Raw genomic sequence first — 115,343 nt, forward strand, 5'->3', positions numbered from 1 at the left:
GAAGACTTCAAGCGCTTCGGGGCACTCCGCGGTTTCCTCCATCGAGGCTTATTCGACGCCTGCCCACACGCGCGGCGGCACCGTCACATTCCTGTGGCCGATGGCAGGCATCGAATAACCCTTAACGGCAAGCGACCGCTCGGCGGCCGCCATGCGATCAAACCTCGGTCTGCTCCGCCATCTCGAGGGCATCGTCGACCTCGATTCCCAGGTAGCGAACCGTGCTTTCCAGCTTTGTGTGGCCGAGCAGCAACTGCACCGCCCGAAGGTTCTTCGTCCGACGGTAGATCAGCGAAGCTTTCGTGCGGCGCATCGTGTGGGTACCGTATGCGGTATCGTCGAGGCCAATCGATGCGATCCAGCGGTGTACCAGCCGGGCATATTGCCGCGTCGACAGGTGCGGTGACGTATGAATCCGGCTCGGGAACAGAAAATCCGCCGCCTTCAGTCCCCGGGTTTCGATCCACGCTTCGAGGCTCTCACGAGTCTGTTCCGTGATCTCAAATTGCACCGGCCGCTGGGTCTTCTGCTGCATGACTGTCGCTCTCGACGCCACTTGGCTTCCGTGACGGACATCCTGGACCCGTAACCGCGTGAGGTCGCACGCCCGCAGCTTGCTATCAATCGCGAGATTGAACATCGCGAGCTCACGAACGTTCGACGCCATCTGAAGTCTCGTCCGGATCGCCCAGATTTCCCGAAGCTTTAACGGCGGCTTCTGCCCGGTAAGCTTGCCCTTGTTCCACGGGACGCGGGGGACAACCACGACATTCTCGGATTCCATGACAATCTCCTTTCAAGCGAATGGAGATTGAGTGTGCGCCGCGTCGGGCGGTCGCAGGCCGACCCACTTCGGCCACCCCGTGCGACCGCAAGGGCCGCTGCCGAAGTGCAACGGCCATTGGAACGGTCGACCGGGATTACAAGTGCTCGGCCATTACCGACATTCGACTGGGCTGGGTTCTACGTCAGCAATGTGGCGGATTGCTGACGGTGGCGATACGCGTGCGATCCATCCCTCGATGTCTCGTCGTCCGATATTTGGGTATGCATACAGCCTTTTCGACGCTTGCCCGACACAATCAAATCTTCCGACCCTTCCGGGCCGCGATTTATCGTTTGGTACCGGTGTCCGTGTGATAAATTTCAGGCGTACGCAACCCTCTCCGAATACACCAGGACTGACATGGCCCGGCCGCAAATTGACCAGTGGGAAACCGAATCCGTCCGTGCGACTTTCTTTGGGTCGCCGACCGAGTTCGGTAGATCACGCGAAATGTGGAAGACTCTTGTAGGCAAGGACCCTGAGGTGTCCACTGGACGCCCTGCGGAAGGGCTTGTCATGGAAGAGGGCTCTTTCGGGGATGGAAGGCGGCTGACGGTAAACGCGGCAGCGGGGCGCATTGACGTAGCCATCTCGCCGCAAGTTGCGCCTGTCTGGCCCAGTTTGGGCATAGCGCCAGCGGCTATCGGTGACCTAGTTCAACTGTTGTCCGCACGCCGCGCGCTCTTTGCTGGGGCTACGCGCTATGCTCTCGGCATTGCGGCAACGTGTCGTGTGCGCGATCGGGACGTTGCCTATGGAGTGCTTGGTGAGTTGCTCGACTGCGTTCAAGTAACACCGAATATGCACGATCTCTTTTTCCAAGTTAACTATCCGCGCAATTCGCGTGTCGTAGATGTTCAGGTAAATCGGCTTGGCCGATGGATGGCCGGGAAAATTAATCTGGGGTTCATCGGGCAACCCGAAATGGTTGACTTAGGCGAAATGGTCAGGGCAGAGCTTGATATCAACACTCCACCCACGGATTCCCTAACGCTTGATGACCAGCAGTTCGAGCCACTCCTTAATGAGTTCGCCGACATGGCGATTGAAATGCTCGAACGAGGAGCCACACCATGATCGGAGCGCTCACACTTGCCACTCCGGAAGCGGCCCATGATTCGACTGTTCGATTTCCTTCGCTCAATGCAGCGAATATGTCGTTTTTGCCGCAGATCTTCGAGTCCAATATCGCGGACGTTGTTGCGCCAACGATCCAGAATGCGAATGCCAAGGCGCGCCGACAATACGGCTGCTTAGTTCAGATTGGAGAGCGGGCGACTACCAAGCGCGCGCGTCTGAACTATTTTAGCTATCAATCACCGATTAGCACGGTCGACTTCTGCATGGTGGACGAACCGTGGGCAGACAACGTTTTCACCCAGCCACAGTCCGCAACCGATACGATCTCCGTCACGTCGATGGTGCTCAATCGGATGTACGCGTTAGTCGCGGAGGGGGCTCATAAGCAGGCCGTCGCGGCAGCTTTTGCGCGAATTGAGGCGGCCTTTGCGGATAATGACCTTGACGCTGTAAATGACTTCTTGGCGTACGCGGATGTGTCGCGGCTATCGGTCCGCGTCCTAGTCGCGATGATCCGCTCATCGTCACGCGCGAGCGACCACTTATACGCATGGACGCGTTTGCTTGAGGCGGCAAAGGATAAGGCGCGCGCGGACGCTCAAGACGTGGATCGACTGTTCTGGGGGCTCAACTAGCCGATGACATCCGTAAACAAGTTCGAGCGCCCCTCACAGCTCGAAGGTTGCAGTCTCGCGATAGGAATTCAACGCACTAGCACTGGTGGCCACATTGGGCTTTACTACAGACCGGAATCTTCTCCGGTCTTTTTTCTGCATCTTGCGTTCCACAATCGTTTGAGAAGCGACCCGATCGATGGGGAGTATGGTTGGATCGAGTGCCCCGGGCTATCGCCGGATGAAGCTGAAGACATTGGACTTTGGTTGGCGGAAGTGTGGGCGCGAAACGGAAATAGAATTCCCTACGGGATTAACTATTGGCGTGGCGCGCACTTCAGGCGTGACGGGACATTCATTCCCTCTCCTAATGGAGACGGCCTAACATGCGCAACATTGGTGGTTGCACTCTTTGAAGGGTATGGACTACCAATTATCGATACTGCGACGTGGCCGGTGCGCTTGAGTGACCGGAAATTTCAAAAGCTGATTGTCGACACCCTGGAGCAAGACTGGCTCGCCCGAAAAGATGCAAACCATGCGCAACGCATCCAGCAGCAAAAGACGCATATCGGGCATGCGGCGCGCTTTCGTCCGGCTGAGGTTGCATCAGCGTTTTCCGTGTGGAATCGTAGCCTCGTCAAGTTTGACGACGCCAGAGCCGGTGGGAAACAAATTGTGTTGTCCCTAAAGCGCCTCGGACTCTGACGGTCTACGAGATCTGGGTGGGGATGCCGTCTCGCTCGAAGGTCCGGTCGGGGCGTGTGAAAAACCGACATGGTCAATGAGACGGCTCGTGTTGCTGTGTGGCGAACGGCAGCTTGTTGAGTGGAGCCGCCGCTCGAATGGCCAGGTGACGGTTATGCCGAACGGCGGCTAGTGGCCGTTCCGCGACGTCGCCCGCGGCCGTTGGTGTTCACAGTGCCTATTGCGCCGCGCAAGAAGAAATCAACCGTGCAATACGGATGGCCGTTTTTTAACGCCGCGGCCCCAGGGTGACCCCGATGCGTGCGCCGGCATTGCCCGTCGGCGTTGGTGTCGTACGTCGGGTTTGCCGCACTACGCCGCGTGCCGCCGATAGAGCGCCAACGAGCCCGCCAGTGCGATCAGCATCGCACCGCACACGCGTTCGAGCCAGCGCGCGCCCGCTTGCTTGAGCAGACGAATCGCCTGCGCGCCAAACACCGCATAGCCGAACATGACCGCCAGGTCGAGCAGCGCGAACGTCACAGTGAGCGCGACGTACTGGGGAGCAAGCGGCGCGTCCGGCGCGATGAACTGCGGCAGAAACGCAGAGAAGAACAAATATCCCTTCGGATTGGTCACCGCCGTCAGGAAGCTCTTTAGAAAGATCGACCGATTGCTGTCGCTATGCGTGCCGGCTGCATCGGCCGCCGCGTTCAACGTACCTTTCGACAGCAATAGCCGCACGCCAACATAGGCCAGATAAGCCGCGCCGACCCACTTCACGACGGTGAACCAGAACACCGACGCCGCCAGCAGCGCACCGAGGCCGAGCGCCACTGCGCCGATGAGCACGAGATCGGAGGCGACAGCCCCCACGAATCCGTAGAAGGCACGCCTTACGCCATAACGCGAACCGTTCGACAGTGCGAGCAACACAGTGGGACCGGGGGTGGCGATGCCGACGAACGAGACGGCGGCGAACAGCAGCAGTGTGGTTTGATGCATGGCGACGGCCCTCGCTTCGATCAGAGCATTGCAAGCGAGTATATCGAGGCCATGGCCGGCACGCGATTGGGCCGTTTCGTAGGACGAAGCGGGCGCCAGGTGTGGATTGCCAGATCGCGCAAACCTCACGCCCGGGGCCGGATGCCGCGCGCGCGACGAGGCGGGGCGAGGCCCCGTCAGTCCCAGCAATTGCGAAAAGCGACGGCAGCGATGACGGGAACGCAGAGCACCAGCGGGATGGCGAAGTAGGGTACTTCAAGGTCGGTCGTCCAGCTGTAGACGAGCCAGCCAATGCCTGCTGCGAGGGTGGTCACGCCGACGAGTGCCGTCAGCACATTCAGCGTTCGCTTGGACGGCGTTTTACGCGGGCGCCGTTCGGAAGTGGGGGTCTTCATTGGAGCATCGTGGCCCGCTGCAAGCCGCTGCAGGTGGGGCCGTTCGCGCGGATCGATAGCTCGAATTCTACGCCTGCAGTGGGATGCCGGAAGCCCGGGCGACGCTCCCGCTCCCGCTGCCGGCGGCCCGGAGGGGAACGACTAGCGCGAGCCGAATGTGAACCAGCCGGTGCTGGCCGACAATCGCCGCGGCAGACGATTGCCATTGGCTTGGGCCGAGCGCTTCGCGCGCGCCAGCGTCGACCGACGAATCGTGGCGCGGCGCAACAATCTGCGCAATTGCACACGGCGCGCACGCGTACCGGTGCGCAGCGCCGATAAAACGGCACGCAGCCAGGCGCGCAGCAGCCCGCCGCTCCGATCGTGGGAGCCGTTCGTCGCGGACCGCCTCGTGTCGAGTGCGCGCGTGCGAGCGGCATGATGTCGCAGCGCCCGCATCGATGCGCGTCGCACTGGGCGCGCAGGGCTCAGCGTCATACGGTTGTGGCGGGAGGCAAGACGTTTATGCATAGAAGGGGGAAGGCATTGCCAGGCTTCGCGACGTCAGCGAGGAGGCGACACTGGCGCACGGGCCGCGCCGCGTGTAACGGGGCGGGCGAGTCGCGACGACGGCGAAATCGGTGAGTACGGCGACGGCGCGCAGCGTAAAGTAGGGTCGCAGGCGGCCGGTCAGGGCGTTGAACATGCGTGGCAGCCTACACGCGATTCGTGACGTGCGTAAGTCGTGCCGACCCGGGCGGGAGGCGGGCACGGCGACCCATCGCTCGCAGCCGCCGTAAAATAAAACGTTTCCGCTCCGGACGACCCGTCAGTAAGGAAGGTTTCATGTCAGCGCAATCGAAAAAAGAACAAGTGCAAGTGCTGCGCGAGCGCGGCTTCGTCGTCGCCAAAGGACTTGTATCGCCGCAACGTTGCGCGGTGCTCAAAGCCATCGCCGAACGCCAATTGGGCGAAGCGGTGCAACCACTCGAATACGAAGCCGACCTGCGTTATCCGGGCGCCCCCGAATCGAAGCATGCGCCGGGGGGCCATACGGTGCGTCGGCTGCTGGATGCTTACGCGCGCGATCCGCTTATGCGTGACTGGGCGACGGCCCCTGAAATCAAGGGCTGGATGGAACTGTATTTTGGTGAAGCGCCGCATCTTTCGCGCGCGCACCACAATTGCGTGATGACCAAGCACCCCGCCTACGGCAGCTTGACGGGATGGCATCGCGACGCGCGTTACTGGTCCTTCGAGCGTGACGACCTCGTGTCGACCTGGCTCGCGCTGGGGAAGGAGACGGCGGACAACGGCGCGCTTTGGTTCGTGCCAGGCTCGCATGCGATGACCTTGACTTCCGAGCGGTTCGATACGCAGAAGTTTTTTCGCGCGGACCTGCCGGAAAACGAAGCCCTGATTCGCATGGCGGTATCGCCGGAACTCGAGGTCGGCGACGTCGTCTTCTTTCATTGCAACACGCTGCACTCGGCTGGGCGGAACGAGACCGGCGACGTCAAGTTCTCGCTCGTGTTCACCTATCACGGAGCAAGCAATCTGCCGCTGCCCGGTACGCGGTCAGCGTCGAAGCCCGAAGTTGCGATCTGACAGGGCCGCCCGGCGGGGGCCGGGCGGTGTCGCCGTCAGCGCTTGCCGGACGATATCGTCAGCCCGACGATGCCGGCGAGCGTTGCGACGGCGCCGCCCGCGATGAGCCATATCGTCTTGTTGGTGGGCGCCCCGGTGAAGGCGCGCGATACGTCGTTGGCGAACGAGTGGAACGACTGGCCGCCGAAGTACAGCAGCACGACGCCGCCCGCGATCAACGCCGCGGAAATCGCTTTGATCATAGTTTTCTCATCGATGGGTTCGAGCACGCGGCAGTGTATGAAACTTGCCGCGTCGGTGTCCATCGGTTTGCACCCAGCGTCGCCGTGCGGGTTTCGGCGACGGTTTCACCCACGCACTCATCGAGGATCTCCATGGCATACGAAGCTGCATCCGCCCGCTACTCGGACATGCAATACCGCACTTGCGGCCATTCGGGGCTGAAGCTGCCTGCGCTGTCGCTCGGCCTCTGGCACAACTTCGGCGATACGACGCCGCTATCGACGCAACGCGAAATGCTGCGCACGGCGTTCGACCTCGGCATCACGCACTTCGATCTGGCGAACAACTATGGACCGCCCTACGGCAGCGCCGAAACGAACTTCGGGCGGTTGTTCAAGGACGATTTTCGTCCGTATCGCGATGAGCTTCTGATTTCGACCAAAGCCGGTTGGGATATGTGGCCCGGGCCGTACGGCCAGGGCGGGGGCTCGCGCAAATACGTGCTTGCGAGTCTCGATCAGAGCCTGCAGCGCATGGGGCTCGATTACGTCGATATTTTTTACTCGCACCGTTTCGACGCCGACACGCCGCTCGAAGAAACGGCCGCGGCACTTGCCAGCGCGGTTCATCAGGGTAAAGCGCTCTATGTCGGCATTTCTTCCTATTCGGCCGCCAAGACGCGCGAGATGGCCGCGTTATTGCGCGAGCACAAAGTGCCGCTGCTGATCCACCAGCCTTCCTACAACATGCTCAACCGTTGGATCGAGGGCGAGCTGCTCGGCGCGCTCGCCGAAGTGGGGGCCGGGTGTATCGCCTTTACGCCGCTGGCGCAGGGGCTGTTGACTTCGAAGTACCTGAGCGGCGTGCCGGCCGATGCCCGCATCAACAAGCCGGGCGGCGGCTCGCTGCAGCAAAGTCACCTGAGCCCCGAAAACATCGAACACGTACGCAAACTGAACGCGATCGCCGAGCGGCGTGGACAAAGCCTCGCGCAAATGGCGCTCGCATGGACGCTGCGCGATACGCGCGTCACGTCGGCGTTGATCGGAGCGAGCCGCGCGGAGCAGGTGCGCGAAAACGTCGGGGCGTTGGCCAACCTCGCCTTCTCGAACGAAGAGATGGCGGAAATCGATCGCTACGCAACCGAGGGCGGCATCAATCTCTGGGAAAAGCCTTCGACCGATCAGCGCATTTGACCTGTGCGGCGCGGCCGGCGCGCCGCACGCCGGTCGACAGGCGCTGCCGGGGCGGGCTACATCAGCGCGGGCAACCCTTCGACGAGCACCACAGCGAAGCCCACGCCGATCAGCGCACCGAGCACGCGCAGCACGTTGTGCAGAAACCGCGAGGACGTCGGTAGCGCGCCCAGGAACAGCGCACCGGCGAGCGCCATGGGGATGATCAGGATGAAGTCGCTGATTGTGAACGTTGTCGACATACTCGTCCCCTCCTGTTTTTGCTGCGCCGCAATGCAGCGAAGGTGCGCACGCGTTGATCGAGTATAGGAGACATCGTCTCGATTGCTGCGCGGCGCGTCTTCGTTCGCAAAGTGCGCAAGTGCGCAAGTGCGAAGTCAGACGGCGGCTGCCGCGCCCTTGCACAGCAGCGCGCCGGCCGACGTGCCGCTGCGCGAGCGCATCACGGCTGACGCGCGGGAGCCTGGACCACGCCCGGCTGCGAAGAATGAAACGCCGTGGTCGCGGTCGGCTTGACGTCTTCAGGGCCGCCGCTGCGCGCGCAGGCGCCGAGCACGAGGAACAGGCTCGCAGCGCCGAGCAATTGAAGGGGGACGCGGCTCACGCGCCGCTCACCGGGCCGATGCCGCCGATTGCGTTTTGAAAACGGGTTCATCTGGGTTCTCCGCATTGGGGGCGCCACGACCGGATCGGCAAGGGCGCGGATACGATCGATGTGCCGAGCGCGCGACGTGCCAGGTATCGTGCTGCAGCGCATGACGACCCCGGGCCCCGCGCGCGCTATGCTTCAAATATAGCGCCCGCACGGACAGCGCGCCGCAGGCGTAAGTCACACCGACGTGCCGCGCACCCCTCGGTAGTGGGCAACACGCAACGCGGTTCCACGATTTCGATAGTCAGTGTGTTGTAAGGATGATCAGGAGAAATAGCGCCCAATAGACCGTCACATTCGGCTTTCCTCGATCGCCCGTTCCGTGAACAATCGAGTCATCGTTCAACACCCTTGGGGAAATATCATGCAAGTGGGTTCAATCGTCAGGTCGGTGCATATGGCTGTGCCGTCCGGTGCGCGCGGAATCGTCATGCGCATACTCGGCGATATGGCGATGGTCGTCTGGTACGCCGGCGAGCCTGGCTCATCGTTGCAATTGAACACCGAGCCATTCTTTCTCGAAGATCTGATCGACACGGGCGAACTCGTCGCGCGTCCGGCCGGTTCGCTCGTCCATTGAGGCACACGGCGCAGTATTCACACAGCAGCATTCCCACCGCTGTATTTCCGCCGCAGCCAGGCAGGTCGAAGTCGGATAGAAGGCAGCTACCAGGCAGATGTGCGCCGGCCCATGGCCGATGCGGCACAATGCCGACATGAACGAACCTCTTTCCCCCCATTCCTCCGATGTGCGCGACCCCGGCGCCGCGCACCCCTTTACCCGTCTCACGCCCGAATGCGTGCTGGACGCGCTCGATAGCGTGCTGGCTCAAACGGGCGTGCGTACCGATGGTCGACTGCTGTCACTGAACAGCTACGAGAACCGCGTTTATCAAGTCGGCGTCGAAGACGGGCCGCCGGTCGTGGCGAAGTTTTATCGGCCGCATCGCTGGTCCGATGGGGCGATCCTCGAAGAGCATGCGTTCGTCGCGGAACTCGTCGAAGCCGAGATTCCCGCGGTCGCGGCGCGCTCCATCGATGGGAAGACCTTGCACGCGTTCGACGGTTTTCGGTTCGCGGTATTCGAGCGCCGCGGTGGACGCGCGCCAGAACTGGACCGGCGCGACACGCTCGAATGGATGGGACGCTTCATCGGCCGTATTCACGCGGTCGGCAAGCGCAAGCCCTACGTGGAGCGGCCCACGCTCGACATTGCCGCGTTCGGCTACGAGCCGCGCGAGTTCCTGCTGTCGCATGACTTTCTGCCGCCCGAATTGCGCGCGTCCTATGAAGCGGCGGTGGATCTTGCGCTGGAGGGCGTCGAGCGAGCCTTCGAAGCCGCGGGCGAGGTGGCCCACCTGCGACTGCACGGCGATTGCCACGCAAGCAACGTGCTATGGACCGATGCCGGTCCGCATTTCGTCGATTTCGACGACAGCCGCATGGGGCCGGCCATTCAAGATCTGTGGCTGCTGTTGCCCGGCTCGCGCCCGGACGCTTCGCGCGCGCTGACCGATCTGCTCGCAGGCTACGAGGACTTCTGTGAATTCGAGCCGCGCGAGTTGCATCTGATCGAAGCGCTGCGCACGCTGCGCTTGATCCACTACGCGGCATGGCTTGCGCGACGCTGGGACGATCCGGCTTTTCCCGCTGCGTTCCCGTGGTTCAACACGCAACGGTATTGGGAAGAGCGCGTGCTCGAATTGCGCGAGCAGATCGGCGCCATGCAGGAAGGGCCGTTGTGGCCCGTCTGAGTGGACGCCGTGCCGGGCAGGCCGCACCGCCTGCCTCAAAGCCTGAGCATCAGCCTCATCAGCGCGTGAAAGCGCCGCCCATAGGGCGGCAGCAGTAAAGAGCGCGCATTCAGGCGCGGTTGCGTGAGCACGGGCTTCATCTTCGAGAACGTGGCGAAGCCGTCGTAGCCGTGATAGGCCCCCATGCCGCTGGCTCCGACGCCACCGAACGGCAGCCCCTCACAAGCAATGTGCAGCAACGTTTCATTCACGGATACGCCGCCTGACAGCGTTTCGTGCAGCACGCGCTCGACGCTGATGTGTTCTTCTTCGAACAAATACAGCGCGAGCGGTCGAGGCCGTGCATTGACGTAGCGAATGGCGTCGTCGAGCGTGTCGTAAGGGACGAGCGGTAACAGCGGGCCGAAGATCTCCTCTTGCATCAGCGCGCAGGTGTCGGGCGCATTCGTCACCACGGCGGGTGGGAATTGTCGGCGCGAGGCGTCGGGTTGCGCAGCGGTCAATGGATGAACGACGGCGCCAAGCGCTGCGGCTTCTTGCGCGAGTCCTTCCATGCGTGCGAAATGCCGATCGGTCACGATCGTCGTGTAGTCGCGGTTATGGACGAAGTCGGGGTAGAGTCGGGCCACGCGCGCGCGAGCCCGGGCGATGAACGCCTGCTCGGCGCCGCGCGGGACGAGCACGTAATCGGGCGCGATGCAGGTTTGCCCCGCGTTCAGCGTTTTGCCGGCGATGATGCTGTCGACGGCGCTGTCAAAGCGCGCGTGAGGACCGATGATCGCGGGCGATTTGCCGCCCAGTTCGAGCGTGACTGGCGTCAGATTGGCCGCCGCGGCGCGCATGACCTCACGACCGATCTTTGTCGAGCCGGTAAAGATCAGATGATCGAACGGCAAAGCGCAGAAGGCCGCGCCGACCGATGCGTCGCCCGTGACAACGGTCACGTGCTCGGGCGCGAAGGTGCGCTCGATCAATTGCCGGAACAGCTCGGCTGTGCGCGGCGTCAACTCCGACATCTTGATCATGGCGCGGTTGCCCGCCGCCAGCGCGCAGATGAGCGGGCCGACCGCCAGCAAAATCGGATAGTTCCACGGCGCGACGATGCCGATGACGCCCAGTGGCTGCGCGATCACTTTCGCCGCGGCGGGTCGCAGCCAGATGCCGGTGGCACGGCGCTGCGGCTTCATCCAGCGTTTGCCGTGCCTGAGCGCCGAGTCGATTTCGCTCTTCGCGAGCCATAGCTCGGAGAGCAGCAACTCGGCTTTCGAACGTTGACCGAAGTCGGCGTCGAGCGCTTCGGCCAGAGCGTCCGCGTTGTCGAGCAGCATGGTGCGCAGCGCGCGCAACTGTGCGGCACGCATCTCCCATGACGGGTAGGGCGTGCGCGCGCAGGCCTCGCGCTGCAGACGCAGCGTCTCGTCGAGCGCCGTGGCAGCGGGCAGGTCATTCTTCATCTTGTCTCCCTGTTCTCAAGCCGTAGGTAGCTTGGTGGCCGCCGGCACTCAAGCGACGAATGCGCGCGCGATGATGGCACCGTGATCGAACGCCGGGGGCAACGTGCCATAAACGCGACCGCACCCGAGCGCGGCGCCCGTATCCGCCAGCCGCGTCGCAATGAACGCGTGAGCGTGCCCGGTTGGTGCAGTGCGCAGCAGCAGCACCGCCTGCGCGCAGAGCACGAGTTGCTGCGCGAGCCTGCGCGCGCCGGCCTCGCGCAACTCGGGCGGCGCGACGAGCGTAGCGTCGAGCGCATCGAGTGCGGCAGCGAGCCGGGGCTCGCCCTGAGCCTGCGCACGCCAATCGGCGAGCAGCGCATGGGCGGCATGGCTGTCGCGTTCGATTGCGCGCAACACGTCGAGGCACATGACGTTGCCGGATCCTTCCCAGATCGAATTGACGGGAGCCTCGCGATAGAAGCGTGCCATCGGCGCTTCTTCGACGTAGCCGTTGCCGCCCCATACCTCCATCGCTTCGCCCGTAAATTCGAGCGCGCGTTTGCAGACCCAGAACTTGGCCGCCGGTGTGACGATGCGGCGCCACGCGCGCTCGATATCGGATTCGGAAGGGGCCGCATGGGCCTGTCGCCCGGCGTCGAGATGTGCGTCGAAGGCTCGTGCGAGCCGCATGAACAGCACCGTTGCCGCTTCGCTCTCGAGGGCGAGGTCGGCCAGGACGTTGCGCATCAGCGGCTGATCGACGAGCTTGCGCGAGAACGCAACGCGGTGGCGCGCGTGGTGAATGGCCTGCACGAGCGCGGCGCGCATCAGTGCGGCGCTGCCGATCACGCAGTCGAGCCGCGTGTAGTTCGCCATCTCGATGATCGTCGGCACCCCGCGCCCTTCGTCGCCGACCATGATGCCGTAGGCGTCGACGAATTCCACCTCGCTGCTCGCGTTCGAGCGATTGCCGAGCTTGTCCTTCAGGCGTTGAATGCGGATCGCGTTGCGCGTGCCGTCGGGTGCGAAGCGCGGCACGTAGAAGCAAGAGAGCGGCGCATCGGCGCTCGTGCGTGCAAGCACGAGATGGGCGTCGCACTGAGGCGCCGAGAAGAACCACTTATGGCCGACGAGCCGGTATTCGCCTGCGCGTCCCGTTGCGCTCGTCGCCGCCGTCGCACGCGTCTGGTTCGTACGTACGTCCGAGCCGCCTTGCTTCTCGGTCATGCCCATGCCGACCATCATCGAGCGCTTTTGCGCAAGCGGCACATCGCGCGGATCGTGCTCGCGCGCGTAGAGCTTGTCGGCGATCTGCGCGAACAGCGCCTGCTCGCGGCGCAACACGGGAATGCTCGCGAACGTCATCGTCAGCGGGCACAGCGAGCCCGATTCGAGCTGAGCATGGAGAAAGTAGCCCGCGCAACGCGCCGCCATCGCCCCTGCACGCGGCGTATCGAATGGCAACGCGTGCAGCCCTTCCTGCCTCAGCAACGCGAGCAGTTGATGCCAGCTCGGATGAAACTCGAGCGTGTCGATCCGCTCTCCGCGCGGGCTGTAAGTAAAGAGTTCGGGCGCGTGGCGATTCGCCGACCCGGCGAGTGCCAGGATCTCGGGCGTGCCGAGCGCCGCGCCGTCGCGTTCCAGTGCTGGCGCGTGCCAGCCCGCACCCTCGCGCTCGACGGCTGCCGTCAGCGTCGCATCGCACTGAAAAAGGTTGTATCGCTCGAGCGGCGGCGCTTGGTTCGTAACCTCATGCGTGGCCGGTGGGGCCTTCGGTTCCATCGTGAGCGTCTCCTGAAATCGGGCTCGTCGATCGAGCGTTCTATGCGCTGTGTACGAAGTTTGACGCCGCAGCCGCCAGCGGCCGGGCGAAGACAAGCAGGGCGGCGTTTGAATGGCGCGCACAAACGATGCGTACGAACGACGTGCGCGGGTGCATGCTTGCCTCAATGATAGGTTTCCGCGGCCCGGGCCGTTTAGAGGAATCGCTCTGTGGCATGCCGTACGCGCCGGTGGCGGTGCTCTCTACAATGCGCGAAAACAAGACGATCGAGCCCCGGACGAGCTTGCGGCGCGGCGCCGGCAGCGGCGCCAGGGAGGAGCGAATGCAATACGACTACATTATCGTGGGCGGCGGCTCGGGCGGCGCGGCGCTCGCCGGACGGCTCGCGCAACGCCGACGCGACGTGACGATTGCCTTGATCGAAGCGGGCCCGCACACGGCGCGCAACTGGCTTGTCAATACGCCGCTCGGCATCGCGGCGCTCGTGCCGTTCAAGCTGAGGACGAATTACGGCTATCTCACGATGCCGCAGTCCGGCCTCGCCGGGCGCCGCGGCTATCAACCGCGCGGACGCGGCCTCGGCGGTTCGAGCGCGATCAACGCAATGATCTATACGCGCGGCCACCCGCTCGATTACGACGAATGGGCAAGCCTCGGCTGTACGGGCTGGGGCTGGAGCGACGTGCTGCCGTACTTCCGGCGAGCCGAAAACAACACACGCGGCGCAAGCGAGTGGCATGGCGCCGAAGGCCCGTTGGCCGTCTCCGACCTGCGCTTTCGCAATGCATTTTCGGCGCGCTTCGTGGCGGCGGCGATCGAAGCGGGCTACCGCGCAAACGAAGACTTCAACGGCGCCGATCAGGAGGGCATCGGCTTATATCAGGTGACCCAGCGCGACGGTCGGCGCTGCAGTGTGGCGCGCGCGTATTTGTATGAAGCGCCGGGCTTGCCGGCAGGCGTGCGCCCCAACATCGACACGATGGTGGACGCTCGCGCGCTGCGCGTCCTGTTCGACGGTGCGCGCCGCGCCGTCGGCGTCGAGGTCATGCGCGGCGGACGCATCGAGACGCTTGCTGCGCGGGCGGAAGTGGTTCTTGCGGCAGGCGCGTTCGGGTCGCCGCAGCTATTGATGTGTTCGGGCATCGGCCCGCAAGAGACGTTGCGCGCGTTCGGCGTGCCGGTTCTGCACGACGCGCCGGATGTGGGAAGCAACCTGATCGATCACATCGATTTCACGCTGAACGTGCGCGTCGCTTCGGCCGATCCTGTGGGCTACTCGTTGCGCGGCCTCGCCAAAATGGCCACGCAACTGCCTTCCTATTTGCGAACCGGCAACGGTATCTGGTCGAGCAACGTTGCCGAGGCCGGCGGCTTCGTCAAGACCGATCCGGCGCTCGATCGCCCTGATCTGCAGTTGCATTTTTGTGCGGCGCTGGTCGACGATCACAGCCGCCGCCTGCATTGGGGCCATGGTTATTCGGTGCACGTCTGCGTGCTGCGCCCCAAGAGCCGCGGCACGGTCTCACTTGCGAGCGCCGACGCGCGCATCGCGCCGCGCATCGACCCGCGCTTTCTATCGGAGCCGGTCGATGCAGACACGCTGCTGGCCGGCCTGCGTATTGCACAGCGCATCGTCGCCGCGCCGTCGCTCGCCGAGAAAGGAGGGCGCATGCTTCACGTGCCGCCGCACGCGGACGATGCGGAACTGCGCAAGATCATTGCGCAGCACGCCGACACGATCTATCACCCCGTCGGCACCTGCCGCATGGGAAGCGACGAACGCGCCGTCGTCGATACCGAACTGCGCGTGCGCGGCGTCTCGGGGCTGCGCGTGGTGGACGCCTCCGTGATGCCGACGCTGATTGGAGGGAATACGAACGCCCCGACCGTGATGATCGCGGAACGCGCCGCGGATTTCATCGCGCCGGCGAGCGGCCCGGTTCAGGCATCGCCCGATACGTCGGTGCCGCTATCGGAGCGCGTGTAGACGAAGTCGTCGCCGGGCTGACCCGGCAGCGTTTCGCGTGCGACTTCGAGCCACGCGCGGGCGGCATGCGAGAGGTAGCCGTTTTTGCGCCACGCGATGGCCATTTCCCAGCGAATCTCGGGCTCGACCACGGGGCGGCAGGTGAAGTGGGCCGGGTCGAGTCGCCGGCAGTACGGTGCCGGCAACAGCGCAACGCCGACGCCCGCATGCACGAGCGCAGCCATGAAATCCCAGTGACTGCTGCGTGCGACGATCTGCGGCGCGAAACCGGCGTCGCGGCAGGCGCGCGTGACGACGTCGTTCAGCGCGAGGCTTTCGCCGTAGAAGACGAACGGTTCGGACGCGAGATCGGACAGGCGAACTTCATTCGCGTCGTCGAATCGCGAGCCATGGCGCGCCACGACCCACAGCAGTTGGCGCGAGATCGGCAGCACGTCGAACATCTGCGTGTCGACCGGCAGCAGCACCCCGCCAAACTCGAGCTCGCCGGCAACGAGCGCCGCCTCGATCGCGCGCGAGCCCTGCTCGAACAGCTTGAGCTCGACCTTCGAGTAGCGTCGACGAAAAGCCGCGATCACGGGCGTGAACAGTGAGCCGCCCATCGGCGGAATGCCGATCGTCAACGTGCCGCGGCCGAGTGTCCCGGTATCGTCGAGTTCGGCCTGCAGCTGGGCGTACGCTGCCAGCACATCCTGCCCCCGCTGATAGACGATCCGGCCCTCGTCCGTCAGCACCATTTGACGGCCCTCGCGCAGCAGCAACGGTGCGCCGATCTCCTCTTCGAGCGCTTTGACCATCTTGCTGATGGTGGGCTGCGTGACGAACATGTGCTCGGCCGCGAGCGTGAAGCTCTGCTGCCGGACGACTTCGATGAAATAGCGCAGTGCACGGAGTTCCATGGTGATCCCGCAGGTTCAGTTCCAAATTGGAATGCCAGCGATAAGTTTAAGTCATTTTATTTATACAATGAGCGATCTTACAATTTCGTCATGATGTCAATAGGGGGATGTGCCATGACGAAATCCATCAAGCGCCTGAGTGGCATCGCGCGCATCGCCGTCCAAAGCGCGCTGTTGGCCGCGGTGTGGTTCGCAGCTGATTTTGCCGCGCGGCGCCTCGACATTCCGGTGCCGGGCGGCGTGATCGGGCTCGCGGCGCTTCTGGCGCTGCTGCTGACGGGCGGCGTGGCGCCGCGCTGGGTGAAGGCCGGGGCGGACTGGCTGCTCTCCGACATGTTGCTGTTCTTTGTGCCGGCGGCGGTGGCCGTGGTGCAGTACGGCGGGTTGTTCAAGTCCGACGGGTGGCGCCTCGCGCTCGTCGTCGTATTCGGCACGTTGACGGTGATGGTGGCGGTCGCATTCACGGTCGACCAGGCGGCGCGCCTCGAACGCGTGCTGGCCGCGCGCCGCTTGCGTGCGGTCCGGGTTTCGTCGGCAGGGTAAGGCGCGCGCACTGCGCCGCCGTAGCGCTATAGCGAGGGTACGTCGATGTCGATTTCGTCCGCATTGTCATGGCCGGTCGTCGAGGCCGGGCCGCAGTGGGTGGCCGCCTCATGCTTCGTGCTGACGATCGTTTTTTACGCGGTGGGCAAGCGTCTCTATGCACGGTTCAGGCAGCCGTGGCTCACGCCGCTCGTCATCGTGCCGGCGATGCTCGCCGTGCTCGTGCTCGGAATGCACATTCCGTATTCGGTGTACTTCGCCGATACGCGCTGGTTGATGTGGCTGCTGGGGCCGGCCACGGTGGCGTTCGCCGTGCCGATCTATGAGTACCGCGAGTTGATGCGACGTCATTGGATATCGCTTTCAGCCGGCGTCGCGGTGGGGATCGTCGTGGCTGTCAGCGGCTCGCTCGCGCTCGCAAGGCTGCTGCATCTTGCGCCCGATGTCGCACGCAGTCTGATGACGAGATCGGTGTCGACGCCGTTCGCGCTCGCCGTGTCCGATCAGATCCATGCCCCCAAGCAGTTGACCGCGCTGTTCGTGATTGCGACGGGCGTGTGCGGCATGCTGCTCGGCGAACTGGTGCTCGCATTTCTGCCGTTGCGTAGCCGCTTGGCGCGCGGCGCAATGTTCGGCGCGGCGGCGCACGGCGTGGGGACGGCGAAGGCGCGCGAGCTCGGCAGCGAGGAGGGCGTCGTCGCGAGCCTGACGATGATGATCGCGGGCGTCGTGATGGTGTTGCTGGCGCCGGTGCTGGGGGCGGTGTTCGGGTAGGGGGGGCGAGGCGCCGGCGCCTCGCGAGGACGGGCGGCTTTGCGCCGCCGCTGCGAAGTGCGCACCCGCGCGAGCGCTGCCGACGCGGGCTCACGCTGGCCGTCGCGACGTTTTTTGCTACAATCCACGCGTTTCCGAGGAGCGTTGCGACGGACCACTTCCGCCAGGCTCGGGAACTTCAATCGGACGGTAAGCCTTCGCGTTCCAAGCGAAACGCCGGCGGACCGGCTCCATCGAACGGCGCTCACGTCAATTTTTCTAGAACTCATTTAGAAAAGGAGGGCGTGATGAACGCCGCAGTTATGGACAAGCAAACCCAGGATTTCGTTGTCGCCGACCTCTCGCTGGCCGATTGGGGGCGTAAGGAACTGACGATCGCCGAGACCGAAATGCCCGGTCTCATGCAGATTCGCGAAGAGTACAAAGCCGCACAGCCGCTCAAGGGCGCGCGCATCGCCGGCTCGCTGCACATGACGATTCAAACGGGCGTGCTGATCGAAACGCTCCAGGCGCTTGGCGCCGAAGTGCGTTGGGCGTCGTGCAACATTTTCTCCACGCAGGATCACGCCGCGGCGGCCATCGCCAGGCAGGGCACGCCTGTGTTCGCGTTCAAGGGCGAATCGCTTGACGAGTACTGGGAGTTCTCGCACCGCATCTTCGAATGGCCGAACGGCGGCTTCGCGAACATGATTCTCGACGATGGCGGCGACGCCACGCTGCTGCTGATCCTCGGTTCGAAGGCCGAGAAGGATCGCTCGGTCATCGGCAAGCCCACGAACGAGGAAGAAGTCGCTCTGTTCAAGTCGATCGAGCGCCATCTCGAGATCGATCCGACCTGGTACTCGAAGCGCCTCTCGCAAATCAAGGGCGTGACGGAAGAAACGACAACGGGCGTGCATCGTCTCTATCAGATGGAAAAGGACGGCCGCCTGCCGTTCCCGGCCATCAACGTCAACGATTCGGTCACCAAGTCGAAGTTCGATAACCTCTACGGTTGCCGCGAGTCGCTCGTTGACGGCATCAAGCGCGCGACCGACGTCATGATCGCCGGCAAGATCGCCGTCGTCGCCGGCTACGGCGATGTCGGCAAGGGCTGCGCGCAATCGCTGCGCGGGCTCGGCGCAACGGTGTGGGTCACCGAGATCGATCCGATCTGCGCGCTGCAGGCCGCGATGGAAGGCTATCGCGTCGTCACGATGGAATATGCAGCCGATAAGGCCGACATCTTCGTCACGGCCACCGGCAACTACCACGTGATCAACCACGATCACATGAAGGCGATGCGCCACAATGCCATCGTCTGCAACATCGGCCACTTCGATTCGGAAATCGATGTCGCATCGACGCGCCAGTACACGTGGGAAAACATCAAGCCGCAGGTTGACCATATCGTCTTTCCGGACGGCAAGCGCATCATCCTGCTGGCTGAAGGGCGTCTCGTGAACCTGGGCTGTGCGACGGGCCACCCGTCGTTCGTGATGTCGAACTCCTTCGCCAATCAGACGCTCGCGCAAATCGAGCTGTTCACGCGCGGCGGTCAGTACGAGAACAAGGTGTACGTGCTGCCCAAGCACCTCGACGAAAAGGTGGCGCGCCTGCACCTTGCACGTATCGGCGCTCATCTGACCGAGTTGACGGACACGCAGGCCGGCTATATCGGCGTCGAGAAAAACGGTCCGTTCAAGCCGAATCACTACCGCTACTGATCGGGACGCAGGCGGGGCGCGGTACGCGATGGCTCGCATGGCGCGAGGCATGCGAGGCTGCGTCCCTGCCGTGAACGAGAACGCCATTGCGGCGTTGCGCTCGGCAACGCCGCAATGATTTGCAATGGTTTGCGCAGTACCGAGCCGCGAGGCGCGTGCGGCCGTCAGGTGTCGCGACGCCGTGAACCCGCCGAAGAACCACCGACCGCCACTGATTTTTTCGCCGAAGGAATCGCCATGACCGTGCTGCTGACCTGGGTGATCAACGCACTCGCACTCCTGATCATTACGTACCTTGTGCCGTCGATCCACATCCGCAGCTTCGGCACAGCGCTTATCGTCGCGCTCGTGCTCGGGCTCATCAACGCCGTGTTGCGGCCGGTGCTGCTTCTGCTCACGCTGCCCGTCACGATCTTTACGCTCGGGTTGTTCATCCTCGTCGTCAACGCCTTGTGCTTCTGGCTGGCGGCGTCGCTGCTGAAGGGGTTTGAAGTATCGGGGTTCTGGTCGGCGTTCTTCGGCTCGATTCTGTACAGCATCGTATCGTGGATGCTGTCGGCGCTGATCTTCGGCGATCGCAGCCTCGGCTGATGGCGGCTCGACGCACTGCGGCTCGACCCAACACGGGACCCACCGGATCATGAATCCCATCGAAATCTCATTCGAATTTTTTCCGCCGAAGACGCCTGACGGCGTCGAAAAGCTGCGCGCGACGCGTGCCCAGCTGGCGATGCTGAAACCGAAGTTCGTCTCGGTCACATTCGGCGCCGGCGGCTCGACGCAACAGGGCACGCTCGATACGGTGCTCGACATGGCGAAGGACGGGCTCGAAGCCGCGCCGCATCTTTCGTGCATCGGTTCGTCGAAAGAAAGCCTGCGCGCGATCCTCGAGCAATATCGCTCGAACGGTATCCGTCATATCGTCGCGCTGCGCGGCGATTTGCCCTCGGGCATGGGCGAAGTGGGCGAGCTGCGCTATGCCTCCGAACTCGTCTCGTTCATTCGCGCCGAACACGGCGACTGGTTTCACATCGAAGTAGCGGCTTACCCGGAATATCATCCGCAAGCTCGCTCGCCCCGGCACGATCTCGAGAACTTTGCTCGCAAGGTCAAAGCCGGTGCAAACGCGGCGATCACGCAGTATTTCTTTAACGGCGATGCGTACTTCCGTTTCGTCGACGAGGCGCGCAAGCTCGGCGTCGATGTGCCGATCGTGCCGGGCATCATGCCGATCACGAATTATTCGCAGCTGATGCGCTTTTCGGAGATGTGCGGGGCGGAAGTGCCGCGCTGGGTCGCCAAACGGCTGGAAAGCTTTGGCGACGACAAAGAAGCGATTCGCGCATTCGGGCTCGATGTCGTCACGCAATTGTGCGAACGGCTCGTGAAGGAAGGGGCGCCTGGGCTGCATTTTTATACGCTCAACGCGGCTACCGCAACGAAGGCGATCTGCGAACGATTGGCTTGAGGCAGGCGCGCACACCTGCTCGGTGCCGCCGGCCCGGGACGGCCGACGTCATGCCGCGCAGCGCATGAGTCGGCAGCCCTTCAATATTGCTCGGCAGACTCAATAGCCGAGCGCCTCCCCAGCCGGACGTCGTTCATCGTTCGCGCCGTAGAAGTACCCCACGCGCACCTTACCCGATACCGAAGCGTCGTTCCCCGAGCTTTGCGACGCATCGGCGGCAAGGCCGGGCAGCCCGACTTCGATCAGCTCGGCCGCGCCCCAAGGCGTTTGCTGAACCATCTTGTAGCCTTCGCTTGCCAGGATCTTCAGCGTATCGGCCGACAGTCCGTACGGTTCGTAATACACGACATCGGGCAGCCATTGTTCGTGAATGCGCGCAGCGTCCACGGCTTCTTGCGGCTCCATGCCGTAATCGATGATGTCGATGGCCGTCTCGAGCGTCGTCGTGATGATGCGCGAGCCGCCCGGCGAGCCGATCACGAGGAACACCTTGCCGTCCTTCGTCACGATCGTCGGCGCCATCGACGACAGCGGCCGCTTGCCCGGCGCGATCGCGTTGTTCGGCCCTTGCACGAGGCCGAACATGTTTTGCGCGCCGACCTTCGAGGTGAAGTCGTCCATTTCGTCGTTCAGGAAAAAGCCCGTGCCCGGCGCAATGACGACGGCGCCGAAGCGGCCGTTGATCGTATAGGTGGTCGAAACGGCGTCGCCTTGCTTGTCGACGATCGAGTAATGGGTCGTTTCTTTCTTCTCCGGCAACGAAGCCGCATCGGCAAGGTCCATCGACGGCGTCGCCTTGTCCGCGCTGATCGATGCGCGAATCTGCGCCGCATACGACTTGCTCAGCAATTGATCGAGCGGATTCTTGATGAACTCCGGATCGCCGAGTTTGGTGTTGCGGTCGGCGTAAGCATGGCGCATCGCCTCGGACATGAAATGCACCGCCTGCGCCGAATGCCAGCCGAAGCCCTTCAGGTCGTAGCCTTCGAGCGTATTGAGGATTTCGCACATCGTCGTGCCGCCCGAACTCGGCGGCGGCGCGGAAATGAAGGTGTAGCCGTGATAATCGCACGTCACGGGCGTCATTTCGGTGGCGCGATAGTTCGCGAAATCGGCCGCGGTCAGCAGGCCGCCGCCTGCTTTCGACGCGGCTTCGATCGTTTGCGGGATCTTACCCTTGTAGAACGCGTCGGGGCCATGCTTGGCGATGGCTTCGAGGGTGTTCGCCAGATCCTTTTGCACCAGCCGATCGCCAGGCTGCAGCGGCGAGCCGTCCTTGCGCAGGAAGATGCGGGCGGCATCGGGGTTGTCCTTGAAGCGCTTGACTGTCGTGTCGAGGATGTCCGTATCGGCGCGCGTGAGGATAAAGCCTTCCCGCGCGAGGCGGATGGCGGGCGCCATGACTTGCGCCCGCGTGAGCTTGCCGTACTTGCGTTCGGCCATATCGAGGCCCATCACCGTGCCCGGCACGCCTACGGCGCCGTAGCCGTATAGGCTCGCGCCCTTCTTCACATTGCCCGCGCTGTCGAGGTACATGTTCGCCGTGGCCGCAGCCGGGGCGGTTTCGCGGAAATTGATGAACGTGTCGCGGCCGTCGGCGAGGTGAATCGTCATGAAGCCGCCGCCGCCGATATTGCCGCAGCACGGATTCACGACGGCTTGCGCGTAGCCCACGGCGACCGCCGCGTCGATCGCATTGCCGCCCATCTTCAGGATGTCGACGCCGATCTGCGACGCGAGGTGCTGCGAGGTGACGACCATGCCGTTCGCTGCTTCAACGGCCGGCCGCGAAGCGGCCAGCGCGCCGCCTGCTGCCGTGCCGGCTACCAAAAGCGCCGCGGCGAGCGCGGTAATGAGTGGGCGATTCTTCATCATCATGTCTGCTCTAGGAGGTCCTGTATCGGTGGGAGGATGGTCGGCGGCCGGTTACGCGCCCTCGGCGACACGCCCGGCTCTCAATGCTTCGATGCGCTTCAATCTGGCTTTTGCCTCGTCGGGCAGTCGCTGCACGAGCGCGGCTGCGAGCGATTCGGTTTGTGCGAGCGCCGGCACCTTCGAGTCGAACGGCGAGGCGCTGGCATGGAGGAACGAGACGAGCACGGCATCGGCGAAGCCCGCGATCGGCGAGCGCCATTCGTCGGTGAACAAGACGATTCGCGCGCCCAGCGTTTTCGCTGCGCGCGCGAACTGAACGACGCTTTCCTGATAGCGCCGGTAGTCGTAGACGACGAGCACGTCGCCCGCTTCGAGATCGGCGAGCGCTTCGGAACCGCGTTCGAGCGAAGGCTCGACGTGCCGCGCATGAGGGCGAAATTGGCTCAGCAACACGACGAGCCAGGTGGCGAGGAAGCTGCTTGCGCGGCCGCCGCAACAGAAGACGGTGCGGGCCGGATCGGCGAGCAGCGATACGGCAGCCTCGAAATCGGCGCGCGACGCCTGCTCGGCCGTGTGCCCGATCGCGAGCGTCAGCGAACCGAGCATCGCCTGCTGCATGTCTTGCTCATGCGGCTCCGAGGCAGAGGCTTCGAGCATCGACAGCGGCGAATTCATGCGTGCGTCGACTTCGGTCAGCAAGGCGCGCTGGAACTCGGGGTAGCCTTCGAAGCCGAGCTTGAGAACGAGCCGGTGGACCGTTGGATCGCTCACATCGGCTTGGCCTGCCAGTTGGGAGATCGATGTCAGTGCGGCGCTAGGGTAGTTGGCGAGCAACACGGCGACGACGCGCCGCTCCGACACGGTAAAGGTTTCTTCGCGCTGCTTGAGCAGCGTCCGCACGGAAGCGCGCACTGAGATGCCTCATTCGACGAAAGCTTCGACTCGAGCATCGGGTCAAAGCGCGTGATGTAATGATTGTTACGTGCAATCAATGGTAACCAGCCAAAAATGAACGTCAACGGGGTCTTTGGTCGGTGTTTACCCGTTATTAACGGCCCGATGCACTGTCCAGAGCGAATGCGGTAGTGATGAGTATTACATCGTTCTCTCCAGACGGAATAAGGCCCGTGCTACGCTTGTCCGGCCCAGCCCAGTCATTGAAGGAGCGTCGCATATGCAGGTGTGTCGTCCGCTGTTCGCCGTTCGTTTGACTTCTTTCATCATCGGTGCGGCCGGGACCGTCTACGCATTGTTCGGCTGTGGCGTCGGCCACGCGGGCGAGCTGCCTGCAAAAGCGCTGGTTTACTGTTCCGATGCGAGTCCGGCCGGATTCGATCCAGCCCAATACACGACGAGCGTCGAGTTCTCCGCGGCCGCCTATACGATCTACAACCGCCTCGTCGAATTCGAGCACGGCGGCACGAAGATCGAACCGGGTCTCGCGGAGAAGTGGGACGTCTCCGACGACGGCCGCGTCTATACGTTCCATCTCCGGCACGGCGTGAAGTTTCACACGACGCCGTACTTCAAGCCCACGCGCGATTTCGATGCGGACGATGTCGTGCTGACCTTCGAACGCATGCGCGATCCGAACAATGCGCTGCGCGTCGCTTATCCCGCTGTGTTCCCTTACTTCAACGATCTGGGGCTCGCAAAGAATCTGACGAAGATCGAAAAGCTCGATCCGTACACCGTGCGGATGACGCTCGCCACCGCGAGCGCGCCGTTCTTGTCGGAGCTGGCGATGCCGTTCGCGTCGATTCTCTCGGCGCAATACGCGGAGCAGCTTATGCGCGGCGGGCGCGCGGCCGATCTCAATCGCTATCCGGTCGGCACCGGGCCGTTCATCTTCCACAGCTACGAGAAAGACGCGACGATTCGCTTCGATGGCAATGCCGATTATTGGAAGCGTGGCGTCGTGAGGGTCGGCAAGCTCGTGTTCGAGATCACACCCGATCCGGCCGTGCGCGAACAAAAGCTCAAAGACAACGAATGCCAGGTGATGAGCTATCCGCGCCCGGCGGACATCGCATCGCTGACAAACGACCCGAGGCTGCAGATGCCGCATCAGGTCGGCTTCAACCTCGGCTTTCTCGCCTACAACACGACGCACAAACCCTTGGACAACGTCGACGTGCGCCGGGCGCTCGATATGGCCGTCGATAAGGCTGCGATCGTCAAATCGGTTTATCAAGGCGCGGGGCAGGCAGCGACCAATCCGATGCCGCCGACGCAGTGGTCGTACGATCCGTCGCTCAAGGACGCGCCTTACGATCCCGCGCGTGCGAAGGCGCTGCTTGCCAAGGCCGGCTACCCCGACGGCTTCGAACTGACGCTCTGGGCGATGCCCGTGCAACGTCCCTACAATCCGGACGCGCGTTTGATGGCCGAGATGATTCAGGCCGACTGGGCGAAAATCGGCGTGCGCGCGAAGATCGCGACATACGAGTGGGGCGAATACGTCAAGCGCGCGCATGCGGGCGAGCATGACGCGCTGCTGATCGGCTTCACGGGCGACAACGGCGACCCCGACAACTGGCTGGGCGTGCTCCTGAGTTGCGCGGCAGTGTCAGGCAGCAACTTCTCGAAGTGGTGCTACAAGCCGTTCGACGACCTCGTCGTCAAGGCGCGCCAAACGAACGACATTGCCGAGCGCACGCGGCTCTATACGCAAGCTCAACAGATCTTCAAGCAGCAAGTGCCGTTTACGCCGATCGCGCATTCGACGGTGTACCAGCCGCTTCGCAAGAATGTGGTGGGCTTCAGGATCGATCCGTTCGGACCGACGCAGTTCTGGAACGTCGGCTTGCAATAGCGGACGCTGGCAGCGCGCCGGGGGCGATCGTTCAACAACGCAACTTGCCGCTGCGCGATGGCGTGTCGGCGCCCTCGATCATTTGGCCGAAAATACGTTGCTGCATGACGGCACGATGTCGTCTTGCTTGCGCGATGCTTGCAGTCCTGGCCCGAGACCGCGTTGGCAGGCCATTATCGGAACCGCGCTCCACGGAAGTTGTCTGGTAATTTTAGTGGCACTAAACATGCGACTGAGGCAAAGTCAACGCGTATAAGTGCGGGGCGTTGCCTTTTCCCGACCGCTTGTTCGGGGTATCAAAGGTCAGTAATATCCGCGTACGCTGGCCATGGCCGGCCTGAGACCTGGAGGAAACATGAAGCAAAACAAACTGTTGCGCGCCGCGCGGGTCACCGCGATCGCGGCGGCAACCGTGGCGGTATCGTTGGGCGCGTCGCTGGCGCATGCGGCGGACATTCCCAACAAAACCCTCGTTTACTGCTCGGAAGGCAGCCCCGCAGGCTTCGATCCCGCGCAGTACACGACAGGCACCGACTTCACCGCGAACACGTTCACGGTCTACAACCGCCTTGTCGAATTCGAACGCGGCGGCACGAAGGTGGAGCCGGCGCTGGCCGAGCGCTGGGACGTTTCGCCGGACGGCAAGGTCTATACGTTCCACCTGCGTCATGGCGTGAAGTTCCAGACGACGGACTTCTTCAAGCCGACGCGTGAATTCAACGCGGACGATGTCGTTTTCACGTTCGAGCGCATGCTCGATCCGAACCAGCCGTTTCGCAAGGCTTACCCGGTGCAGTTTCCGTACTTCACCGACATGGGCCTGGACAAGCTGATCACGAAAGTCGAGAAGGTCGATCCGTATACGGTCCGCTTCACGCTGAAGGAAGTGAACGCGCCGTTCATCCAGAACATGGCGATGGAATACGCCTCGATTCTGTCGGCCGAGTACGCGGATCAGTTGCTCAAGGCCGGCAAGGCCGCCGATATCAACCTGAAGCCGGTCGGCACGGGCCCGTTCATCCTGAAGAGCTACACGAAGGACGCGACGATCCGTTACGAAGGCAACCCCGACTACTGGAAAGCCGGCGCGGTGAAGATCAAGCATTTGATTTTCTCGATCACGCCCGATGCCAGCGTGCGCGTGCAGAAGCTCAAGCGCGACGAATGTCAGGTCATGAGCTATCCGAAGCCCCAGGACATCGCGCCTTTGAAGGCCGATTCGAATATCGACATGCCGTCGATCCCGGGTTTCAACCTCGGCTACGTGTCGTACAACGTGCAGCATAAGCCGCTCGACAAGACCGAAGTGCGTCAGGCACTCGATATGGCCATCAACAAGAAGGCGATCATCGAGTCCGTTTATCAGGGCGCCGGCCAGCTCGCGACGAACCCGATGCCGCCGACGCAATGGTCCTACGACAAGAATCTGAAGGCGCAGACGTACGATCCCGAAGGCGCGAAGAAGCTGCTCGCCAAGGCTGGCTATGCGAACGGCCTGCCGCAGGAGATTACGCTGTGGGCCATGCCCGTGCAGCGTCCGTACAACCCCAACGCACGCTTGATGGCCGAGATGATTCAAGCCGACTGGGCGAAGATCGGCGTGAAGGCGAAGATCGTCAGCTACGAGTGGGGCGAGTACATCAAGCGCGCGCATGCGGGCGAAGACGACACGATGCTGATCGGCTGGAACGGCGACAACGGCGATCCCGACAACTGGCTCGGCACGCTGCTGGGCTGCGAGGCCATCAACGGCAACAACTTCTCCAAGTGGTGCTACAAGCCGTTCGACGATCTGGTCCAGAAGGGCCGCAACGCGACCGATACGGGCGAGCGCACGAAGATCTACACGAAGGCTCAGCAGATCTTCGCGCAGGAACTGCCGTTCTCGCCGATCGCCCACTCGACGCTCTACCAACCGGTGAGCAAGAAGGTGATCGACATGAAGATCGACCCGCTCGGCTACGCCCGCTTCGACGGCGTCAGCGTGAAGTAACGTTGCGATACGCTCTCGGGCCATCCCGAGAGCGTCAGTACGACATCCGGCGACAGGAGCGACACATCCCGGGTTGGGCGTTCGCTTGAAATGACACCGCCCATCATTCAATCGACGAACGCCTGAACCCCGGGGCTTCGCTCCTCGTCGCCGGTCGCATTTCTCTTCCTGCAATAAAGGGACGAACCATGTTCCGATTCGTTTTGCGCCGCATCGGAATGGTGATACCGACGTTCATCGGCATCACCATTCTGGCTTTCGCACTGATCCACCTCATTCCTGGCGACCCTATCGAAGTGATGATGGGCGAGCGCGGCGTCGATCCTGCGATGCATGCGGCTGCGTTGCACCGGCTCGGGCTCGACGAGCCGCTGCCGATGCAGTACATCCATTACGTGTGGCGCGCGCTGCACGGCAATCTCGGCGAGTCGATCATCACCAATACGAGCGTGATGAGCGAGTTCCTCGCGCGCTTTCCGGCCACCGTCGAGTTGTCGCTGTGCGCGATGATCTTCGCACTCGTCATCGGCTTGCCCGCCGGCGTGTTCGCTGCGCTCAAGCGCGGCACGGTGGTCGATCACGGCGTGATGGGCACGGCGCTCGCGGGCTACTCGATGCCGATCTTCTGGTGGGGCTTGATCCTGATCATGCTGTTTTCCGTCACGCTCGGCTGGACGCCGGTGTCCGGACGCATCGCGGTCGAATACGACATCCCCCATGTGACCGGCTTCATGCTCATCGATTCGCTGCTGGCCCCCGACGAGGGCTCGTTCAGGTCGGCCGTGAGCCACCTGATTCTGCCCGCCATCGTGCTCGGCACGATTCCGCTGGCCGTCGTCGCGCGCATGACGCGCTCGTCGATGCTGGAGGTGCTGCGCGAAGACTACATCCGCACGGCACGCGCCAAAGGGCTTTCGCCGGGGCGGGTGATCGTCGTGCACGCGCTTCGCAATGCGCTGATTCCGGTCGTGACCGTGATCGGCCTGCAAGTGGGCACGCTGCTCGCGGGGGCGGTGCTGACCGAGACGCTGTTTTCGTGGCCAGGCATCGGCAAGTGGCTGATCGACGCGATCGGCCGGCGCGACTATCCGGTCGTGCAAGGCGGCATCCTTATGATCGCGACGCTCGTGATCGTCGTGAATCTGTGCGTCGATCTGCTTTACGGCGTGCTCAACCCCCGCATTCGCCACACGCGCTAAGGAGCCCGCAATCATGGCTGATATTCAAAACGCGGCTCCGCAAAGCGTCACGCCCCCCAGCGGACGCGCGCTCGCGTTGCGCGAGTTCTGGAGCAACTTCTCCCGCAATCGCGGCGCCGTGGGGGCGGGCGTCATTGTGCTCGTGCTCGTGGTCATCGCAATCTTCGCGCCGCTCATCGCGCCGCACAGCCCGATCGAGCAATACCGCGACTACGTCAAGATTCCGCCGGCCTGGCTTGACGGCGGCAATTGGAGGTTCGTGCTCGGCACCGACGAAGCGGGCCGCGATATTCTCGCGCGCCTCATGTACGGTGCGCGCATGTCGTTCTGGATCGGCTTCGTTTCGGTCGTGCTGGCGCTGATCCCGGGCATTGTGCTGGGCCTGTGCGCGGCATTCTTCGGGTGGGCCGACACGCCGATCATGCGTACGATGGACGTGCTGCTCGCGTTGCCGTCGCTGCTGCTTGCGGTGGCGGTGGTGGCGATCATCGGTCCGGGCCTGACCAACACCATGTTCGCCATCGCCATCGTCGCGCTGCCGGGCTACGTGCGTCTGACGCGTGCTTCGGCGCAGGGCGAATTGCCGAAGGAGTACGTGACGGCATCGCGCGTGGCCGGCGCGGGCACGCCGCGGCTCATGTTCTCTCAAGTCTTGCCGAACTGCACGGCGCCGCTGATCGTGCAGGCGACGCTCGGGTTTTCTTCTGCGATTCTCGATGCGGCTGCGCTGGGCTTCCTGGGCTTGGGCGTACAGCCGCCGACGGCCGAATGGGGCGCGATGTTGGCATCGGCGCGCGATTACATCGACAATGCCTGGTGGATCGTGACGATGCCGGGCATGGCGATTCTGATTTCGGTGCTCGCGATCAATCTGCTCGGCGACGGGCTGCGCGATGCGCTCGATCCGAAATTGAAACGGATGGCATGACCATGAACGAACTTTTGACCATCCGAAATCTGGCCGTCAACTTCGGCGGCGCGCCGGCGGTCGACGGCGTGAGCATGAGCGTGGCACCCGGTGAAGTCGTCGGCGTGGTGGGCGAATCGGGCTCGGGAAAGAGCGTGACGATGATGGCCCTGATGGGTCTCATCGACGCGCCCGGCGTCGTCACAGCCGATGAAATCACGTTCGACGGCCGCGACCTGCTCGGTGCTTCGGCAAGAGCGCGGCGCAAGATCATCGGCAAGGACATTGCGATGGTGTTCCAGGACGCGCTGACGAGCCTGAATCCGAGCTATACGGTCGGCTATCAGATCAAAGAGGTGCTTAAGCTGCATGAGGGGCTGCGCGGGGCGGCGCTCGATCGCCGCGCACTCGAACTGCTCGACCAGGTCGGCATTCCCGACGCCAGGAACCGGATCGGCACGTTCCCGCACCAAATGTCGGGCGGCATGAATCAGCGCGTGATGATCGCGATGGCCGTCGCCTGCAATCCGAAGCTGTTGATTGCCGACGAGCCCACGACGGCGCTCGATGTGACGATCCAGGCGCAGATCATGGATCTGCTCGTCAAGCTGCAGAAGGAGCGCGGCATGGCGCTCGTGCTGATTTCGCACGATCTGGCGGTGGTCTCGCAGGTCGCCCAGCGCGTGGCCGTGATGTACGCCGGCGAAGTGATCGAGACGAATCGGGTGCCCGACATCTTTGCGCGGCCGCATCATCCGTACACCGAGGCGCTGCTTGCCGCCATCCCCGAGCACAACCGCGGCGCCAAGCGTCTGTCGGCGCTGCCGGGCATGGTGCCTGGTCGCGACGACCGGCCGAGCGGGTGCCTCTTTGCACCTCGCTGCAAGTATGTCGTCGACGATTGCCGCAAGGGCCGGCCGCGGCTCGATGCGCCCGAGCCGCAACATCCGCTTGCCTGCGCACGCTGCATCAAACCGCTGAACCTCGAAGCCGCCCGCTCGAGTGCGACGCACCATGGAGGCGCCTGATGAATGCAGTACCGGAAATTTCACGCGCGCCGCGGGACCAAGAAGACCTCGTGCTGATCGCCGATCAGTTGACCAGGCACTACCCCGTTCGGCGCGGGATGTTCGGCCACGGCACGGTGAAGGCGCTCAACGGGGTCTCGTTTTCGCTCGTGCGCGGCAAGACGCTGGCCGTCGTCGGCGAGTCGGGGTGTGGCAAATCGACGCTCGCCCGGCAGTTGACGATGATCGAACCGCCTACGGCGGGGCGCTTGCTTGTGGAAGGCGAGGACGTTGCGGGGGCGGATCGCGCGAAGATCGCGCAGTTGCGCCGCCGCGTGCAGATGGTGTTTCAAAACCCGTTTGCTTCGCTGAACCCGCGCAAGACGGTCGAGCAGACGCTGGCCGAGCCGCTGCTGATCAATACGTCGCTGAGCGCCGCCGAGCGGGCGGGCAAGGTGGCGCAGATGATGCGCACGGTCGGTTTGCGGCCCGAACACGCCAAACGCTACCCGCACATGTTTTCTGGCGGACAAAGGCAGCGCATTGCGATTGCTCGTGCGATGATTCTGGATCCGCGCATCGTGGTAGCGGACGAGCCCGTGTCGGCGCTCGACGTTTCCATCCAGGCGCAGATCCTGAATCTGTTTATGGACCTGCAAGAGCAATTCAAGACGAGCTACGTCTTCATTTCGCACAACCTGTCCGTCGTCGAGCACATTGCCGACGACGTCATGGTCATGTACTTCGGCGGCGTGGCGGAGCTTGGCGACAAGAAGACGATCTTCGCGAAGCCGCGGCATCCGTACACGCGTTCGTTGATGTCGGCTACGCCGGCTATCTTCGAGGCTGATCGGCGCACGCAGATCAAGCTGCAGGGCGAGATGCCTTCGCCGCTCGATCCGCCCTCGGGTTGCACGTTCCATCAGCGCTGCCCGTATGCGATAGAGCGGTGCCGCGCGGAGGAGCCGAAGCTGCGCGAAGTCGATGGCCGGCTCGTATCGTGCCATCGCGCCGAGGAGGTGGGGGACGTGGATGCCTGATACGTGGGCGGCGCGTAACCGTGCGCGCCGTTCGCGCGGGGGAACGCTCGCCGCCGCGTTGGCGCGGCGCGTGCGGGTCCTCGTTCTGACGTTCGTTTTCACGTTGGCGCTCGATCCGCGTTCGGGCGGACTGATTTCGCTGGCGCTCGCGGGGCCGGCCGCCGCGCCGGTCGCCCAAGCGGCGCCTAACGTGCCTGCGGCGCCGAATGCGACGATTCCGGGCTTCCATGGACCGCCGCCCGACTTCGGCGCGACGAGCGCAAGTGGCCCTGTCCGCGCCGAGCCTGCTCACATGCCGTTTTACGTCGCCACCAAAGGGACGACGACGATCTACCTGCTGGGGACGCTGCATGTCGGCGATCCCTACGACTATCCGCGCAACCAACCGTTTCGCCCGCCGATCCTCGCTGCGCTGGCGGCATCGTCGACGCTCGCGCTCGAGATTTCGCCGGACGACCTGATCCAATCGCAGGACGACGTTTCGAAGTACGGCGTCTGCTCCTACGCGTGCTTGCCGCGGCTGCTGCCAGACGCGCTTTGGCGGCGGCTCGCATGGCGGCTGCGCGGCAATCCGGCCGCGCTCGAGGAAATCAAGAAGACGCGGCCCTGGCTCGCGGCGCTTCTCGTCGAAACCTACGATTCGATCGCGGCCGGGTTACTCACCGAATACGGTACGGAGGCGCAGTTGCAGAACGTCTATTTGCGTACGCGAGGGAAGATCGTCGGCCTGGAAACGTTGGCCGAGCAGATGCGTGCGTTTACGAACCTGACACTGGCGCAGCAGCGCGAGATGCTGGCACAGGATCTCGCGCAAACGCCGGCCCAGAACATGGAAGATGTGAAAACGCTGCATCGGCTCTGGCGAGTAGGCGATGCCGACGCGATCGCCGCGTGGGCGTCGGCGAAGTCGGAGCGGCTGGCGCGTACGCCGGACGTGGCGCGGACGCTCGACAACCGGATCGTCTACGAGCGCAATCGGCGGTTCGTCGTGCGAATGACGGCGATCGCGGCGCCCAATCGGCCGATCTTTGTCGCGATCGGGGCGCTGCACCTGGGCGGGCCGAAGGGCGTGCTGAGCTTGCTGCGGCGGCGTGGGTTTGCGGTGGATGCGGGGTAGGGCGGCCCCCAAGAAAATCTCGGCGGCGACGGACACAGCCGATTGCCATTTGGTCTGAAAACTCATGCGGATGCGGCGTCGCCCGGATGAGTCCTCGTTAAATTGGGTGGATGGGATGCTTCTCGGAGCCTCAGGCGCCTCCCGCGGCCGAGTCACAGCAGGAGGTGTCACATTTTCCAGCCACGCCGTTCCAACAATTTGCGAGTTTTCGCACAGTCGGCGAATCGCTACTTGCTGATGCCTCGCCGCATCAAGGCTGTCGCCACCGGGCGCAGGCTGGCATAGGAATTGCATCATGTATCGCAAAATATCCAATTAATTTAACCGCAAGGAGACACCAAATGAACTCATCCCTCAGAGATGAGTGACGGGCCCGGGCAAACGCCCCGGGCTTCGATCCCCCTTACCTTTCCGCTTCCGTATTCAGGAGAACTGGGCCACGCGCGTAGGCTTCATGCCGTCACGTGCCGTGGGTCGGTCTTGTTTCATCACGATTCAGAGGAGATCTCGATGCACGCACGTCGCACCCGCAAAACTCTCGCTACCCTGAAAGCTGCCGCCACGGCCATGGCTTGCGCCATCGCCAGCTTCGGCGCGCATGCCGCAACGGCTCCCGCGCAAATCACGATCGGTACGCTCTATGCGAGCACCGGCCCGTTCGCCGTCGCGTCCCAGGGACAATACGAAGGCCTGAAGTTCTGGGCCGACGACGTCAACAAAAAAGGCGGCGTGTTCGTCAAGGCGTTCGACAAGAAGATTCCGGTGAAGATCGTCGCCTATGACGATCAAAGCTCAACGTCGACCGCGACGACGCTCTACAACCAGCTCATCACGCAAGACAAGGTCGACGTGCTCGTCTCCGACTTCGGCTCCGTGCTGACGTCGGTCGCCGTGCCGCTCGCGGCCGAGCATCACCTGCTGCTGATCGACCCCACCGGCTCCGGCGCGAACTTCTTCACGCAAAAGACCGACTATCTCGCCGACGTAAGCATTCCGTCATCGACGGTATGGCCGATTCCGCTCGCGAACTTCCTGCTGGAGCAAAAGATCAAGCGCGTCGCGATCATCTACGGCGCGAACGACTTCGACGCGTCGCAAGCTGAGACGATGAAGGCGACACTCGTAAAGGGGGGCATCACGCCCGTCTATTACCACAGCGTGCCGACGACGGAATCGAACTACAGCGTACTCGTCCATACGGTGAAGGCCGCGGACCCGCAAGCGGTGCTCGAGTTCGGCTATGCGCCGAACGACATCGCCTTCCTACGCGCGCTATCGCAAAGCGGCTTGCACTTCGACATGACCTTCACGATCTTCCCGGGCCAACTGCTGCAGTTGCTCACGAAGAACGTCGGCGCGGACGCGCTCGCGTACACATACACGTATCCGACTCCGCCGCTCGTGAAGTATGAGAAGGTCAGCTACGGGATGAACACCGCGCAGTTCTCGAACGCGTTCCAGGCGGCGCTGCACAAAGATCCGACCTTCCTCGACTCGGCGGGCTACAACACCGGCATCGTCATGCAGAAGATGCTCGGCGACGCGCCGGCGTTCACGCAAACGGACTTCCATCAGGCGCTGATGGACATGTCGGGCAAGACGACCACGCTGCTCGGGCCGTTCCAGATCAACGCCAACGGTGCGCAACTCGGCCAGCCGTTCCCGGTCGCTCAGATGGTGCCGGACGGCAAGAAGGGGTTGAAGTTCGTCGTCGTGTATCCGCAGGAGCACGCGACGGGCAAGCCGGTATTTCCGGCACCGCAGCACTGATCGTCGGCCCCATCACTTCATCAGGATTCGGCCGGCGCCCGCGACGGCGCCGGCCGAATCCTCCTCGCTTGCGAAGGGACAAACGTGGAACTTCTCGCATATGCCGTCATTGGCGGCATTCTGTATGGCATCTTTTTCACGCTGGTGGGCTTGGGGCTCAACCTCGTGTTCGGCGTCATGCGCATCATCAATCTCGCGCATGGACAGTTCATCGTGCTCGGCGGATACGCCGCCTGGTTCGTCGCCAATCACTTCGGGCTCAATCCGCTGTGGGCCATTCCGCTCTCGGTGGCGGGCGCCATCGTCGTCGGCTGGCCGCTGTATCGCGCGGTCGTACCCCGCCTGCAGCGCAGCGACGACCCCGAGATGCTCTCGTTCATCCTGTTCTTCGGTATCGGCCAGATGCTTGAGGCGCTGACGGTGCTGCTGTTCGGCGCTGACCAGCGCTCGCTGCCCGAGGATGCCCTCGGCGGCGGCAACCTGGGCCTCTTCGGCCAACAGTTTCCGGACAGCTGGTGGTGGGCGGCCGGCGTCAGCATCGCCGCGCTGGCAGGCCTGTGGCTGTACTTTTCGCGCACGCGCCTCGGCTACGCGACCCGCGCCGTGATGGCCGAGCGCGATGAAGCCGTGGCAACCGGTATCGACGTGCGGCGCGTGTCGACGATCGCGTTCGTCGCAGGTCTCGCGCTCGCGGGCGTCGCCGGTGTGTTCGTGCCGTATCTGCTCGGCTCGGTTTCGCCCGATCTCGGCGACAGCCTCACCACCACCGCATTTGCGATCGTCATCATCGGCTCGCTGGGCAATCCGCTCGGCACGATCGCCGGCGGCCTCGTGTTCGGGCTCGGAACAATGCTGATGCAAACCTACTATTCGTCGTGGTCGAACGTGGTGCCTTACGCGCTGCTCTTGGTCATCGTGCTCATTCGTCCCTCGGGCTTGCTCGGAAAGGCGGTGCGTCTTGCTTAATCCAACTTTGGCCGAAACCCGGCCGCCCGCGCCGGGCCGCATGCGCACGGGCTCCATCCTGCTCGCGGTGGTCGCCGCGGTCTTTCTCGTCGCGCCGCATCTGTATGGCAATCAGTCGCTGCTGTTCACGATGATGGCCTTCATCGTGCTCGCACAGGGACTCAATCTGCTGTACGGATTCACGGGCTATTTACCGTTCGGCTACGTGGGCTTTTTCGGCAGCGGCGCCTATGCGACATCGCTGCTCGTCATGCACACCCACCTGCCGGTCCTCGCCTGCGTCTTGGGCGGCGGCCTCGCAGCCGCGCTGATCGGGCTCATGCTCGGACCGCTCTTGCGTCTATCGGGCGCCTACTTCTCGATCGCGAACCTCGCGGCGTCGCAGATCATCTACTTCGTCGTCTCGAACCCGAACCTCGCGGACCTCACGGGAGGTCCGTATGGGCTCAAGATCGAGCAGGTCTACAACCCGCAAGCGAGCTACTACTGCATGCTCGCCGTGCTGCTTGTTGCCTGCGCGTTCGCCGCCTACTTCCGCACGTCGGGCTTCGGCATGGCCCTGCGCGCCGTCAAGCAGGATCCGGTGAGCGCGGCGATGGCGGGCATCGACGTCGTGCGCATGCGTCTCGTTGCATGGCTCGTCTCGGCGCTCGTCGCGGGACTCGCAGGCGGCGCCTACGCGTGGGGCATCTCGGTGTTCTATCCCGACGCGGTGTTCACACTGCAGTTCTCCGTGTTCGCGATCGTGTTCGCGCTCTTCGGCGGCGTCGGCACGGTCATTGGACCGATCATCGGCGCGTCGCTGCTCTACACCCTGTACTCGGCGATCGGCATCTCGACGCCTCAGTACTTCCAGTTCATCTATGGCGGCCTCATCGTGCTGCTCGTGCTCTTTCTGCCGGGCGGTCTCCTGTCGCTGCTGCAACGTCGGGGGATCCATGTCTTCTGAACTGCTGCAACTCGCCGGCGTCCACAAGCACTTCGGTGCACAGGTCGTGCTCAACGACGTGAACTTTCGCGTCGCCCCAGGCGAAATCGTCGGCCTCGTCGGCCCGAACGGTTCGGGCAAGACGACCACGATCAACGTGATTTCCGGGCTCTTGCAAGCCGACCACGGCACGGTCGATTTCATGGGGCACAAGATCAACCGTCTGCCGATGCATCGGCGCGCGCGTCTCGGCATCAACCGCACGTTTCAGGTGCCGAAGGTGTTCCGCGACATGACCGTGCGCGAGAACATCGAGGTCGCCGCGCGCAGCGTGCGGCTCGATCCGCGTGAGATCGATCCGATCCTCGAGGACATCGGCTTGGCCGGCACGGCCTCTAGAGTCGCCGGGGCATTGACGGTGAACCAGCAGAAGCTGCTCGATCTCGGGCGGGCGCTCGCGACGCAGCCCAAGCTGCTGCTCGTCGACGAAATCGGCGCGGGGCTCAACCCGGCAGAGCTGAACGTCATTGCCGAGTTGCTCAAAAAACTGTCGGCACGCGGCATCGCGATGATCGTGGTCGAGCACCTGCTCGATTTTCTCAATCGCATCACCGAGCGCGTGATCGTGCTCGGCGCCGGACGCATGCTGTTCGAGGGCTCGCTCGAGACGGCCTCGCGCGACCCCGAAGTGATTGCGGCATTCATTGGAGCGGCCTGATGACGGCATCCCTTGTAATCGAAGGCGTGGAAGCCGGGTACGGCGGCATGCAAGTTCTGTGGGGCGTCGACATGCAGGTCGATCCCGGACAAACCGTGCTGCTGCTCGGTGCGAACAGCGCGGGCAAGACGACGCTACTGCGCACGCTGATCGGGCTGCTACCGTGCCGCGGCGGGCGCATCACGCTCGATGACGAACGCATCGACACACTGCGTCCCGATCAGCGGATCCGCCGCGGGATCGCGTTCATGTCGGAGCTCGGCGTGTTCCCGACGCTGTCGATCGACGAGAACATCACGCTCGGCGGCTACTTCATGTCCGATGCGAAGATTCGACAGCGCAAGGAAGTGCTGTTCGAACTCTTTCCCGATCTTGCCGCACGGCGGCGTGCCGCGGCGGCGAGCCTGTCGGGCGGGCAGCGCAAGATGCTCGGCATCGCGAAGGTGCTGATTTCCGAGCCGCGCCTGTTGCTGATGGACGAACCCTCATCCGGACTCGCGCCGCTCTTCGTCAAGCACGTGATCGATGCCCTGCGCACGGCGATCGGCGACGGTACGTCGCTCTTGATCGCCGAGCAGAACATCGCGTTTCTCGACTTGGCCGACCGCGGCTATCTGCTCGACCACGGCAAGGTGCGCGTGTCGGGCACGCGCCAGGAACTCGAGGCGAGCGACGCAGTGCGCGAGACTTACTTCGGGCTCTGACGAGCGTTCGACAGGCGATGTCCTGGATGCGGCTTCGACCGCATCCAGGACACGAAAGCGCGAAGCATTTTGCGGTTAACGCCAACGAACTATCTGAGGAGACCGCCGTGAGCATTGCCCGTTCGATCAAGTTCAAGATTGCATTGGCGTTCGGCTTCTGTGTGTTGCTGATGGTCGCCATCGGCGTGCTGGGACTGACCGGCCTCAAACAGCTTGATCAAAAGATTCACGTTTCGTATACGCAGGACACCGCCCCGATCGTCGATCTCGCGGACGCTCGCTCCGCCCAATTCGAAATCCGCCTGCAGATGCGCCGCATCGAGATCATCGGCGATCCGAGCGAGACCCCGGCGATACTCAAGCGAGTCCAGGCCTCGCGAGAAACGCTGAGTAAGGCACTCGCCCGCTATGAAAAGGTTGACCTGACGAGCGCCCCCAAGGCTCAAGCGCTCCAGGAGAAAGTCAAACAGATCGTCCCGCAATTCGAGTCCATCACGGAACGCGTGCTTGCATCCTTGAGCAATGGCGATCTTGACGGCGGGCGCGCGGCGCAAGACACGCTCTCGCCAGTGGCCAGCGCCTTGGACGAAGACCTGAGCCAGCTCGGGCGCATGAGCAGTCAAGCTGCGGAGCAGGACGCCAGCGACAGCCGGGCCACCTACGAGCAACTCTTCTGGATGCTCGCTGGGCTGCTCGCCGCAGGTGCGACCTTGTGCATCGGCGTGTCGGTTTATCTGGGCAAGGCGATTTCTAAGCCGCTCGATCGCGCCGTGGGCGTTGCCTCTCGCATTGCGGAAGGCAAGCTCGAGAATCGAGTCGACGTCACCACCCGCGACGAGTTCGGTCAATTGCTCGAATCGCTGACGACGATGGACCGGCAATTGACGGACACGGTTCGCGGCATCAAGACATCGATCGAGTCGGTGGTGGTGGCGGCCGGACAAATCGCGAGCGGCAACCAGGACCTGTCCATGCGCACCGAGCAGCAAGCCGCCTCGCTCGAGGAGACAGCCGCGAGCATGACGGAGCTCACCGAGACGGTGAAGCAGAACACGGGCAACGCACGCCAGGCGAACGTGCTCGCGGCGAACGCGAGCCAGATGGCTGACACGGGCAACGAAGCGGTGCAGGATATGCTCGGCACGATCGAGAAAATCAGCAGCAGTTCGACCCAGATCTCGGAGATCACGGGTGTGATCGAGAGCATCGCGTTCCAAACCAACATCCTGGCACTCAACGCCGCCGTGGAAGCCGCGCGCGCGGGCGAGCAGGGACGCGGCTTCGCGGTGGTCGCGGGCGAAGTGCGCTTGCTCGCCCAGCGCAGCGCGACGGCGGCCAAGGAGATCAAGGAACTGATCGCCTCGTCGGTGGCGATGATCCAGGACGGCTCGAAGCAGGCGGGCGAGGTCGGCACGACGATGCACCAAGTCAAGGATTCCATCAAGCAGGTCTCGGCCATAGTGGGCGAGATTGCGACGGCGTCCGAAGAGCAGAGCCGGGGTATGGAGCAGGTGCATCAGGCCGTTTCGCAGATGGACAGGGTCACCCAGCAAAATGCGGCACTCGTGCAGGAAGCCGCGACATCGTCACAGTCTTTGGACGAGCAAGCGATAAAACTCAGGGCGGCGGTGTCCGTTTTCCAAGTGTCGGATGCCTGAACTGTCAAGACGTACGCCGTCGCCACATGCGCGACGGCCTTGCCGACGCCCGCATCGGCCCGGACGCCACACGCATTCGTTTGATGCTTGTTTCCGCTTGCTTTCGTTTGCCTGCCGTCGACATCGTGGCATCGGCGGCGCGATGTGCAGTGTGCAGCTTTCCTCTCCAATCGCGCCTGGGCAGCGCATCGATGAAGTCCCGATGGCGTTCAATGGGGCAGCGCCGACGCCGGTGCCACGTCAATGCCGTTCGTCGCCAGCGTGCGCCGCAGTTTTCGCGCGAAGGCCAGCGCATGCGGACCATCGCCGTGCAGGCACAGCGTGCGCACATCGAGCGGCACCCATGCGCCGGTCACCGCGCGCACGCGCTTGTCGCGCACCATCGAGAGCACGTGTTCGAGCATTTGGTCTTCGTCGTCGATGAGCGCACCGGGCTCGGCGCGCGGCACGAGCGAGCCGTCGCTGCGATAGCCGCGATCGGCGAATCCTTCTTCGATCGCTGCGAGCCCCGCCTCGCGCGCCATCGCAATGAAGCGGCTGTTGGCCAGCCCGAATACTGCGACGGACGGGTCGAAATCATGCACGGCCGAAATGATGGCGTCGGCGATCGCCGGATCGCGCGCGGCCTGGTTGTACAACGCCCCGTGGGGCTTCAAGTGGACGACCCGAACCCCTTCGGCCTGCGCGATCGCCGAGAGCGCACCAAGCTGATAAAGAATGCCCGCGTAGATATCGTCGGGCGGCAACTGCATTTCTTTGCGCCCGAAATTGTCGGGATCGTGAAAGCTCGGGTGCGCGCCGATCGCCACGCCCCGCTGCACCGCCAGCCGAACACAATCGCGCATTGCGTTGGCGCCCCCGGCGTGCCAGCCGCAGGCAATGTTCGCCGAACTGACGAGACCGAGCAGTGCTTCGTCGGCGTCGCCACCTTCGCCGAGATCGGCGTTCAAATCGATTTGCATAACTACCTCGTTCAAAACCCTCAAGCGACGTGCGCACGCCCCGGCAGGCGCCGCAGCCGCTCTTCATGCATGGCGATCGCGGCATCGATTTGCCGCAGATACGCGTGTTCCTCTGCCAGCGCATAGCGCGCTTCTTCGCGGGTCGAGCGGACGAACCGCACCGCGCCGCCCAGGCGGACCTGCGCGAGCTTCCACAGGTCGGCCGCGATCACGACGCCGATGCGCGGATAGCCGCCCGTCGTCTGGGCGTCGGCCAGCAGCACGATCGGCTGGCCGTTGCCCGGCACCTGGATCGTCCCCGGCAAGACCGCGTGCGATAGCATCTCGTCGCCGCCTTCGCGAGCGAGCGGGCTGCCGGCCAACCGGTAGCCCATGCGGTTGCTGTGCGGCGTCACGCACCATTCGTCGGACCAGAATGCCGTGCGCGCGTCTTCATCGAACGCGTCGTACTCGGGCCCGCGCAGGACGCGGATGACTGCGGCGCGTTCGGAGCCCGCCGCATGCTTGCCGCGCCGCACCGGTTCGTGCGACACCTCGGCGAAGCGGCACCACTGCGGAGCCTTGACGCCGAAGGCCGGCACGTCGACGTCCGTCGCGCGCCCCTGGCGCGCCGCGAGCGCACCCATCGGCAACCTGTCGCCGTCGCGCAGCTTGCGCCCACCCAGGCCGCCGAAGCGTGCGGCAAGGTCGGTGCTGCGCGAGCCGAGCACCGGCAGCACGTCGACGCCACCGCGCACGCACAGGTAACCGCGCATGCCTCGCATCGGGCCCTGCAAAACGAGTTCTTGACCCGCACGCACGGGCAGGCTCCACCAGGTGTAGACGGGCTCACCGTCCAGTGTCGCTCCAAATTGCGCGCCCGTGACCGCAATGCGCGTCGTGTGGTTGAAACGAAATGCGGCCGGGCCGACGGTGACCTCGATCGCCGCGGCCTGGGGCGGGTTGCCCACGAGCCGGTTTCCCACTTCGAGCGCAAGCGCGTCGAGCACGCCCGCTTTGGCCACGCCCAAATGGCGCAGCCCTGTCCTTCCCAAATCCTGCACCGACGAAAGCACGCCGGCGCGCAGCACCTCGATCATCACGCGCCCTCCACGATGGTGAAGCGTACGCGATCGCCGGGTTGCAGCAGGGCCGGCGGATTGCGGGCCGGGTCGAACAGCGTCGAGGCGGTGCGGCCGATCAATTGCCAGCCGCCCGGCGAGGCGGCCGGATAGATGCCCGTTTGAGCGCCGCCGATTGCGACCGAGCCGGCCGGCACTTCGAGCCGCGGCGCGTCGCGTCGCGGTGTGTGCAGCGTCGGGTCGAGCCCGCCCAGATAAGCGAATCCCGGCTGAAACCCGATAAAAAACACGACGTATTCGGCGCCCGCGTGACGCCGCACGACTTCTTCGACACTGAGTCTTGCATGGTCGGCCACGACCTGCAGGTCGGGGCCGTGCTCGCCGCCGTAGCACACGGGAATTTCGACCTGGCGGGTGGACGGCGATGCCCCGATCGCGCGGTCCCACGCCTGCGCCATCTCGCGCGCGAGCGCATCCATGTCGGCGCACAGCGGATCGAAGACGATCGTCAGATTGTTCATGCCCGGCACGACTTCGACGACGTGCGCCCACTCGCGCGCCGCCTGCGCGAGCGCCCAAATGCGCTCCTGACAAGCCAGCGTGGCGGGCGGCGGCACTTCGCACACCAGCGCGCTATCGCCCAATGGGTAGATTCGAGGTTCTGTCATCAGGATGCCTTCGCCGGCCGCGTGCGCAGAGTGGGTCAGTCTGCATTATCGATAAATTATCGATATTTTACCAATAAGCGTTTCTGCTAGTGCTGGCCCGCGAGCGGCCGGCGTACACTTCGCGCACCCGTTCTCATCATTCAAGTTGCAACCGCCATGTCGCGTCACCCGACCAAGATCGTGTCTTCGGAACATCTCGTTTCCGAGACGAGCGTCGAGCTATCGGAGTTCGAGTACGGACTCATCATGGCGAGCAATGCGTTCAACCGCTGGATGGTGCGATGCATGTCGGCGGCCGGCGCGAAGGATATGACCGCCATCGAAGTCTCGCTGCTGCACCATGTCAGCCATCGCGAACGCAAAAAGAAGCTCGCCGACATCTGCTTCGTCCTCAACATCGAGGACACGCACGTCGCGACGTATGCTTTGAAGAAGCTCGTCAGTAGAGGGTATGTAAAAAGCGAAAAGACCGGCAAGGAAGTCTTCTTCTCCGCCACCGCAGCCGGACGGGAGCTGTGCACCAGGTACCGCGACGTGAGGGAAAGCTGCCTGATCGCCGCCCTCAAGGAAAGCGGGCTCGCGAACGAGCAGATCGGCGAGGCTGCCCAGTTGATGCGCAACGCGTCGGGCCTCTACGACACGGCCGCGCGGGCTGCTGCTTCTCTTTGAGCTTGTTCCGTCGAAGCGGCCCGATCGTTCCAATCGTCCCAATCGCGCCGCTCGTCCCGGTCGTCGCCGAGCGAAAAGGCCTGGGTGCCTAGGAACCTTCGATAGTGCGCGATCTCGCGAACCACCCCGCGTCCGTCACGACGGCGTCGAGCGGCACGTCGTGCAGCTCGCGCGGCAGCGCGGCGCGGCAGGCCTCGTAAGCGATCCCGAGCGTCACCGGCTTGGCGGCGTCGGGCCATGCCGCGAGCGTACGATCGTAATAGCCGCCACCGTAACCGAGCCGGTAGCAGTCGTCGTCGAAGCCCACGCACGGAATGAGCAAAAGATCGGGCAGGATCGGCTGCGCCGCCTCGGGCTCGGGAATCCGATGGTGGCCGATGCGCATCGGCGCGTCCGGCGCCCACGCATGAAATTGCAGCGCGTGCCCCTTCACGGCGACGACGGGCAACGCGGCTTGACGCCGCACATCGTGCGCCAGCCATTGCGCGATGATCGCGCGCGCGTCGAACTCGCCCGCAAGCGGCCAGTAAAAGCCCACCGCATGAGGCGCGTAGCGCGCGAGCGCCGCGCGCAAATGAGCGGCCAGCGACGCATCGGCGCAGCCTGTCGCCGCGGTCTCGTTGCGGGCTTGCAGCAAGCGTTTTCGCAACGCGGCTTTCGAATTTGTCGAAGGGTTGCGTGCTATGCTTTCGCTCAATTTTCGCTCCACGAACCACGATGTCGAAACGCTTCGCCCGAGTATATCGCACGGTCGCTATGGCCCTCGCCGCCGTTGCGCTCGTCGCCTGCGGCACGGCCACCGCCGGCCGCCACGCCCGCCCGACCGCCGCGCCCACCGACGATGAAATTTTCGTGCGCCTGCGCGAGGCCGCTCGCAATAACGACGCGGCGCGTGCGGCGCAGCTCGCGGCGATGATCCCGAATTACCCCGCGCCATCCTATCTCGAATACTTCCAGCTCAAGCCGCAGTTGTTCGACGGCAGCGGCCATGCGCGCATCGACGCCCCCGACTCGCCCGTCCTGTCGTTCTTGCAGCGGCACGACGGCGAGGCCATCGCCGACCGGCTGCGCAACGACTATCTGCTCGTGCTCGGGGCGCGGCACGACTGGCGCAACTTCAACGCGCAGTACCCCCGCTTCGTGCTCGACGACGATACGCAGGTGAAGTGCTACGCGCTCGAGGCGCGCGCCGCGCGCGGCGAAAACGTCGCCGAAGCGGCGCGCGCGCTGCTGATCGAGCCGAAGTACTACGGTGACGGCTGCGTCGATCTGATTACGGCGCTCGCCGCGAATCACCAGTTCAGCGAAGACGATGTCTGGCAGCAGATTCGTCTCGCTTACGAACAAAACAACACGAACGTAGGCAGCCGGCTGTTCGATGCGCTTGGACCGACGCGCCCCGATCAGAAACTCGTCGATCAAGCGACGAGCGCGCCGCCGCTGCTCCTCGCGCGCGGCGTCGGGCCCGACTCGGCTTCGCACGCCCTGGCCTTGCTCGCGATCACGACAATGGCCCGCAACGATGTCGTCACGGCCGCCGCCACGTTTGCCACGATAGCGCCGTCGTTGTCGTTGGCGGAGCGCGCCATCGGTTGGGGCACGATCGGTTATCAGGGCGCGGCCCGCCAGATGCCGGGCGCCGTCGACTGGTTCCGGCTTTCGTCGAATGCGCCCCTGTCCTATCCGGCCTATATGTGGCGCACGCGCAGCGCGCTGCTCGCTGGCGATTGGACGATGGTGCGCTGGTCGATCGAGCAGATGCCGACTGCGTTGCGCTCGCAGCCGGCCTGGGTGTACTGGCACGCGCGCGCGCTCAAGCAAGTCGGCGACGCCGACGACAAGGCGCTGGCCAACCAGGAGCTTGCGCGCATTGCACCGGGCTTTAACTTCTACGGGCAGCTCGCAAGCGAAGAGCTGGGCCGCAAAGTCACTGTGCCGCCGAAAACGAGCGTGACCGATGCCGAGGTCGAGGCCGTCAGCCATACGCCGGGCTTCGACCTTGCGCGCCGTTTTTACGCGTTGAACCTGCGGCTCGAAGGCAATCGCGAATGGAACTGGCCGCTGCGCGGCATGAGCGATCGCCAACTGTTGGCGGTGGCCGAATACGCACGCCGTATCGAGCTTTATGACCGGACCGTCAACACGGCCGATCGGACGCAGGCCGAGCATGATTTTTCGCTGCGTTATCTTTCGCCGTTCCGCGACATCGTGGAGCGCGATGCGAAGTCGACCGGGCTCGACGTCGAATGGGCGTATGGGCTGATCCGGCAGGAGTCCCGCTTCATCATCAATGCGCGCTCCGACGTCGGGGCCGGCGGTCTGATGCAGCTGATGCCGGGCACGGCGCAGATGGTGGCGCGCAAGATCGGCGTCGGCCCGCTCTCGCGCGAGCAAATGAACGATATCAATACGAACATTTTGCTCGGCACGAGCTACCTGGCGATGATCTACAATCAGTTCGACGGTTCGGCCGTGCTTGCCACGGCCGGCTATAACGCCGGGCCCGGTCGTCCGCGCCAATGGCAGGCGGCGCTTACGCGTCCCGTCGAAGGCGCGATCTTTGCGGAGACGATTCCGTTCAATGAAACGCGCGACTACGTCAAGAACGTGCTGTCGAACACGGTCTACTACGCGGCGCTGTTCGAAGGCCGCCCGCAATCGCTGAAAGAGCGGCTCGGCGTCATCCTGCCTCAAACGCCGTAAGTGCCCCGACCTCTCCGGAGCGAACCGTGCGCGGCGGATCGCGCACGGTAAGCACTTGCGTCATCGAGCCGTGACGGCAGCCGCTTTGTGTAGGTGTACAGAGAGGCGAACATGAGACATCAGACGGTTGGAGTGATAGGCGGTTCAGGATTCATTGGCAGTCACCTCGCGAATGCGCTCGTCGCCTCGGGCAAGCAAGTCCGTATCGCCACGCGCCGGCGCAGCCACGCGAGTCACCTGACGTTGTTGCCGCTCGACGTCATCGAACTCGATGTCTTCAATCCCGTCGAGCTCGCCCGCTTCGTCGAGGGCGCCGATGCGCTCGTCAATCTCGTCGGTACGCTGCACGGCCGTCGCGGCAGCCCGTACGGGCCGGAGTTCGCCAGGCTGCACGTCGAGCTGCCCTCGAAGATCGTGGCCGCCTGCGAAGGCAAAGGGGTCCATCGGCTGATTCATCTGAGCGCGCTCAATGCCGATTCGAATGGGCCCAGCATGTACCTGCGCTCGAAGGGCGACGGCGAAAAGGCCGTGCGCGCGGCGGCGCAACTGGCGACGACAATTTTTCGGCCGTCGGTCGTCTTCGGGCCCGAAGATCGTTTCCTCAATACGTTCGCCGCGCTTACCCGCCTGTTTCCCGTCTTACCGCTAGCCAAACCCGACGCGAAGTTCCAGCCCGTCTATGTCGGCGATGTGGTGAAGGCGATCGTCGGCACGCTCGATCTCGACGCCGCAGAAGGCCAGACGTACGAGCTTGGTGGTCCGATCGTCTACACGCTCGAATCGCTGGTGCGCTACTGTGGCGCGATGGTCGGCCGCGACCCGCGCATCGTGCGGCTGCCCGATGCGCTTGCCTATCTGCAGGCGCTGACGTTCGAGACACTGCCCGGTGAGCCGCTCATCACGCGCGACAACCTCGATTCGATGTCGTGCGATTCGGTATTGAGCGGCCCGCTTGCGCCGGAATTGAATCTCGAACCCGTCGCCATCGAAGCGATTGCGCCGACCTATCTGAACGAGGCCTCGCTGCGTTCGCGCTTCAGCGCGTTTCGCGCCACGGCCGGGCGCTGAAATCGAAATCAACGCATCAGTCAATCAACGCTTACGGCGGACACATGAAACTCGTCATCGGAGATAAGAACTACTCGTCGTGGTCCATGCGGCCCTGGGTCATGATGAAACACATGGGCATCGGGTTCGACGAGGTGCAGATCTGGCTTGGCGAGGCCGATTCGAAGGCCCGCATTCTCGAACACTCTCCTTCGGGTAAGGTGCCGTATCTGGTCACCGACGAAGGCGAAGGGATTTGGGAGTCGCTCGCGATTCTCGAAACGCTGGCGGAACGTTATCCCCAGCATGGACTATGGCCGAGCGATGCGGCAGCGCGCGCGCACGCGCGCGCGATCTCGTGCGAAATGCATGCGGGCTTTGCCGAACTGCGCACGCATATGTCGATGAACATTCGTGCGTCGCTGCCGGGCAAAGGAGCGACGCCGGGCGCGCTTGCCGATGTCGCCCGCATCGACGCAATCTGGAGCGAGTGTCTCGCGCGCTACAAGGGCCCGTTCTTGTTCGGCAAGACGTTTGGCGCGGCCGATGCGATGTATGCGCCCGTCGTCTCGCGCTTCGTGACCTATGCGCCTGCGCTTTCCGATGCTGCTCATGCCTACGTCGAAAGCGTCACCGCGCTGCCGGCCGTGCGCGCCTGGTTCGACGGCGCGCGCGCCGAAACGCATCGCGTCGCTTACATCGACGACGACGCATGAAGATTTATGCCGTAGGCGGAGCGATCCGCGATGCGCTGCTCGGCGTGCCGGTGTCCGACCGCGACTATGTCGTCGTCGGGGCGACGCCCGAGCAGATGGTGGCGCAGGGCTATCGCCCCGTCGGCAAGGATTTTCCGGTCTTCCTGCATCCGCAGACGCAGGAGGAATACGCGCTCGCCCGCACGGAGCGCAAGACGGCGGCCGGCTATCACGGCTTTCAGTTCTACTACGCGCCCGACGTGACGCTGGAAGAGGATTTGGCGCGCCGCGATCTGACGATCAACGCGATGGCGCGGGAAGTGCGCCCTGACGGCGAACTGGTGGGGCCCGTGATCGACCCGTTCGACGGTCAGGCCGATCTGCGCGCGCGGCGTTTCCGGCACGTCGGCGAAGCGTTTGTCGAAGATCCCGTGCGTGTCCTGCGTGTTGCGCGTTTCGCTGCGCGCTTCGACGATTTCTCGCTTGCGCCCGAGACGCTCGCGCTGATGCGGACGATGACGCAGGCGGGCGAAGTCGATGCGCTCGTGCCCGAGCGCGTGTGGCAGGAAATCTCGCGCGGGCTGATGGAGCGCAAGCCGTCGCGGATGTTCGAGGCGCTGCGCGAATGCGGCGCGCTCGCGCGCGTGCTGCCCGAGGTCGACGCGTTGTTCGGCGTGCCGCAGCGTGCCGACTACCATCCCGAGGTCGACACGGGCGTCCATGTGATGATGGTGCTCGATTATGCGGCCGCGCGCGGCTATGCGCTGGCGGTGCGCTTCGCGGCGCTGACGCACGATCTCGGCAAAGCGGCGACGCCCGACGCTGTGCTGCCGCGTCATATCGGCCATGAAATGCGCAGCGTCGACTTGCTCAAGCCGATGTGCGAGCGCCTGCGCGTGCCGAACGAATGCCGCGATCTGGCGCTGCTCGTCGCGCGCGAGCACGGCAATATTCATCGCGTGATGGAGATGGGCGCGGCCGCGCTCGTGCGCTTGTTCGAGCGCAGCGATGCGCTGCGCAAGCCCGCGCGCTTCGCCGAAGCGCTGCAGGCCTGCGAATCGGATGCGCGTGGCCGGCTTGGCTTCGAGACGCACGAGTATCCGCAGGCCGAACGGCTGCGCGTGGCATTGGTGGCGGCACGCGCCGTCGATGCCGGCGCCGTGGCGCGGACGTTCGCCGATGACCCCGCAAAGATCAAGGACGCCGTTCACCGGGCGCGCGTCAAGGCGGTGGCGGCTGCTTTCGGCGAAGACGGGGACGCCTAGCCGGTGACGGCTTCAGCGGGTGGGCCGATCGATTTGCGCAACGTTGATCGACCGCATCGCCATCGCATCGACATTGATCAATGTTGACGACGGGCGAGCCGCCGTCGTCCATGTTGATCGACGCCGCGCCTTTTTGTCAGCGAAGCGTCACAGCGTGTGCGAACGATCGCCGCGCGCGAACGCATCGATTGCCCGGTCGATTCCGCGCGAAAACGCGATTACCTTGAACAACTCGCCCATCTCGGCTTCGGACATCAGTTTCTGCACGGCGTTGGCGGCCGGCAGGAAGCGGGCCGTATCGGCCGGGTCGATGTCGGCCAACACCTCGGTGATGCCGGCATTCATCAGAAAGCGTGCCTGCGACGTGTAGCCCAGCAGGTCCGCCCCCGTTTCGACGCCTGCCTCGGCGATGCGCGTGAATTCGACGTGCGCAGTGAGATCCTGCAACCCGGGATAGAGGAACGGATCGCCATGCGCGCGGTGCCGGTAGTGGCACATCAGCGTACCTTCGATGCGCTGCGGATGGTAATACTCTGCGCGCGGAAAGCCGTAGTCGATGAAAAACGCCGCACCACGAGCCAGCATCGAGCAGACGGTGCGCGTGAATGCGGCGCCGGCCGCATGGGTTTCGGCGATGTAATCGGCATCGGGGCCGCTTTCCGCATCGATTGCCGCGTCGATTTCGGCAAGGAGCGCTGCGTCCTCCTGCGTCAATCGGACCTCGGCCGCATCGAGCGAACGCGCCTCGAATCGCAGCGCGCCGCGCTCGTCGACGGCCACGCCGCGTGCATGCCAGACGCCGCCCGTGCGGGCGTACAGTTGCACCGGCATCGCGTCGAGGACTTCGTTGCCCAGCACGACGCCCTCGAAACGCTGCGGCAGCGCATCGACCCAGCGGACGCGCGAGGCCAGGGCGCCGGCTTGCGCTTCGATCGTCGCGCGCTGACGCTCGCGGAGTTCGCCCGACAGATCGACGATCGTATAGCGTTCGAGCGGCGCGCCGAGCGCATCGAGCGCCAGCAGGAGGCCGGCCGCGAGCCGTCCCGTGCCGGCGCCGAACTCCATCAGTTCGCGCGTGCCGCTCGCTTCGAGCGCTTGCGCGAGCGGACGGGCGAGCGCTTGGGCGAACAGCGGCGACAGCTCGGGCGCCGTGACGAAATCGCTGCCGTCCTCGGCGCGGCGGCCGAATTTGCGTGCGCCGCCGCTGTAATAGCCGAGGCCGGGCGTGTACAGCGCGAGTTCCATGTAGCGGTCGAACGGCAGCCAACCGCCGGCTGCCGCGATCGCGCCGCGGATCTGTGCGACGAGCGCATCGCTGGCCGCGAGCGCATCGGCCGTCGGAACGGGTAAACTAGCGGGTTCGTGAGCATTCTGATTCATTCCGGCATTGTAAATGGCTCCTTCACGCTTTGCCGGGATAGTAGAGGATTGCTGACGACAAGAAATTCAACGGGTTACGACAGCCGCGCTTGGATTCTTTATCGCCGTGTTTCATGAATTTTCGGCGCCGCTGTGCCAGCAGTGTGCCAAGGCCCCCGTCGCGGCGCAAGGAGCCGCTGGCGAATCGTGTCGAAGGGGCGTGTGTGGCGGCGCTCGCGAGCCTGGCCAAAGTTATTTAGCCGTTGAGACGGTGATTTGGCCCTGATAAAATAGCGATACGACTGAAAAACCGGCGACACACCGGTTTTCAGCTCGCCGCTCGCGCCGCAGCGCATGCCTGAGCAAATCCGCCGGAGTTTTTGCCGGATTTCGCTTCGAATTTCATTCCCTGAACCACCCAAAATGTCCGATACCTGCCAGGCAGGCGTTGCTGCGCGCTTTTTTTCGCGTTTTCAGGAGCAAGCATGCCTACCATCACCATTCCAACGACCGTCGAGAGTACCCCGACGACATTCACGCCCGCATTTCAATTCGTCGCCCAGTCCGACGCCTTTGATGACATCTGGAGTTGCAGCGCCATGATTTCCGGGAAGTCGATCGAGCAGGTGCGAGAAATAGCTATCACCAAGCTTCGGCACCCGGAACGAGGACCGTATTACTACGGGGAAACTCAGATTGCGGCGCTGCTTGCCCAGCTTGGATTTGTGGCAACCGTGTATAAACCGGTTTCTAAAATATCGGAAGTCCCCGATTTAGCGTTAATTCTTATTGATTTTCATGAGGAAATGCAAATGGGGCGACATATTCTTTTTCACCGTGCTCGTGGGTCTCACTCTCCCGGAACGACGATCGAGTATGCACTTGATCCTTCGCTAGGATGCAAGCCAACTGATCGCATCCGCACCAACTTTAAGAATATCGCCGGCCACTGGATTATCGGCATCCACAGTATGAATGCCAAAGCAAGCGCCACTAAGTAATTTCGAAGACGGTTAATGGCCGTCGCCGGAAGGCGGATCGAAAGCCAGAGCGTCATGCGCCTGGCTTTTCACATTTGTGGCGTCCGGTTTATCGCCGACCGGCAATCTTAAAGGAGATTCGCATGACTATCGACCGCATCGCGCGTGACAGCAACACCGGAGTATGCCGCTCGCTGCAAACGCCTTCGCCGCTGTTTCGGCTCGGGCGAATCGTCGCTACGCGAGGGGTGCTGAAACATCTCGAACGCTACGGCATTCAGGCCGATCCCTACCTGCGGCGACATGTGCGAGGTGATTGGGGAGAAGTGCCGCCACAAGACGCTTTAGCCAATGACCGAGCAACGAAGGAGGGGGCTCGTATCCTGTCGTCGTATGAGATTGCCGGCCGGAAGGTGTGGCTCATTACCGAGGCGGATCGTAGCGTCACAACGCTGCTCTTCCCGTCGGAGTACTAGCGGTCGGCCACGAGCGGGGTTCAAGGTTTAGACGGTCAGGGCTAGCGATACAAGCTGCGTGGGTCGCCGGATGCCGGCGTGACGGTCCCCGCCTCGCTTGTTTCAACGGCGACAAGTTCCGCCATCGGCACGCCTAGCGCTTTCGCGATGCGTGCGATGTTGCAGATCGAAATGTTGCGCTCTCCGCGCTCGACAGAGCTGACGTAGTTCGGGTGCAGTTCGGCCGCTTCCGCCACGTTCTCCTGGGTCAGTTGCTTCGCCTTGCGGATGCGACGCATGTTGGCCGCGAATAGACGCTGCGCATCACACTTTTGCGTTGGGTTGGACATGCCGAAAGTGTTCCGGCACCGCACCCGCAAGACCACACACTTTGAGTTTGGTTTCAGGTAAAGTACGCGCGAACCAAACGCAAAGTGTTTGAAACATTACGAAATCATTTCGGTAGATGCATGCTAATGCGGCCGCGCCGAACTCAGGCATCCGTGCTGGCGTTGCTGCCAAACCAGTTACATGGCGCGCGCAATTGAGCGCCTGCCGCTGTCAGCTACGGCTGGCGTTTTGATATCGGGGAAAACAACCATGAAGACTCGTACTCGGATTTCGTCGGGGATTTTGATCGCGGCCCTGGCCGCAGCAACACTTGCGGGCTGTGAGAGGGGGCAGGGCACGGGATCGCAGCAAAGTTCCGCGACCGCGAGCAATGATCCTGAACAAGCAAAAAAGAGCGCGCTTCTGAGCGACATTTCCGGCGTCTGGAATCCTGACGACAATTCGGGCCTATGGATGCTTTACTACGCCGACAACAAGTTCGAGTCCGTTCTTGGGGATAACTTCATGCCCGTCACCGTCGGCGACGTGGATGCGACCAACGAGACGGTTAACTTGAAGTTTGGCGGGCAAGACGGACAGTCGCACATCATCACGATTCGTCGAGTCTGGGATTCGGCGCACACGACATTCCACCTTTCTGCGACCTTATGGGACGGTACTCACGCGTCCCTTTCGTTCGTTCGAAAAGTGTCGTCGGATGACCTGAACCACATCGCCCAACTGGAAGCCGCAGCAAAACCTCAAGCGGGACAATCCAGCCTCGCGTCGGCGGTATCAGCTACACAGCCGCAGCCTTTGGCGCAATCGACGCCGCCCGTTGCTACGGTGCCTACAAATGCTGCGTCCGATAGCGGTACGAATACGGCTTCCGTCGCGACGCAGGCTGCCTCATCCCCTTCCGTTCAGCCGGTTCCATTGACCCCGGCACCTAGCGCGGCGGGAACCACCTATCAGACGAGCTTCGATTGCAGTACGGCAAGTTCCGTTCCGCAGTACCTGATTTGCCATGACCCGGCGCTGGCCGCATCAGACCTCAGCCTAGAGAAGGTAATGGAATACGCAAAGGCATCCGCGCGCGACCAGCAGGCTTTCGCCGACAGGGTACGCAAGCAGTGGAACTATCGCGAAAGTCATTGTAAGGACGTGCCGTGCCTTACCGCGTGGTACCAATACGAAACCGGTGTGCTGACGAAGATCGCGCAGACCGGCGATGCGAATGCGCAGTAAGAGAGTGACCATCAAACGGGGAATCGAATCATGGCATTTTGCGAGCAATGCGGCACACAACTCGGAGAGCGCGCAGCCTTCTGCGCGGGTTGTGGCAAGGGAGCGCCGACGATCGCGTCGGAGGGAATGCGCGAGCGCGCGTCGAGTCAGGCTTTCGCTGATTCTACGGCCGCATCCATTGATGACGTCAGCGGTTACCCTGAGAAATGGCGGCAGCGCTTCGCCGTTATCGAGAAAGCGGGCGGCGAGCGTGTGCGGTGGTGGCGCTGGCCGGAAGGTAAACAGCTTACGGGGAAGGAGAAGCGGCTGATTACCTCGAACCTGTGGGCTTTCGTGTTCGGGCCATTCTATTACCTATATCTCGGGATGTGGCGCAAGGCCATCACGCTGTCGCTCCTCGCGCTGGTGATCGACGTTATCCTCGGCGCGGCCGGTGACGTGCTCGGTTTTCCAGTGGACAGGTTTCTCTGGGTCGTCTCAGCCATCATTTTCAAGCAGTGCGCGAACGTCGATTACTATCGCAGGGCCGTGCTAAAGCGGAACGAATGGTGGTGATATCTCAACCGCTCCGAACACTTGACAGGAAACGGTGCATGAAACGCCTCCCTTGCACATTGACTGCGTTGCTGGTCGCCGCGCATGCGCATGCAGCACCGCTTGATCGGGGCGACCTCCTGACCTTCCCGACGCGTGATGGCGTAACGCAAAGCGTCTTCATCGAATCGCCGTCGCCGAATCCGCCGATAGTTGCCGTCTTGTACAGCGGTGGCGATGGGACCACCCGCCTCAATGGGAATGGCGCGACGAGTCAGCACGGCAACTTCATCGTCCGTACCGCCCGCTTTTGGGTGGAGCATGGCTACGCGGCGGTCCTGACTGACGCGCCGTCCGACATGCAGATTCGTGGCATGGACGACTACTGGCGTCGCAGCAAGGATGCACTGGCTGACCAGAGGGCAATCGTTGGACAGGTTCGCCAGCGCTTCCCGAGCTCGAAAATCGTTTTGGTCAGTACGAGTCGTGGGACCGTCACGGTCGGCAATGTGCTGGAGCACGCACCAGAGTTGGCTGACGGATACGTGCTGACCTCGCCAGAGTCGGTCGCCATCAAGCATCCCGGCATCTCGGACCTCGATGTGCCGGAACGGTACCGCAGCAAGGTGCTGATCGTCTCGAACAAGAACGACGTTTGTCCCGTCGCCAACTATGCGGGCGGCGAGCGCCTGGCCTCGCGCAACAACGTCGCCTTCATCACCGAGGAATCGGACGAGGGAGGCGGCGACAAGCAATCTGACTGTGGCGGCCACTCGCCGCACGGCTTCCTCGGCATCGAAAGCGACACGCTGAAAGACATCAACGACTGGATCGAGCACAAGCTGCAAGGCACGATCGCCGCACAATAGATTCCGCTGCAAAGCAGCACACGGCCACCACAAGCGATCCGCGTTGAAGCGTTTCGGCTACGAGAAGCTTCCCACCTGACGTAACCTCGACGTACAACGCGTCGCTCCCCAAACACCGATCAACGAAACCGAAGCCAGGACATCGCGCCCTGGCTTTTTTGCATTTCAAGGAGGAAGTCATGACCGCTGGCCCATTTCCTGTTTCGCCTGCCATGGCCCGGCCCGAACAGATGATTCGCCATCCGCTCCGCGACCTCATCGCGGGGCTAATGCTGCTGCCAGTCAAGCGGTGCGGGGAACCCGACTACGCTGAAGCCGATTCCGATGTGCTGGTCAAAGTGACGGAGGCTGCCGACATGGCGATCCAGATCGTTCATGATGGGCTGGCCTCCATCGGGATACTGCACGCGTACTCCGCTCAGGAGATCGTTGACGGACAACTTCGTATCGAGCATGCCGTGGCACTGGGTCGATGGCAGATTGAACTGTGCGAGGTGCTTTCATATGCCTACGGGCTGAGGATTGATTGCCGCCGATACACCACCGACTACGTCGCGCGGGAGGGCGGGCAGCAATGAGCATCATTTCGTATCTGCGCGTGTCGACTGCCGGGCAGACAGTTGAAAACCAGCGACAGGCTATCGCAGCCGCTGGCTACGAGGTGGAAAGGGAGTTCGCAGACCAAGCGACGAGCGGCACGACTGCTGCAGACAGCCGCGGCGGTTGGGCCGCGTGCGCGCAATATTTGCGGGACGGCGATACGCTCGTTGTGTACGCGCTCGACCGGCTCGGCCGCAGCACGGTTGATGTCCTTACAACCATCAATACGCTTGGCGCGCGCGGAGTGCGGCTGGTGATCCTGCAGCAGCAGTTCGATACCGGAACGCCGGCGGGCAAGCTGGCCTTGACCATGTTCGCGGCTTTCGCCGAGTTCGAGAACGGTATTCGACGGGCTCGTCAGCGGGAAGGAATTGCCCGCGCACGCGCGGAAGGTGGAAAGTATCAAGGTCGTAAGCCGAAGCTCACGGTCGAGCAGCAGGCCGTGCTAAAGCAGCGCTTCGATGCGGGTGAGAACCGCAGCCAGCTTGCCCGTGACTTTGGCGTTGATCGAGTAACGGTCCACAGGTACTGCTCCGACGGCGCAGTTGGCCGAAGCGCAAAGCCTTAGAGTCGACCGGTCGGCTCCAGCCGCCCCTAGCGTTGGTGCAGGCATCGCCCTTTCGGCCAACGCCCCGCCCGCCAGACGGCAGCGGGATGGATTTCGTATAAAATGCGGATTTCCCCGATGTCCTTGCTAATGAACCGAAGGCGCCTTCCTACAGACCTGCCGCTACTCGAGCCTACCGAGCTCGTTCATTTGCATCAGCCTAGCGGCAAGGCGATTTACGAGTGGCGAAGTGTCTCGGAGCCCGATTGGCGCTTGCTCAATGGGCCGTCCAAGGAGGCTCTGGATCTCGTCGAAGACGGGAGCGTTGACTGTGTCGTTACATCTCCGCCTTATTTCTGGCTTCGCGACTACAAGGTCGACGGGCAAATTGGTCTCGAAGATAGTGTCGAAGCGTATGTTGTCGCTATCAAGGAAATAATGCAGAAGGTTCGCGATAAGCTCAAGCCGGAGGGCGTGCTTTTTCTGAATCTTGGCGATACATATTATTCCGGTAAGGGTGAGCCGCGCGGAAAAGACAAGAAAAGTTCGAAACGCCGATTTGGACTCAGGGCCGTCGATAGGAGTGGTGGCCTTGGTATTGGCATAAAGCAGAAATCTGCAATCGGAATTCCCTGGCGTGTTGCCCTGGCGATGTGTCTAGATAATTGGACACTACGTTCGCCAATCGTATGGCACAGGGAGAATTGCCTAGTTGAGCCTACTGCCAAAGATCGGCCGAGCAGAAGCTACGAATTCGTTTTCATGTTCGTCAAGTCGCGGAAGTACTATTTTAATAAAGGCAATCTGCCCAACGATAGCTGGGCAGAGGATGTATGGAACATTGCAGCACGCCCAAACGTAAAGGGGTCACTCGATACCGCGCCATATCCCGACGAGCTTGTTGAACGGTGCTTGACCATTGGGTGCCCAACTGGAGGGACTGTGCTCGACCCATTTAACGGAAGCGGGACTACCATGCGGGTTGCGCTGAGCATGGGGCATCCGGCTATTGGTATTGACCTAAATAAAGATTTTTGTGAATACGTGAAGCGGACCCTACCAGCGTAGCATGTATGTCGAAATACCTTTCGCTTGCACAGATTCGAGATTCAATGGGGCGCCTGGGGCGCTTCCATATATTCTTTGCGACTACGTTCCTCGTACTGAAGCGGAACGAGGCGCCAGTAGGACAGACAATGCGTCTATCTCTCGACGCAGAGAATCGAGAGCATCTTAAGCGCTATTTTCGCCTACATCCAAAGTCTGATTATTTTTTTACGCCATTCCAGACCAGGAAAAATGAAGGGCGTTGGCGTGAGCCTAAGTATCCGTCCACCTCTTTGCAAGCAATTAACACGCAAGGATTCGCGGGTGCGTTGCTGCATATAAAAAACGAGAAGGATTGGGGGTGGGAGACCGGCTATCTTGCATTTCTTGCGAGCAAATTGCCAAAGGGACAAAAACTGCCTCTGGTAGATTTGGCGATTTGGTTTGAGCGGGAAACACGGTGGGACGACGACGTCACGCGAGCTGACATCGCGCGGAAGTTCGTCGGAGATTTTCATCTGTCCGACGCTGAACTGAGCACCTTATTTGATGCCACGGATCTATCCAGCCTAACAGAGGAAGCGGCTTTCGAATCGACTCCGGCGAAATGGGATCGTATTATTGAAGATTTTGGTATTCCAGTAGATGTGCCCAGAGAAGGTGGTGCGATTCTTCAGTTTCTTGAATTTTCGGGCATAGGTCCCACCAAAAAGCTGACCTTTATTCCAGCCTCCCGTCTAAATGTTATCACCGGAGATAACGGTCTCGGGAAAACGTTTTTGCTTGATGTTGCGTGGTGGGCATTGACGCAGGAATGGGCGGAGGAAATGATCGTTCCGCTTGAACCTGTTGCTACCCCTCCTCAAATAAAGTTTTCGGTCGCCACGACGGCCGATGAGAAACCGGCTGTCACTGAATTTGACGCGAAAGGCTATCGGTGGAAATTGCTTTCGCCCCTTTCTACGGTTTCAGGCTTAGTTGTATATGCACGAGTGGATGGCTCATTTGCCGTCTGGGACCCAGCTAACCCCCAGCTTGTCAGCAAGGATGCATGCGCATCATTTACGCGCGAAGCGGTATGGAATGGGGGGGACGGAATTGAGGGATTACTTCGCGACTGGATTAGGTGGCAGACGAGAGAGAATGAGTTTCCTGTCTTTGAGACGTTCCAGAAGGTTATTCAACGTACAAAGCCGCCAGACATAGGAGAGCTCCGCGTGGGGTCGCCTACGCGAGTGCGCGGTGGATCGAAAGAGATACCTACGCTTGTCCATCCTTATGGACGTGTTCCGATTACCTATGAGTCAGCCGGCATCCGGCGAATTCTCACGCTCGCGTATTTGATCGTTTGGGCTTGGGAAGAGCATAAGTTGCGGGCGAAGGATGCCGGTCGGCGCGAGGAGCGTCAAATGGTGATTCTGCTTGATGAGGCAGAGGCGCATCTTCATCCCAAATGGCAGCGCGTTTTGCTGCGAGCCTTGCTTGGTATTGCTCAAGATCTTCATGAGGAACTGCGCATTCAATATCTTATTGCTACGCATTCCCCGATGGTGCTGGCGTCAGCCGAATCAGTGTGGGATGAGGAAATTGACCGTCTCTTCCATCTAAAGCTCAATGCAAATGGAAAGGTATCTTTTGAAGGGGTGCCATTCGAACTTCGCGGAACAGCGGACTCCTGGCTTAAGTCGCCATCATTTGATAATTTGCATCCTGGATCAGAGGCGGCTGAAATAGCAATTCGCCAGGCGAAAAATTTAATATCTACACCGTCGCCAGATGTGCGTGAGATAGAGGTCGTAACGAACCATCTTGCTGATCATATCGCCGCGGATGACCCTTTTTGGCTGCGATGGATCGTCTTTGCTACCGAGCACGGCGTTAAAATATGATTCGTGTGAAGATGCCCGCCCCAGCACTTAATTACGACGGGGATGTTCGTGTGCCAGGCGAAGCCTTCCTTGCAACTAATCCACGGCCAACAGGGAAGGAATGGCGGAGCAATAAATACTGGTCAAAAATACATGACCCCCTCTATGACGCCCTGAGTGGCATATGCTCGTATTGTGCATCTTTTACACCGAGACGCCAGAGTGCTTCATCAATAAATCATACCTCCATCGATCATTTCGTGCCAAAGACAAAGGATCCGTCCTTAGCTTACGAATGGTCAAATTTTCGTCTTTGTCGCGCTAAGCTTAATCATCGCAAGGGCGAGCATGACGATGTTCTAGATCCATATGTCCTCGCCGAAGGATGGTTCCGATTTAACTTTACGACTTTCGAACTGTATCCTGATCCCGATCTCTCAGACGACGACAAAAAGAAGGTAAATGCTACGATCGTGCGCTTTGAGTTGAATGAAGACGACAACCTTGTGCAGGAGCGACTCAGGGCCGTTTACGCCTATGCAGATGGAAAGTTGACTCGTGAACAACTGACGCGGCTATATCCGCTAATCGCCAGCGAAATGGTTGCTCAGGATTTTGATGTCAAGCATTTGCCTAGATTTCGCCGTTTGCTCGAAAACCCCAGAGTTAGAGATGGTCTCGGGATATAGTTCGCCGACTACAGCCAAATGCAAAACGGTGGGCGCTTACCGTCGCCACTCCTTAATGCGTCGTCAGTCAACGATGTTTTGAGCGCCTTCGCGCTCCGATGTCCATATTTTTTGACCGTGGCAACTGTTTCACTATTGCCGTTCCGTTTAGAACCAAAGCCTAGACTACCTCTCAATGAGGACATAGTGACAGGATTATCGTCGCTCATCCTAGCGGTTGCTGCGTTTCAAGTATCTTGGCAGCGTTCTCGACGCTCCCATTTATGAATTCGCGCATCGCAGCGAGCATCGATGCCGTGTATCTCATCGATGGGTCCGGCGACCCATCGAAGCGAGCGTCTGCGTTCTCTGCAAGCTGTCCGAGAAGGGCGTTTCGGCGCGCTTCGGGCAAAACGTAACAGACGGCGTCGGCGAAGATGAACATCGCTTCCACAGCCGCGCTGACCGCGGCGAAAGCGCTCAACCCCTTTTTTGCCTCTTCGGCGGTCTCGACGAATGGTTGCGCCATCTCGTCAAATGCAAGCAGCTCGGCGTCGCTCATTCGGCCGGCGGCTCGGCGGGACTCGTCTATGGCGACGCCCAGATCGCGCTGTAGGCGTTCAGGGTGCGGGCTACTTAGAAGAAGGCATGTTACGAGGGCATTGTAGACGACATGCCTCCTAGTGAGTTCGTCGGTGCGTTCACGCAGCGCTCCAATGATCTTTCCCTGTTCCTCGACGAGGGAGCGTAGCTGTTCTAGGTCATTCATGCTAATGGCCGTAGCGGTTTGCTCGATTTCATAGTTTGCTTGCCGCGGTGCTTGATTATCCGAGATCTCGGTTTTCGCCCCCGGATTCCCGCACGAAGCTGCTTTATATACCTTATTGAACGGGCAGATTGCGCGCCCCTTCGGTTTTCCGGCCCTCACGACTGAGCGCTACGCCAGCATATCATGCTCCATTGAGCAAGTTCGATTTTCTCGGCGACACGCCGAGCAAGTGTTGGCTGCGAACGAGAAGAACCTCACCTCGCTGCGGCCGCCTTGCCGGACATTCGGCGCAAACCCACGCACGTGAGGCAGAGCCCATCCTCGATGGTGACGAACTTCTCGCGTTGAGGCGATCCGGGCTGGTGCGGCCTATTCGCCGGCCGCGCCTCGGGCGGCGTTGCCCGCGTTGCCCGACACTCTGGGCGCTTCATCGGGCAAATGGGCTTCGAGGAGGGTGGCCGGACGCGGCTGAGCGCGAAAGACGCGGCGCACCGCGCCGTCGTCGCCCATCTCCACCACGAGACGCAACCCTTCTTCCACCTGTGCGGCTTTGCGCAAAAGCGCCCCTTCGATCTCCGCGTGCCGCTCAATGAGCCGATCGCGAGCGACCTCAAACTGATTCTCGATCTCGCGAACGCGCACCCACGCGTCGATCTGTCGATCGCGCCGTTGCGCCGGCAAAGAGAGGACGCTCTTCAAGTCCAGCTCGATTCGCCGCGCAGCGAAGGCCCGAAAATCGATGTTGGGGCGGTTGAGTCGCCGTTGCAGCCGCTCCATGCGAGTGACGGAATAGGGATCGCGCAGCGGGAGGGCGAGGCTGACTTGGGCGGCATACGCCAGCAAGTTCGTCGCGAGCACGTCGAGCCGACGCCAGGTCGCCAGTTCGTCGAACTTTCCGATAAGGTTCGCCGACGTTTGGCCGAGTCTCTGAAACATGCCTTTGCGCAGCGATGTGTCGCGCAAGTCTCCGGCGAGCCGGTCGAGCGACGTGTCGACCAGGTGTTCGATTTTGTCGAAGAGTTGATCGGTCTCCCGAAGGCGGTCGATCACTTTGGCCTGGCCTGCTTCGTCAAGCTCGCCGCGAAGCAGCAGCTCGACATCTTCGTGCAGACCTTTGGAGAAAGCGAGAATCTCGGCCTCGCGTTCGATCTGCCGCTCGCGACGCAGATTCTCGATCGAGCTCGCGATCTTTTCGAGTTTCGCATTGATCTGCGCGAGGTGCTCTTGGCCGACGACGAACGAGATGACCTGAAACGACGCGGCCGCGACGGTCGCGAGCTTCCGGCTCCCTTCGCCCGCTTTGACCAGACGACCCTGGGCGACGTAGCGTCCATTGGGGCCGACGGCCCCCGAGCGGTAACCTTCGCCGATGGCCTTTTGCAGGACTAGTGTGCCGTCGGACAGCTGGCGCGTGATCTCAGGCGTGAAGCACAGCTCGTAGAGCTGACCGCCCGCGCATGTGATGGCGGCGGGGACGGTGCCGTTGGCACGGCCAACAATCGACGATAGCATACCGAGCGAGCGCGAGAGCTCGGCGTTGAGCGGCACCTCGACCGCGAGTGTCGCATCGAAGGCGAACACCGGCTCGACTTGCACGAGTTCGGCGATCGCCTGTTCTTCATGTGACGGGACCCTGGGCACCGCCGACGGCGTCGTAGCTGGCCGCGCAGGAGGCGACGACTCCGCCGCCTTCGCGTCCGCCTTGCGCAGGGCGCGCCGTCGGGCCGAAGCCTTCCAGCCGCCTCGGATGAATGCGCCGGCGCTGGCGGCCGCAGCAATCGTGGCGAATGCGGCGGCAAGCGTGTGGGGATTCATCGCGCTGCTCCTTCACTTCATCTTTTAGATCTCTCGGCGTGTCGCCCGTCGCCCGTCCAGAGCGGTTGGGCGTTTGTAACAAGCTCTAAGCATAGCAAGCTGGCGCGGCGCGTGTGGGCCCCCTGGCGATCGGTTGGTCAAGCGGTCGGACAAGGTTCGATGGCATTAGCCGGTTCGATGCTGTGCGGCTCGTCGCTTTGGATAGGGACATGGGGCGCGCGAGCAAGATCATTCCGAGCGTGCGTAAACGACCCGAAAATTTATTCTGGGGCCGTGTAAACGACCCGGGCAATCTTTTCTAATTGGAGTTTTCCTTTCGCGTACCTGCCCGGCCAGCGAAAAAATACTAGATACTGCGACTTGGGCATTTCGCCCGACGGAGAACGAAAATGGCTTCTAAACGCAAAAATCCGTGCAGCCTTGTTGTCGTGAACGAGCGCAATGGCAACGTACTGCGCGGGACATCGGCTATCTTACACGCGACGAGTCGAGCCGGTGGTTTCGACAAATATATGCAGGATTACGGCAACGCGATTCAGCGCAACGTCTTCGACGCGCTGATCGAGGGGGAGCGCAAACCGCATTTGCGCAGGGCCTCATGAATCAAATCCGGTTGCAGTTCGGTGTTCGATGGCGCCGAACCGCGACCCGCGGCAAGGAGAGCGCCACGACGCTTCCCACACGCGCAAGGTCACGTACTCGTCAAACTTATGTCATGGAACAAGTTGCCTCACGACATGCAGGGACAAGGGTACTCTGACAGGTAGATGACGTCGGGGAACGGCCGGTCTCGGCGGCGGTCGGCCGTTCGAATGTCTCTGCTCGCGCGACGATGAGCGTCTGGAACTGGCCGACTAGCGCTGAGCGTAGCCGTTGCGTTTGGCTAAGCCATCATTTCGCTACGGCTTTATCGGATTACGCTACAGTTTTCGATACATCATTTGCCTGAATTGCATCCGTGGCGCTGGCGTTTAGCCAAATGCAACGGCTACTCTCGAAGCAACCGGGGCTAGCTGCACTTTAGGCGACATTTTGTTCAAAAAAGGTCCTCAGGATCGCGCTCGTGCTTTTCGCTGTACTCGCCCGTCAGGTGTCAACGCGAAAGGTGGTCTGGCAGGACGGGCAGGTGGCGTCGACCAGTTTCCCGGCGGGTAGTCGGATTTTCTGCCGGCATGACGTGCACGCGACGATCACCTTGCCGTCGGTTGAATTCGATCGGGACGAGATCGAGGCAGGGATTGCGGCGCCCGGAGTGTCGGCGGAAGGTCGCGACGTCGTGGCTGGGTGCGCGGAAGATGCCCCGGGCGGGGTGGAGCGGTCGATCGCGTCCAGCTCCCGCTGACGATTGGCGGAAGCTGAGAGATAGGCCGACGATTTGGCAGCGCGACCGTCCAGGACGCCTTGGGCCACGATGGCGACGAGGAAACCCAGGAGGGCACCGCCGACCAGGCCGCCGAAAAACGTGGCGTTCGGGAAGCACGCGATCCCAAACCAGGACGCGACGCAGGACCAGCCGTAGACCTTGCCGAAGGACGGGAAGCATTTCGCCAGGCGTGGTCCGTAGCGCTGCTCCACCTCCATCCGCAATCCGATCTTGCGCTGCTCTTCGGCGCGGACCTGGCGTTCCACGTCCCGCTGCTGGCGCGCTTGCTCCTGGTGGGCTGCGTGCTGGCGCTCCTGCTCGACACGGGAGAACTCATCGCGGGCGAGGTCGCCGGCGGCGCGTTTGACCGCGCTGATCGCCACCTCCCGCGAGCATCGAAACCACTCCTTGCCCTCGCGGCGCTTGCGCAGGCGCAGGTGGGCTTCCCGTTCGACGGCGCGCGCGTCCGGCACCCGCGTCGAGTATTCGACGACCACGGGGTGGGGCGAATGGGTCCCGTTGAGCTGGGCGGCTCGTTCTTCGGGCGTGCCGGTGGTGAAGCCGACCTTCACCAAACCTGGCATCGCCTTGTTCGACATCACGTAGACGAAACCTTCCACGGAGATCCCTGCGATCGGCATGGTGAGCAGTGCACGCGGTCGGCCGCTTGCCAGATCGTGGCGAGCTGAGCGTGACCGTGCGAACGGGCCTGGACCGCTGACGCGAAAGCTGTGTGCAGTGGAGGTAGTACGGCGTTGTACGCGGCGACGGCGAGCGACAGCGTTTTGCACGGTCCCATGTCGGGGATCACGTCGCCCACCTTGACGGTGCTTCCGTCCAGGCAGGTGCCACGCCACTGGGCGATGCGGGCGTTGAGGACGTTTTCCACTGAGGTCTCCTCGTTCTGGGCGCGGTCGAGGTTGTCGTCCACGATCGAGATCTGGGACTTGTCGACGCCCATCTGACCGACGATCACCCCGGCTTGGCCCTGCGCGACACCGTTGCCGGTAGCTTCGAGGCGCTGGGCGCGATCGAGCTTCGCCTGCTCAACCGTCACGGCGTGCTCGTAGTAGATCTGGGCCCGGGGCAGGCGTCCGAGATGCCCGTGCGCGCTCGCGACGAAGCTATTGATGCTGTCGGTGAGGGCCTTGACTTGGCGGTTGAGCTGATCGACGCGTTGGCCCCGTTGGCGCGCGGCGATGATCGGCTGGCCTGCCTGGTTGAGCTGGACGACCACCGCGTCAAAGTCGGAGGGTTGGCCCTTGGTGAAGTGCTCGACACCGGTCTGGGCGCCGTTGGCCACCGTGAGGTCGATCCCGTCGCCCGTCACGGACCCGCTGAAGTTCTGCCCGATGGGCAGGGGTGTCGCCAGAACCGTCAGCGTGATGCTGTTCCGGTCGACCGAGCCGGACACGTTGGTGCTGCTCGACGACAGGGTGCCGTCGTTGTTCAGCCCGGTGTGGCGGATCGTGCCAGTGAAGTGGTGGTCGGGGGTTTCGGTGATTTGGAGGAGGTCCGCCTGGTTGCCGGCGTGGGACACGTACGACCCGGACACGGAGCGGTCACCGCACCCGACAAGGAGCAGAGTGCTCCCCACGATCACCGTCAGCCACGTCGACAGGCGTCCGCCATGGCGTTCACGATGTTGGTCCTTCATCCCCGGCCCCCGTCTGTTTCTCGCATGTTGTGGCGACAGTATAGCGACAGCGCCGGTGCACCGGACTGGCAGCACAGGGTGGCGAATGCCTTGATGCGCAGATACCGGCGAGTCATCAGCGTGGGCAGCGCAGGGCCCGATGGGTCAACCCGATCAGTGGGTGCGGAAGGTGTTCCAGGTATCGGTGTCGAAGTACATCGACGCCATCACCTCGAACAGGTACAACTCGAGGTCGTTGTCGATCTGGACGAACGCGACCGACATCTCACGCAAACGGCCCTGGGCGGTCAGGAAGACCTCGCGGAACTGATCGTCCTTCATGGCCTGATCGCGCTTCATTTCATGAGGGAAGTCTTCGCTGGCCATCTTGTAGACCAGGCTCGCCGTGAAGTGCGATTCGAAGTTCAGGTGCTGCACCAGGCGTTTGACCACTCCACGAGAAATCCCGACGTACACCGGGCGGTCGACGTCGATGAACACATAGCAGCCGGGAAAGTCGGTGCTGTGCCCGAGTTTGGTCAACAGCTCGCGCCGGGCGCTCTTGAATCCCACGAAGGTGGTGGCCGGCATCGGCGTTAGCTGCGCAGTCTTCAACCTTTCCAGGTGAGCAGGCAGGACGGTGGCGGCAAGTTCGTCGAATGTGTGGGTACAGTTGTCGATCGGCATCGAGGTAATCAGCGGGTGGTGGAGGCGCTGATCATAACCGGGGATCCCGGGCAGATTTTTGGTGCGCACCGAAAGCGGTGCGTATACCACAGGATCGCTGCAGGGGCGTGGGTCAGGATCCGGTGCAAACCAACAGCCAGCCGAAATAGCGGCGCACCAGACGCCACGGCCTGCCCCGGGCATCGCACTACCCACGCCATTCTTTACCTGTACGTGTAGCGGATCGGGTTAGCTGCGCCACGTTTTCGGTACTCGTCCGGCACACGTTTGCCGACGTACAGCTCTTCGATTTCGATCGGTGCCGGGCTGCCGCGGAACCCATATCGGTCGGGCTCTTCATCGCGTGTGGGAAAGTTCTTGGAGATCGCCTGAAGCCACTCGACGGCGACGAACGCACCGACAATCAGTCCCTGCCGGCACGCGAGCACGTACTCAGCGCGATGTGCCCTCTTTGGGTCGACTTTCCAGGCGAAGCTCACAGCTGTATAGAGGTCCTCCCTTATTGCCGTCTTATTGACGTTGATGAGCAGAAGGCGATGCTTGATGCTTGCCGCTTCCGCCAGGTAGCGGACCAGAATTTCATCGGCGTGCATTACGCCCGTTGCCGAGCTTCCAACGCCTCCTGCCACGTTGGTAAGCCCCGGATAGGCATCGAGCAGCGCAGCTTCGACCTCCAGCGCGGTCTTCTCATCCATCCCGTGCCGATGGATGACGTGCCCAACATCAAAACCAGCTAGTTTGATCTCGCGGATCCGTTTGACCTTATTTGCGACCGCGTCATCCTCGATCGCCTTCTCAGCCCGGATATGCTGAAAAACGCGGTTGTCCCTTCCCTTCCCGACGTAGAAGGTTTCGCCGTTACGCGGGTCGATGAGACGGTACACGTAGAATTGGATAGCTTCAGCGACGGACTGGGGAAAGGTCTTGATTCTCGACATTTAATAGGTCTCCACGGGTCATCGATCTTTCGACTATACTCGTGCTGGATGGGTTCGATAAATATTCGAGACGGCGCAGCAACCAAAGGCGACCTACAATTACTTGCCGCGCGGGCGCGGCAAGTAAGCGGCCAGTTATCCGCTCGCCTTTGGTCAGGCCGATGAACAACAGACGCGGCAGAGCCTCTCCGGTGACCGATTACGGTCGTAGGCTAACCATTTAAGAATCACTGTCGTTGTTCTGTTGACGGAGATCCTCTGCTCCGTCACGTAACGATACGATGCCGAGATACAGGCATATGGGGATGGTCTTGCGAAATGCTGCCGACTGCAAATCGAACGCTAACCATACAGCAGACGCAGCCCAAATTATTGGTCCCAGTGCTTGCCCCGGCAACTTCGATACCAGTTGTTTGACCAGGGCAGATGCAGCCTCTTTGCCAATGACGGCAGCGAGAACAGAGATGGCAATGCTTTGAATAATTCCCATCGCTACTTTCTCGCCTAGCACCGCATAGAGCGCAGGTAAAGCAGCAAGTTTACCCTCGGTTTCGATCTTCCTCAGTATCGCTTCTTTTTCTTTTTCTTTTTCGCTGATTCCTTGCGTATCGAAATATGCGGCCAAGTCCTTGGGAGATTTCGTTGCGAGTTCTTTTTCAACGGTAGAAAGGACAAGTCTTTCAAGGAGCGTTTCAACGCTTCCCCCCATCTTAATTTTCACTTTGACCTTGTCGCAAACATCTTTAATTAGTTCTTCGGACGGGACCCCAGGTTCTTTACCGAACAGTTGCCGAGCGACATAGGCAACGTCCGACGAGCCGTAGTAGCGAATCTGTTTGTCTAGGAGCGACAGAAGCTCTTTCCGGGCCGCTGTGCTGGTACTGCTCTGCGCCAATAAATCCTTTCGTTTCTTATCGTCGGTGAAAGCCGCATAGCTTTCAAGAATCTTGCTTATTTGTTCGAGGTCAGCCTGCTCGCACTTTTGGAGAACGGATAGCATGGTGTGGTCAGAAATGATGATTGAGGGATGAAAGCTGGATTTTATGTGATACTTGGCCGATTCGCTGCATGCGGCGCTGCGGACCGCAACTGGCCGCGAACTCTGGTGATTGCGGGTATTCACGCCGCAATGCGCATCAGCCATGTTTGCCCCCGGAGCGATGACGCGATGCCGATCACTGCCGGTCGATCTGCCACGTACACCGCGAAGCAGTCGCACAAATGTTCTTGTGGCCAACGGCCGCAAATGCGGCCGTTGTTGTCTGTATCCCGAAAGCGCCGATTCAGCGTGCCGTGCGGCGCATCAGATCGCTCGCCGCCACCTCGTCGTACTTACGACGCATCTCCTTCCTGGTCGACGGCCAGTTCTCCTCGCAAAAGCACCACGGCGCGTCCGTCGCAGAGGGGCGGTAATCGCCGGGGTAGCGCAGGATGTCGGCTAGGTCCCTGCAGTGCAACTGAGAATGCTGCATCCAAGGGATGTTGATGTCGACCTGTGCCTTTTTCAGGATCGCACATGCGACAGCGGAAAAACGCTTGGCCGGGGCCTTGCTGCCTGCGATGTTTGGATACGCACGCGGATCGTGCCCACCGACGTACCAGCGAAGCACGCCCTCCTCAATCGGGCTCAACCGCCAGTAGACTTCCTCGCGTGGCACGCGGTTGCGTAGACCCTCCTCCAGACGCAGAACGTCACGCACGGTCTCGTTGAACAGCGATTCGTATACTCCGTCGGCGTAGGCATCCTTCCAGTCAGCCAGCGCCGTCAACTTGCGGGCCTTCAAGAAGCGCTCCCCAAGCCGCGACTCGACGCGCACGATGCAGGGCATTGGGGCGAGCAGGTCATCGACGGGGGCTCCCGCAGCCCACTTACAATGTTCGAGCAACGTCTTGATGTACGCCTGCACGGTGTACTCGCGATCCGGTAGCGTGACCGTCACGTTGGTCGACTCCTTGCGCTCGTAGCCGCGAACCAGCACCCGGCCGGTGACGCAGATCATGTCGATGAATCGTTCGGCCTCGGCACTATCGGCGCATATCATCAGAAACGCTACAGTGACCCCACGCAGCGAGACATCATCGACGCCGAGCAGGTCGAGTTCGTGCCGGGGCACACCGTGGGACGCCAGCATGATCCGCAGCAATTCGAGGGCTGAATGTCCGGCAGCGTGCACACTCGTTCCGTGCTGGACGTTTTGCCCGACGACGGCGTTGGGGACGCTGACGTCCATATCGATCCGCGCGGGCAGCGGTCCAAGCTCTGGGCAGCGCGGGTCAGCCTCGCAGCGCGCGACCCACTGCATTCCCGTGCCGCTCATCGGGCTCTTTTCGCGATTGGGCTTGGCGTAGTGCTCGACGACGTTCCCAAGTGGCGTGCGCGTGGTGCAAAGCTTCGCCGGGATGCTCTGCCGAGCCAGCGGCGACATCTTACCGAGGTCGATGGTTGTACGGATAGTGTCGGTCATGAGTAGCTCCATGAAGTGGTTAGAGCTAGCCCTTTACCGATGCCACCTACGGCGCTGAGATTGCAGCCTGGCCATGCCGTGGAGGCGGATCGGCTCGCTGATACAGCGCGATGATCGCGACCCACCGATGGCCGACGTTGCCTGCCGTGGCCGCGGCGTGTGGCACATGACGGCCGAACATGGAGCACGGACCATGAACGCGCAACGTCTGGAGACACAATGCGTGACGGGTCCAACGGTGAGCATGCGGCGAGCAACGAGTGACGGCCTACACGTGGCTGGTCAAGTAGTGAGCGAGCAGTATGCAACGGTGAGCGCGAAAGTGTGTGGCTTATATAGTGCGCAAATTCGCGCTTCCGGCGCGCTGGCGATTATGCTCATTACATCGTCTGTGATAGCAGTTGGACGTCGCCGCATTGCGGAACGCCCCGGATAGGTGGAATGCACGCGCGCACGATCATCTTCGCGCAGAATGTGCTCGCGTTGGTCAGCCGCAGGCCGAACCAGGCCGCTCCGACAGGCGGTTCAGCGGTTCATGCGCTATGGCCGTGAATCAGTGAATCGCCGCCGGAATCCGGTCGCAATCAGCGGTCTGATACTCGTTGAGGCTGCGGCGGGCTGCATAGATGCGTCTACGGGCTTAATCGTCCAAGAGAGTGCCGCAGATACGGTTCACCGGTTCAGTGCCATTGCGCGTGAACCGATGAATCGTCGTCTGATATCAGTCTTCCGTTTCAGCGCCGTCTTGGTCGGGACGCGGCATTGCCGTGATGTCCTTCAGTCGTCGCTGAACCATGCTCTTGCTAAGGCCAACCGCGTCGGCGATCTTCTGTTGCGTCAAGCCTTGCTGACGTAGTGCCAAGATCTTTTCGTCTTCTGGGCGGACTGATTTTTCAGCGGCTTCAATCCTGAAATGCAGCATGTCATCTGCCGTCCAGAATGCACCGTCAAAATCCCCCTTCAATTCGGGAAGGTGATCACGCAGCTTCGTATGTCGGAGCGTGAAAGCCGTCTTGCCGGGTTCCTCGCGCGGCGACAACTGAATCGAGTAGTCGAGGAGGTCTTCATGAACGCTGGTTCCGCGCTGCGCGCCCGACTTCCCGGTGTGATGTACGAGCAGCACTGCGACGCCACTCAGACGCTTCCTGATGATCCACTGCTTGATGAGCGCAAAGGACGCGGCGTCTTCCCGTCCGCTGGTGGTCAGTGCGGACAGGTTGTCAATAATGATCAGCTTCGCGGAATACGGAATGATCTCATCGAAAGCTTCCTGTCCCTCCAGCGTATCAATCGAACCAATAGGGTCTCCCGCCGCATCCCGGCTGATGATGTGGAAGTTTTGCCCCGCCCGCATAACCGAATTGGGCTTCGTGTTCTTTGCGTTCAATAGCCGAAAACGCGTTTGCAATCCCTGTTCTCGCATTTCGCCGTCGATCAGGCACACTTCGGCTCCGCTACCGATACCCCAGGGCTCGAGAAGTTTGGCTCCGGCTATTGCATAGCCAATCGTCATCGCCAGCAATGACTTGCCGCAGCCGCGCGGAGCGACGAGCATTCCGACAGAGCCGGCGAGAATGAGGTCCCCGAGTAACGAGGTCGATTGCGGTAGAGTTTTTTCCAGGAACTGGCCGAGCGTGATGCACATCTGGCTCGGCGGTGGCGGCTGTTTTCTGGGTCTTAGCGTCATATCGTCATGTGTCCAGAGATGATTGATGGGCCGGATGTTTGCTTGCATCCACCTAAATCGAACGAGCTATTGACCTTGCAGCCAGAGTTCAAACTTCTCTGCATCGATAAGTACGCGGCGCGCACCCTCGGGGCGAACAATGCAGTTTAGAAAACCATTGGATTTCAGCCCGTTTTTGGGATGTTTCGCATACTGCTCAGCCTGAAAGACAAGATGTCGTACTGCGCCCTCCGAATACGGATAGCGTTGCGCGGTTTGCTTGATCGTGAGCCAGCGGCGGTCTTCGAGCGGCGTCGGTGCCGTCTCGGCCTTCGGCGTGCTATAGCGGCGCTTGCGCGGTTTCTTCTCGCGGGGCGGGGTTTCTGCCGCCGACGCGTCCGAGGGGCAGGTCGCCGGAGCCGGGGCTGGGTGATCGACCACAGGTTTGCCGGCTTCGGCCTGTCTGTCACCGCCTTCCGAGGCGAGAGCGCGCGGACGGGGCTGGCCGGGATGGATCATCTCTCCGGTCATCACATTCCAAGTCGGGCCGACCCAATGCCTTACGGGCTGCCGCTTGGTCCGCGTCGGTGTCGGGTCGAGTCCATCGTCTTGGGTGCCGGGATATGGAGCGGCATGACGCGAACCAACCGGCACGGCCGTCCCTGGCGAACAGTCGGCGTGCGGGGCGTTCTTCGAAAGCGAGTGTGCGGGATGTTGCATGTTCATCGATGCTCCTGGCGATGTTGAAAATGGCGGTTGATGTCGAGCGCCGATCGGTATTCGATCGCAACTGATGAGGGCAAACCACGGCAAATAAGGAGCAACGATGAAAGCGGACTGCTGCGGGAGGTTTGTAGAGATGCACTCAAATAAATCGCGTGAAATCAAAGGGATGTCTGATTTCATGATTCCGTTGCGCTTGGCGATGATTCCAGGGGAAATAAGGGGAATCCGGTCGTGGGCGCTGCGCGCGGGCCGTGAAGCGATACCGACGAGCCCAGTAGTCGCCGACAGACCGATAGCTTGAGGTGGGCAATGCAGACGGCTTACTTACTGCATCGGAGCAAGCGGCTCGTATGGGGAGGGGGTTGACGAGGATGATCTCGTCGCGGGATTGCTGGCCGATCGCAGCGATCAGAACTGTCGATCGGCAGATGCCGCGAAATCAGGCCAATTCGGCGTCGGCAACAAGATCGGTTGGTGCTGCGCCGATCAAGAATGTGTACTGGTGCATGACAAGGTCGATACCGGTTCGCAGTGCATCCTTGAATTTTTCGGACTCTGGCGCGGGCCGGTTAGGGCACTGCTTCCATCCGCTCTCCCCCCAAATGGCTTTGTGATACGGATCCGTCTGATCATAGATTGCGTTCGCAATGCGGTCCGCACCTGTTGGCGAATTGGCGCGTTTGGGGAGTCCAAGTTGCAACTCAAGCATGCAGAGCGCGCGCTTTAACCAGAACTCTTGGCGATTCGTTGTACCGGCTCTTTGCCGTATCGGATTCGCGAGTCGTTTCGACGATCTAAGCCGCTGCTGCAGGAACTGTAGCTGCTTCTCGACTGCCTTTAACTGTTGGGGCAGAGAATAGGCGACGTCGATCAATACAACGTGCCAGTTCTGCCACGCGCTCGCTGGTTCACGAGCCAGATCGGAGAGCGCCGTCCGTATTACGCCAAACGGAATTGCTACGGCTCGATTCGGCTGGAATGGTAGCACCTGCGGTTCGGGATCGGTGGGAGCATAGTTCTCAACATGCAGCGAGGACGCGCGACACATTAATTCCTGAAAGTGCCGTGCAGCCTCCTGATTCGCGCGTAGCTGTGGCTTGATGTGGCCATCGAGGCTGACCGCGAACGCCATCTCGGATTCGCGTGCAAATCCGGTCAATTGGAACGGCGTGATAGTCGGTGCGTCGATGCTGCGAACGAGCTTACCGCCGTTGTCACGTACTTCAAGCACGCGCCGCTTCGGAAGATTGTCGATTCGGCCGAAACTGATTGCCCGCTCGCCCCGATCATTGTAGCTTTCGATCTGCCCATACACGACGGGAGATTCGATGAGCTTTGCTTGGCCCGTGTATCCAACAGAAATCCGGTTACCGCGCGGGCTGACTTTCCACACGCTCTCACGTCCCGCGAAAAATGGTTTGCCAACCGCGAAAATCGGCTCAGTCAGCAGGAAGAACCATGACTGCTCCTTGCCCAGCTTGGGAAGGTCCGGCTCGGATGGGTCAAACCAATCGCCGATGCCATAGAGACGGGTGCTGTCGAAATCCCGCACGCGAAGCCCGCTTTGGTCTGTATCGGGATTGGCTTCGAGAAACTTTCTGAGAGTGAGAGGAGCAACATGCGGCCACTCGCATCGAGGCCCTAGGACCTTGCCGTTCAGGCTGAAATACCGGACATCAAATTCTTTGGCCTTCTCAAACCATTCGCTGTCCCGCCATTGATAGAAATGGCGTTTTCCGGGGTTCGTCAGCAGCGCCGGTTGATTTTGAAGAAGTTCGTAGTCGCGGCGGTAGCCGGGGTTGAGACGAAGGAATTTCCAGGCCCATTCGTCCCCGGTCATCTCCAGTTGTGTTCCATCAAGAGCAAACGGGTATTTGCCTTGAGCGAGTGGAAGGCTAAGAAGGGGACTGGTCTGACTGGTCATCGCAGATGTTCGGAATGTTACGTCGGGTCAGGCGTCGATTGATCGTCCTTCGAACTGTCCGCGCCGCCGAGGCGGGCGGCGTTCACGCGTGTGAGTACGCCGGCAATGTGATCCTTGCCGAAGTGGGCGTATCGCTTCACCATGTTCAGTGTTCTGTGACCGAGGATTTCCGCGATTTCCGGCGCGGTAGCACCGCCCATCGCGAGGTAGCTGGCCGTCGTATGCCTCAGGTCGTGAAATCGAAAGTCTTCAATGCCTGCATGCCGCCGTGCAATGTCCCAAGCAGGATGGATGTTTATCGGCTGGTCAGGCACTCTGTCGCTCGGAAAGAGCAATGCATCCGGTTCGGGGCGGCCCGTGCGCTTATCCGCATGTATGGCGTTCAACCGTTCGATTTCCTGCAGCGCCACGCCGGTCAGTGGCACGCCGCGCCGCTCACCGTTCTTGGTGCGGTTAAGCAGGATCAGCCCGTAGCTACCCTCCTGTTTTGGTAGCGAGATGTCGCGCCAGCGCAAACCGAGGATTTCGCCGCGCCGCATGCCGGTCGAGATCGCGGTGACGACGATGACGTAGAGATAGCGGTTGGTGGATCGGGCCGCCGCAGCGAGTAGTCGGTCGCGCTCGTCGTCGCTCAAATGCCGCACGCGTTCGTTATTGACGCGTGGCTTGGCGACCCTGGACATCGGCGATGTCTCGAGCCATTGCCATTCCTTCACAGCTACGCTCAGCACGTGCGAAAATGTCGCGAGGGAGCGAACGACAGTGGCGGCGGCGCGCGGCCCACCGTTGGGAGTCGGGATGCTGGCGAACTCGTCGCGGCAGGTGCCGATTAACGCGGGCGTTAGCTCGGCAAGGCTGTAGGCGCCGAGCCGTGATGACCACCAGTCGAGAACCCGGCCTTGATCCGCCTCGCGTTGCGGCTTGCGGGTAAGCAGGATCTCCTTGCGATACCTGTCGATCATCTCGCGCACGGTATGGCGCTCGGCTTCGACGCGCTGCATGTAGCGTCCCGCGCGCAAATCGGCTTCCACCTGTGCGGCCCATTGTTTGGCGAGGGTCTTACTGTCGAAGGTTCGAGTCTGCGGAGGGAAGCCTTTCAGCCGAATCTGCACATGGTACGACTTGTTCCCCTGTGCATCCTTGCGTTCACGGATCGTTGCCATATTGTTCTTACCTCGCCGTCGTCGGGTTATGAGCCATGCGGCGAGCGGGATCGGTTATCGCTGGTTGTCGTGGCTCTTTATACCAGTTGTGCCATGCGTGTGCCAAACCGCCAAAAAGGCGCTCGAAGATTCGGTTAAAATGCTGATTTTTATGGATTTTGCTGTGCGCAGTGGACTTCATTGTAAATGAGCGCCTCCCCTGACCCTCGCCCTGACGCCGGCGGTACGCCGACATCGGCACCCGCGCCCTCGCGCGTCGTGCTGGTGACGGGCGCGGCGCGGCGTATCGGCCGTGCGCTGGCGCTCGGCTTCGCCGCCCAGGGCTGGGATGTCGCCGTCCATTACGGCGCGTCCGCGCAAGAGGCCGAGGCGGTCGTCGCGCAAATCCGGGCGCTGGGCCGGCGCGCGGTCGCGCTGGCGGCGGATCTGGCCGTCGAGCGCGAAGTCGCGGGCCTCGTGGCCGCTTGCACGGCCGCGCTGGGACGGCCCGGCTGCATCGTCAACAATGCCTCGCGCTTCGTCGAAGACACGGCGCGCGATGTGAACTATGAGACGTTGATCGCCCACATGGCCGTCAACGTCGGGGCACCGCTCGTGTTGGCGCGCACGCTGTTCGACGCCACGCCCGAGGCCGCGCGCGAAGATGAAACGCTGCGTGGCGTGGTCATCAACGTGCTCGATCAGAAGCTGTACAACCTGAACCCCGACTATTTGTCGTACACGTTATCGAAGGCAGCGCTGCAAACGGCGACGATCACGCTCGCGCAGGCGTTGGCCCCGAAAGTGCGCGTCGTCGGTATCGCGCCGGGCCTGACGCTGCAATCGGCCGATCAGACGCCGGAGGAGTTTGCGCAAGCGCATCGCGTGACGCCGCTCGGTCGGGCGTCGAAGCCCGAAGACATCGTCGCCGCCGCCTGTTATCTGGCGCAGGCGCACGGCGTGACGGGCACCACTTTGATCGTCGACGGCGGCCAGCACCTCGTGCCGCTGCCGCGCGACGTCATGTTTTTGACGCGGTGACGCGCATCGGCCCCGGCCGCGCCGGGCCCTCGCGCTTCGCGCGCGGATCTTGTTGATTGGAACGAATATGGTTGCCGCTCTCTTGCACCCCCGACTCGCCGATTGTCGCAGGCTGTTCCTGCGCAACTACGAGGTCTACATCAATATTGGCGTGCATGATTTCGAAAAGCGCGGCGAGCAGCGCGTCGTGATCAATGTCGAGCTGTTCGTGCCGCTCGCGCAAACGACGCCCGTCGAAGACAAGCTGCATGAAGTCGTCGATTACGATTTCATGCGCGCCACCATCGCGCGCCGGGTCGGGCAGGGTCACATTCATCTGCAAGAGACGCTGTGCGACGACATCGCGGGGACGATGCTCGCGCATCCGCGCGTGCGGGCCGTGTCCGTATCGACGGAAAAGCCCGACGTGTATCCCGATTGCGACGCCGTCGGCGTCGAGGTATTTCGCATCAAAGAGGAAAGCTGATGAACGCGCCCGAGAGGATCGCGACCGAAGCCGCGGCCGCCGAAACAGACCCAGCCGGGGGTGCGCCGCAAGCCTCTGGCGCGGCGCGCGCCGAAGCGGGCGAACGACAAGCGTTGACGCGCCGCGAGCAAAAGGAAGCGTACGAGAACAACAAGCTGTTCAAGCGGCTTGCGCGGCTCGTCGGCCAGGCGATCGGCGATTTCAACATGATCGAGCACGGCGACAAGGTGATGGTCTGCATGTCGGGCGGCAAAGACAGCTATGCGATGCTCGACATCCTCATGCGGCTGCGAGAGCGCGCGCCGATCGATTTCGACATCGTGGCCGTCAATCTGGATCAGAAGCAGCCCGGCTTTCCCGAGCACGTTTTGCCCGACTACCTCACGAGCGTCGGCGTGCCGTTTCACATCGAAAACCAGGACACGTACAGTATCGTCAAACGTCTCGTGCCCGAAGGCAAGACGACGTGCTCGCTGTGCTCGCGGCTACGGCGCGGCATTCTCTATCGCGTGGCCGGCGAGCTGGGCGCGACGAAGATCGCGCTCGGACACCATCGCGACGACATCCTGCAGACGATGCTGCTCAATCTGTTCTACGGCGGCAAGCTCAAGGGCATGCCGCCGAAGCTGCAGTCCGACGACGGCAAAAATATCGTGATCAGACCCCTTGCCTACGTGAAGGAAGTCGATCTCGAGAAATACGCGCAATTGCGTGCGTTCCCCATCATCCCGTGCAATCTCTGTGGTAGTCAGCCCAACCTCAAACGTGCGGAAATGAAGGCCCTGATTCGCGACTGGGACAAGCGCTTTCCGGGGCGTGTCGAGAACATGTTCAATGCGCTGTCGAACGTCGTCCCGTCACATTTGATGGATGCGGCGTTGTTTCCGTTCGCGGGGTTGCGTGCGACGGGACAGGCCGACCCGCTTGGCGATATCGCCTTCGACGACGAACCGTGCAGCACGAGTTCCGGCACGAGCGGCGCGGGCGACGAAGCGGGCGGCGGGCAGGCGATCTCGTTCGCCCGGTTCGACGATCTCTGACCGGGTCAGCGGGGCCGCCGGTAGGCGGGCGGTCACCTATGGCGCGTGGCGGCGGGGCATAGGTGGGTAGGGCTTTGCAGGGCCTGCCGCATGCTAAAATCGCGCACTTTGTACCTCATTCTTTCGCCGATGCCATGAACATCGTCATTTTGGCTGCAGGCACCGGCAAGCGCATGCGCTCCGCGCTGCCGAAGGTGCTTCATCCGCTGGCTGGCCGGCCGCTTCTCGCTCACGTGATCGAGACGGCGCGCGAGCTCGATCCGGCGCGCATCGTCGTGGTTGTCGGACACGGCGCGCAAGCGGTGCAGCAAGCCGTGGCCGCGCCCGACGTCGCGTTTGCGTTGCAGGCCGAGCAGCTCGGCACGGGACACGCCGTGCAGCAGGCGTTGCCGCTGCTGGACCCCGCGCAACCCACGCTCGTGCTCTACGGCGACGTCCCGCTCACGAGGGCGTCGACGCTCAGGCGTTTGGCCGATGCGGCCGTCGACGGTCGCTACGGCATTCTGACCGTGACGCTCGACGACCCGACCGGCTATGGCCGCATCGTGCGCGACACGGCGGGCTATGTCACGCGCATCGTCGAGCAGAAGGACGCGACGCCCGAACAACTGCGCATTGCCGAAATCAACACCGGTATCGTCGTCACGCCCACGGCGCAGCTTGCCATGTGGCTCGGCGCACTGAAGAACGATAACGCGCAGGGTGAGTATTACCTGACCGACGTCGTCGAACATGCGATCGAAGCGGGTTTCGATGTCGTCACGACGCAGCCCGACGAAGTGTGGGAAACGCTCGGCGTGAACAGCAAGGCGCAGTTGGCCGAGCTCGAACGTATTCATCAACGCAACATCGCCGATACGCTGCTCGCGGGCGGCGTGACGATCATCGACCCGGCGCGCCTCGATGTGCGCGGCGAACTGAGCTGCGGCCGCGATGTGTCGATCGACGTCAATTGCGTGTTCGAAGGCAGCGTGACGCTGGCGGACGGCGTCGCGATCGGGGCGAATTGCGTATTGCGCGACGCGACCATCGGCGCGGGCACGCGTGTCGAACCGTTCACGCACATCGAGGGCGCGCAGGTCGGCGCACGTGTCGTGCTGGGACCGTATGCGCGGTTGCGACCGGGTGCGGTGCTCGGCGACGAAGCGCACGTCGGCAATTTTGTCGAAGTGAAGAATGCGACCCTGGGTCACGGTTCGAAGGCGAACCATCTGACGTACATCGGCGACGCCGACATCGGCGCGCGCGTGAACGTCGGCGCGGGCACGATCACGTGCAATTACGACGGCGCGAACAAGCATCGGACGGTGATCGACGACGACGTCTTCGTCGGCTCCGACACGCAGCTCGTCGCGCCTGTGCATGTGGGCCGCGGCGTCACGATCGCGGCCGGCACGACGGTGTGGAAGGACGTGCCCGAAGGCGCGCTCGTGCTCAACGAAAAAACGCAGGTGGCGCGTGACGGCTACATCCGTCCCGTCAAGAAAAAGAGCTGAGTTGTGCGCGTGGCTTTGACGACGCATGCGCTCACGCACAGACGCGGGCGCGAGGGCGTCGCAAGATCGAAGAATGAAGCATCACTGAAGCACCACTGAAGCACCCATCGCGAAAGGAAGATTCTCATGTGTGGCATCGTTGGCGCCGTCGCGCAGCGTAATATCGTTCCCGTCCTCGTCGAAGGACTGCGCCGCCTCGAATACCGCGGCTACGATTCGTGCGGCGTGGCCGTGTTGACGAACGGGGAGCCGCGTCGTGCGCGCAGCGTCGCGCGCGTGGCCGATCTCGATGCGCAGGTGCGCGAGGGTCATCTCGAAGGCGTCACGGGCATTGCCCACACGCGTTGGGCCACGCATGGTGCGCCTGTCACCGACAACGCGCATCCGATTTTTTCGCGCGATGCGGTGGCGCTCGTGCATAACGGCATCATCGAGAATTTCGAATCGTTGCGCGAGATGCTGCGCGGCAAGGGCTACGTGTTCGTTTCGCAAACGGACACCGAAGTCATCGCCCATTTGATCCACAGCCTCTATCGCGGCAACCTGTACGACGCCGTCTGCGCAGCGGTCAAGCAGTTGCACGGAGCGTATGCGATTGCTGTCGTGCATAAGGATGAGCCCCATACGGTGGTGGGCGCGCGGCAAGGTTCGCCGCTCGTCGTCGGGGTGGGGCAGGGCGAGAACTTCCTGGCTTCCGATGCGCTCGCGCTGGCGGGCAGCACCGAGAAGTTCATGTTTCTCGAAGAAGGCGACGTGTGCGAGCTGACACAAGGCGGCGTGCGCATCACCGACCGCGATGGCCATCCGGCCGAGCGCGAGGTGCGCACGGTGCAGGCTTACGGCGGTGCCGTCGAGCTGGGCCCGTATCGCCACTTCATGCAGAAGGAGATTTTCGAGCAACCGCGCGCGATCTCCGACACGATTCCCGCAAGCGACTCGTTCGAGCCGAAGCTGTTCGGCGAAGCGGCGCCCGCTGCCTTCGACGAAATCGACAGCATCCTGATCCTCGCTTGCGGGACGAGCTACTACTCGGGACTCACGGCGAAGTACTGGCTCGAATCGATCGCAAAGATCTCGACGCAGGTGGAAATCGCGAGCGAGTATCGCTATCGCGAATCGGTGCCGAACCCGAAAGCGCTCGTCGTCGTCATTTCCCAATCGGGCGAGACGGCCGATACGCTGGCCGCGCTCAAGCATGCGCAAGAGCTCGGCCATCGGCATACGCTGGCCGTCTGCAATGTCAGTACGAGCGCGATGGTGCGTTTGACGCAGATGCAGTTCCTGACGCATGCGGGACGCGAAATTGGGGTGGCGTCGACGAAGGCGTTCACAACGCAGCTCGTCGGCTTGTTCACGCTGGCCGTGACGCTTGGCAAGTTGCGTGGGTACGTCGATGCGGCGAAGGAAGCCGACTATGTGAAGCAACTGCGCCACTTGCCGGCCGCGCTCAACAGCGTGCTCGCGCTCGAGCCGCAGATCATTGCGTGGTCGGAGGAGTTCTCGCGCAAGGAAAACGCGCTGTTCCTCGGCCGTGGGCTGCACTATCCGATCGCGCTCGAGGGTGCGCTCAAGCTCAAGGAAATCTCGTACATCCACGCCGAGGCGTATCCGGCCGGTGAGTTGAAGCATGGGCCGCTCGCACTTGTGACGGAGGCGATGCCTGTCGTCACGGTGGCGCCCAACGATGCGCTGCTCGAAAAGCTCAAGTCGAACATGCAGGAAGTGCGCGCACGCGGCGGCCAGCTCTATGTGTTCGCCGACGCCGATACGAAGATCGTCAACGAAGAGGGCATGCATGTGATTCGCATGCCCGAGCATTACGGCATGCTCTCGCCGATCCTGCACGTCGTGCCGCTGCAATTGCTCGCGTATCACACGGCGTGTGCGCGCGGGACCGATGTCGACAAGCCGAGAAACCTGGCGAAATCGGTGACGGTGGAGTGAGAGAACGCGAACGCGTCATCCATGTGCTCCCCGGAAATGAAAGCGTGCCACGGCCACTTTTAGAAGCGTTACATGAAGGGGGTCTTCCTGCCCGCAAACCCTTGTCAGCAGGGCATGGCACGCTTCTCAGACGCACCGCGTATGTTTGAAAAAAGAGGGGGTCATGACCCCCTCCGTTAGCCCCAAAAATTTCCCCAATTTCCCTTCGGCACGCTTCTGTCGCTCAGCAACCAGGTCGTTGTCCGCCGCCTCTTACGAGCAGCCACTCAACGGCCCCCTCCGGGTAGTCCTGCGGCCAATCCCCTGCGAGCACCCGTACCGCTTCGCCCATCTGTTCCCAAATCTCGTCGCCACTGCTTCCAAGCAGGCGCTTTCGCTGTGCATCGAGAATCGTTTGTGCGCAGTTCAGCCTGTCGAGTGCCCGCCGCATTCGTTCGAGCATCTCGTTTCGCAAGCCAAGCTCCCGTGCGACCACCTCGATGTCGGTCGCAACGTCTGATAGCAATAGTTCCAGCAGCGGGCCGAGAGTTGTCGCCCGGAGCGAAGACCGCGCGTAGCATGCGGTGAGGTTTGCAGATGACTTATCCATCGCTCGTGTAGGCCGCGCTGTTCATACGATGCGATGCGTGCTGGGCAAACTAGGCCAATGCCGGGCGTGGACGTTCGCCCGCGCCTTCCGGGGCGAGGGCTGCCGCTCTCCCGCCGCGTGCGCTCGCCCCAGGGAGAAGGCCCCGCGCGTCGTTTCATTTCGTTATGTAAAAAATCCAGAGTTGCACTATACTTGGTATCGTTGCTTCATTTCGATACCATATATTGTGGTGGTGGAGAGTCCGATGGCAAAGAACACGGGCAAGGATTTCCGTATTGGGTCGGTGGACGCGCGCTCGCAGGTCCGCAACCCGAAAACCGGTCAGTGGGTCAAACGCAACGACGACACAGGGCGCTTCATGAGCCAAAAGGCCGATGGTGAGCCGTACAAGGGCGTCGCGAAAGAAAAGGATAGGCGCAAGAGCTAGGGTGCTGGCGACATGTCGATTCTGCATCCTCTGTTTGAACAAGGCCGACTGAACCGCGAGCCCATCACGTCCGTCGGGGGCAGCGCCCACCCCGTGGTCAGGGGGCGCATTCATCTCCCCGTCCGCGCAAGTGGCGTCGATGGATACGTGAAACTGCTGCCACGCCGGGCATTCTGCGTCGAGTCCGTCTGCGCATGGCTCGCGCAGCAGGTGCATTTGCCCATGCCTGAGGTGTTCTGGGTCGTGGTTCACCGCAACCGCATGCGCGGTCTCTGGCCGTTCGGCGATGATGAAGTCCAGTGGTGTTTTGGTACGGCCGCCCTCCCGTTTGCACAGGCCGTCCAGCTCGACAGCCAGAGCCCGGCTGCGCTCAGTTCAATGTACGGCCTGGATTCGCTGATGCTCGCGAAAATTGCCCTATTCGATGAACTGATAGGCAACGACGACCGGCACGACGGCAACCTGCTCCTAACGGCCCGCAAAACCATCGCGCTGATTGACCACGAGCGAGCCCTCGGGGGCGCCGGGCTGGAGCTGTTTTCCTCATTCCCGCCGCCCGGGCCAAACCGCATGCTCGAAAGGGTACGTGTCCTCCCCCTGACCGACCGGGCGGCGCTGAAGGAGCCGCTGCGCAATTTCTGCGCCGCTTGCACTGCTGCCGTATTGCGTCTACCGTACGGGCAACTGGTGAGCGACGATGCCCTGCACGAACCGATGCGCCGATACCTCGAACAACGCGCGAACCGGCTTCTCGATACGCTGGACCACGTGCTCGGCATCCCTGACCTGCCAGGCGTGAACCCGCCCGGTCTTCAACCTCCTGCTCTGTAACCCGGTATGCAGCCCGACTTCTTCCTGTCCGAGACTTCCGCATGCATCGCCTCGGCACGCCTTGTCAGGCTCAACCTTGACGCGACGGGCGAGTCGATTGCCATTGCAGTGGTTGGCCGCTTTGAATCTGGCAAACCATTTGCGCGCGCCGTCACCTCGCGAATCCTGAAATGCCTTCCCCAGGAATTGGGCTACGCCTGCCACTCGTTCGGCACCCTTCTCGTCGCCGACTATCTTTCCACGCACGAAATAGGGAACTGGCATCCCCCGCTGTCCGGTGTCGAAGTTGGCCCGGCATTCGTCGTCGAGGCGGACGATGAGGACGGTGTCATCATGACTGCGCTGGAACGCTGCGCACTATTTCACCCATCCACGGCGCACGATGTGGCCGCCACAGTCGAGGAATCAATCCCGCGCCCTGCCGAAGAAAACCGTTTCGTGCATGCGGTGAGAGTCGAAGTGGTCCATCGCAAGCCGTCGCTCGAGTCAGGTTTCAATCGGCCCTTTAGTCTGACCGGTGCCAGTAGCGGATTCGCCGTCGACTACATTGGCCACTCCTACGCCACGTGCTACGCCGCCATCAACCCGAAGGGACGCAGTCAGGTTCGCCTGCGTACTGCATCAGCCGCGTTGTGGCGCCTTGCGAGAGCCAGGGACGCATTCGGTTTTGCGACGCCAGAGTGCATCGAGCTCACCGCGTGGGTGCCGGCTCGTGGTCTGCCAATCTATCGGGAAAGCGAGTACGCTGCGCTGGATGATGCTATCGGCGAGCTGCGCGAACAGGCCCAGCGGGAAAAGCTCAACGTCTTCACCGCGCATGATATTCAGTCGGCCAGCAATCGCCTCATTACAGAAGAGGTCGCAGCTCTGAATTAGGTGCGAGGTTGAGACATAGAATACGGACGACGTGTGCTGCCATTCGCGGCCGCCTTGACCTGCTACCTCCATCGGCTCGAGCGCCGACGTCTCTGCGCGATAGACTCAAGGCTGCGTGAACTCTGTGAGTCCCGTGACACTCGGGCATCGCTCGCCTCGGAGCGACAAGAAATCACAAGGCAACCGCAGTCGAGCCTTCAGGACTAGTGCCGGCAGCCGTTAACCCAGCCATGGGATATGCAAGGCTGACGAGAGTTCACTCATGAACAATGCCACCGCACCAGCCGCAGACGCTGCAAACTCTGTCGAACATGAATTGCTCCAGGCAGGCGTGCCTGCCAGAGTGCGTGCATCCCGAAAGCTATCGGACGGAATCGACTGCATCGTGAACCGGATTTCCGGCGAGTGGCTGTTGAGCAAGCGCGGGTTATCGAATGGAGGTAGCGTCATCGTTCTGCGCGCGCTCTTCGTGTCACTCCTAGTTCTCTTCATTGTTGAGCCTGCCAGTCTCGCTCTCAAGGACGTCCTCGACCCTGCGAGAGCGTGGACCTTCGATGGCCGTCGACTGGCGCATTGTCTGGTCACTCACCTGACCACAACAGCGGTCGTTTTTGGCTCAGTCTATACAGCTCTTTATGCCCGATTCGCCGCCCAGTGGCGATACCTCGCGGACGTTTACAACAAAATCAAAGAAGCGGAGGTAAAGTATTCCACGCAAGACAATGCGGCCGACCGCCTAGCGGAATGGAAAGCCGGATTCGCAGAGGACGCGGAGGAACTGCACCTCGCGACAAAAAAGATTTTCGCCCAAGTCATCAGGACATGGCTCGCTGACGAAAAGGTAAAGGCGGCGTTCATCAGATATACGACCGGGGGAGAAGAAAGGTACCGGAATCTGATGAGCAGCGTGCTTTGGGCAGTCAGAGCAGACGACAACGTCAAGTAATGATATCGCCGGCGACGGGGCGTAGCTTCCACCCAACTGAACCTCTCATCGCGGTTATCGGCAGCGCGGAAGGTTGTCGTTCCGTTTGCAGGGTTTGTCCATGGTTCGCGTTGCAGATGCGATTGATGTCGGCCCGCTGCCCGAGAACGTTGTTTGTTCTTGCGACCAATGGCGGTTGCAAGCCGGCCATCGTGCGGTCTGGCCATCGCGTCCAAGGTGTCGGGCCGTCACGCAGTCCGCCGTCATCCTTATGGAAAAAGCATATAGCCGGGTTTCGAGTATCGCTGTCCCTTCGTCAGCTCCGTAGTATCGAGCCCGTAAGTGCGAAGAATCCAGCGTGATTCGCCGCCCGCTTCTCCCCCGACATCACCGCGCCCATGCAAGGCCAATCGATTGTTCACCAGCAGGATGTCGCCGGGTTCGACGACGACTGATGTGCAGTGCTGGAGGCAGGCTGCCGCGAACGCAGCGTTAGCCTCGGCGGCTGCAGGCTTCTCATCTTCGTCGACGCGTATGCTGCTGTGGCTGTAGCGGACCCAGGTCTCACCGCCGACATCAAGCAAGATTTCTCCTCCGTCGATGCCATGCTCGCTACCAAGGATGAGATTCATCCCCGGGATGAAAGTCTTTTGGGACCGGATGTCGAACTGCTGCTTCTTCAGTTCATCGACATGCTCGGCGGAAAGGGCCGCCAGGACATCGCTCATCGGCACGACTGTCGTGCGAACACCATCTGGATTACGCAAGCCCGAAAGGCACACGAAGTCGGGTGATGGCGCAATGTCCGAATTGCACGCATCCAACTGCCCCCGGAACGGGAAAGTCACAGCGTCGGTATGCCCTCGCATCGCACCCTTCGACTTGTCCGCAATACGCCCCTCACCGGCAATAACAACGAGGTTCACAAACAGCGCACCATCATTTTCAGAGCCGTACGACACAGTCTCCATACCCAGTGCGCCCATGGCAACAACGGCTGAAACTCGGGCGACGAGGGTACCCTCCGCATCTGGAACAGGCAGGAAGCCCTGCGGCGTCTCCGGCAATTGTCCCGGAGTAAAGACCTGGGGCAGCATCACAAATGGCGCAACCCAAAGACTGGCCGACAAGGCTTCGAAGCTTTGTCCTGTGCTTTCCTGGTAAGCGTCCCGTACAGCAATGGACGACTCGGCGACCAGTTTCGCAGGTTCGTGCAATGCATCTCGCATTTGCTCAAGAGATTGGTGGCTGTGCCGCCACGTCTGCACTGCTGCTTGAACAGCGGCTGCGAATTCAACGGAAATCAGATGAGCCCCCGAGCATTGATATATAGTTGATACATGGCTATACTGCCGACACCCCCTCGACTCGAACAGCTCCATCATGTCATCCGCGATTCTTGCCCAAGCAGAAGTCGAGCGTGCCGCCCGGATGGTTAAAGAATTCGCGGTGTTGGTTGGGTCCATATCTAAGGCTTTCGAGTTTACTGCAACTGTTCGAAGCAATGGTGTTACTTGCTCGGTCATACTGCCTGGTCACAAGAGGCTACACAGAGACGCGCGCAATGCCGAGGAGGCCGCTCGGAGTTTGCTTGCAGTGCTTACTGAAGAGGTTTTGGGGGCTCGAGAGGCCGACAATTGGGTTTCCGAATACGCGCTTGTTCTCGAACGGAACTGCACCCAAAACGTGGAGGGCGATATGCAAACTAACGCTGGTGAAATCACGCCATCAAGGACGAAAGAACGTCAGGAAACGATTGGTGTTAGTACAGCTACCTCTCTGCATGCTGCAATCAACGCACTCGCACAGAGGCGAGGAATGTCTGCCGCCGCGGTAGCACGAGATATGGCCGCGAAAGGCTTCGAGACCTTCGAAACGCGCACATTTACGGAGAGTCCGCGTCGTTTGTTAGCGAGCTTCGAATCGAAACTCGCGACATACAACGAGGGCGAAAATATGCAGTGGATGGTGCGCCTGGACCGAAGGCTAGCCACTCGCATTAAACTCTCCGCCAAAGAGTACGGCAAGTCGGCATCGCAGATGGTCGCGATGTGCATGACTGACGCGTTAGTCGAGGAGTCCGAGATTACAGCAGGCGCGGCCGTGCCAACCGAACTCGAATCGGCAAAGGCAATCGTTGCGAAATACAGCGGGCCGGGCGCTCGCAAGCTTGCGGAAGAAATTGGTCTTGGAAGGCGCGGCCCCCTTCTGACCGGCGTTCTATCAGGAAAGACGGCCGCACCTCGAGCTTTGCTTCGAGCGTTATCTTTGAAGCTCAAAGTGCCGATGTCGCTCCTCCAGCAAGTCTTTAGTGAGGCCTTCCTTAGTTCTCCTGTGCCTGCATTCAAAGCTGAAGATGGAAAGCCCGAAGTGAGGATAACGCGACAAACTTGGGAAGAAGCGGTGAAGTCGCTGAGCCTATCCGATGAAGAGACTTCGGCGCTCCTCGAGTTCGCAGACTAAGCAATTCAATGAACCCTTTTGACCGAGCTCGCGCCGAGGCGCAGGTACTGCGACAACAACTCTTAGTGCATTGCAGCGCTTCGATACCGACGAGCCGCGAGCTTTTGTCATTTGTGGAAGACGAGCTGGAACTCGCGCTCGAGCCTGTGCCAGCTGGCTATCCAACGCTTGGAGGTGGCGCCGCCGTTCTTGACCGGCCAGAGCGGTGCATCTATTTCCGAGACGATGTCATCGAGGCTGATTTCGCTTATCTTGTTGCACATGAACTCGGTCATTGGGTGCTCGATGCTGAAAAGCCGACGACAACCATCGCTCATCTCAAGTCGATGGCTGCCGGTCCGGAAACTCCGGCGGTGGCCAAGGTGGAAGCATATGGCGCGCGCGAACGTCAGGAATTGCAGGCAAACGTCTTCGCTCGCGAGTTGCTGCTTCCTCGGGACGTAGCGGGCTCCATCTGGCGAGCAGGCGAAGGCCCTTATCAGATTGCCGACAAATATATTCTTCCCCTCGAAGTTGTTCGACAGCAGTTGCTCGATGGAATTCTGCTGCCGTCGTATGCGCCACCTCCTGCAAAACCGCTGCCTGCGCCGAGTGCGGACCAACTGAAGGCCGCAACAGCGAAAGAACGATTTGTCAACGTTGTTGCGGGGCCCGGAACGGGCAAAACGACAACCCTCGTTCACCGCGTTAAGTACCTTATCGATGAGCTTGGCGTTGAGCCGAGTCGCATTCTGGTCCTGACCTTTACCAACAAGGCGGCCTTCGAGCTGGTTGAGCGGCTGCGCAATGCTGGTATTTCGCGAGCATCCGAACTTTGGGCAGGCACTTTCCACGCGTTCGGGCTGGAATTCCTACGCAAATTTCACCAGCATTTTGAGCTCGATGCCGACGTACTCGTCGCAGACAGATTGCAGGAGCTATCCCTGCTCGTAAAAAACCTGCCCCGGGTTGAGTTGAAGCACTACTTGCGCGTGGAGGACCCCTACGAGTGGCTCAGTACCGTTGTCGTATGCATTCAACGCCTGAAGGAAGAACTCGTCAGCGCGGACGAATATCGCTCGCGGCTTGCAACGCTGGAGTCAGCCGACGAAGCCATCCAGCTCGAGCGCGAAGACATCGCGACACTGTATGACCTCCACGAGACCGTGCTGCGTGAGTCGCGAATGGTCGATTTTGTTGACCTTGTAGCGAAGCCTGCCATCAAAATCCGCGACGCAAGAAAGACAGTATCCGAGCTGGCAGACCACTTCGAGCATATCCTCGTCGACGAATATCAAGACGTCACTGAGGCGATGGTGACATTGGTTCGGCAACTTTGTGCAAATGCCAAATCGCTTTGGGTTGTCGGGGACGTTCGGCAAGCCATCCACCACTGGCGAGGCGCATCGGTAAAGAGCTTGCTTCGATTTGAGCACTTTTTTCAAACTGCCGGCGACTCGTTGTCTGTCAAAAAGTACTCGCTTGATGAAAACCGCAGAAGCTCGTCGGAAATTCTGGACCTTTTCAGTGTCGCCGGTCGCATCCACGAACTCGAGTCTCGCCTGCCTCTGGATGCAATGCACGCCGTCAATGGCAAGGCCGGAGAACTGCCTGAACTCATTTCGTGCGCCACGCGCGCAGACCTTCCCGCGGCGGTGATTGCCGAAATTGGTGAGCGGCGAAAGTCCGGTATCAACTTTCGACAGCAAGCCATACTCTGCCGACGAACTGCTGACGTCGAGTTTCTGGCAACAAAGATGCGTGAAGCCGGGCTACCCGTTCTTTACATTGGTGAGTTGGCACAACGACCCGAGGTAAAGCTGTTGCTTTGCCTCATGCAACTCCTATGCGAGCGCGCACCTCGAGCTTTGGTCGGGCTAACGTCAGTCAAAGGCATCGCGATGCCGCTGACCGATATCAACATCTTACTGTCACGGTCAGAGGGCCAATTGCCGTGGCAGCGCGGACGCTGGCTTGGTGCGGTCATAGACGGCATGTCTGCGAATGGCGCGCTGGCGAGTGCGCAGCTCAAGACTCTACTTTCGGGCTTCTCCCGCCACACAAATCCGTGGAATTTTGTATGTGACGTGCTTCTGGACCGCCGGTTCGCGCTGCCTCCGGAAGCCGACACATCCCTTGACGCGCAGACGGCGCGGCTGGCGCTGTGGCAGTTTGCATATTCGGTTCGAAATGGCGACGGCGACATGCGCCAAGCAACGTTGTCCAGATACTTGTTACGACAACAGTTGAGGCAGCGCATTGGTGATACCTATCGGGACAGGGACTTACCACCCGAGGCGAGCGCCATGGACGCCGTACGTGTTATGACCGTGCATGCAAGCAAAGGCCTCGAATTCGAAGCCGTCCACGTAGGCTATATCGACACAGATTCCTATGGCGCAGAGGAGCCATGGAACTCTGGGGACTCAATACTCGACTTGGTACCACCAGCGGTTTTGGGTAGTGACGACGACGAGCACCGTTTTGAAACGGCTGTCGAGCGCAACAACCTTTTTTATGTTGCACTTTCTCGCGCCAAGCAACGTCTGCAACTCTATGAGAACGTCGAGTTTGCGAAGGACGGCCTCAAGCAGCTTACCGCTGACCCGTCCAAGTATGTGAGTAGGAGCTTCACAAACCCGTCCACGACCGCATCGACAGGCAAATCAACGGCTGCTCATACGCCTACCAAGGTTACCGTCCGATTCGATGAGTTTGAATCGTATATCCGTTGCCCGCTACAGCACCACTATCGCTACCGGTTGGGGCTGTCGCATGAACAGGACATAGATGCGTCGCTACGAGCAAGATGGGTCGTTATGGAGACGCTCGAAGAGTATGCAAGAAACGGGACGCCGCCCAAACCGGTTTTCGCTGCTGCGTGGGAGAAGTATCGTCTTGCCCCAGAGTCAGCCGACCCGCAGCTTACGCGGGATGCCAAGACTGTCTGCCGGCGTGGGTTAACGGTAGTCAAGCAACTCGCTGGTTCGTTCTCGGATGGGCTTGTCGCCACGCTGAATGACGTCGACGTCGAACTGCCGTGGTTCATCGAGACCGGTCAAGGCGCTTCGACAAAGCTTCATCTCATGCGCTTCTCGCTCATGGGCGCCTCGTCAACCGCCGCACACTTGCGGCCACTCTTACGCGGCATTCCGGGGCTGCGCGCAATGCCCGCAGTCATACACACCCTTGTCGTTGAAAAGGAGGTCGACGCACCAATTAGCAAGCGACCGGAAGCCACCTCCGCTTTCAAGGCTGCAGGAAAGATGTCCTCGGGCTTCGTCGAGGCTAACCCAGGTCGGGCATGTGACCGATGCGGATATCTCACTATCTGCCCATCGGTGCCCACTTGAGCGGCTGTGTCTCGCTTCCGGTTTGGTGAGCCCGAGACCGGTGAATCGTAAAATCGAACAGAGTGACGACGGGAGGGCAATTCAACGCCAAGTTGATGCGGCGACACGCCGGTTTCGGCGGCTCCTGCGTGACTCGCAAGATGTGGGATTCATTGCGGCCCCCAAAAGGCAGGCGGTGTTCGTTGCGACGCACGAGATATTGCCGCCTACGTGGAAGAGGAGCCCGGCATCCCTCTCGCGCTCCTCATCGCTAGTTGACTTCCTAGTAGTACTTCCTCTCCGAAAGAGCTTCGGAATCCCATTTGCCGTGAAGGATGGCTTTATAGAGCATTCCGACCGTCATCGTTTCCCTCTTTAGCGAATGAGGTCTTCTCAGTATGAATTTTTGAAAGAAGTGCGAGATAAAACCTTCGCCCTCCATGAAGAAGTACCGACGAAAGTCGTAGTCGCCTCGGTCCACTTTGAAAGTGTCGAAGTACTTCTCCATGAACTCATCGGCGTCATCTCCATGTTGTCCTAGCGAGTAGACGACATCCATCTCATCGGTAATGGGCTTCTTGGGGGATATGCAAGCTTCTTCCCGGATAAACGCCACCAAATCATTCCGAGTGTATTGTTGCATTAGAACACCCTGTCTTCAGGTCGAGCAATGCGGTTGTACTTGAGCACGGTTTGGTAACCAATCGTCGCAACATCCCTCGCCATCAGGACCCAGCCGACACCGGGCAAGGTTCTCCCAATGAATACGCTCAGCTTATGCGTTAAGACCCATCTGAAGGCCTTCATGCTCTCGATGGTGAAGGTGGGCAACACACGCTTTCTGAATTTGTACTTGAACAGCGAGCGGGCCATCACGGATGCGACCGAAGTTCCCGGCGTCGCACCTGCCGGCTTCCCGCGCGTCGGCAGAAAGTTGAATCCACAAAAGATGAGGATTAGATATTCTACGTCGTCAATCCCGAGTTGCTCGCTCGTTTCTTGCATCGCGACAAACAAGAACAGTTCGGGCGGTGTCAGGTCGTTGTGCCCATTATATTGATATACGTTACTCATTTCGGCCCTCTCAGTCGATTATTAGTTTTCACTGCGTGAAGTCGGGCTATGCTATCACAGCCGCATGAACTATCGGCTCATTGCCAGGGCCTTGGTTATCGCCTCAAAGAGTACGAAGCAGCTTACTTCGCGGCTTCGGCAGCCGTGTTCGTCGCGTAGTCCTCCGGCGAATGCCGGCTTGACGCTCGGCTGACGTGTAGCGGAGTCCAAGCCCTCGTGGCATAGTGCGTCCAATTAATTTTTACGGGAGCAACCCATGCCCACCCTGGAAGCAATCGAGACAAAGATTCGCCGCCTGCAAGAACAAGCTGAAGCGATGAGAGCCAAGAAGGCATCGGCTACGCTCGACCGCATCGTTGCGCTCATGAAGGAGAGCGGTGTTACGGTGGCCGACATCGAGGCTCACATTGGTGGCAAGAAGCGCGGAGTAAAAGCCGGTAAGAAGACAGCTGCCGGCGCAGCGACCGTTGCCGCCAAGTACATGGACCCAAAGACTGGCGCGACATGGTCGGGACGCGGTCGCGCGCCGGCGTGGATTTCGAGCGCCAAAAATCGCGACCGGTTCCTAGTTGATGGCAATGGCACGACGGCGTCGGTGGCGACTGGAAGCAAAGCAAATCGACCCGGCAACTATCGGCGCGGCCCGCAGCCGGCGAAGTATCGTGACCCGGAAAGTGGCGCCACGTGGTCGGGACGCGGACCGGCGCCCGCCTGGCTGGCGAATGCAAAGGACCGCACGAAATTCCTAATCGAAGCTGGGGCGTGAGAATCTCGAGCAGAAATTTCTCGTCAGATATGCTACTCCGCAAGACACCACAGACGGACTTGGTCGTCCTATTGGACTCGTATCCGAGGCCGGCCTCCGGTGCAACGGACCCATTCATCGTCGCCAACGAACGCCAGGTTGCATTGGCATATCGAATCGCTCCAATCGACTTCGAGCGATTCGGACCCTTCGGAGACGACGACGAACCGTTCTGCTTGCTGCTGTTCCCTTGGGCGGCTTTCCATCGGCTGGGACCACCCAACGACGAGGGCTTAGGTGCTCATCCACTGGCGGCCGCGGGTCTGAAGTGGTACTCGGTACACGAGATAGTGAATTCGTCGTTCGTCGCCTTCCAGTGGAAGGTGGTGTCACCGCATCATGCGCGGCGACATTTCGTTATTACCCTTCAGGACAGCACGTTCGAATGCGTTGCGACGGCCTGCGTTCTGGGCGGGGTGTACGGTTCGGATGACATCGCCCGCAGGGAGGCGTCTACTCGGTTCCATTAGAGGCGACAGAGTGCTCGACGGCCGCACGGGTGTGGTACAACACGACGAAGGGTCTCTAGAAATCACCGTGCGTATTTAGGTCAATGGCACTTTGAGATTCTTGTCGGACAGAACAATCACGAAGAGACATATTTCTCTATTTGTTATCCGCAACGGTGCCGGTCTCCGCAATCTGCAGCAGCGCCGTCTTCTGGTCAGCGTACCATCTTACGAGACACTCGCGGTCGTGGCAGGTTTGCTCACGGTAGTTCCACTCCGCACGGGTGCGCTCCCGAAAGGCAACCTCGTCGTGAGCGGCCGCTTTCGCCTTGGCGTAGAGTGAGGCCAGTTCGACATCATCCGCCGCAAGTTCATGGTCGCTGCAGATGAGGTGCTCAGCGTCGGACCGCGCCTTACTGCAATCAAAGCTGGTGTGCAGAGTTGCAGCGGACGCCGGCTCTGCGGTCGCAGCAACAACTGGAGCAGTCTGTGCTTCATTTGCCTTCAACCAATCTGCGAGCGGTGTCGCGTTAAACGGAAGGCCCTTCGACGTAACGTACTTAGCGCGGGATTTTCCGGCGGCGGCATCAACCGTCTCCCTGAACACAATGTCGCCCTTTCCCGTAGCCTCGCTGATTGCGAATGCAGCGTTATCCGACGCACACGCATGCGCCTTGCAGCCTTCGCCGACGATGTAACCGTCTTTAACGTAAATTCCAGCGGAATTGCTAACCGTGAGGCGGTTCACGAACTTGTTCCAGTCCGCACGCGACATATGATTGAATGCGGTACGAAAGCGCTTGTCTGTAACCACGTCAACGGGATGCCTTCCAACGAGCCAGCGGAAGTCGGAGTGTCGTGAGCCGAGTTGGTCATCGGGAGCTGCGCCGGCCGCTGAGGCGACGGGGATATCGGTGCCCGACGACACCGCAGCCGGCCGATTGTCGTCTTGTGTCCGATGGTAGCCGGCGAACAGTGCGACGACGATGGTCAGAACTGCGAAGAGGGCAGCTTTCTCTCGCACGAGGCTGTCGGATTCATTGGGAGTTGGACGCGGCGAAATCTCCGCCTCCAGCAACAAATCGAAGCGTGCGTTGGCTGCGCCGAGCGCTTCCACTGCGGCTGCTTTTTTCTTGTTGAATGACGTAAGACGGAAGAAGCCGTAAGTGAATGCCGTAACGAAGAAGACCAGGCCAATTGGAACGTTGTTCAGGAATATGAAGAACGAGCCCAGCAGGCTGGCGAGGAACGGCGCAACAAAATTCGGCGCCTTGGGCCACGAAGCAATGGTACTTACAAGGGAGACCGCTTCGTTGGCAAGTCGACCGCGCTCCCCGAGGTTGGCTGAACACTTGCGTTCGATTTCGTAGACGGCCAGCATTGCCTTCTCTTTCTCTGCCAGCGATATCGAACCGATGTCGACTGCAAGCTTAATGGCCCTCGTGGTCGCTTCGAACTCTCGGCCCAGGGTTTCGAGGAATTCCTGATGCTCGTCGAGCGTTACCGCCTCAGACAACTCGTCGCGCCGGACGTACACCCCGTGCGAAAGGAAGTATCGCAAAAGTGCATCGGTGGTACGTGTCTGCACCTGGGCAACGAAGTCGCGCGCAGCCTGCTCTCTTTTCGAGAGCCGCTCAGTGCTCGCGGAATCGATTTGGCTGCTACCTGCGACAACGGACCGAACCGGATTCGCTGTGCGCCGTATGTTATGGGTGAACCGCAATCCGGTTCCCGGAATGCTTGCAGTGACATGGCCGCGCGTGTTGTATGTGAACCCTTTTCCGCCAATTGACGTGCTGATGCCGCTCTTGCTGACGTTGAGGTGAATGCCCGGTGCTATCTTTATCCTCTTCCTAAACCCCCACCCCATTTGCCACCCCCGCTCTCATTTGACTCGTCATTTTCGTCGTAGCGCGCAGTCGGACGAACCCCGTGCTGTGCCGTTCAAGCATCTGTTCAGGTCGCTGGACTCAAATACCAGCCCCGACCGCTCGCATTGTTCCTTCGTAATTCAGTTCCTCAAACGGACTGAGCCGTCCTCGATAACCACAGCCGTCTGAACTCGTCCGTGCGTCAACGCCCGCGAAATCCGCGCCCCAGCCTCGGCAGTCGTCCGGGCGACACCCAGCAGCCGGCAGACCGCCTTAGCAAGTCCATCTTGCGATGTGGCTCCTTGCTGCGATAGGATGTACACGGCCGCATTGCCCAATTCTTCGAGGCTAATCTCGTCTATACCGCGACGGGTTTCCGCGTCGCTGCCTGGCACTCGAACACCATCCCAAGTGCTCGGATTGGCGTGCTCTGGCCAGTAGAAGGCGACACCGTTGTCCGTTGTTCGAGTTACCTGCCTGGGTACCAATGCGCTTAGGTGAGCCTCAATGCGGTTTCCAACGCGGGACAGCCCCCATGCTCGCGTAACGCGCTTGAATGCCACCGCCTGCGAGACCGGACCTTCTGTTTCGACGACCTGGAGTAGCTGGCTCGCCAAAGTCGACATCGAGCCGCGCTCATAGAAGAGGTCCGGATTGCCTTTGTCCAACCTCGTCAGTTCGTATTCGGGCAACTGAGTGATAGGTGCAATCGCCTCGGCAACCGATTCGGCTCGAGCATACAAAGCATGCGGCTCTGCCTCATGCGCCGTCTCTTCTGACAGTTCAACCACCGGTTCATCCTCGGTTGGCACTGTCGCTACCAACTCCTCCAGTCGGGCCACGAGCTTTCGCAGTGGCTCTTCCGGATTCAGCCACCAGTCGGTGGACCAGATGCGGTACAGCTCCCAGCCCAACCCTTCAAGGACATGCTGGCGGAGCCGGTCACGGTCGCGCGCCGTCGCGCCGGAGTGATACATGGCGCCGTCGCACTCAACGCCCAGCAGATAGCGGCCTGGCGCACGCGGGTCGACCACGCCAATATCAATCCGGTATCCGGACACGCCGACCTGCGGGTGGACCGTCCAACCTTTCTCACGAAGGGCGGAAATCACCTGCCGCTCGAACGGGCTATCGGGCTCTCGCCCAGTCGGCATGCTTTGCTCAACCAAGGCACGTGGACCGCGAATGGCGAATTCCATGTAGTTCTTCAGGTCTCGTACGCCGGCGGCCCGAACACGCGACAGGTCAATCTGCTCCGGAAGCAGCGTACTAAAAATCACGACGCCGACCCGGGCGCGCGATACAGCGACGTTCAGGCGACGATGGCCCCCTTCCAAGTTCAGCGGCCCAAAGTTGAGGCTGACCTTGCCCGATGCGTCTGGGCCATAGGTGATGGAGAAGAATATGATGTCGCGCTCGTCGCCCTGAACGTTCTCGAGGTTCTTGATGAACAGCGGCTCCTGTGCAGCCTGCGCAATAGCCTGGTCGAGTTGCTGGGATGCCCTGCGGCGCTCGTCCAGCATGCGCTCAATTAGACTTTGCTGCGCTTGGTTGAAGGTCACTACGCCGAGCGTCAGGTGCCGCTTCGCCGAATCCAGATAGTGCCGCTCAATCGCCTTGACGATGGCATCAGCTTCCGCCCGATTGGTTCGCGAGCCGCCGCGGTCGTACACACCCTGTACGCGCTCAAAGCGCACACTTTGGTCATCGGTCACCGGCGACGGGAACGTCACCAGTTCGTTGTCGTAGTACGTGACATTGCTGAAGGTAATCAGCCCTTCATGCTTGCTCCGGTAGTGCCAGTTGAGCCGTAGCTCGGGCAGGCCGATACTGAGGCACTCGTCCAAGATGCTCTCCAGGTCTTGTACATCATCGCTATCCGCCACGTCATCCGAGTCATCGGACCGAGAGAAGAAGCTGGTCGGAGGTAGCTGCTTCGGGTCGCCGACGCAGACGAGCTGTTTGCCACGAGCAATAGCGCCGACGGCGTCCCACACGGGAATCTGCGAAGCCTCATCGAATATGACGACGTCGAATTGCGCATGCGACGCGTCCAGATACTGGGCAACCGATAAAGGTGACATCAGCAGGCACGGCTTCAGGCGAGTCATCAGGCTCGGGAGGCTTTGCACCAGTTGCCGAATCGGCATGTGCTTGCGCTGTTTTTGCAATTCGCGCCTCAGCTTCCCTAGTTCGGAATCGGCACCCGGCACGAGCTCGACGCTCGCAGGAATCTGGCCCGCGAGTTTGGCTGCAATGTATTGCTGGGTCAGCTTCTGGAAGCGCTCGTCGGCCGCTTTGAACTCGGCAATCTTGCGGTCATGCTCCGCACTCGAGAAGTTGCAGAGCACCGGCTCGCGGTCAATCGCTTTCCGCAGCCACCAACTCTGGTAACTGTATTCAAAAAATGTCGCCACACCGGACAACGGTGCCTGGCCGGCCTCCAATGCATTCACAATACCCTGCAGCCCGTTGCTGATTGCGTTCGCACGCGATTTGCGCCACAGGCACCACGGCTGCAGTTGTCGGGAAGCTGATTGCCAGCCTTGAAGCAAACTCAGCAGCCGGGGGACCGCGCCCGCCGCGGTCGGGTCAAGCCCGAGGTCAATCGGACAATGGCCAAGTTCGATGACCTTGCGGAGCTGAGCCACGACGTCTCGATAGCAATCGCGGTACGACATCAAACTGGAGCCGAGAGGCATGCCTGCTTTCAGCATGCTCCGGTTGTCGGATACAAATGACTGGAGCTTTGAACGGAGCGTCTGGGCCAATTCGATGTCGTTTCCCGCGATTGCCGTTACTGCATCCGCAAATGACGACGCCCATCGTTCGGCCGACTCGACGGCGCTCCAGTCCGTCTTCGACGCAACGAACGCTTCATGCAGCAGTTGCGACGCATCATGAGACATGGACTCGATGACCTTGTCCTCCGTATTGATGGCTGTCAATGCGGCGACGACACCAGGAACATCCCCGTTTTGCGGACGACGCTGGTCTTGCCGATACAAGCGCAGTCGACCGGTGACCGCGCGCTGCGCAAAGAGACTCTTCGGCCACCAAGTACTCGTTGCTGCAGCCCACTTCAGCTTGAGTTCGGTCGCATTCAGGGTGGCGACGTCATCTACGTAGTGTTTGCTCAGCGGCTCCCATGCTTGGTTGCGCGCAAGACCATGCTGACGAAGGGCGGCGAGCCGGTTGCGGGCAGACTCGTCATGCGCCACACGGACCACCCCGACGGGAACCGTGGGTGCCGCGGAGAGCACGTCGGCCAACATATCGAATTTGCCCAGCCCGTCCAGAGAGAAAGCAATCTTCGGAATGCCCAATTGACTCAGCAAGTTCGAAGCGGCGTCATCGAGCTTCTTACTGTGAGATTCAAGCACCGAAGCCGCATCGAGAAACTCTTGCTGCCAAGACGGCATCCATTCGGTTTTGTTGACGACTGCAAGGGGATGGTTTTGCAAACCAGTCAACTGGCCGGCCAGAGCGCCCATCTGGCGACACGTCTCACGCAGCGCTTCTAGCTGGGCGCGGTCATGCGCATCCGCATCGGCCCACGGCATCGCAGCAGGCCGCATATCCGCGTATTGCAGGCTGATTCCAATGGCATCGTAAATGGTCAGGTCGTTGGGATGAATACGATGGAGCGCACGCGCGACCCCATTGAGGTCCGTCCGGAGCGTCAGGAGTCTTTCGGACTCTCGCTCCCAGTCCTTTACAGTCCTGGCACCAGCGGAATCCAGCGCAATGCCTAGCTGTTTCAGGACGTCCGCTTTCTTTGCCTTGGACGAATGCAACTCCAGGCAAAATGGCCCAAGGCCAAGGCTGCTAAGTCGACGATGTACGACCTCCAGTGCAGCCATCTTCTCCGAGACGAACAGCACCGTCTTTCCCGTGGCCAACAGATGGGCAATTAGGTTCGAGATGGTCTGGCTCTTACCTGTACCGGGCGGCCCTTCAGCGACAAGATTCTTGCCTTCGGCGGCGACGCAGACAGCACGCAATTGTGAAGAGTCCGACAGCAACGGCGTAAACAAGTCCTGAGGTCGGAACTTCTCATCCAGAGTATGGGGCTCGAAGCCCGTTGCACTGTCGGCAAACGCCCTGCCGGGATTGTTAATCAAATGTGCGACTACGCTGCTTTCTTGAAGCTGTTTATGCCGGTCTTGCAGGTCCTTCCACATGAGGTACTTCGTGAACGAGAAGATGCCCAGATGGACCTGCTCCTTGACCTCCCAGCCCTTCAGTTCACCCACATGCAGACGGAACGTCTGCAAGATTCGGTCGACGTCGATGCCACGGTCATCCGTCGGTAAGACGTCGAACGACGGCAGCTTTAGGCTAAAATCCTGCTGCAATTTTTGTAGCAACGTCGGATTCACGAGCGCGTCGTCATCGTGACGGGCCAGACGGAAGCCACTCCTTACAGACTGGCGGGACAACGTGACCGGGATGAGCAAGATTGGAGCAAGATGGCTGAATTCGGCGTCCTTGCTTTCTTGCCACTCCAGCATTCCGAACGCTAGAAACAGCGTGTTCGCGCCGCCTTCCTCCATTCCCGTAGTGGCCGCGCGAAATATCTCAAGAAGTCGGCCTTCCAGCGCTTCCTCGTCGATGTCGGTGACTATTTCATTTCGACCGAGAGCGTCAGTCGCCAGGTCATCCAATGCCACCGTACCATTGCGGCCAGCGTACACGTCTGCATCGCGACTATCAGAACCGGACATCAACTTTGGCTTCGCACGAACGCGGAATTCGTTTCCCTCTGCTAGTCGGTCCTCCAACGCCCCCGGGTCGGGGCAGACGACCCTCAGCGTGGACTTGGTCGGCTTGAAATTCAGGAGTTTGTTTCGGAGCGTCAGGTCGAGTAACTTGCTCTTCCATTTCGCCAGGCGACCTTCAGGTGTATCGGGTGTCGAGTCTTCGCGCAGCGGAATGACAACCGGGTCGAGCGGTGGCAATTGCGGGACGTCTTCGATGACGGGTGTTTCAGCCTTGGCAATAGGCACGGTTGCTTCGTCGGCCTGCGATGAACGGGAGGGCAGGGGACGAATCTGGACTTCTCGCGCGCGCCGAATATCTACGGCATAGGCAAACTGGTCTTCGTCGTTTAGGTGTTCGTCGCCGCGAGTGCAGGCCCAGCGGAGAGACGGCCTCTGCCCACTTGTGACGCCCGTCGTCTCGAAGACCATGAATTCGCCAGATTTCACGCGCTTACGAATCGCCTGAACATCGTCCACGAGCGCGGTCGAGAAGGTGGCCTCTATCAACCAAACACCCACCCACGCATGGCCTTCTTTGAACAGCACTACCGGATGCAGTCCGGCTTGTTCCAAGCAAGACGCGAACAGCATGGCAAGGTCAAGACAGGTCGCGAGCTTGCCATCCAGAATGCGTTCGGGCGTCCGGATTTTCTGGCCGTCGTTTCCGAACGATGCGGGCGGGTTGGAGTACTGGATGTCCTCGGCAACGAGGGTGCTGTAAATTGCCGAAACCTGCTTCCAGACTTTCTCGCGATTCTTGGACTGGTACCCGTCCATTGACAGGTCGGACGACGTCTGGCGCAGAAGCCCGGATGCGCGCGCGAGAAGCTTGTCTACGACCCGCGAGTTGGGCATGCAAAACGCCGCTAGCAGCTCGGGCAACGACCGCGCGCCGGCCCACTGGTCGTAGGCGAGCACATCAATGTTGCGTGTTGCCGTTACGAGTTCCGTTTCTTGAACACGCAACGATGCAGTGATGACGGCCCTCTCACTCTCATCGAGCTGACTGAAATACTGGTGGTCGGGACGCAGGTCGACAGGTGCGAGGCGCCGGCTTTCGCCGGGCGCCAATGCTTCGAAACGAAATCGTGCGCTCTCGGCGAACGCCGGCACACATTTGACGACCAGTTCGACATTGACAAGTGGAGCGTCCCCATCGTTCATGACCAGAATTTCACGGACGACCGGAACGTTATTTTGTATCGCCGCGTACCCTATCGTAAGGTCCGCGAAAACCTGAACGCTCGGTAGATTGACGTCTATATTGGTCGTCGAGTCTTCAGCGTCTTCTGCCTGCACGTGTGACATCACCCCGTTCCCCACTATTCTTACCGCCCGCAGCCGAATCGCCGTCGTTGTTGAAGACGTCGTTCGAGTCGAGCCGTCATATCAATTGCTCTGTTGCCTGCTCTCCCTTGCGGGGAGTGCGGCGGCGAATTGCCAATGCAAATCGCATGAAATCGCGCTATTTGGGTCCCCGGTGCACCTGGAATATACGCCTTTTTTCGGCCATTTTAGGGAATCGGCCGAAGGTCAACCACGTAGTTGAATTGAGACTTGCCCGACACCTGCGGCGCTAGAGTTGTCGGCTATGCCTGCGGGCCGTCTCGGGGGTTACTGAGACCCTTGGACTGGGAGAAACCAGGAACGCGAGCAAAGGGTAGTGGCCTGTATGTATATACAGTACCATTTGTCCTATGCGCGCCATGAGCTGCCGGGCTTACGAAGACGATGGTCACTGGTCTCCCGATAGACCGACGACTGCTTTTTCCGTATCCTTGCTCATGGTGGATGGTTTGCTTTTTTGCTGGTTTCCGACTTCGACAATCAGATTCTCAGCTGAAACCTCCACCGCCTTCAACTTCGCCTCAACTCCCCCGCACACCAGATTCGACTTTAGCTCGGAGGTGTAAAGCCGCTCATGCGGCGCGCGCAGTTGCTCGCCTGTGTTCGTGACCGGCAACCAGCATGGGAGACGGATGGGCTGGATTCCACGCCAGTCGAATTAACCCAGTTGCACACACTCTTTCACCGTTGTCGATTTGGTGGTCGCTTTCCCTCCGAGAGGAATGCTAGTCCAAGATGCTTTAAATGCGGCAGCACTGAGAGGAAACTGGGGGCTCTCCGACCACTTGGCTACTGCCGGCCGCTCTTACAGCTAAACAATGTGTCTTTGAAATCGGCAGCAGCCCATGACGACGAGATGCCCGCCGCGCCCACGGCAATTCCGACTAGCAAGTGTCCCAGGCAGAAGCCGTGTTAACTGGTGGGGTGGTCGGCATTACAGCATTTCGCACCCAGTGCCATTTTCATCGTTGGGCGGTAGATATCCGTCCAGCCATAACTGTCTCGACGAATGCTCGGTTCTTCAAAGCAATCTGCTGCGCTTCTGGCCTGGCAGACTGGTCAAGATCGAGCCGTAGGTGTCTCAAAGCATAGAAGAGGAACGCCTGACGGCACTGAAACTCGACCTGGCCGTCCTTCATCCCGAAGTCGAGCTCTATCGCTCGCCTATGAGACTCAGATAACTTCGGATGCGGAACAAGCACCAGGGGCACGATGGTGTGCCACTCCTGGTCGTCTTCAGCGCTGGCCGTCGCTGCGGGCTCCGAACCGTTGACCTCGAGTATGCGGGCAATCACGAAATCGCGGAACTCCTTGCGCGTGTGACAGTAGGCACGCGCGTGCCAGCGAAATCCGTCATGGGCTAGCGCATGGGGAGACAGCGTTCTCGAGGTCGGCTGCGGTCGTGTCATCGACTGATAGAGGACGCGCAAGGCCGTGCCCTCACGGATTGCCTTCAACAACGCGACAAGGACATCAATGCGAAACGTTCGTCCGGGGCTAGGGACAGTAGCCACCGTGGGAGCCCATGCGAGGAAGCTGCTGGGCCTGGAGTCAACGCCGGCGACTTGAGCGAGCAATTCGTTGAGGTAGCGGCTTGCGTCGCTCGACGCGTAAAGGGGGCTGAAGCCGTCCGAGGCGAGGTAAACCCGCGAGCTTCGGTCGTACACAAGATTGCCTGGCGCCAGCTCGGTGTACCGGGATATGTCCAGAGACGCTTGCGGCACGGAGATGCCGAAGAAGTCTATCAGGTCCCCTCTGTTGAGTCGGCCGTCCCATCGCAGGCGGAAGTCGATGAATTCCAGCCGACGTTCTTGGCTCCACCTGCCGGCCGGGCGGCTGGCCGCCTTGGCGGTGTCTGATGTTGGGCTGGTATGTTCCTTCATGTTGAAGATTTTGTCATGAGAACAAAAACTAGACTAGTATAAAAAATAGTCGTAAATTTGAACAACAGTTCAGCTTGGAGGTCCAAGGTGCGAGTCGCGAGCGTCAGTCGAGTCGACGGAGGTGCTGCATGAAGGCGCTTCGCGGTGCTGCGGCCCTCCGCAATCTGCGGGAGCAGCCGCTGTGGAAACTGCTTGCGGCCACCAAGGCCCCAGTGGTGATTGCGCTGCTGCAGTCGTTGTTCATGGAGGCTGACAAAGCTCTACCAGGCTCGGTGCTTCTGGAATGCCTTGCTCGTGACGTCGATGCTCTGCGCTCGGCAGGCGAAGACCTGCCGCAAGCGCCTCAGGCCTATGTCGCCGAATGGCTCAACCAGGGATGGCTGACGCGGCGGTTTCCGACCGGCGCTCCCGAGGAGGAGTACGAGCTGTCGGCTGAGGCTCTGACCGCGCTGCGCTTCGTCACCAGCCTGTTGAAGCCGAGAACCACAGCGACGGAGAGCCGGCTGTCAGTCGTCATCCATCAACTGTCACGCCTGGCCGAGGAGACGAACACCAGCCCTGAAGCTCGCTTGGCAGCGCTGCGCGCTGAGCGCGACCGCATCGACAGGGCTATCGAAGAGGTCGAACGCGGAAGCGTCAAGACGCTCGCGCCAGACCGAGCGCTGGAACGTGCGCGCGAGGTCATTGCCCTGGCACAGGAACTTGCCGCCGACTTCCGGAGCGTTCGGGATGAGTTTGATCGCTTGAACCGTGGGCTACGGCAGAGCCTCATTGAGAACGAGGGTAGCCGCGGCGAGGTACTGGAGCAGCTCTTCGCAGGCGTGGACCTCATCGGCGAGAGCGATGCCGGCCGGACCTTCAATGCCTTCTGGCGGCTGCTGACAGACAGCGAGCAAGCCGCCACTTTACGGGAGTCACTGGATGAGGTGACGGGGCGCCCCTTCGCACGGCAACTGGAGTCACACGAACGGAAATTCCTGCTGGGGCTGACAGGTGCCCTGCTCAACGAGGGCCGTGGCGTGCACGACGTGCTGCAGCACTTCGCGCGCAGTCTGAAAAGCTTCGTCCAGAGCCGGGAGTTCCTGGAGCACCGTCGGCTGCACAGCTTGCTGAAAGAGGCGACACAAGCGGCACTGAGTGCCAAGGACATGGTGCGCCCAAACGAGCAGGTCGGTTTCGAGCTCATGCAATCCAGCAGCCGCATTCGGTCGGTATCTCAGTGGGCTCTGTATGACCCGGCGCAGCGTGTGACCGACTCGTCGATGCTGGCCGCCGAGCCTTCGGAGCTGGACCTCGATGCAGTGAGCGAACTCGTCCGCCAGTCTGAAATCGACTTCCGGACGCTCAAGGCGCATCTGCGTGCCATTCTCGAACGCCAATCGCAAGTCACCATCGGCCAGGTCCTTACGGAGTTCCCGGCAGAGCAAGGGCTTGGCAGCGTCGTTGGATACGTGGCCCTAGGCGCCAAGCATGGCGAAGTCACGGACGGTTCCGAAATTGTTTCGTGGACCGGTGACGACGCGACGCAGCGTCGCGCTAAGGTGCCGACCATCTATTTCATGAGGGAGCGCTATCTTGAACTCGTTGACTGATACGACGGACGAGCCTCTTGCCGAGGAGCCGACACCTGACGCGCCGACCGCAGAAGCGACAACCTTCCGCGGGGACACAGGCGGACTTCCCATCGACACTCGGCGGGTGCTCGTGCAGTTGCTTCTGGGCCCTTCGGTGGACGCTCGGCGCCAGTCCAAGCTCTGGCCAGTGCTGTTGCGCGACGAAGCCGTCATCCGGTCGCGCATGCACGACCTGTTCTTGGAAGTTGTCATTGACTACGAGCAGCGCGTCGCGTTCACACGGCAGGTCGTCTCCGAAGAGCTCGACGTGCCCATCCTGCTGCGCAAGGCGTCGCTGACATTCTTAGAGACGGCGTTGCTGCTGTTCCTGCGTCAGCGCTTGACCCAGGCCGATGCTCAGGGCGAGCGCGCGGTCGTGTCCTTCGGCGACATGCAGCAGCACTTGTCGGTGTTTGAGCGGGACAGCAATCCCGACCACGCGAAGTTCGAGCGGCAGATTGTCAACGCCGTTGACAAGGCCAAGAAGCTGAGCCTGCTGCAGTTCATCCGAGGCTCTGGCGAGCGCTACGAGGTGGCGCCGACGTTGAAGCTGTTGTTCTCCGCCGAGGAAATTCAGGACTTGGCGAGAACGTACGCCTCGTTGGTATCTGCGCCAGCGGCGGCTCACGAGGACGGTATCGAAGGCGACGGACAGGTTGATAGCCCTGAAGATGAGGAGGAAGCCCTGTGAACTCCGTTGGCCAAATCGCCCTGCTCGACGGCGCCGATGACCAGTTTCGGCTCACCCGCATCCAGACGTTCAATTGGGGCACGTTCTCCAACGTCTTCGACTTCCCGATACCAAAGGAGGGCTACCTCTTTGTCGGCCCATCCGGCTCGGGCAAGTCGACAGTCTTGGACGCTCATGCGGCATTGCTGACGCCGCCGAAGTGGGTGGACTTCAACGTCGCTGCTCGCGAGGCCGAGCGACATGGGCGTGACCGCAGCGTGATGACCTACCTTCGTGGCGCTTGGGCGCAGCAGACGGGGGATGGCGGTGAGTACGTCTCGCAGTACCTGCGCAGCGGCACGACTTGGTCGGCCATCGCCGAGACCTACTGCGACGAGCAGGGCCATGTAGTCGTTCTCGCGCAGGTTCTATGGGTCAAGGGAAACTCGACGGCCTCAGGGGACGCCAAGCGCTTGTATCTGACCCTGGAGCGCGAGTTTGACGTGCAGGAACTGGAGTTCTTTGCCAAGAACGAGTTCGACACGCGGCGCTTCAAGCATGACCTGCCTGATGCCAGGGTGCATACCGAGTTCAGCGCCTACCAGGAGCGCTTCCGCCGCTTGCTGGGTATCGACAACGAGCGTGCGCTTCGGCTCCTGCACAAGACCCAGTCGGCCAAGAATCTCGGCGACCTCAACGTGTTCCTGCGGGATTTCATGCTCGATGAGCCCGAGACCTTTGGCATCGCCACCAGCCTAGTCAACGAGTTCGGGGAGCTGAACGAGGCGCACCAGGAGGTGGTGGCGGCTCGCAAGCAAATCCAGACGCTCAAGCCGGCGCGTGATGAGCACATGGAGTTGGGGCGAGGGAGCAACGAGCGCAACTGCTTGCAGGCCATCCAGACCGCCACTGACCAGTACCGAGAGTTCCGTCGCAAGGCTCTCCTCGATGAGCGAGTTGCGGAACTGGAAGTGGACAAGGAGGCGTCTCGCCAAGAGGTTCAGCGGCTATCCCAGATTGCCGACATCGAGTTCGAGAAGCTGACGGACCTGCAGCGCCAGAAGCTCAACATGGGCGCTGACGTTCTTGACCGTCTGGAAGAAGACATCAGGGCGGCTGAAGCTGAAAAGCCTATCCGGATGGGGAAGCGCGACCAAGCGGCCGCGGCCTGCCAGGTCATGGGCTGGGCAGTGCCCGATAGCGTCGTTTGGTTCGTTCAGCGGGTGGAGGCTGCCAAGCAGCGTGTTCTGAAGTCCCGCGACCTGAAGAAGGAACTCGAAAGCCGCAAGGACCAGCTCAAGGCTGACCACCGGAAGGCGAGCGAGGACTTCGCCAAGACCGTGGCCGAGGTAAAGGCGCTTGAGCGCCAGAAATCGAACATCCCTGCGCGGCTGGTGGATCTGCGAGAGCGCATGGCGCGCGATCTTTCGATCCCGGAAGAGAAGCTGCCCTTCGTTGGAGAGTTGGTGGAAGTGCGTTCCGACTCGGCCGAATGGCAAGGTGCCATTGAGCGTGTTCTCGGCGGGTTCGCGCGAGCCATCCTCGTCGACGACAAGAACTACTCCGCAGTCTCCGGCTACCTGAACGAGCGCAACATCGGCGAGCGCCTGGTGTACTTCCGTACCATCCAACAGACCTCTGGGCGCACCCCCGGTCCGAACTCGCTGGTGCGCAAACTGAACCTGGCGTCAGGGGCCTTCGGCGATTGGGTTCGCGAGGAACTGAAGCACGCGTTTGACCTCGAGTGCGCTGACACCATGCAGACCTTCCGGAATGCGCCACGCGCGGTCACGAGGGAAGGCTTGGTCAAGCACAGCACGACCCGGCACGAGAAGAACGACCGACACAACGTCAACGACCGCAGCCAGTGGGTCTTGGGCTTCGACAACAAGGAGAAGCTGGCGCTGTACCAGAACCAGGCCGCAGAGTTGGGTGGGCGCATCTCCGAACTACAGACGGCGCTAGAGAAGATTGGTGACGAGGAAGACGCCCAACAAGAGCAGTTGTTGCACTGCCAGAACCTGTCGAATCTGACCTGGAATGATGTCGACGTTGGCGCTCTCCTGGCTCGCATTGACGACTTGACGATGCGTCTGAAGGCGGAACGGGATGCGCGGCCAGACCTAGCCGTTCTGGACGACCGTATCAAAACGCAGGAGACGGTGCATTCCAAGGCTGTCGGCAAGAAGAACGACGAGGACGCGAAAGGCCGGGGCCTCGCCAAGGACCTCGAAAAGCTGAACGGCAAACTCGCCGAGCTGGCGCGTCTGTGGCCGACTTCTGATCGCGCGCCGGCGTTCGCAGACCAGATAGGAGCCAGGTACGAGGCCGTTGGCAAGGAAGTCACTCTTGAGAGTCTCGACCAGGTGCATGCGCAGGTCGACCGAGGGCTCGGCAACGAGTTGCGAGCGCTGGAGTCTCGCTTGACGGAGTTGAAAGGTTCCATCGTTCAGCGGTTCGTCGAATTCAACCGCTTGTGGCCTGCGGTCGCTGGCGGTCTCGACGCAACGCTGGAAAGTGCGGACGACTATTTGGCCAAGCTCAAGCGTCTCGAAGACGACAACTTGCCCGCCTATGAGGACCGCTTCTTCAGCCTGCTTCGCGAACAGAGCGACCAGAACCTCACGCTGCTGACGACCAAGCTGGACGAAGAGCGCTCGGCTATCCGCTCACGCATGGAGCTGGTTAACGAGAGCTTGGAAACCGCGCCATTCAACCCGGGGACCCACCTGGTCATCGAGACGACGGATAAGTCGCTAGAGGACGTGCGGCTGTTTCGCGCGAGCTTGAAAGAGTCGCTCAGCCACTCTTTCTCGAATGATCGCGATCTGGCCGAGGCGCGTTTCAAGACCTTGGCGGCCTTGGTCAAGCGTCTTGCGAGCCAGGAGACCGTGGACAAGAACTGGCGCAACCTGGTGCTCGATGTCAGGCAACACGTGGAGTTTGTCGCTCGTGAGCTTGACGGCGATGACATCGAGGTGGATGTCTACCGCAGCGGAGCCGGCAAATCGGGTGGGCAGCGCCAGAAGCTGGCGGCGACCTGCTTGGCTGCTGCACTGCGCTATCAACTTGGCGGTCAGGACAGGGCGTTGCCGAGCTACTCCACCGTGGTGCTTGACGAGGCTTTCGACAAGGCTGATGCCGAGTTCACTGCGATGGCGATGAATATCTTCAAGACTTTTGGCTTCCAGATGATTGTGGCAACGCCGCTCAAGTCGGTGATGACGCTGGAGCCGTTCATCGGCGGCGCCTGCTTCGTGCATATCAAGGACCGCAAGAAGTCGGCTGTCATTCCCATCGAGTACGACCGTGGCGCTCAGCGCTTGAAGCTGACCCAGGACGTTCGCAATGCCGAAGAAGCTGCTATCTCCTGACGCCGCTCGGGACTTCCTCGTTCGGCGCTTCAATAACCAGCACCAGAACTGGTTGGCAGGCGAGGGTGCGTGGCCGCTGACGGTCAATTTGGGTGTCCCGACCGAAAAGGACATCACGGACGACGTGGCGGCAGTCAGGGCTTGGGCATCAGCCTGGCAGTCGAGGACGGGGCCAGGTGAGCTTGTGTTCGAGGAGCGCCAGTTCGCCAGGCTGGGCCGGCATCTGCTGCCGGTCAGCTTGACCTTGCCGGATGCGGTGGCTGTCGCTGCTTGCGTAGGGCAGTTGCGGCGCTGGGAAATTGCCATGCAACGCTGTCAGCAGATGCGGGAGCGGTGGCCAGACATGGGGGTGCGTGCGCTCGCAACGCGGTTCGATGTGCTCGCGGACTATTCCGCCGTGGACTTCGAGCGGCTAGTTTCCCTCTTGGCCTGGCTGAACGCGAACCCAGCATCAGGCTTGTATCTTCGCCAGATACCGGTGGAAGGGGTGGATACGAAGTGGCTTGAGAAGCGCACGGGCCTGGTCGCGGGCCTGCTTCGATCACTACGTGAGGTCAGCGAAGAGGAAGGTGACTTCTATCGCGTCTTTGGGCTGAGGAAGCCGGCGCATCGGGTACGTATTCGGGCTCTTTGCCCCGCCTCGCGACAGGCCATTGGAGGTCTATGCGACATCGAAGCGCCGGTGGCAGACATAGCGGCGTTGCCGATTTCGCCCCGGGCTGTTGTCGTTGTCGAGAACCTGGAGACCGGCTTGGCGCTGCCCGATTTGCCCGACACGGTGGTCGTCATGCGGCTCGGAAGCGCCGTTGGTGCGGTAAGAGCACTTCCGTGGCTGGTTGGGGCAGAGGTGGTTCTGTACTGGGGTGATATTGACACATACGGTTTCGCCATCCTGGATCGCGCACGTCGTGCCGTGCCGCACCTCCGCTCGGTCCTAATGGATGAGGAGACGCTGCTATCGCACCGCTCGTTGTGGGTTCAGGAGGCTGCCCAGTGTCCCAACGTTCCTCTTGACGCGTTGACGGCGGAGGAGCGGTCGGTCTATGAAAACCTGAGAGCCAGCGCATGGGGTACTCGCATTCGGATGGAGCAGGAGCGGTTGGGCTGGGCTGATGCCATGGCCGTGCTGATGCGTGCGCTTCAAGGGGGTGAGCCACTCCAGAGTGGCTCATGAGCAACCAGCGGCCTAAGGGTGCCTTAGGTGGTTGTGGCGATTCAATGAGTCAACCATGTGATGGTTTGCTGGGCGTCCGACGCGGTTAGCATCACTGCAACGGTGTCGGTGCTGGCCGGCCCCTTTTTTGTAAATGAATTATTTTGGGGGAAACCGTATGACGGGGCTGCGAATGCAGATTTGCGCTTTCAGCGCTACTTGAATACTTACCTGGAGCCCGCGCCGGTTCAAGAGCCAGTAGATGCAAGTACCGATCCGCAACTCTCTACGCTGATCACTACTCTGCTGGAAGAGGCAATGAAGTCGCCAGAAGGGGCGTTGTTTGACATCGGCTGTGGTAAGGGGACTTTACTTGAGCGATTGGCGGGCTCATCCGAATTCGTGAACAGCAACTGGGCCTACGTGGCGGTCGACTTCGACGAGATGCTGGCCGAGGTTCAAGCAGTTGCTCGGCAGAAGCGACTGAATCGGCGAGTCGAATTGCTGTCCGTAGATGATTTCTATAAGCAGTGGCCTGATCTGCCGCGCCCCCACATCTACTTCTGTCGAAACGTACTGCACGAGTTGACCATATCGCAAACGGCCGACCTGTTCCGGAGACTATCTGACAAGCGTAAGGACGGAGAACTTGTATTCATTCAAGATTTGATGAACTTTCAGGAAGGGGCGCGTATGCAGTGCGGTGCCGAGCGCAATCGCGAGCGCGCCGCCGCGGATGAGACCTTCCCAGGTCTTGGACGTACTCACGAGCGGCGAGAGCTTGTGCTTCCCCCAAAGCTTGCCGCAGACGTATTGGAAGACATCGCTTGCCTGGACGACGAGCAGGAAGAAATGCAGCAACGGCCCGTTATCGTTGAAGTAGTGCGGGAAGTCCAGCAGCAGAAGCGCAGGCGCGTAGCTCAGCGAATAGACGCATACCATGAGCGCCCACTGGATTTTTGCGGTGCGTTCGAGAAAATCGGCTGTGTCTTGCGAAAAGGCGGCAGCGGCAGCGAGCACGAGAAAGGCGTATACGGGGATGAAAATCGCGAACAACCCGTCGGATTCCAACGAGGGTGATCCAAAAAGCGTGTGGCATGGTTATCCCTTGGCGGTGTTTTGCAGGCGGATCACGGAGGCGCGCGCTTCAAACAGAAACGCGTCTTTATCTTCTGCGGCCCGGGCGATTTCGCCACCGAACGATACGTGGCAACTGACTGGAACCGGCAGCACGGCTCCTTTGGGCATCGCGCGTGCGAGATTGGACAGATGCACGGGGACGAGCGCGACGTTCGGGAATTGTCGGGATAGCCAGTAAAGCCCGCTTTTGAACGGTCCGATGTCGCCATCGAGACTACGCGTGCCTTCGGGAAAAATGATCAGCGATGAGCCGGTTGCCAGCGCTTCTTTCACGCGTTCTAGCGGATCTTCGCCGCTTTCGCGTTTGCGTTCGACAAAGACGACGTTGAGAACGTGGTTGGCGATGAAGCGTTTCGTCGATGACGAATCCCAGTAATCGCGAGCGGCGACCGGCCGGACATGGGCGCGGGTTTCCCGCGGCAACGCGGCGAGGATGGCGAGCGTATCGACGTGGCTCGCGTGATTGGCGAAGTAGATCGTCTGCCCGTTGTTCGGCCGCGCCATGGCGACCGTGCGCGCCCACGATCAGGCGCACTACGCCGAGTAGGAGGCTTTGCAGCAGGTTACGCATGATTGGCCCCTGCCTCGACGTCATGCAGGTCTCGCACGATTGCGCGCGTTCGCGTGATGCAGGTCAGGGCGCTGCCGGCCGCGATGATCGCGAGCGCGATGAACAGGCAGATGTGATGACGATGCAATGCGGTTTCGGCCGCGTTCGCGACACACCCGAGCGTCAGTAGCGCCATGCGGTGCTGCTTGGCCATCGGCCCGATGAATCTTTGCGCGAGACCGACTACGCCGCCGAAGACTCTCACATACGCAGTGAGCGCGGCGAGCAGGGCGGCGGCCCACCCGAGGGACGGCGCTGCGACCGCATAGCCGGCCGCGACGAGTAGAAGCGTGTCGGCCAGCCTGTCGGGGAATTCGTTGTAAAGCGCGCCGACGACCGACCGTTTCCCGCCTTCGATTGCGACGAGTCCGTCGATCACGTTGCACACGAGACGCAGTTGAATGCCTGCGATGGCAATGATCATTGCCCCGATGCTGTCGGAGGCAATCAGTGCGGCCGCGCCGATTGCAGCGAAGATCACGCTTGCGCCGGAGATTTGATTCGGTGTGATAGCGCTTCTGGCCAGCGTGCCTGCCAGCATGAGGATGAGTCGGTTCGATCTGGATTTGATTGGTCGGCGGTTTTCATCCATTGGGATCGGGCTCCTCGGTTTTGGTTATTGGCGTCATTGCCTTTTATTCTTGTCCATCTACATTGATGAAATCAACTGTGCGCCGCATTCGGTCGGGTCGTCGTGATAGGCGACCGGTTTGCCGTGATGCAAACGGGGGCTGTTCTCCGGCAGGATTTTGAAATTGCCTTTGCATTGGGGGCACCAGGTCATGTCGCCCTGCACGGCGACGGGCAGGCCCATTGCCGTGATGTCGTCGCAGGCTGTGATGACTTCGCCGCCGTGGGTCGTCTTGTCGTGCAGGCGGATTACGCCTCGGCCGTTTTCGTGTTTCATGGGAAGTGCTCTGTGTCGCTGTTACGCAGCGGCTGCGGTTGCGCGGTGTTTTTGGTGGAGTTCGTGCATTGCGAGGCGCAGGTTCTCGCCCGCATAGCGCGTGCGGTATCGCAGGTAGCCGCCGCTTTCCCACGGCGCGTTGCGGGAAAACAGAGTGCCGACGATGGCCGTATCCAATGGCTTGAAGCCTGCGTAGGAATCGTGGCAGTAGGTGTTGAAGAACGTCAGTTCTACGTCGCCAGGTTGGCGTTGGACTACCTTCTCCAGAATTTCGCGTCGTGCCTTCGGGATGCTTTTCTTGGCTTGGGCGGCTTGCGCATATTGATGCTCGGCTGCTTTGAGCCTGAAGATCCGGCCGCGTAGCGATAGCTTGGCGCTCCCGACGGCTTCCTTCGCGTCGCGCAGTTGGATCTGCGCGTCGTACACCTCGCCGATGTCGTTCATGAAGATCCGGTGCGCGCCAAGCAGGTCTTCTTTGTCGCCGTCACCGGCGTTTTGGAAGAACGGTAGCGTCTCGTAGACGTGACGATGCAGATAACGCCACGCGAGGATGTCGATGAGGCAGTCGGAGATGGCGCGGACGCCGGTGCCGTTGGCTTGGATGAAGGCGGTGTAGTCGGATTGGAGCCGGTCGCTGATCGCGAATGCATTCCAGCCGTCGACGACGGTGGCGTTGTCGCTATCGAGCGGCACCCGGGCTGCCCGGGCCGCCTGATACAACATGTTCAATGGAATTCGCGCGAGCTTGTTTTCATCTTCGCCGCCATTCTTGCCCTGCTCTTCGGGCAGGTAGCCACCGCCCAAATCCGAGTGCATCCCCGGGAAGCGAAACTGGCGGCAGCGTGGCGGCATCGCCTCGCCGGGTGCGCAGATATCGTCGAGCGGAAATGATTCGCGTTGCTCATGCATTGCGACGTAGTGTTCGCAGTGGCGCACGCGTGGCGAGAGTCGCAGGTTCTTCGGCTCGCCCCAGTCGTAGTGGCCGTCAGTCCAACGGCCCGCGGCAGGCCCGAGGCTGACAGCGGCGACTGTATCGAAGATGCCGAGAAAGCGGATATGCGCTTTAACGCCGCCGAGTGTGTCGCCCTCGAAGCACTCGTCCAACCAGTTGCAGAACACGCGTGCCTGGGCCGCCCCGCGGCTGAAGCCGAATACGTCGATAAAGACTTCTACGAGCTTTGGCGCTCGCGTGTCGGCGATCCGCTGCGCGAGTTGTGCGAACTGCTGTTTTAAGAATTTCGTGCGATGCGAAATGCCGCCCATGGTCAGAAGGCCGCCTTCGTGCTTCATGTCGACCATCTCCAGCGCCCGCAGGTCGGCTGGAGATATGCGGCGGGCAGCGGCCTCGTCCGGATTCTGCAGCGGCAACCAACCGTTCGTGCAAAGCGCCTTGACCGTTCGTTCGTCGATCATCGGCGTGTCGTAGTTGTCGAGCGAACCGTGCATCGCGTTCAGGATGTGCAGCATTCCGAACAGGATGCGGGCGTTGCCACCTGCGCCGAAGCCCATTCCCAACGTACGTGGCCCGTCCTCGCCAATTTCGGGGAACGGCGTGCCGACCCCGGGAATGTAGAGGGGGTAGTATCCCTTCCGCTTGTTGTCGGGATAAGCGCGGTAGAGCCTGGCGACATTGCTGTCCTTTTTGCGCTGCAGTTGCGTCGCCCCGCCGAGGCCCGGCTCGGCCCAGTCCTGGTTGTTGCCGGTGCCGTCGAAGAACACACCAATTTCGATGCAGAATTCGCACTTGTCTGGGCGATACCAGCGGCTCGGGCCGGTCTCGGTCACGCCCTCGGTATGGTTCGGATGGGCGGCTGCCCGCAGGAGGCTGATCTCTTCGTTCATTGGCTCGGTGCTCCCGTGGTTTTGGCGGATTTGGACGTAGGCTCTTTTATCTTCTGTGACGTGCATTCGGCAAGATGCGGCGCTGCTTGGCAGCGACGGACGTGGCGCGCGGCACGCATCTTCTCCCACGCGTCCCTCTTACATGCCTGGTAGGCAGGGCCGGTTGTTATCCGTGCGCACCGCGGCAGATAGCGGCGCGCGTCTTCGCGCTGATCGTCCAACACCTCTTCCCGCACCTGCTTCATGCAGCGATCGATATCCGGCGCTGCTGCACAGTGCTGCCTGGCGATGGCGATATCCGCGAGGTGCTCGTTCGTGTCACGCCAGTCGTGCCGTGCCGGATACATATCCGACGGCTCCTTCTGAGGAATGGGATCGTGCGGGCCGGGGTAATTGGGTGCGCTCGGCCCTACGTTGGACACCACCACACGTACGTCGCCGTTGGCGAGGAAATGCACCCAAACGCGACCACCGTCTTCGCCGTAGGGCTCAATCGGCACGTCGGCCTCGTAAGTCTTCCCTGTGTCGTGCTCCCAGTCCCTCACGTCCCAAACAACATGCGCGGTCAATCCCGGATGCCACTTCTCGGGCAGTGCAGGGCTGGGAGCACCGGCGTTGCCAGTTCCGGCCTGGAAGCCTCCCGCGCCGTTGACCCAGAAGTCAGTGATGCTCAGGTTGTCCGCGAGGTGATCGATACCTCCCATACCGGCATAAGCTGGCGCAGGACTTAGCGCCGCAGTAAGTGCAAAGCCAAACGAGATAAGCCACGCCCGGCAGGTTGTTTTTGGCATTTTTATGTCCTTGTTTGAGGGGCCGTATCCCCATGCCAGTTCACCAGCTCGCTCCACTGCGTCGACGCGCGCAGCGACTCGACCCGCTTCAGAAACCGTGCGTCCGTGAGCACCGAACCATCGGTCTGAACAGCCGCCGCCGCGACGTGACGTTGCACCTCGAACGGCTCGATGCCATGCAGCAGTACAAACGCGGCCGATGCCTCGACGTGGCGGTATTGCCCGGCAGACAGATGCGGCTCGCCGGTTTGCGCTCCGCCCACTGCCAGCGCATCGGCCAAAGCCCCCGCCAACGCTTGCTCCAGTAACGCGGCGCATTGCTCATCCGATAGAACGATCTCGGCATGGCGATGCTCATCGGCCGGTAGACCCCGGCCAAACGCCTTCTCATCGCCGAAGCGATCCAGGTAGTGCCATTGCGTCACCGGGCCTTTGAGTCGCGTGATCTGTTTCGTTGTCAGTACGCGCGCCAGCGCATCCAGCGCGCGGGTGTCTGCGAATCGAAGGAAGTACCGATCGCCCTCGGCCATCGCGATGCTGCGTTGTGATTCAAGGTGCATGGCGAGGCTGGCAAGGCTCGCCTCGCTGAAGACGCGGCTAACGCCATATCGCCACGGCAACTCGAGCGGTTCATCGCCCGGCACGCAGGTCTTGAACTCGTCAGCATCGAACAGCCACGGTCCATACTGCTTGGCACTCGCAGAGGCAAGATCCGCATAAAGCGGAGTCGCGTTGGCCGTGTGCGTTAGCGCGTCGAATTGACGGAGGCCGCGCCAGATGGCTGCGTCGATTAACACGAACTCGTTCATGTGAAATGTCTTCCTTAATGAGGCACGAGCGCGTTGCCCGAACCGGCGGCGATCTCGAAGCACCGCTCGCAAAACGTGTCGGGAACGTTCGGAAAGACAGTCGGCACGTTCTGCGGGCCGACGGTTTGATGGGCAGCCGCATGAATGACATTGGCACCCGGTGTCTTGCCGTTGATGCCGTTGGCGTCGATCACAAGCTCGCTGTTGCCGGCATTGAGTCGAATACCCTGCTTGGCCGTGAGCGTGATCCAATCGGTCGTGCTGATGATTGCAACGACCTTCTTCGCAAGCAGTTCGAGGTCGTCGTTCTGCGCTTGCACCTGCACCTTGCCGCTCGCGGCAATGAGCTTCATGCCCATGCGATGCACGAACAGCGAAAACTTCTCCGATACGCTCGCAAGCAGCGATTTACCCGCTGCGAGCGATACGGTTTGACCGGCGGTGACGGCAACGTGCTGGCCGCTTGCGAGGTGTGCGGTCGCGGGCGTCGTCATCTCAAGACCCGCTGCGCCAGCAAGCAGCAGATGCGGCTCGCTCAGTTCGGGGAAAGACCCATGGCCGCCGCCTGAGCCCTCGATGCCATCGGCCTGCGATTGCAGTACCTCAGCCACCTGCGTCTGATCGCTTCCCCGCTCCTGCCCCTGATGGTGCTGCGAGAGCCTGGCCAATTGACCATGCAGCGTCTGCGCTTGGTTCAAGCGCGACACAGGCTCGCTGACATCGGCGAGGTGCGATCGCCCTTGCGGCCGCACCTCGGTGCTGACCAACAGGCCCTGACCCGAGCGGATCGCCCCGACGGCATCGGTGCGCAACTCG

General features: G+C 61.3%; 103 protein-coding genes and 1 riboswitch (1 of these 104 running past the window's edge). Of the genes, 59 read left to right on the top strand and 44 right to left on the bottom strand.

The features are described from left to right. Positions 1-157 precede the first annotated feature (157 nt). On the bottom strand, positions 158-784 hold the full coding sequence (locus C0Z19_RS09730; protein ID WP_102609620.1) for a tyrosine-type recombinase/integrase: 627 nt from the start codon (positions 782-784) through the stop codon (positions 158-160). A gap of 558 nt (positions 785-1,342) precedes the next feature. On the opposite strand from C0Z19_RS09730, the gene C0Z19_RS09735 reads away from it, so the two are divergent. Genes C0Z19_RS09735 through C0Z19_RS27930 form a run of 3 tightly spaced genes read left to right on the top strand, consistent with a single transcriptional unit; the run spans position 1,343 to position 3,228 of the window. Further along, on the top strand, positions 1,343-1,903 hold the full coding sequence (locus C0Z19_RS09735) for a hypothetical protein (RefSeq protein WP_146012025.1): 561 nt from the start codon (positions 1,343-1,345) through the stop codon (positions 1,901-1,903). Next, positions 1,900-2,541: a hypothetical protein gene (locus tag C0Z19_RS09740; protein ID WP_146012026.1), complete on the top strand. Its 642-nt coding sequence runs from the start codon at positions 1,900-1,902 to the stop codon at positions 2,539-2,541. The genes C0Z19_RS09735 and C0Z19_RS09740 overlap by 4 nt, the downstream gene beginning before the upstream one ends. A 3-nt stretch (positions 2,542-2,544) precedes the next feature. Next, positions 2,545-3,228: a hypothetical protein gene (locus C0Z19_RS27930; protein WP_146012027.1), complete on the top strand. Its 684-nt coding sequence runs from the start codon at positions 2,545-2,547 to the stop codon at positions 3,226-3,228. A 351-nt stretch (positions 3,229-3,579) separates the two neighbouring features. Here C0Z19_RS27930 and C0Z19_RS09750 read toward each other — a convergent pair whose 3' ends face one another. Then, the gene (locus tag C0Z19_RS09750) at positions 3,580-4,212 is read right to left on the bottom strand and encodes a LysE family translocator (protein ID WP_102609830.1); all 633 of its coding nucleotides are present in this window, start codon (positions 4,210-4,212) and stop codon (positions 3,580-3,582) included. A gap of 176 nt (positions 4,213-4,388) precedes the next feature. Continuing rightward, positions 4,389-4,607, bottom strand: coding sequence for a hypothetical protein (locus C0Z19_RS09755; RefSeq protein WP_102609624.1), 219 nt, complete (start codon positions 4,605-4,607; stop codon positions 4,389-4,391). 157 nt (positions 4,608-4,764) lie between these two features. Here C0Z19_RS09755 and C0Z19_RS28215 point away from each other — a divergent pair, with 157 nt between their 5' ends. Together C0Z19_RS28215 and C0Z19_RS09770 are read left to right on the top strand one after the other, a co-directional pair. Further along, a complete protein-coding gene (locus tag C0Z19_RS28215; RefSeq protein ID WP_158242960.1) occupies positions 4,765-5,028 on the top strand; it encodes a hypothetical protein in 264 nt (87 codons plus the stop codon). Positions 5,029-5,432: 404 nt separating this feature from the next. Continuing rightward, entirely contained in the window at positions 5,433-6,194 is a 762-nt protein-coding gene (locus tag C0Z19_RS09770) for a phytanoyl-CoA dioxygenase family protein (protein ID WP_102609627.1), read from the top strand. Positions 6,195-6,229: 35 nt separating this feature from the next. On the opposite strand, the gene C0Z19_RS09775 is transcribed toward C0Z19_RS09770, so the two are convergent. Next, positions 6,230-6,436, bottom strand: a complete 207-nt coding sequence (locus C0Z19_RS09775; RefSeq protein WP_102609628.1) for a DUF3185 family protein — start codon at positions 6,434-6,436, stop codon at positions 6,230-6,232. Positions 6,437-6,568: 132 nt separating this feature from the next. Here C0Z19_RS09775 and mgrA point away from each other — a divergent pair, with 132 nt between their 5' ends. Then, positions 6,569-7,612 carry an L-glyceraldehyde 3-phosphate reductase gene (mgrA, locus tag C0Z19_RS09780; protein WP_102609629.1) on the top strand — a complete coding sequence of 348 codons (1,044 nt, stop codon included), beginning with the start codon at positions 6,569-6,571 and terminating at the stop codon, positions 7,610-7,612. 56 nt (positions 7,613-7,668) lie between these two features. On the opposite strand, the gene C0Z19_RS09785 is transcribed toward mgrA, so the two are convergent. Both C0Z19_RS09785 and C0Z19_RS09790 read right to left on the bottom strand, forming a co-directional pair. Then, positions 7,669-7,854 (bottom strand): hypothetical protein, encoded by a 186-nt coding sequence (locus C0Z19_RS09785; RefSeq protein ID WP_102609630.1) that lies wholly within the window; start codon positions 7,852-7,854, stop codon positions 7,669-7,671. A 200-nt stretch (positions 7,855-8,054) separates the two neighbouring features. Further along, positions 8,055-8,267 carry a hypothetical protein gene (locus C0Z19_RS09790; RefSeq protein WP_146012028.1) on the bottom strand — a complete coding sequence of 71 codons (213 nt, stop codon included), beginning with the start codon at positions 8,265-8,267 and terminating at the stop codon, positions 8,055-8,057. 361 nt (positions 8,268-8,628) lie between these two features. Between C0Z19_RS09790 and C0Z19_RS09795 the strand changes: the two genes are divergently transcribed. Both C0Z19_RS09795 and C0Z19_RS09800 read left to right on the top strand, forming a co-directional pair. Beyond that, complete coding sequence (locus C0Z19_RS09795; protein WP_102609632.1) at positions 8,629-8,844, top strand: hypothetical protein; 216 nt, start codon at positions 8,629-8,631, stop codon at positions 8,842-8,844. Between the two features lie 136 nt (positions 8,845-8,980). Further along, complete coding sequence (locus C0Z19_RS09800; protein ID WP_233196076.1) at positions 8,981-10,018, top strand: serine/threonine protein kinase; 1,038 nt, start codon at positions 8,981-8,983, stop codon at positions 10,016-10,018. A 35-nt stretch (positions 10,019-10,053) separates the two neighbouring features. Here C0Z19_RS09800 and C0Z19_RS09805 read toward each other — a convergent pair whose 3' ends face one another. Continuing rightward, complete coding sequence (locus C0Z19_RS09805) at positions 10,054-11,472, bottom strand: coniferyl aldehyde dehydrogenase (RefSeq protein ID WP_102609633.1); 1,419 nt, start codon at positions 11,470-11,472, stop codon at positions 10,054-10,056. A gap of 48 nt (positions 11,473-11,520) precedes the next feature. Continuing rightward, positions 11,521-13,236, bottom strand: a complete 1,716-nt coding sequence (locus C0Z19_RS09810; protein WP_102609634.1) for an isovaleryl-CoA dehydrogenase — start codon at positions 13,234-13,236, stop codon at positions 11,521-11,523. 323 nt (positions 13,237-13,559) lie between these two features. Between C0Z19_RS09810 and C0Z19_RS09815 the strand changes: the two genes are divergently transcribed. After that, the gene (locus C0Z19_RS09815; protein WP_102609832.1) at positions 13,560-15,224 is read left to right on the top strand and encodes a GMC family oxidoreductase; all 1,665 of its coding nucleotides are present in this window, start codon (positions 13,560-13,562) and stop codon (positions 15,222-15,224) included. Here the strand turns inward: C0Z19_RS09815 and C0Z19_RS09820 are convergent. Beyond that, entirely contained in the window at positions 15,179-16,123 is a 945-nt protein-coding gene (locus C0Z19_RS09820) for a LysR family transcriptional regulator (RefSeq protein ID WP_102609635.1), read from the bottom strand. The genes C0Z19_RS09815 and C0Z19_RS09820 overlap by 46 nt on opposite strands. A gap of 114 nt (positions 16,124-16,237) precedes the next feature. On the opposite strand from C0Z19_RS09820, the gene C0Z19_RS09825 reads away from it, so the two are divergent. The 5 genes from C0Z19_RS09825 to metF all read left to right on the top strand — a co-directional run bounded on the left by C0Z19_RS09825 (position 16,238) and on the right by metF (position 20,614). After that, a complete protein-coding gene (locus C0Z19_RS09825) occupies positions 16,238-16,666 on the top strand; it encodes a CidA/LrgA family protein (protein WP_233196077.1) in 429 nt (142 codons plus the stop codon). Positions 16,667-16,711: 45 nt separating this feature from the next. After that, positions 16,712-17,440, top strand: coding sequence for an LrgB family protein (locus tag C0Z19_RS09830; protein WP_102609637.1), 729 nt, complete (start codon positions 16,712-16,714; stop codon positions 17,438-17,440). A 130-nt stretch (positions 17,441-17,570) separates the two neighbouring features. Continuing rightward, positions 17,571-17,693: riboswitch (S-adenosyl-L-homocysteine riboswitch) on the top strand. 34 nt (positions 17,694-17,727) lie between these two features. Next, complete coding sequence (gene ahcY, locus C0Z19_RS09835) at positions 17,728-19,146, top strand: adenosylhomocysteinase (protein ID WP_102609638.1); 1,419 nt, start codon at positions 17,728-17,730, stop codon at positions 19,144-19,146. A gap of 237 nt (positions 19,147-19,383) precedes the next feature. Further along, a complete protein-coding gene (locus C0Z19_RS09840; RefSeq protein WP_102609833.1) occupies positions 19,384-19,737 on the top strand; it encodes a phage holin family protein in 354 nt (117 codons plus the stop codon). A gap of 49 nt (positions 19,738-19,786) precedes the next feature. Beyond that, positions 19,787-20,614 carry a methylenetetrahydrofolate reductase [NAD(P)H] gene (gene metF, locus C0Z19_RS09845; RefSeq protein WP_102609639.1) on the top strand — a complete coding sequence of 276 codons (828 nt, stop codon included), beginning with the start codon at positions 19,787-19,789 and terminating at the stop codon, positions 20,612-20,614. Positions 20,615-20,713: 99 nt separating this feature from the next. Here metF and ggt read toward each other — a convergent pair whose 3' ends face one another. Both ggt and C0Z19_RS09855 read right to left on the bottom strand, forming a co-directional pair. Continuing rightward, positions 20,714-22,486: a gamma-glutamyltransferase gene (ggt, locus tag C0Z19_RS09850; RefSeq protein WP_199180771.1), complete on the bottom strand. Its 1,773-nt coding sequence runs from the start codon at positions 22,484-22,486 to the stop codon at positions 20,714-20,716. Between the two features lie 54 nt (positions 22,487-22,540). Further along, complete coding sequence (locus C0Z19_RS09855; RefSeq protein WP_102609641.1) at positions 22,541-23,401, bottom strand: MurR/RpiR family transcriptional regulator; 861 nt, start codon at positions 23,399-23,401, stop codon at positions 22,541-22,543. A 262-nt stretch (positions 23,402-23,663) separates the two neighbouring features. Here C0Z19_RS09855 and C0Z19_RS09860 point away from each other — a divergent pair, with 262 nt between their 5' ends. The 13 genes from C0Z19_RS09860 (at position 23,664) to C0Z19_RS28910 (ending at position 39,311) form a co-directional block, all read left to right on the top strand. After that, on the top strand, positions 23,664-25,304 hold the full coding sequence (locus C0Z19_RS09860) for an ABC transporter substrate-binding protein (protein WP_102609642.1): 1,641 nt from the start codon (positions 23,664-23,666) through the stop codon (positions 25,302-25,304). 355 nt (positions 25,305-25,659) lie between these two features. After that, a complete protein-coding gene (locus tag C0Z19_RS09865) occupies positions 25,660-27,297 on the top strand; it encodes an ABC transporter substrate-binding protein (RefSeq protein WP_102609643.1) in 1,638 nt (545 codons plus the stop codon). Between the two features lie 188 nt (positions 27,298-27,485). Then, the gene (locus C0Z19_RS09870; RefSeq protein ID WP_102609644.1) at positions 27,486-28,496 is read left to right on the top strand and encodes an ABC transporter permease subunit; all 1,011 of its coding nucleotides are present in this window, start codon (positions 27,486-27,488) and stop codon (positions 28,494-28,496) included. Between the two features lie 13 nt (positions 28,497-28,509). Then, positions 28,510-29,424: an ABC transporter permease subunit gene (locus tag C0Z19_RS09875; protein ID WP_102609645.1), complete on the top strand. Its 915-nt coding sequence runs from the start codon at positions 28,510-28,512 to the stop codon at positions 29,422-29,424. A 2-nt stretch (positions 29,425-29,426) separates the two neighbouring features. After that, positions 29,427-30,431: an ABC transporter ATP-binding protein gene (locus C0Z19_RS09880; protein WP_102609646.1), complete on the top strand. Its 1,005-nt coding sequence runs from the start codon at positions 29,427-29,429 to the stop codon at positions 30,429-30,431. Further along, entirely contained in the window at positions 30,431-31,450 is a 1,020-nt protein-coding gene (locus tag C0Z19_RS09885; RefSeq protein WP_102609647.1) for a peptide ABC transporter ATP-binding protein, read from the top strand. Before C0Z19_RS09880 ends, C0Z19_RS09885 begins: the two co-directional genes overlap by 1 nt. After that, positions 31,443-32,567, top strand: a complete 1,125-nt coding sequence (locus C0Z19_RS09890; protein ID WP_102609648.1) for a TraB/GumN family protein — start codon at positions 31,443-31,445, stop codon at positions 32,565-32,567. Before C0Z19_RS09885 ends, C0Z19_RS09890 begins: the two co-directional genes overlap by 8 nt. Positions 32,568-33,077: 510 nt before the next feature. Then, entirely contained in the window at positions 33,078-34,337 is a 1,260-nt protein-coding gene (locus tag C0Z19_RS09895) for an amino acid ABC transporter substrate-binding protein (RefSeq protein WP_102609649.1), read from the top strand. 84 nt (positions 34,338-34,421) lie between these two features. Beyond that, on the top strand, positions 34,422-35,303 hold the full coding sequence (locus C0Z19_RS09900) for a branched-chain amino acid ABC transporter permease (RefSeq protein WP_102609650.1): 882 nt from the start codon (positions 34,422-34,424) through the stop codon (positions 35,301-35,303). Then, positions 35,296-36,252 (top strand): branched-chain amino acid ABC transporter permease, encoded by a 957-nt coding sequence (locus tag C0Z19_RS09905; protein WP_233196078.1) that lies wholly within the window; start codon positions 35,296-35,298, stop codon positions 36,250-36,252. Before C0Z19_RS09900 ends, C0Z19_RS09905 begins: the two co-directional genes overlap by 8 nt. Next, positions 36,242-36,949, top strand: coding sequence for an ABC transporter ATP-binding protein (locus C0Z19_RS09910; protein WP_102609651.1), 708 nt, complete (start codon positions 36,242-36,244; stop codon positions 36,947-36,949). Before C0Z19_RS09905 ends, C0Z19_RS09910 begins: the two co-directional genes overlap by 11 nt. Then, positions 36,949-37,653, top strand: a complete 705-nt coding sequence (locus C0Z19_RS09915; RefSeq protein WP_102609652.1) for an ABC transporter ATP-binding protein — start codon at positions 36,949-36,951, stop codon at positions 37,651-37,653. Before C0Z19_RS09910 ends, C0Z19_RS09915 begins: the two co-directional genes overlap by 1 nt. Before the next feature lie 107 nt (positions 37,654-37,760). Next, on the top strand, positions 37,761-39,311 hold the full coding sequence (locus tag C0Z19_RS28910) for a methyl-accepting chemotaxis protein (protein WP_269844827.1): 1,551 nt from the start codon (positions 37,761-37,763) through the stop codon (positions 39,309-39,311). 209 nt (positions 39,312-39,520) lie between these two features. Here C0Z19_RS28910 and pxpA read toward each other — a convergent pair whose 3' ends face one another. Genes pxpA through pxpB form a run of 3 tightly spaced genes read right to left on the bottom strand, consistent with a single transcriptional unit; the run spans position 39,521 to position 42,002 of the window. Next, on the bottom strand, positions 39,521-40,273 hold the full coding sequence (pxpA, locus tag C0Z19_RS09925) for a 5-oxoprolinase subunit PxpA (protein ID WP_102609654.1): 753 nt from the start codon (positions 40,271-40,273) through the stop codon (positions 39,521-39,523). A 20-nt stretch (positions 40,274-40,293) separates the two neighbouring features. Then, the gene (locus C0Z19_RS09930) at positions 40,294-41,352 is read right to left on the bottom strand and encodes a 5-oxoprolinase subunit C family protein (protein ID WP_102609655.1); all 1,059 of its coding nucleotides are present in this window, start codon (positions 41,350-41,352) and stop codon (positions 40,294-40,296) included. Further along, entirely contained in the window at positions 41,352-42,002 is a 651-nt protein-coding gene (pxpB, locus tag C0Z19_RS09935; protein ID WP_102609656.1) for a 5-oxoprolinase subunit PxpB, read from the bottom strand. The genes C0Z19_RS09930 and pxpB overlap by 1 nt, the downstream gene beginning before the upstream one ends. Before the next feature lie 156 nt (positions 42,003-42,158). Here pxpB and C0Z19_RS09940 point away from each other — a divergent pair, with 156 nt between their 5' ends. Continuing rightward, positions 42,159-42,671, top strand: coding sequence for a winged helix DNA-binding protein (locus tag C0Z19_RS09940; protein ID WP_102609657.1), 513 nt, complete (start codon positions 42,159-42,161; stop codon positions 42,669-42,671). Between the two features lie 88 nt (positions 42,672-42,759). On the opposite strand, the gene C0Z19_RS09945 is transcribed toward C0Z19_RS09940, so the two are convergent. Then, entirely contained in the window at positions 42,760-43,368 is a 609-nt protein-coding gene (locus C0Z19_RS09945; RefSeq protein ID WP_102609835.1) for a 5-formyltetrahydrofolate cyclo-ligase, read from the bottom strand. 20 nt (positions 43,369-43,388) lie between these two features. On the opposite strand from C0Z19_RS09945, the gene C0Z19_RS09950 reads away from it, so the two are divergent. The 4 genes from C0Z19_RS09950 to C0Z19_RS09965 all read left to right on the top strand — a co-directional run bounded on the left by C0Z19_RS09950 (position 43,389) and on the right by C0Z19_RS09965 (position 48,381). Continuing rightward, positions 43,389-45,374, top strand: coding sequence for a lytic transglycosylase domain-containing protein (locus tag C0Z19_RS09950; protein ID WP_102609658.1), 1,986 nt, complete (start codon positions 43,389-43,391; stop codon positions 45,372-45,374). Between the two features lie 111 nt (positions 45,375-45,485). Next, complete coding sequence (locus C0Z19_RS09955) at positions 45,486-46,442, top strand: complex I NDUFA9 subunit family protein (protein WP_102609659.1); 957 nt, start codon at positions 45,486-45,488, stop codon at positions 46,440-46,442. A 44-nt stretch (positions 46,443-46,486) separates the two neighbouring features. Next, positions 46,487-47,137, top strand: a complete 651-nt coding sequence (locus C0Z19_RS09960) for a glutathione S-transferase family protein (protein WP_102609660.1) — start codon at positions 46,487-46,489, stop codon at positions 47,135-47,137. Continuing rightward, entirely contained in the window at positions 47,134-48,381 is a 1,248-nt protein-coding gene (locus C0Z19_RS09965; RefSeq protein WP_102609661.1) for a multifunctional CCA addition/repair protein, read from the top strand. The genes C0Z19_RS09960 and C0Z19_RS09965 overlap by 4 nt, the downstream gene beginning before the upstream one ends. 147 nt (positions 48,382-48,528) lie before the next feature. On the opposite strand, the gene C0Z19_RS09970 is transcribed toward C0Z19_RS09965, so the two are convergent. Both C0Z19_RS09970 and C0Z19_RS28220 read right to left on the bottom strand, forming a co-directional pair. Then, positions 48,529-49,761 carry a class I SAM-dependent methyltransferase gene (locus tag C0Z19_RS09970; protein WP_102609662.1) on the bottom strand — a complete coding sequence of 411 codons (1,233 nt, stop codon included), beginning with the start codon at positions 49,759-49,761 and terminating at the stop codon, positions 48,529-48,531. Positions 49,762-50,068: 307 nt separating this feature from the next. Beyond that, on the bottom strand, positions 50,069-50,227 hold the full coding sequence (locus C0Z19_RS28220; protein WP_158242961.1) for a hypothetical protein: 159 nt from the start codon (positions 50,225-50,227) through the stop codon (positions 50,069-50,071). On the opposite strand from C0Z19_RS28220, the gene C0Z19_RS09975 reads away from it, so the two are divergent. Together C0Z19_RS09975 and C0Z19_RS09980 are read left to right on the top strand one after the other, a co-directional pair. Next, complete coding sequence (locus tag C0Z19_RS09975) at positions 50,226-50,741, top strand: hypothetical protein (protein WP_102609663.1); 516 nt, start codon at positions 50,226-50,228, stop codon at positions 50,739-50,741. The two genes, C0Z19_RS28220 and C0Z19_RS09975, sit on opposite strands and share 2 nt — an antisense overlap. A 122-nt stretch (positions 50,742-50,863) precedes the next feature. Next, positions 50,864-51,196, top strand: a complete 333-nt coding sequence (locus C0Z19_RS09980) for a hypothetical protein (RefSeq protein WP_199180769.1) — start codon at positions 50,864-50,866, stop codon at positions 51,194-51,196. A 41-nt stretch (positions 51,197-51,237) separates the two neighbouring features. On the opposite strand, the gene C0Z19_RS09985 is transcribed toward C0Z19_RS09980, so the two are convergent. Continuing rightward, positions 51,238-51,525: a helix-turn-helix domain-containing protein gene (locus tag C0Z19_RS09985; RefSeq protein ID WP_102609664.1), complete on the bottom strand. Its 288-nt coding sequence runs from the start codon at positions 51,523-51,525 to the stop codon at positions 51,238-51,240. Between the two features lie 250 nt (positions 51,526-51,775). Here C0Z19_RS09985 and C0Z19_RS09990 point away from each other — a divergent pair, with 250 nt between their 5' ends. The 8 genes from C0Z19_RS09990 (at position 51,776) to C0Z19_RS27935 (ending at position 58,907) form a co-directional block, all read left to right on the top strand. After that, complete coding sequence (locus tag C0Z19_RS09990; protein WP_102609665.1) at positions 51,776-52,753, top strand: lysozyme inhibitor LprI family protein; 978 nt, start codon at positions 51,776-51,778, stop codon at positions 52,751-52,753. A gap of 30 nt (positions 52,754-52,783) precedes the next feature. Then, positions 52,784-53,308: a DUF2628 domain-containing protein gene (locus C0Z19_RS09995; RefSeq protein WP_102609666.1), complete on the top strand. Its 525-nt coding sequence runs from the start codon at positions 52,784-52,786 to the stop codon at positions 53,306-53,308. A 68-nt stretch (positions 53,309-53,376) separates the two neighbouring features. Further along, positions 53,377-54,156 (top strand): alpha/beta hydrolase, encoded by a 780-nt coding sequence (locus C0Z19_RS10000; protein WP_102609667.1) that lies wholly within the window; start codon positions 53,377-53,379, stop codon positions 54,154-54,156. Positions 54,157-54,335: 179 nt separating this feature from the next. Beyond that, positions 54,336-54,734 (top strand): hypothetical protein, encoded by a 399-nt coding sequence (locus tag C0Z19_RS10005; RefSeq protein WP_146012030.1) that lies wholly within the window; start codon positions 54,336-54,338, stop codon positions 54,732-54,734. Then, the gene (locus C0Z19_RS10010) at positions 54,731-55,324 is read left to right on the top strand and encodes a recombinase family protein (protein WP_102609669.1); all 594 of its coding nucleotides are present in this window, start codon (positions 54,731-54,733) and stop codon (positions 55,322-55,324) included. Before C0Z19_RS10005 ends, C0Z19_RS10010 begins: the two co-directional genes overlap by 4 nt. A 117-nt stretch (positions 55,325-55,441) precedes the next feature. After that, on the top strand, positions 55,442-56,371 hold the full coding sequence (locus C0Z19_RS10015) for a DNA-methyltransferase (RefSeq protein WP_158242962.1): 930 nt from the start codon (positions 55,442-55,444) through the stop codon (positions 56,369-56,371). 128 nt (positions 56,372-56,499) lie between these two features. Further along, complete coding sequence (locus C0Z19_RS10020; protein WP_158242963.1) at positions 56,500-58,239, top strand: AAA family ATPase; 1,740 nt, start codon at positions 56,500-56,502, stop codon at positions 58,237-58,239. Further along, positions 58,236-58,907, top strand: a complete 672-nt coding sequence (locus tag C0Z19_RS27935) for an HNH endonuclease family protein (RefSeq protein WP_146012031.1) — start codon at positions 58,236-58,238, stop codon at positions 58,905-58,907. The genes C0Z19_RS10020 and C0Z19_RS27935 overlap by 4 nt, the downstream gene beginning before the upstream one ends. Positions 58,908-59,112: 205 nt before the next feature. Here the strand turns inward: C0Z19_RS27935 and C0Z19_RS27940 are convergent, their stop codons facing one another. Together C0Z19_RS27940 and C0Z19_RS10035 are read right to left on the bottom strand one after the other, a co-directional pair. Continuing rightward, on the bottom strand, positions 59,113-59,655 hold the full coding sequence (locus C0Z19_RS27940; protein WP_146012032.1) for a hypothetical protein: 543 nt from the start codon (positions 59,653-59,655) through the stop codon (positions 59,113-59,115). Between the two features lie 369 nt (positions 59,656-60,024). Continuing rightward, a complete protein-coding gene (locus tag C0Z19_RS10035) occupies positions 60,025-61,470 on the bottom strand; it encodes a hypothetical protein (protein WP_102609674.1) in 1,446 nt (481 codons plus the stop codon). A gap of 389 nt (positions 61,471-61,859) precedes the next feature. Between C0Z19_RS10035 and C0Z19_RS10040 the strand changes: the two genes are divergently transcribed. After that, entirely contained in the window at positions 61,860-62,072 is a 213-nt protein-coding gene (locus tag C0Z19_RS10040) for a hypothetical protein (protein ID WP_102609675.1), read from the top strand. A gap of 484 nt (positions 62,073-62,556) precedes the next feature. Here C0Z19_RS10040 and C0Z19_RS10045 read toward each other — a convergent pair whose 3' ends face one another. The 10 genes from C0Z19_RS10045 to C0Z19_RS10090 all read right to left on the bottom strand — a co-directional run bounded on the left by C0Z19_RS10045 (position 62,557) and on the right by C0Z19_RS10090 (position 73,876). Next, positions 62,557-63,453 (bottom strand): GIY-YIG nuclease family protein, encoded by an 897-nt coding sequence (locus tag C0Z19_RS10045; RefSeq protein ID WP_102609676.1) that lies wholly within the window; start codon positions 63,451-63,453, stop codon positions 62,557-62,559. Beyond that, positions 63,432-64,490 (bottom strand): hypothetical protein, encoded by a 1,059-nt coding sequence (locus C0Z19_RS10050; protein ID WP_102609677.1) that lies wholly within the window; start codon positions 64,488-64,490, stop codon positions 63,432-63,434. The genes C0Z19_RS10045 and C0Z19_RS10050 overlap by 22 nt, the downstream gene beginning before the upstream one ends. A gap of 153 nt (positions 64,491-64,643) precedes the next feature. Further along, a complete protein-coding gene (locus tag C0Z19_RS10055; protein WP_233196079.1) occupies positions 64,644-65,246 on the bottom strand; it encodes a GIY-YIG nuclease family protein in 603 nt (200 codons plus the stop codon). A gap of 113 nt (positions 65,247-65,359) precedes the next feature. Beyond that, positions 65,360-66,094, bottom strand: a complete 735-nt coding sequence (locus tag C0Z19_RS10060; protein ID WP_102609679.1) for an LEM-3-like GIY-YIG domain-containing protein — start codon at positions 66,092-66,094, stop codon at positions 65,360-65,362. 220 nt (positions 66,095-66,314) lie between these two features. Continuing rightward, positions 66,315-67,238: a hypothetical protein gene (locus C0Z19_RS10065; protein WP_199180770.1), complete on the bottom strand. Its 924-nt coding sequence runs from the start codon at positions 67,236-67,238 to the stop codon at positions 66,315-66,317. 139 nt (positions 67,239-67,377) lie between these two features. Continuing rightward, on the bottom strand, positions 67,378-68,559 hold the full coding sequence (locus tag C0Z19_RS10070; RefSeq protein ID WP_146012033.1) for a hypothetical protein: 1,182 nt from the start codon (positions 68,557-68,559) through the stop codon (positions 67,378-67,380). Positions 68,560-69,280: 721 nt separating this feature from the next. After that, positions 69,281-70,294: an ATP-binding protein gene (locus C0Z19_RS10075; RefSeq protein WP_102609682.1), complete on the bottom strand. Its 1,014-nt coding sequence runs from the start codon at positions 70,292-70,294 to the stop codon at positions 69,281-69,283. Positions 70,295-70,312: 18 nt separating this feature from the next. After that, positions 70,313-71,131 carry a hypothetical protein gene (locus C0Z19_RS10080; protein WP_146012034.1) on the bottom strand — a complete coding sequence of 273 codons (819 nt, stop codon included), beginning with the start codon at positions 71,129-71,131 and terminating at the stop codon, positions 70,313-70,315. Positions 71,132-71,390: 259 nt separating this feature from the next. Then, positions 71,391-72,875: a hypothetical protein gene (locus C0Z19_RS10085; protein WP_146012035.1), complete on the bottom strand. Its 1,485-nt coding sequence runs from the start codon at positions 72,873-72,875 to the stop codon at positions 71,391-71,393. Positions 72,876-72,892: 17 nt separating this feature from the next. Next, positions 72,893-73,876, bottom strand: a complete 984-nt coding sequence (locus tag C0Z19_RS10090; protein WP_233196080.1) for a tyrosine-type recombinase/integrase — start codon at positions 73,874-73,876, stop codon at positions 72,893-72,895. A 348-nt stretch (positions 73,877-74,224) separates the two neighbouring features. Between C0Z19_RS10090 and C0Z19_RS10095 the strand changes: the two genes are divergently transcribed. From C0Z19_RS10095 to C0Z19_RS10145, 9 genes are all read left to right on the top strand, one after another. Continuing rightward, positions 74,225-75,058 carry an SDR family oxidoreductase gene (locus tag C0Z19_RS10095; RefSeq protein WP_102609686.1) on the top strand — a complete coding sequence of 278 codons (834 nt, stop codon included), beginning with the start codon at positions 74,225-74,227 and terminating at the stop codon, positions 75,056-75,058. Positions 75,059-75,125: 67 nt separating this feature from the next. Then, positions 75,126-75,524, top strand: a complete 399-nt coding sequence (locus tag C0Z19_RS10100) for a dihydroneopterin aldolase (protein WP_102609687.1) — start codon at positions 75,126-75,128, stop codon at positions 75,522-75,524. Continuing rightward, complete coding sequence (gene ttcA / locus C0Z19_RS10105) at positions 75,524-76,564, top strand: tRNA 2-thiocytidine(32) synthetase TtcA (RefSeq protein WP_102609688.1); 1,041 nt, start codon at positions 75,524-75,526, stop codon at positions 76,562-76,564. The genes C0Z19_RS10100 and ttcA overlap by 1 nt, the downstream gene beginning before the upstream one ends. 134 nt (positions 76,565-76,698) lie before the next feature. Then, complete coding sequence (gene glmU / locus C0Z19_RS10110; protein WP_102609689.1) at positions 76,699-78,060, top strand: bifunctional UDP-N-acetylglucosamine diphosphorylase/glucosamine-1-phosphate N-acetyltransferase GlmU; 1,362 nt, start codon at positions 76,699-76,701, stop codon at positions 78,058-78,060. Positions 78,061-78,186: 126 nt separating this feature from the next. Beyond that, positions 78,187-80,004: a glutamine--fructose-6-phosphate transaminase (isomerizing) gene (gene glmS, locus C0Z19_RS10120; RefSeq protein WP_102609691.1), complete on the top strand. Its 1,818-nt coding sequence runs from the start codon at positions 78,187-78,189 to the stop codon at positions 80,002-80,004. A gap of 833 nt (positions 80,005-80,837) precedes the next feature. Next, positions 80,838-81,020, top strand: coding sequence for a hypothetical protein (locus C0Z19_RS10130; protein WP_102609693.1), 183 nt, complete (start codon positions 80,838-80,840; stop codon positions 81,018-81,020). 12 nt (positions 81,021-81,032) lie between these two features. Further along, positions 81,033-81,851 (top strand): HipA family kinase, encoded by an 819-nt coding sequence (locus C0Z19_RS10135; RefSeq protein ID WP_102609694.1) that lies wholly within the window; start codon positions 81,033-81,035, stop codon positions 81,849-81,851. A 6-nt stretch (positions 81,852-81,857) separates the two neighbouring features. Further along, positions 81,858-82,727: a hypothetical protein gene (locus tag C0Z19_RS10140; protein ID WP_102609695.1), complete on the top strand. Its 870-nt coding sequence runs from the start codon at positions 81,858-81,860 to the stop codon at positions 82,725-82,727. Positions 82,728-82,989: 262 nt separating this feature from the next. Beyond that, positions 82,990-83,673 (top strand): hypothetical protein, encoded by a 684-nt coding sequence (locus tag C0Z19_RS10145; RefSeq protein ID WP_102609696.1) that lies wholly within the window; start codon positions 82,990-82,992, stop codon positions 83,671-83,673. Between the two features lie 248 nt (positions 83,674-83,921). Here C0Z19_RS10145 and C0Z19_RS10150 read toward each other — a convergent pair whose 3' ends face one another. Further along, positions 83,922-85,037 carry a TauD/TfdA family dioxygenase gene (locus tag C0Z19_RS10150; RefSeq protein WP_158242964.1) on the bottom strand — a complete coding sequence of 372 codons (1,116 nt, stop codon included), beginning with the start codon at positions 85,035-85,037 and terminating at the stop codon, positions 83,922-83,924. On the opposite strand from C0Z19_RS10150, the gene C0Z19_RS10155 reads away from it, so the two are divergent. Together C0Z19_RS10155 and C0Z19_RS10160 are read left to right on the top strand one after the other, a co-directional pair. Further along, the gene (locus C0Z19_RS10155) at positions 85,036-86,115 is read left to right on the top strand and encodes a hypothetical protein (RefSeq protein ID WP_158242965.1); all 1,080 of its coding nucleotides are present in this window, start codon (positions 85,036-85,038) and stop codon (positions 86,113-86,115) included. The genes C0Z19_RS10150 and C0Z19_RS10155 overlap by 2 nt on opposite strands. A gap of 8 nt (positions 86,116-86,123) precedes the next feature. Further along, the gene (locus C0Z19_RS10160; RefSeq protein WP_102609699.1) at positions 86,124-89,447 is read left to right on the top strand and encodes an ATP-dependent helicase; all 3,324 of its coding nucleotides are present in this window, start codon (positions 86,124-86,126) and stop codon (positions 89,445-89,447) included. 262 nt (positions 89,448-89,709) lie between these two features. Here the strand turns inward: C0Z19_RS10160 and C0Z19_RS10165 are convergent, their stop codons facing one another. Then, positions 89,710-90,069 carry a DUF1493 family protein gene (locus C0Z19_RS10165; RefSeq protein WP_102609700.1) on the bottom strand — a complete coding sequence of 120 codons (360 nt, stop codon included), beginning with the start codon at positions 90,067-90,069 and terminating at the stop codon, positions 89,710-89,712. After that, entirely contained in the window at positions 90,069-90,500 is a 432-nt protein-coding gene (locus C0Z19_RS10170) for an STM2901 family protein (protein ID WP_102609701.1), read from the bottom strand. Before C0Z19_RS10170 ends, C0Z19_RS10165 begins: the two co-directional genes overlap by 1 nt. Positions 90,501-90,756: 256 nt before the next feature. On the opposite strand from C0Z19_RS10170, the gene C0Z19_RS28915 reads away from it, so the two are divergent. Continuing rightward, entirely contained in the window at positions 90,757-91,266 is a 510-nt protein-coding gene (locus C0Z19_RS28915; RefSeq protein WP_102609702.1) for an H-NS family nucleoid-associated regulatory protein, read from the top strand. A gap of 645 nt (positions 91,267-91,911) precedes the next feature. Here C0Z19_RS28915 and C0Z19_RS10185 read toward each other — a convergent pair. From C0Z19_RS10185 to C0Z19_RS10195, 3 genes are all read right to left on the bottom strand, one after another. After that, the gene (locus tag C0Z19_RS10185) at positions 91,912-93,624 is read right to left on the bottom strand and encodes an Ivy family c-type lysozyme inhibitor (protein ID WP_102609703.1); all 1,713 of its coding nucleotides are present in this window, start codon (positions 93,622-93,624) and stop codon (positions 91,912-91,914) included. Between the two features lie 141 nt (positions 93,625-93,765). Beyond that, complete coding sequence (proA, locus tag C0Z19_RS10190; RefSeq protein WP_102609704.1) at positions 93,766-99,696, bottom strand: anti-phage protein ProA; 5,931 nt, start codon at positions 99,694-99,696, stop codon at positions 93,766-93,768. A gap of 1,001 nt (positions 99,697-100,697) precedes the next feature. Further along, the gene (locus C0Z19_RS10195; protein ID WP_102609705.1) at positions 100,698-101,618 is read right to left on the bottom strand and encodes a helix-turn-helix transcriptional regulator; all 921 of its coding nucleotides are present in this window, start codon (positions 101,616-101,618) and stop codon (positions 100,698-100,700) included. 128 nt (positions 101,619-101,746) lie between these two features. On the opposite strand from C0Z19_RS10195, the gene C0Z19_RS10200 reads away from it, so the two are divergent. From C0Z19_RS10200 to C0Z19_RS10215, 4 genes are read left to right on the top strand one after another with little or no spacing between them, the layout of a single operon-like run. Continuing rightward, positions 101,747-103,210 carry a DUF3375 domain-containing protein gene (locus C0Z19_RS10200; protein ID WP_102609706.1) on the top strand — a complete coding sequence of 488 codons (1,464 nt, stop codon included), beginning with the start codon at positions 101,747-101,749 and terminating at the stop codon, positions 103,208-103,210. Next, the gene (locus C0Z19_RS10205) at positions 103,194-103,922 is read left to right on the top strand and encodes a DUF4194 domain-containing protein (protein WP_102609707.1); all 729 of its coding nucleotides are present in this window, start codon (positions 103,194-103,196) and stop codon (positions 103,920-103,922) included. The genes C0Z19_RS10200 and C0Z19_RS10205 overlap by 17 nt, the downstream gene beginning before the upstream one ends. Beyond that, on the top strand, positions 103,919-107,275 hold the full coding sequence (locus tag C0Z19_RS10210; protein WP_102609708.1) for an ATP-binding protein: 3,357 nt from the start codon (positions 103,919-103,921) through the stop codon (positions 107,273-107,275). Before C0Z19_RS10205 ends, C0Z19_RS10210 begins: the two co-directional genes overlap by 4 nt. Beyond that, positions 107,250-108,449 (top strand): DUF3322 domain-containing protein, encoded by a 1,200-nt coding sequence (locus C0Z19_RS10215; protein ID WP_102609709.1) that lies wholly within the window; start codon positions 107,250-107,252, stop codon positions 108,447-108,449. The genes C0Z19_RS10210 and C0Z19_RS10215 overlap by 26 nt, the downstream gene beginning before the upstream one ends. 600 nt (positions 108,450-109,049) lie before the next feature. Here C0Z19_RS10215 and C0Z19_RS10220 read toward each other — a convergent pair. From C0Z19_RS10220 to C0Z19_RS10255, 8 genes are all read right to left on the bottom strand, one after another. Beyond that, positions 109,050-109,448 carry a phosphatidate cytidylyltransferase gene (locus C0Z19_RS10220; RefSeq protein WP_233196089.1) on the bottom strand — a complete coding sequence of 133 codons (399 nt, stop codon included), beginning with the start codon at positions 109,446-109,448 and terminating at the stop codon, positions 109,050-109,052. Positions 109,449-109,529: 81 nt separating this feature from the next. Next, positions 109,530-110,072 carry a lysophospholipid acyltransferase family protein gene (locus C0Z19_RS10225; RefSeq protein WP_425330275.1) on the bottom strand — a complete coding sequence of 181 codons (543 nt, stop codon included), beginning with the start codon at positions 110,070-110,072 and terminating at the stop codon, positions 109,530-109,532. Positions 110,073-110,131: 59 nt separating this feature from the next. After that, the gene (locus C0Z19_RS10230; protein WP_233196081.1) at positions 110,132-110,719 is read right to left on the bottom strand and encodes a CDP-alcohol phosphatidyltransferase family protein; all 588 of its coding nucleotides are present in this window, start codon (positions 110,717-110,719) and stop codon (positions 110,132-110,134) included. Between the two features lie 108 nt (positions 110,720-110,827). Beyond that, positions 110,828-111,085: a PAAR domain-containing protein gene (locus tag C0Z19_RS10235; RefSeq protein ID WP_102609712.1), complete on the bottom strand. Its 258-nt coding sequence runs from the start codon at positions 111,083-111,085 to the stop codon at positions 110,828-110,830. A 21-nt stretch (positions 111,086-111,106) separates the two neighbouring features. Beyond that, positions 111,107-112,927 carry a T6SS phospholipase effector Tle1-like catalytic domain-containing protein gene (locus C0Z19_RS10240; RefSeq protein ID WP_158242966.1) on the bottom strand — a complete coding sequence of 607 codons (1,821 nt, stop codon included), beginning with the start codon at positions 112,925-112,927 and terminating at the stop codon, positions 111,107-111,109. Beyond that, positions 112,924-113,718 carry a DUF3304 domain-containing protein gene (locus tag C0Z19_RS10245; protein ID WP_233196082.1) on the bottom strand — a complete coding sequence of 265 codons (795 nt, stop codon included), beginning with the start codon at positions 113,716-113,718 and terminating at the stop codon, positions 112,924-112,926. Before C0Z19_RS10245 ends, C0Z19_RS10240 begins: the two co-directional genes overlap by 4 nt. Before the next feature lie 2 nt (positions 113,719-113,720). Beyond that, positions 113,721-114,527 (bottom strand): DUF4123 domain-containing protein, encoded by an 807-nt coding sequence (locus C0Z19_RS10250; protein ID WP_102609715.1) that lies wholly within the window; start codon positions 114,525-114,527, stop codon positions 113,721-113,723. 14 nt (positions 114,528-114,541) lie between these two features. Continuing rightward, positions 114,542-115,343 carry the final stretch of a type VI secretion system Vgr family protein gene (locus C0Z19_RS10255; RefSeq protein WP_102609716.1) on the bottom strand. 1,685 nt of this gene lie beyond the right edge of the window, so only the last 802 of its 2,487 coding nucleotides appear in the window; its start codon lies off the right edge, out of view — the gene reads right to left on this strand; the stop codon is at positions 114,542-114,544.

This window comes from Trinickia soli (assembly GCF_002879855.1).
In the GTDB taxonomy this organism is placed as follows: domain Bacteria; phylum Pseudomonadota; class Gammaproteobacteria; order Burkholderiales; family Burkholderiaceae; genus Trinickia; species Trinickia soli.

Coding starts and splice junctions, on each gene's coding strand:
- C0Z19_RS09730 (WP_102609620.1), bottom strand. CDS start 784: ATGGAATCCGAGAATGTCGTGGTTGTCCCCCGCGTCCCGTGGAACAAG.
- C0Z19_RS09735 (WP_146012025.1), top strand. CDS start 1,343: ATGGAAGAGGGCTCTTTCGGGGATGGAAGGCGGCTGACGGTAAACGCG.
- C0Z19_RS09740 (WP_146012026.1), top strand. CDS start 1,900: ATGATCGGAGCGCTCACACTTGCCACTCCGGAAGCGGCCCATGATTCG.
- C0Z19_RS27930 (WP_146012027.1), top strand. CDS start 2,545: ATGACATCCGTAAACAAGTTCGAGCGCCCCTCACAGCTCGAAGGTTGC.
- C0Z19_RS09750 (WP_102609830.1), bottom strand. CDS start 4,212: ATGCATCAAACCACACTGCTGCTGTTCGCCGCCGTCTCGTTCGTCGGC.
- C0Z19_RS09755 (WP_102609624.1), bottom strand. CDS start 4,607: ATGAAGACCCCCACTTCCGAACGGCGCCCGCGTAAAACGCCGTCCAAG.
- C0Z19_RS09770 (WP_102609627.1), top strand. CDS start 5,433: ATGTCAGCGCAATCGAAAAAAGAACAAGTGCAAGTGCTGCGCGAGCGC.
- C0Z19_RS09775 (WP_102609628.1), bottom strand. CDS start 6,436: ATGATCAAAGCGATTTCCGCGGCGTTGATCGCGGGCGGCGTCGTGCTG.
- mgrA (WP_102609629.1), top strand. CDS start 6,569: ATGGCATACGAAGCTGCATCCGCCCGCTACTCGGACATGCAATACCGC.
- C0Z19_RS09785 (WP_102609630.1), bottom strand. CDS start 7,854: ATGTCGACAACGTTCACAATCAGCGACTTCATCCTGATCATCCCCATG.
- C0Z19_RS09790 (WP_146012028.1), bottom strand. CDS start 8,267: ATGAACCCGTTTTCAAAACGCAATCGGCGGCATCGGCCCGGTGAGCGG.
- C0Z19_RS09795 (WP_102609632.1), top strand. CDS start 8,629: ATGCAAGTGGGTTCAATCGTCAGGTCGGTGCATATGGCTGTGCCGTCC.
- C0Z19_RS09800 (WP_233196076.1), top strand. CDS start 8,981: ATGAACGAACCTCTTTCCCCCCATTCCTCCGATGTGCGCGACCCCGGC.
- C0Z19_RS09805 (WP_102609633.1), bottom strand. CDS start 11,472: ATGAAGAATGACCTGCCCGCTGCCACGGCGCTCGACGAGACGCTGCGT.
- C0Z19_RS09810 (WP_102609634.1), bottom strand. CDS start 13,236: ATGGAACCGAAGGCCCCACCGGCCACGCATGAGGTTACGAACCAAGCG.
- C0Z19_RS09815 (WP_102609832.1), top strand. CDS start 13,560: ATGCAATACGACTACATTATCGTGGGCGGCGGCTCGGGCGGCGCGGCG.
- C0Z19_RS09820 (WP_102609635.1), bottom strand. CDS start 16,123: ATGGAACTCCGTGCACTGCGCTATTTCATCGAAGTCGTCCGGCAGCAG.
- C0Z19_RS09825 (WP_233196077.1), top strand. CDS start 16,238: ATGACGAAATCCATCAAGCGCCTGAGTGGCATCGCGCGCATCGCCGTC.
- C0Z19_RS09830 (WP_102609637.1), top strand. CDS start 16,712: ATGTCGATTTCGTCCGCATTGTCATGGCCGGTCGTCGAGGCCGGGCCG.
- ahcY (WP_102609638.1), top strand. CDS start 17,728: ATGAACGCCGCAGTTATGGACAAGCAAACCCAGGATTTCGTTGTCGCC.
- C0Z19_RS09840 (WP_102609833.1), top strand. CDS start 19,384: ATGACCGTGCTGCTGACCTGGGTGATCAACGCACTCGCACTCCTGATC.
- metF (WP_102609639.1), top strand. CDS start 19,787: ATGAATCCCATCGAAATCTCATTCGAATTTTTTCCGCCGAAGACGCCT.
- ggt (WP_199180771.1), bottom strand. CDS start 22,486: ATGAAGAATCGCCCACTCATTACCGCGCTCGCCGCGGCGCTTTTGGTA.
- C0Z19_RS09860 (WP_102609642.1), top strand. CDS start 23,664: ATGCAGGTGTGTCGTCCGCTGTTCGCCGTTCGTTTGACTTCTTTCATC.
- C0Z19_RS09865 (WP_102609643.1), top strand. CDS start 25,660: ATGAAGCAAAACAAACTGTTGCGCGCCGCGCGGGTCACCGCGATCGCG.
- C0Z19_RS09870 (WP_102609644.1), top strand. CDS start 27,486: ATGTTCCGATTCGTTTTGCGCCGCATCGGAATGGTGATACCGACGTTC.
- C0Z19_RS09875 (WP_102609645.1), top strand. CDS start 28,510: ATGGCTGATATTCAAAACGCGGCTCCGCAAAGCGTCACGCCCCCCAGC.
- C0Z19_RS09880 (WP_102609646.1), top strand. CDS start 29,427: ATGAACGAACTTTTGACCATCCGAAATCTGGCCGTCAACTTCGGCGGC.
- C0Z19_RS09885 (WP_102609647.1), top strand. CDS start 30,431: ATGAATGCAGTACCGGAAATTTCACGCGCGCCGCGGGACCAAGAAGAC.
- C0Z19_RS09890 (WP_102609648.1), top strand. CDS start 31,443: ATGCCTGATACGTGGGCGGCGCGTAACCGTGCGCGCCGTTCGCGCGGG.
- C0Z19_RS09895 (WP_102609649.1), top strand. CDS start 33,078: ATGCACGCACGTCGCACCCGCAAAACTCTCGCTACCCTGAAAGCTGCC.
- C0Z19_RS09910 (WP_102609651.1), top strand. CDS start 36,242: ATGTCTTCTGAACTGCTGCAACTCGCCGGCGTCCACAAGCACTTCGGT.
- C0Z19_RS09915 (WP_102609652.1), top strand. CDS start 36,949: ATGACGGCATCCCTTGTAATCGAAGGCGTGGAAGCCGGGTACGGCGGC.
- pxpA (WP_102609654.1), bottom strand. CDS start 40,273: ATGCAAATCGATTTGAACGCCGATCTCGGCGAAGGTGGCGACGCCGAC.
- C0Z19_RS09930 (WP_102609655.1), bottom strand. CDS start 41,352: ATGATCGAGGTGCTGCGCGCCGGCGTGCTTTCGTCGGTGCAGGATTTG.
- pxpB (WP_102609656.1), bottom strand. CDS start 42,002: ATGACAGAACCTCGAATCTACCCATTGGGCGATAGCGCGCTGGTGTGC.
- C0Z19_RS09940 (WP_102609657.1), top strand. CDS start 42,159: ATGTCGCGTCACCCGACCAAGATCGTGTCTTCGGAACATCTCGTTTCC.
- C0Z19_RS09950 (WP_102609658.1), top strand. CDS start 43,389: ATGTCGAAACGCTTCGCCCGAGTATATCGCACGGTCGCTATGGCCCTC.
- C0Z19_RS09955 (WP_102609659.1), top strand. CDS start 45,486: ATGAGACATCAGACGGTTGGAGTGATAGGCGGTTCAGGATTCATTGGC.
- C0Z19_RS09960 (WP_102609660.1), top strand. CDS start 46,487: ATGAAACTCGTCATCGGAGATAAGAACTACTCGTCGTGGTCCATGCGG.
- C0Z19_RS09965 (WP_102609661.1), top strand. CDS start 47,134: ATGAAGATTTATGCCGTAGGCGGAGCGATCCGCGATGCGCTGCTCGGC.
- C0Z19_RS09970 (WP_102609662.1), bottom strand. CDS start 49,761: ATGAATCAGAATGCTCACGAACCCGCTAGTTTACCCGTTCCGACGGCC.
- C0Z19_RS09975 (WP_102609663.1), top strand. CDS start 50,226: ATGCCTACCATCACCATTCCAACGACCGTCGAGAGTACCCCGACGACA.
- C0Z19_RS28220 (WP_158242961.1), bottom strand. CDS start 50,227: ATGCTTGCTCCTGAAAACGCGAAAAAAAGCGCGCAGCAACGCCTGCCT.
- C0Z19_RS09980 (WP_199180769.1), top strand. CDS start 50,864: ATGACTATCGACCGCATCGCGCGTGACAGCAACACCGGAGTATGCCGC.
- C0Z19_RS09985 (WP_102609664.1), bottom strand. CDS start 51,525: ATGTCCAACCCAACGCAAAAGTGTGATGCGCAGCGTCTATTCGCGGCC.
- C0Z19_RS09990 (WP_102609665.1), top strand. CDS start 51,776: ATGAAGACTCGTACTCGGATTTCGTCGGGGATTTTGATCGCGGCCCTG.
- C0Z19_RS09995 (WP_102609666.1), top strand. CDS start 52,784: ATGGCATTTTGCGAGCAATGCGGCACACAACTCGGAGAGCGCGCAGCC.
- C0Z19_RS10005 (WP_146012030.1), top strand. CDS start 54,336: ATGACCGCTGGCCCATTTCCTGTTTCGCCTGCCATGGCCCGGCCCGAA.
- C0Z19_RS10010 (WP_102609669.1), top strand. CDS start 54,731: ATGAGCATCATTTCGTATCTGCGCGTGTCGACTGCCGGGCAGACAGTT.
- C0Z19_RS10015 (WP_158242962.1), top strand. CDS start 55,442: ATGTCCTTGCTAATGAACCGAAGGCGCCTTCCTACAGACCTGCCGCTA.
- C0Z19_RS10020 (WP_158242963.1), top strand. CDS start 56,500: ATGCGTCTATCTCTCGACGCAGAGAATCGAGAGCATCTTAAGCGCTAT.
- C0Z19_RS27935 (WP_146012031.1), top strand. CDS start 58,236: ATGATTCGTGTGAAGATGCCCGCCCCAGCACTTAATTACGACGGGGAT.
- C0Z19_RS27940 (WP_146012032.1), bottom strand. CDS start 59,655: ATGAATGACCTAGAACAGCTACGCTCCCTCGTCGAGGAACAGGGAAAG.
- C0Z19_RS10035 (WP_102609674.1), bottom strand. CDS start 61,470: ATGAATCCCCACACGCTTGCCGCCGCATTCGCCACGATTGCTGCGGCC.
- C0Z19_RS10040 (WP_102609675.1), top strand. CDS start 61,860: ATGGCTTCTAAACGCAAAAATCCGTGCAGCCTTGTTGTCGTGAACGAG.
- C0Z19_RS10050 (WP_102609677.1), bottom strand. CDS start 64,490: ATGAAGGACCAACATCGTGAACGCCATGGCGGACGCCTGTCGACGTGG.
- C0Z19_RS10060 (WP_102609679.1), bottom strand. CDS start 66,094: ATGTCGAGAATCAAGACCTTTCCCCAGTCCGTCGCTGAAGCTATCCAA.
- C0Z19_RS10065 (WP_199180770.1), bottom strand. CDS start 67,238: ATGGCTGATGCGCATTGCGGCGTGAATACCCGCAATCACCAGAGTTCG.
- C0Z19_RS10070 (WP_146012033.1), bottom strand. CDS start 68,559: ATGACCGACACTATCCGTACAACCATCGACCTCGGTAAGATGTCGCCG.
- C0Z19_RS10075 (WP_102609682.1), bottom strand. CDS start 70,294: ATGCAAGCAAACATCCGGCCCATCAATCATCTCTGGACACATGACGAT.
- C0Z19_RS10080 (WP_146012034.1), bottom strand. CDS start 71,131: ATGAAATCAGACATCCCTTTGATTTCACGCGATTTATTTGAGTGCATC.
- C0Z19_RS10085 (WP_146012035.1), bottom strand. CDS start 72,875: ATGACCAGTCAGACCAGTCCCCTTCTTAGCCTTCCACTCGCTCAAGGC.
- C0Z19_RS10090 (WP_233196080.1), bottom strand. CDS start 73,876: ATGCAGCGCGTCGAAGCCGAGCGCCATACCGTGCGCGAGATGATCGAC.
- C0Z19_RS10095 (WP_102609686.1), top strand. CDS start 74,225: ATGAGCGCCTCCCCTGACCCTCGCCCTGACGCCGGCGGTACGCCGACA.
- C0Z19_RS10100 (WP_102609687.1), top strand. CDS start 75,126: ATGGTTGCCGCTCTCTTGCACCCCCGACTCGCCGATTGTCGCAGGCTG.
- ttcA (WP_102609688.1), top strand. CDS start 75,524: ATGAACGCGCCCGAGAGGATCGCGACCGAAGCCGCGGCCGCCGAAACA.
- glmU (WP_102609689.1), top strand. CDS start 76,699: ATGAACATCGTCATTTTGGCTGCAGGCACCGGCAAGCGCATGCGCTCC.
- glmS (WP_102609691.1), top strand. CDS start 78,187: ATGTGTGGCATCGTTGGCGCCGTCGCGCAGCGTAATATCGTTCCCGTC.
- C0Z19_RS10130 (WP_102609693.1), top strand. CDS start 80,838: ATGGCAAAGAACACGGGCAAGGATTTCCGTATTGGGTCGGTGGACGCG.
- C0Z19_RS10135 (WP_102609694.1), top strand. CDS start 81,033: ATGTCGATTCTGCATCCTCTGTTTGAACAAGGCCGACTGAACCGCGAG.
- C0Z19_RS10140 (WP_102609695.1), top strand. CDS start 81,858: ATGCAGCCCGACTTCTTCCTGTCCGAGACTTCCGCATGCATCGCCTCG.
- C0Z19_RS10145 (WP_102609696.1), top strand. CDS start 82,990: ATGAACAATGCCACCGCACCAGCCGCAGACGCTGCAAACTCTGTCGAA.
- C0Z19_RS10155 (WP_158242965.1), top strand. CDS start 85,036: ATGTCATCCGCGATTCTTGCCCAAGCAGAAGTCGAGCGTGCCGCCCGG.
- C0Z19_RS10150 (WP_158242964.1), bottom strand. CDS start 85,037: ATGATGGAGCTGTTCGAGTCGAGGGGGTGTCGGCAGTATAGCCATGTA.
- C0Z19_RS10160 (WP_102609699.1), top strand. CDS start 86,124: ATGAACCCTTTTGACCGAGCTCGCGCCGAGGCGCAGGTACTGCGACAA.
- C0Z19_RS10165 (WP_102609700.1), bottom strand. CDS start 90,069: ATGCAACAATACACTCGGAATGATTTGGTGGCGTTTATCCGGGAAGAA.
- C0Z19_RS10170 (WP_102609701.1), bottom strand. CDS start 90,500: ATGAGTAACGTATATCAATATAATGGGCACAACGACCTGACACCGCCC.
- C0Z19_RS28915 (WP_102609702.1), top strand. CDS start 90,757: ATGCCCACCCTGGAAGCAATCGAGACAAAGATTCGCCGCCTGCAAGAA.
- C0Z19_RS10185 (WP_102609703.1), bottom strand. CDS start 93,624: ATGGGGTGGGGGTTTAGGAAGAGGATAAAGATAGCACCGGGCATTCAC.
- proA (WP_102609704.1), bottom strand. CDS start 99,696: ATGTCACACGTGCAGGCAGAAGACGCTGAAGACTCGACGACCAATATA.
- C0Z19_RS10195 (WP_102609705.1), bottom strand. CDS start 101,618: ATGAAGGAACATACCAGCCCAACATCAGACACCGCCAAGGCGGCCAGC.
- C0Z19_RS10200 (WP_102609706.1), top strand. CDS start 101,747: ATGAAGGCGCTTCGCGGTGCTGCGGCCCTCCGCAATCTGCGGGAGCAG.
- C0Z19_RS10215 (WP_102609709.1), top strand. CDS start 107,250: ATGCCGAAGAAGCTGCTATCTCCTGACGCCGCTCGGGACTTCCTCGTT.
- C0Z19_RS10225 (WP_425330275.1), bottom strand. CDS start 110,072: ATGGCGCGGCCGAACAACGGGCAGACGATCTACTTCGCCAATCACGCG.
- C0Z19_RS10230 (WP_233196081.1), bottom strand. CDS start 110,719: ATGCTGGCAGGCACGCTGGCCAGAAGCGCTATCACACCGAATCAAATC.
- C0Z19_RS10235 (WP_102609712.1), bottom strand. CDS start 111,085: ATGAAACACGAAAACGGCCGAGGCGTAATCCGCCTGCACGACAAGACG.
- C0Z19_RS10240 (WP_158242966.1), bottom strand. CDS start 112,927: ATGAACGAAGAGATCAGCCTCCTGCGGGCAGCCGCCCATCCGAACCAT.
- C0Z19_RS10245 (WP_233196082.1), bottom strand. CDS start 113,718: ATGCCAAAAACAACCTGCCGGGCGTGGCTTATCTCGTTTGGCTTTGCA.
- C0Z19_RS10250 (WP_102609715.1), bottom strand. CDS start 114,527: ATGAACGAGTTCGTGTTAATCGACGCAGCCATCTGGCGCGGCCTCCGT.